Here is a 100,799-nt window from a genome sequence, read left to right on the forward strand (position 1 = left end):
AGGACGTTCTCACCCGATTGCCGACTCAAAAGGCCAGCGACATCGCAGCATTGCTGCCTCATCGCTGGCAACCGGCGGATCCCATCCGCTAGTTCAGTTCGCCAAGACGGGTTTGCTGGCCGCTTACGGAGATTGTTGAAAACGTATCAAACATCGGCTTGCAACACAAAGCCGAGCGACATCTGTGCCGAAGAATGCCAATCTGAAGGCCGAACCGCTTACACCTGGTTTGTGACTGGCCGGCGTGGAATTCGGTAAACGCAGGATGTGTACTTTGGCGTCACGCGGCTTTCCACGATGACGCCGCCTAACGATTCGGCAATGTGCCGGCTCGAGCGGTTCTCTTCTGCGACCGGATAGGTGAAGCTTGCACAGCCAATGGTTCGCGTTGCCCATTGGGCAACAGCGGTTACGGCCTCGCGGCCGAAGCCATTTCGATGACGATCTTCACGAATCCAGATGCCGAGTTCCGGGCTCTCCATGCGTACGCGGTGGAGTCCGGCCAACCCAAGAAAACTCCCGTCTGCACGGTGCCGTATCGCGAATACATAGTCTGACCCGTCGTCTATCGACGGTATCCACGACTGCCAGACCTCGTCGAAGCCTTGCCGGGATGCCGGCGTCTCCCAGGCCATGTGACGGGTGAGCGAAGGGGTGATGCATGCGAACGTGGCATCGGCGTCGCTGGCCGTGAACGGTTTAATCAGGAGCCGGGTTGATTCAATCTGGATTTCTGTCGGCCGCTGCAGCATCTCAGGTTCCCGTCGAGGTTTGTTCATATGTCGACGAATTAGAAACATGCATCGACCGGTTGAATCCGCCGCCGACTATTGGCCCATGCGGGCAACAGTCGTCGGCCAAGAGCGGCACCTTAGCCACCCACGATGACAAGCTTCGTCATTGGCACGCAAGCCAATTCCAGTCCGCGCGCGGTACGGTACGTTGAAACCGAATCGCCCGACCAGCCACAATTACGATAGAACGGTACCGCGTTCAGCGTCGCATCGAGCCGCATTGCGTCAAGGCCGTGCCCGGCGGCCAACGCCTGAAGAAAATCCAGCATCTTACGTCCAGTGCCGCGACCCATATGAGACGGCCGGACGAAGATCGCGTCGACTTGCCCGCTTGCGAGCGTAAGCATCCCTGTTCCGACAACCGATCCCCGATCGACGGCGACATAGAAGTCACGTTCGACAACGCTAACCCATTTGTCGCCTGGCGAGCCATCGACCCAGGCCGACAGGGCCGCTCTGGGATAGTGCTCAGCGCACGCAGCATGCACCGATGTTTTACGGATATCCCACGCGTCGAACGCGTCATCGCGATTCGCTTTTCGTATCGTCAGCACGCAACGCTCCTTGATTCGAGCGGCCAAAACGGCACGTCGGCAACGTCACCGAGAACGGAAACACGTACTCTGTCATGCATGCAATCATTCCTATTTGCGCCAACGCAATTCGGAGCGGCGTAAAAGACGCGACCCCGTCATGATTCGCGGGGCCGTTGGAAAAGGCTGTGTACAACGGTGCACGTGATGACATTGAGCGCGTCGGAGTTCATTGAAGCATGTTGCCTTTCGAAGAAAATGCCGTCAATGTCGATTTGCGGATTATCAACAATCCGCGGGGCGTCGTGAATCTCTGAAAGTAGCCGGTCAGCGTCCCCTCGCTGACGGGCCATCATCCTACTGCGCAGTCTGTTCTGCCATTTCAGGTGCGTCGTCTACCTCGATGCCGAGGTAGCGCACCGTACTTGCCAGTTTGTGTGGCCACGCAGTAACTGCACAGCCAGGAGGTTCTTGCTGCGACGATCAATAGCGATGCCGTTGCATAGCTCGTTCGTTCATCTTGTGAAGGGCTTTTACGCTGGCCCACTTCAGTTCCTCAACGACAAGCCATGCACGATTCCGCTCCTATTTTTTTGGGTGAAGCTCGATTCCACTAAACTTGTCCACGCCGGCGGTGTTCGCACCATGATTCTACGCCGCCGTTCGGCTCGAACCGGGGGTGCTAGCTATCTAATTACCAAAACCAGCAAGAAGGGTCGACTAGAGGAAGTAATCTAAAGCGACGTTCTGTGCATAGAGAACGCCATGACTTTTTTGGTGCGAAATCCCCAATGCGATGCATTTAGGGGAATTGTGTATAAGGTCGTTGCGCCAAGGCGGCGAATTTCCGAAAGCTGGAGCTTCAGGTTTTCTCAACCAACGTTTTTATTTCGGCTGCCGCCCGGCGACGCTACTCATTTGATAAACAAAGCAATCTTGATCAGCCGGGGGCGCAATGCCGCTTTTACCTTCAAAGCTCGAGCGACGCGCTGAAGTGAAATGAGTGCAAGCACCAATGCGGCGCATTGGCGTAGCGTGGCCTAAAAGAAAAAATATTTTGCTGTCATCAAACAAATTTTGACGCTGTTTTTTTACTGATATCTTTGGTTACATACATGAAACGTGATGACAGAAAAAGCAACGCCCCTCTTGTGATGGGCAGCAAGATAAGAGCGCTGCGCAAGCGACTCGAGCGTACCTTGGACGAAACTGCAACGGCGGCCGGAATCTCGAAGCCGTTCCTTTCCCAGGTCGAGCGAGGGCAGGCGACACCGTCCATTTCGTCATTGGCCGGTATTGCGCAAGCGCTTGGAGTAACAATGCAGTACTTCGTCGAAACGCCGACCGAAGCGAAGTCCGTGCGCCGCGCAGACGAAGGGCAGTACTTCAGCTTTGCCGACTCGGCGAATCAGTTTGCTCGCCTCACCAATGCAGCGGTCGGCAGGCAGCTTGACGCGATTCTCGTCCGAATGCCTGCTGGTCAGCCGCCGTCGGAAGTGACGACACATGCCGGAGAGGAGTTTCTCTATGTACTCAGCGGTCGGGTTTCGCTGAGCCTGGAGGGTCGTACGTTTATGCTTGGTCCGGGTGACAGCGCGCACTTCGAGTCGACGGTCCCACACGGCTGGGCCAATGCGGCTACCGAAGAAACCGTGATTGTCTGGGTAGGTTCGCCGAGATTGTTTTAACCATTGTTAGTTTTGCCGCATTCGCGGCGCATCTTCGTTTCATACATTCGATTCTCCTAAGTGTATGAATATGTGTGAATACAAAAGGATCCATCGTATCCCTGCGAACGATGGCTGGGGATTCGCTTTGCCTGAAACTTCTTGTGACAAGAATCAGGACATTTTGTCATCCTCGTTGATCACCGAATTGGATATGGGATGACTTTGGCGTTCGCATAGTCGGTGGTATGCGGGGGTCATGAAGTAACGGGGCGGTCTCGGACGGGTGCCGCACGGGGGAAAGTGCCAAAGGTGTTCTCTGGCATGTCGACTTGGGTCAATGACACACGAAGGGAAAAAATGAAACTCACGGTTTTGGGATCTGCCATACGGAAAATAGTGTGGGCAGAGATTGCGCTGACAGCTGCGCTTGGTACCACGGCGTTTGCACAGGTTCAGCCGGCAGCAACCGCGGCGGCGACGAAAACTGACACGGTCTCCGCTCAGAAGGATGGGCAAGACGCGAATGCGGCGGCCGCCGCACCGACCGCAGCATCGGGCGCCGCGGCGGGAACGACCTCGGTGAAGCAGTTGCAGAAGTTCGAGGTGACAGGTTCTCTGATCCGCAGCGCAGACAAACAAGGCCGCACTGAGGTTCAAGTCATCACCGCGAAAGAAATTCAGCAAAGCGGCTACACAACCGTGGCCGACTTCCTGCGCGGCACAGCGGTCAACTCCGCAAGCAGCTGGTCGCAATCGACGGCTCAGAGCTCGGCCCCCGGTGGCGCGGGCCTTGCGCTGCGCGGCCTCAGCGAAAAGTACACGCTCGTGCTCATCGACGGGCAGCGTGTGGCCAACTACGCACAGCCCGTCAACTTCACCGACACGTTCTTCGACATCAACACGATCCCGATGAACATCGTGGAGCGCATCGAAATCGTGAAGACGGGCGCAGTGTCCGTGTACGGTTCCGACGCGATCGCGGGTGTCGTGAACATCATCACGAAGAAGAACTTCGAGGGCTTGCAGATCGACGGCCAGCTTGGCAAGGCCCAGCATCCGGGTAACGCTCAAGGTACCTTCAGCGTCCTGGGCGGTCTCGGCAACCTGACGTCCGACCGCTGGAACATCACGGCGGCCGCGAGCTACTACCGCGACAGCGGCTCGACGCTCGCCGACCGCGACATGACCAAAAACCAGGACTTCACGCAGTTCCCGGGCGGTAACGCGGCACCGTTAGGTCCGAACCAGCAGTCGTACTGGCAGCTCGCGGACGGCACCCATCAGGCGTTCAATCCGTGTCCGCCGGGCAGCAACGCGACGGCGACGGGCGGCCAGTCGTGTACGTACAACGTGGCGAACAGCACGTCGCTGATCCCGTCAACGACACGCCTGAACGCAAAGGTGCGAGGCACGTTCAAGATTGACGACACCACCGAAGCCTATGCGGGTTTCTGGGCGAGCCGCAATGAAACCGTGCAGTTGAACGGTCCGGCGTCGCTCAGCAGCCAGACCAACGTGTTCGACCCGTCGACGGGCACGGTCTCGCCGGTCGGGCGCACCGTCTCGGCTTCGAACCCGTTCAACCCCTTCGGCGTTCCTACGCGGATCAACCTGACGTTCCCGGACAACAAACGAGTCACCGATACAACCTCGACGTTCCTGATGGCCAACACGGGCGTCAAGGGTTCGTTCGACACCGCGAAGTTCGGCAACTGGGATTGGTCGGCAGAGTACGCCCATTCGCAAAGCACCGTCGCAAGCACCTTCAGCAACCAGCTAAATGTGGCTGGCCTTGAGAACATGCTCGCGAACGGCACCTACAACTTCTCGAACCCGGGTTCCACGCCAAATGGCCTGAACGGCGTGTTCCAGGATGACAACCAGCTGTCGATCACGAAGCTTGACCAGGTGCTCGCGAAGGCCTCGACGACCAGTCTGTTCACGCTGCCGGCCGGCGGCGTCGGCCTCGGTGTCGGCACTGAGTTCCGTCACGAGTCGACGGTCATCAACTCGCAGACCTATGCGACGCAAGGCATCACGGCACCTGCGAACGTGCAGTCCGTGGACGGCGAGCGTAACGTCGCGGCCGCCTTCTATCAGGTCGACATTCCGATCATCCGCAATCTGACGTTCACGCAATCGGGGCGTTACGACCACTACAGCGATTTCGGCGGCGCCTTCTCGCCGAGCTTCGCGCTGCGCTTCCAGCCGATTCGCATGCTGACGGCGTACGCGTCGTACAGCCGCGGATTCCGCGCGCCGACGGCGGTCGAGAACGCGCAATCGGTCTATCTGGCCCACCAGAACCTGGTGGACCCGAACGATCCGAGCGGCGTGCCCACCAAACACTTCACGACGGAGCAGACGACCGGCAACCCGAACCTGCAGCCTGAGCACACCAAGAACTACAACATCGGCTTTACGCTGTCGCCGGACGCGACGACGGACTTTGGTGCGGCCTTCTACAAGGTGCACATCGACAGCGTCATCGGCACGCCCGATCCGAATGCGATTCTGCAGGCGAACGATCCGAATTTCGTCGTGCGTAACCCGGACGGCACCATTCGCTACATCAAAATGCCGTTCCAGAACCTGGGCTCGCTCGATACGGACGGCTTCGACCTCGATTTCCGCAAGAGCGTGGGCACGAAGTACGGCACGTTCACGCTGTCGGGAGACTGGGCCTACGTCTGGCACTTCAAGCTGAAGAGCGGTGGCGAGACTCAAGACTTCGCGGGCAACAACCTGGCGCTGCTGCAGCCGTTCGGCGCGAGCAACCCGCGCTGGAAGGGCAATACGAGCCTGAGCTGGGATTACCGCCAACTGACCACCACGCTCACGTGGCAGTACACGGGCCCCTACACGAACGCGGTTGCGGCCGAGTTCGGCGATGGCGGCACGCTGTCGGTTGCCTCGTACAGCCAGTTCAACCTGGTGGCCACCTATCGCGGCTTCAAGCACTGGACCATTTATGGCGGTATCCAGAACCTGTTCGACAGGAAGCCGCCGTTCGACGTCGAGTGGCAGTCGACTCCTGACATCACGGGTTATGACCAATCGCTGTACACGGACCTGGGCCGCTTCTTCCAGGTGGGCGCGACTTATCGCTTCTGATCGTGGCAGGCCGGCGCCCGACCGTGCGACGCACGGTCATGCGCCGGCCCGCGAGTAATGGCAGTGGCAAGAAATCCCTTGTGAACAGCCTCATCCGCGGTTCGAGTCGCGACAGCGCCTCGAACACGGAACAGGTGAATCACGCTGCGAGGATCGAAGGTATGAAAGTAGAAGCAAGCATGACTGCGACATCAGCCGTGAACGCGAGCGGGGTCGCGAGGCCCGGCCGCCCGCGCGAATTCGGGCGCAAGCAACAAAATCCGGTTCGCCGCTTCGGCGGCATCGCAGTCGTCATCGTCCTGCACATCGTGCTGGTCTATGCGCTGCTCAACGGCCTCGCGACCAAGGTCGTGCAAGTCATTCAGCATCCCATCGAAACGAAGATCATCGAGCCGGTCAAGCCGCCGCCTCCGCCACCCCTGCCAGAGGTGAAGCTTCCGCCGCCCAAATTTGCGCCGCCACCGCCGCCCTTCGTGCCGCCGCCCGAAGTGCCGGTGCAAGCGCCGCCTCAGCCGACGATTGCGCACACGGCCACGCCGGTGCAGTCCGCGCCCGTGACGGCACCACCCGCACCGCCTGCGCCGCCCGTCAAGGCTGCTGCGCCCGTGCGCACGGAAGTCGGCGTCGTCTGCCCGAACTCCGATCAGATCCGCAGCTCGATCGCCTATCCGAAGGAAGCGCAGGAGAACGGCGATACCGGCGATGTGTTGATCGAATTTACCGTCGATCCGGAAGGACACCTCGGCAACGTTCGCGTAGCCAAGTCGTCGGACCACGACAGCCTGGACGAAGCGGCATACAAGGCCGTCAAGCGGTTCAACTGCATCGCGCAAGGCCAGGCCGTGCGCGTGCAGGTGCCTTTCTCGTTCAACCTCAATTGACCCGACATATAGCAAACCGCGCCCGCTGCGCCCGCGGTGCAGGCAACGAAAGCCTGCACCGGCGGTTTAACCCGATTTCTAAAGTTCAACGATTGAACTGGAGCTCAACATGAATAAGCGTTCCGTCGCCGCCGTGGCAACCAGCCTCCTGCTCGCCGCCACCGCGGTGAATACCCTCGTGGCACCGCAACTCGCGCATGCTCAGGCAAGCGTAGCCGCCTCCGCCGCGCCCGCCGTAGCAGCACCGCAGATGAACGCGTCCGCTACCGCAGCCGACGAGCCGGCACCGCCGCCCGCGCCGGCGGCGACGCAATCCGTCGAGAACCCCTACGGTCTCGGCGCACTGTGGAAGAACGGCGACTTCGTCGCGCGCTTCGTGCTGCTTCTGCTCGTCATCATGTCGATGGGCAGCTGGTACATCATGGTCACGAAGTTCTTCGAGCAGTTTCGTGCCAACCGCCGCGCGAAGCATGCCGACGAGCAATTGTGGAGCGCGCCGTCGCTCGCCGAAGGCGCCCAGCAGCTCGATGAGTCATCGCCGTTCCGCTTCATCGCAGAGACGGCGATCGAGGCAGGCCAGCATCACGATGAGGCACTGCTCGAAGCCGTCGACCGCAACACATGGATCGACGTCTCGGTGGAGCGTGCGATCACGAACGTGTCGAACCGTATGCAAGACGGTCTCGCGTTCCTCGCGACAGTCGGCTCGACGGCCCCTTTCATCGGTCTGTTCGGCACCGTCTGGGGTATCTATCACGCGCTGACCGCAATCGGCATCGCGGGCCAGGCCTCGATCGACAAGGTGGCGGGCCCCGTCGGCGAAGCGCTGATCATGACCGCCATCGGTCTTGGCGTCGCGGTGCCGGCCGTGCTCGGCTACAACTTCCTCGTTCGCCGCAACAAGTCGGTGATGGAGCGCGTCCGTGCGTTCGGCGCCCAACTCCATGCCGTGCTGCTGGCCGGCAGCAAGCGTTCCGCCCGTCCTGTCGCGGTGCGTTCCGCCGCGACCGCCCCGTAACCGGCAGTCTGAAGCCTGAGCGAGGTCCATCATGGCCATGAGCGTGGGGCAAAACGAAGATAGCGACGACGTCATCGCCGCTATCAATACGACGCCGCTCGTCGACGTGATGCTGGTGTTGCTGATCATCTTCCTGATCACGATCCCGGTCGTTACGCATACGGTGCCGGTGCAGTTGCCGAAAGAGACGATCCAGCCGCTACAGACGACACCGACGAGCATCGAGATCGCGGTCAATCGCGACGGCGACTTCTTCTGGAACGAGAAGCACGTTGATAGTGCGACGTTGCTGTCGCGGCTGAAAGACGTCTCGATGATGCAGCCGCAGCCCGAGGTCCACGTGCGCGGCGATCAGAACACGCGCTACGAGTTCATCGGCCGCGTGATCACGAGCTGTGAACGTGCCGGCATCGCGAAAGTGTCGTTTATAACTGAGCCGCCCGCGCGCGGCGGCTAGGAGGCGAATATGGGAATGAACGTTCCTTCGGGCGGCGCTGGCGGTGACCCGGAAGTGATGGTGGACATCAACACCACGCCGCTCATCGACGTGATGCTGGTGTTGTTGATCATGCTGATCATCACGATTCCGATTCAGATGCATGCGGTGAAGATGAATCTGCCGGTCGGCAATCCGCCGCCGCCGCTCACGCAGCCTGAAATCGTGCAGATCGACATCGATTTCGACGGCACGACGACCTGGAACGGCACGCTGGTGCCGGACCAGGCGGCGCTCGAGGCAAAGCTTGCGCACGTCGCGGCCGAGCCCGTGCAGGCCGAGATTCATTTGCGTCCGAACAGGCTCGCACCTTACAAGGATGTGGCGGCCGTCATGGCGTCGGCACAGCGCGTTGGCGCCACAAAGATCGGGCTCGTCGGTAACGAGCAGTACATGCAATGAGGACGGTGTGATGAGGATAGTCAATCGACGGCTCAACCAGGCGTTGTCGGCGGCCGTCGTCGGCGTGGTCTTCGCCGCGGCAGCGCTGCCGGCCGCGGCCGACACCCTGCGTCCCGACGTCGGCAAGCCGCTCAGCGCGGCCCAGGATCTCTATCGGGCGCATAAGTACAAGGACGCGCTTGCCAGGATCGCGCAAGCCGCGGCGGTGCCGAACAAAACGCCGTACGAGATCTACATGGTCGAGGAAATGCGCGGCGCGACGTTGATGGCGGACGGCGACGAGGCGTTGGCTGCCCAGGCGTATCAGACGCTGTTCGGCACCGGGCAGTTGAAGGGCGACGACGAGCAGCGTGTGAGTGCGACACTGGCAGGCATCTACTTCCGGCAGCACGACTATGCGCGAGCGATCGCGACCGCGCAGCGTTACGAGAAAGCGGGAGGCCGGGATCCGCAGATGAAGGAGCTGCTCGTGCAGTCGTACTACCTGTCGAACGACTGCACGAGCGTGATCGGTGCACTGAAGCCGGCGATCGACGCGCAAGTGCGCGCCGACCACGCACCCGATGAGTCGCAATTGCAGCTATTGAGTACATGCGCGCAACGCAGCAAGGACGACGCGACCTATCGCACCGCACTTGAGGCGCTGGTCGCTTACCACCCGAGGCAGGCGTACTGGGACAACCTGTTCTCGGCGATCCGCGCGAAGCCGGGCTTCTCGCCGAAGCTCGACGTCGACGTGTACCGCTTGCGGCGCGCCAACGGTGCGTTCGGCTCGGTGGATGACTACATGGAGATGACGCAGCTTTCGCTCGTGGCGGGTACGCCGGCTGAAGCGAAACAGGTCATCGATCAAGGCTTCGCCTCGGGCGTGCTCGGCAAAGATGCGCAGGCGGAGCGCGAAAAGCGCCTGCAGGCGCTCGCGGCGAAGCGCGCGCAGGCGGGCAGCGATGCCGAGAATCCCGTCGCGCCCGTCGACGAGGGGTTCAACCTCGTGTTCGCTGGTCACGCCAAAGACGGACTGGCGATGATGGAGTCGGCGATCGCGAAGGGCGGCCTCGACCATCCCGATCAGGCGCAGCTGCATCTGGGCATCGCCTACTACGTGGCGGGACAGAAGCCGCGCTCGATTCAGGCTTTCAGGGCGGTCAAGGGGGCCGACGGCTCCGCCGACCTTGGCCGGCTGTGGATGCTCATGGCGTCGAAGTAGGCCAACCGGGCGGGCTCGCGCCCGGCCTTGTGCCCCGATCCGATCAATGGCACGCCGGCTTCGGTCCGGCGTGCGCACACGCACACGCACAGTCACAATGAAATTTCTGACGTTTCGCTCGTTGCGCCGGCTTGCGCCGCTTGCGCCGCTTGCGCCGATAGTCACGCCCCTGATCGCCGCGATGCTCGCGACGACCGGCGCGACCATCGCGTTGCCGGCCGCCGCCGCGCCGGCGATTGCGCAATTCGGCGAACTGAAATACCCGGCGGATTTCACGCATTTCGATTACGCGAATCCCGACGCGCCGACAACCGGCGAATTGACTTTTCAGAACTACAACGACAACCAGAGCTACGATTCGACGAATCCGTTCATCGTTCGAGGAATGCCCGCGCCGGATATCCGTAACCTGATGTTCGATACGCTGATGCAACGCAGCTGGGACGAACCGGCTGCCGAATATCCGCTGATCGCGGACGATGTACTGATCGCGCCCGACCGACGCGCGGCGACGTTCCACATCAATCCGGCGGCGCGTTTCTCGAACGGCGATCCGATCACTGCACAGGACGTCAAATACTCGTTCGATACGCTCAAGAGCGCGCAGGCGTCCCCGTTGATTTCGTCGCAGTTCGTGCAGATCAAGCGTGCGACGGTGGTCGACCGTCTGACCGTGCGCTTCGACTTCGCCGACAACTCGAGAGCCAATCCGTTGATCGCCGGTGATCTGCCGGTGTTTTCGCCGAAGTGGGGCATGCAACAGGATGGCAAGCGCCTGCCGTTCGATCAACTGTCCGTCGATCCGCCTATTGCGAGCGGCGCTTATCTGATCGAGTCGCGTAAGAACGACAAGCAGATCACCTATCGCCGCAACTCGAACTATTGGGCCGCAAACCTGCCGTCGCGGCGTGGGATGTTCCGCTTCGAGCGCGTGACGTTCAAGCTCTATGTCGACCAGTACACGATGCTCGAATCGTTCAAGGCTGGCAACGAGGATGTGCGCGTCGAATACAGTGCGACCCAGTGGGCGCGCAAATATGTCGGCAAGAACTTCAAGTCGGGGTTCCTTCACAAGGGTGAATTCGAAGAGGGCCCCGCGCAAATGCAGGGCTTCATCATCAACACACGCAAGCCCCAATTCCAGGACCGGCGGGTTCGCCATGCGCTTGCGCTTGCATTCGACTACGAGTGGATGAACCGGATGATGTTCTACGGGCAGTATCGCAGGCTGAACAGCTTCTGGGAGGACAGCCCGTTCGGTGCGACCGGCATGCCCAGCGAGAAAGAGGTGAAGCTGCTCGAGCCGTTCCGCGCATCGTTGCCTCCTGAGGTGTTCGGCCCGATGGTCAAGCTGCCGAACACGCTGCCGCCCGGCTCGCTACGGCAGAACCTGCGGCAGGCGCGCGACCTGCTCGCCGACGCGGGCTGGCACTACCGCGACGGCGCATTGCGCGATCCGAGCGGCAAGCCGATGACGATCGAGATCATCGATAACCAGCCGGGCATGGACCGCCTCATCATCCCCTACACGCAGGCGCTGCAGACGTTGGGCATTCACGCTTACTTCCGCGAACTCGACAGTGCGCTTTATCAGAAGCGACTCGACAACTTCGAGTACGACATGACGACGTACGTTTATCCGCCCGTCACGATCCCGGGGCCGGAGCTAATACGCCGTTTCACGAGCCCTGCTGCATCACAGGTCGGTTCGGAAAACTACATGGGCATTCGCTCGAAGGCCGTGGATACACTCGTGCACGTAGCCATCTCTGCCGACACGCTCGATGACCTCGAGACGGCCACGCGCGCGCTCGATCGCGTACTGATCAACGAGTACTACCTCGTGCCGCACTACTACCCGCCGAACGCGCGGATCGGCTACAAGTCGACCATCGGGTTCCCGAAGGTGACACCGATCACGTATCAATACGAGGACTGGGTCATCAATTACTGGTATCGCAAACCGCAGGCGCAGACAACCGCCGCAGTGCATTGAGGAGCGTCATGTTCGCCTACATTCTCAGACGTCTGCTGTTGATGGTGCCGACGATCATCGGTGTCGTCACGCTGACTTTCGTCGTGACCCAGTTCGTGCCGGGCGGGCCGGTGGAGCAGATGGTGACCCAGCTTCGTCACGGCCAGTCGCGCCAGGGTGCGGACGGCGGTGGCGGCGGCAGCGGCTATCACGGCAACCAGGGCCTCGACCCGCAGCAGATCGAGCAGATCAAGAAGCAATTCGGCTTCGACAAGCCGACGCACACGCGTTACCTGCTGATGTTGAAGAGTTACGCGACGTTCGATCTCGGCCAGTCGTACTTCCAGCACAAGAGCGTGTGGGAGGTCATCCGCAGCAAGTTGCCGGTCTCCATTTCGCTCGGGCTCTGGACCGTGATGCTGACTTACGCGGTGTCCGTGCCGCTCGGGATCGCCAAAGCCGTGCGCAACGGCTCGCGCTTCGATGCGGTGACGAGCGTACTCGTCCTCGTCGGCTACGCGATTCCCGGATTCGTGCTCGGCGTGCTGTTGCTGATGCTCTTCGGCGGCGGCACGTTCTGGCAGCTCTTTCCGATGCGCGGACTCACATCCGACGACTTCGCCGATCTGTCTGCCGTGGGCAAGGTGCTCGATTACGTCTGGCACATGGTGCTGCCCGTGACGGCGTCCGTGGTCGGCAACTTCGCGATCGTGACGATACTGACGAAGAACACGTTCCTCGAAGAGATCGGCCGGCAATACGTGCTGACGGCGCGCGCCAAAGGCGCGCCCGAGCGCGACGTGTTGTGGAAGCACGTGCTGCGCAACGCCGCCATTCCGTTGTTGACAGGGCTGCCCGCTGCCTTCGTCGGCGCGTTCCTGAACGGCAACCTGCTGATCGAGACGCTGTTCTCGCTCGACGGCATGGGCCAGCTGTCTTATGACTCGGTGATTCGCCGTGACTACCCGGTGGTGCTCGGCTCGCTGTTTCTCTTCACCCTGATCGGCCTTCTAACCAAACTCATTGCTGATGTCTGCTATGTCATCGTCGACCCCCGCATCCAATTCGACAGCGTGGACCGCTGAGGCGCCCGTGGCGCCGGCCGCGCCGGTCTCGCCGTGGCGACGCACGTGGCTGCGCTTCAAGAGCCAGAAGCTCGGCTACTGGAGCCTGATCATATTCGTCGCGCTGTTTGTCGTCAGCCTTGCCGGCGAACTGCTCGCCAACGACAAGCCGCTGATCGTGCGCTACGACGGGCACTACTACTTCCCGATCCTGAAGGAGTATCCGGAGACGCAGTTCGGCGGTGATTTCCCCGCGAAGACGAACTATCTCGATCCGTATATCCGCTCCCGCCTGGAGGCAAAGGGGAATTTCGCGCTCTATGCGCCGAACCACAACTACTACGACACGATCGACTATTTCGCCGAGCGGCCGTTTCCGGCCCCGCCGAGCGCGGCGAACTGGCTGGGCACCGATCAGTTCGGGCGCGACGTGCTCGCGCGGTTGCTCTACGGCTTTCGGGTGTCGGTGCTGATGGCGATCGCGCTGACCTTGTCAGGCGTGTTCTTCGGCGTGTTGACGGGCGCGTTGCAGGGCTTCTACGGTGGACGGACCGACCTCATCGGCCAGCGCCTGATCGAAATCTGGTCGTCGATGCCGGACCTCTATCTGCTCATCATCTTCGCCTCGATCTTCGAGCCGACGCTTTGGCTGCTGTTCATCCTGCTGTCGATGTTCGGCTGGCTGCTGTTGTCCGACTACGTGCGCGCGGAATTTCTGCGCAACCGCGCGCTCGACTATGTGAAGGCCGCGCGCACGATGGGACTCTCGAACTGGCAGATCATCTGGCGTCACATATTGCCGAACAGCCTGACACCGGTCATCACGTTCCTGCCGTTTCGCATGAGCGCGGCGATCCTTTCATTGACGAGCCTGGACTTTCTCGGGCTCGGCGTTCCGCCGCCCACGCCGAGCCTCGGCGAGCTGTTGCAGGAGGGCAAGAACAATCTGGACGCCTGGTGGATCTCGGTATCGGTGTTCTCCGCGCTCGTCGCCACGCTGCTGCTCCTGACGTTCATGGGCGACGCGCTACGCAACGCGCTCGATACGCGCAACCGCGGCTCGGCGTTCGGAGGTGGCCAATGAGCGAAAACTGCAAACCGCTGCTCAGCATCGAAGATTTCTGCGTCTCGTTCGGCGACAGGCAATGCGTGTTCGACGTCAACCTCGCGATCGGCCGTGGCGAGCGTGTCGCGCTCGTCGGCGAATCGGGCTCGGGCAAGAGCGTGACGGCGCTGTCGGTGCTGCGCCTCGTGCGCGATGCGACGCACACGGGCCGCATCGTCTTCGATGGAGAGGACCTGCTGACGAAGAGCGAACAGCAGATGCGCGGTGTACGCGGCGCCGATATCGCGATGGTGTTTCAGGAGCCGATGACGGCGCTCAATCCGCTCTATACGGTGGGCCAGCAGATCGCGGAGAGCCTGCGGCTGCACGAGGGGCTGCGCCCGAACGCGGCGCGCGAGCGCGGCATCGAACTGTTGCGCCGTACGGGTATTCCTGAGCCCGAACGCCGCATCGACAGCTACCCGCATCAGCTCTCGGGCGGCCAGCGCCAGCGCGCGATGATCGCAATGGCGCTCGCGTGCCGCCCGCGGCTGCTGCTGGCCGACGAGCCGACCACGGCGCTCGACGTGACAGTGCGCCAGCAGATCGTCGACCTGCTGATCGGCTTGCAGGAGCAGGAGGCGCGGGAGCGCGGCATGGCCGTGCTGTTGATCACGCATGACCTGAATCTCGTGCGGCGGTTCGCGCAGCGCGTCGCCGTCATGGAGAAGGGCGTGCTCGTCGAAACGAATACGACGGAGGCGCTGTTCGCGAATCCGCAGCATCCCTACACGAAGCGATTGCTCGACAGTGAGCCGCGTCGCGCAATCGAGAGCGTGCCTGACGATGCGCAGAACGTGCTGTCGATCGAGGGGCTCGCGGTCGACTATCGAACGAGCGCCAAAGGCTGGCGTTCGTTGTTCGGCAGGACGGCGTTCCGCGCGCTGCACGAAGTCGATCTCACGCTGCGCCGCGGCGAGACGCTCGGCATCGTCGGGGAATCCGGCTCCGGCAAGTCGACGCTCGCCTCGACGGTGCTCGGCTTGCAGCGGGCCACGGTCGGCGACATCCAGGTGGCCGGCAAGCCGCTGCGCGAATATCGATCGTCCAGCAAGGCCTGGCGTGCGCTGTGTGCGCGCATGCAGATCGTGTTCCAGGATCCGTTTGGCTCGCTTTCGCCGCGCATGACGATCGAGCAGATCGTCGGCGAGGGGTTGCGGATTCATCGTCCCCAGCTCGATGCGCCTGAACGCAGGGCGCGTATCGTCGAGCTGCTCCAGGAGGTCGGTTTGTCCGCCGACGTGCTGCTGCGTTATCCGCACGAATTCTCGGGCGGTCAGAGACAGCGGATCGCGATCGCCCGCGCGCTTGCCGTAGAGCCCGAACTGATCGTGCTGGACGAGCCGACGAGTGCGCTCGACGTATCGGTGCAGCAGCAAGTGCTCGGCCTGTTGACGCGTTTGCAGAAAAGGTATGGGCTCAGCTACCTTTTCATCACGCATGATCTGGCCGTGATCCGCGCAATGGCGCACCGCGTGGTCGTCATGAAATCGGGGCGGATCGTGGAGACCGGCGACACGCTCGACGTGTTCGACGCACCTTCGCATCCCTATACCCAGTCGTTGCTCGCGGCGTCGATTCTGCAGAACGCCGCAGCGCTCAAGGAGAACATTGCATGATCGAAGAATTCTGGACATCGGCCGCGCGCGCATTGCGCAGCGATGCCGATTTCTGGTCGGTGCGTTTCGTGGACGAACGCAAGGACGAGCACGTCGTGCGCAACGACGTGGCCTTGCCGCTTTCCACCGCACGCGAGCGCGGCGCGATGGTGACGGCGTGGGCCGGTGCGGGCGCGGGCTATGCGGCGACCGCGGATCTTTCGGCAAGCGGCCTGCAACGCGCGCTCGACATCGCCACCGCACGTGCGCAGGCGAGCGCGGCACACACGCTCATCGACCATCGCGAGATTGCGCGGCCGACGCAAAGCGGCAGCTATGTGTCACCGAATGCACAGGGCGCTCTGCCGTCGCGGCGCGAATGGCTTGAACGGCTCGCGCACGAATGCGCGGCTGCAAACCTGGGCGAGCGCATCGTCCAGCGCGTGGCCGGCATGCAGGTGACGCACTGCGATCAGCTTTACGTGACGAGCGATGGCGTGCGCATCGATCAACAGTTGCGCTTTCTCATGCCGAGCCTTTCGGCAGTCGCGCACGGCGATGGCGACACCCAGGAGCGAACGCTCGCGGGCCACTATGGGACGCTCGCGCAGGGCGGCATGGAAATCCTCGCGCGCTACGGCTTTGACGGCGCGGGTGCGCGCGTGGCCGACGAGGCGCTGCAACTGCTGGCCGCGCCGAACTGTCCCAGCGGTCGCCGCGACCTGCTGCTGATGCCCGACCAGATGATGCTGCAAATTCACGAATCGATTGGCCATCCACTCGAACTCGACCGCATTCTCGGCGACGAGCGCAATTTCGCGGGCTGGAGCTTCGTGAAGCCGGAGATGTTCGGTCACTACCAGTACGGGTCGGAATTGCTGAACGTGACCTTCGACCCGGATGTGCGCGAAGAGGCTGCCGCCTACGCGTTCGACGACGACGGCAGCGCAGCCAGCCGCCAATATCTGATTCGTGCTGGCGTGCTGGAACGGCCGCTCGGCGGCGCGCTGTCACAGCAGCGGGCGGGACTGCCTGGCGTGGCGAACTCGCGCGCATCCAACTGGAACCGGCCGCCCATCGACCGCATGGCGAACCTCAACATTGAACCCGGTGAATCGTCGCTCGACGTGCTGATCGCGGGCATCGAGCATGGCATCCTTATGAAAACCAACACGTCCTGGTCCATCGACGATCATCGCAACAAGTTCCAGTTCGGCTGCGAATTCGGCCAGTTGATCGAGAACGGAAACCTCACGCAGGTCGTCAAGCGTCCGAACTATCGTGGCGTTTCCGCGAGCTTCTGGCGCAGCCTCGCCGCGGTTGGCAATGCATCCACGCGCGAAATCTACGGCACACCAATGTGCGGCAAGGGTGAACCCGCGCAGGTGATCCGTGTGGGTCATGCGTCGCCCGCTTGCGTGTTTTCGAACGTCGAAGTATTCGGAGGCGCGTGATGACTGAGATGCTTTTCCCGCGCGGCGTCGAGGCGATCGACTGGCACGCGCGCTTCATGACGCTCGCCGGCGCGATTGAGCGCCTGCGCCGACCCGGCGAGACCGTGCTTAGTTCGTTTGCGGGCGAGCAGTCGGATTTCATCCGCTTCAACGCGGGCAAGGTGCGGCAAAGCGGTCAGGTGGAGCAGGGGCGATTGACACTGCGGCTCGTGAACGGTGCGCGTCAGGCGTATTTCACGCTCGACCTGAGCGGCGACACCCACGCCGACGTGCGTGATGTGGACAAAGCGCTCGCGGCGCTGCGCGAAAGCCTGCTGGACGCGCCCGACGATCCCCATGTGCTGTTCGATCGCACGGCGTGGTCGCGCAGCACGCACCGCAGCGGCAGGCTGCCGGAGCCGCAAGCGCTCGTCGAACTCGTCGCGCAGTGTGCGCAGGGTCTCGATTTCGTGGGCTTCTACGCGGGCGGCACGGTCTTGCGCGGCTTCGCCTCGACCTCGGGTAGCCGCGGCTGGTACGAAGTGGAGAATTTCAATTTCAGCTGGTCCCTCTATCAGCCCAACGGGCGCGCGATCAAGACGACCTACGCGGGCGACGCGTGGGACGACGTCGTGTTTGCGGGCAAGGTGAGCGAGGCGGCTGCGCGCTTGCCCGTGTTGCTGCGTACGCCGCGCGTGCTCACGCCGGGCGGCTATCGCGCCTGGCTCGCACCGGCGGCGCTTTCGGAGCTGGTCGAATCGATGGCCTCGAATGGCTTTTCGGCGCGTGCCCAGGCGAACTCGATGAGTCCACTCTACAAGCTCCACACCGGCGCGTCCGCGTTCGACACGCGCGTGGCGTTGGCGGAATCGCTTGAACTTGGCATCGCACCCGGTTTCAACGACGACGGCTATCTACGCGAGAGCGTGCCACTGATAGACGCGGGTCGCAGCGTTGGCCAGCTAACGAGCGCGCGTTCTGCGCGCGAGTGCGGGCTCGAACCGAACGGCGCACTGCCGGAGGAACTGCCCACCTCGCTTGCGATGGCCGGCGGCGACCTCGTCGAGGACGACGTGCTCGCACGCCTCGGTACCGGACTTTATGTCGGCAACCTGTGGTACGTGAACTTCTCGGACCGCATGAATTGTCGACTGACCGGCATGACGCGCTTCGCGACCTTCTGGGTGGAGGACGGCGAGATCGTTGCGCCCGTCGACGCGATGCGCTTCGACGACAGCCTCTATGGCCTCTTTGGCGAACGTCTCGAAGCGCTGGGCGCACGTACGGAACTGTTGCTCTCGGACTCTACGTGGGGACAACGCGCGGCCGGCGGCATGCAACTGCCAGGCGCGCTGGTGAAGTCGTTCGAGCTTGTGTTGTAGCGCGGCGCGCAGGCCAGGTGGTCACGCATTGCGGAAGTGCAGCACGACATAAAACAACAAGGAGGCACAGATGTCGACCGACTCAACTTCGGACCAGGGCGAGCCGCTCACGCTGCGCGCGATTGGCGTGCGCGACGCCAAACAGTTGCACGCGTTGATCTACGCGCCGTCGATGTCGCACGGCGATCCACAAACACCCTTTCACTCGGTGGAATCCACGCGCGAGTGGATCGAGAAGCGTCCGCCGCAGCACATCGAAATCGGCGCCTGGGTGGGCGAGCAGTTGATCGGCCACGCCCAGATCGAGGTCGGCAGGACTCGTCGGGCTCACGTCGGCGCGATCGGCGTCGGCGTACACGGCGACCGGCGGCGTCGCGGCGTGGCCACACGCCTCGTGGGCGAAGTGATCGATCTGGCCGACAACTGGCTCGGCCTACGTCGGCTCGAACTCAAGGTGTTCGTCGACAACGATGCCGCCATCGCGCTGTATCGCAAGTCCGGCTTCGAGATCGAAGGGCGGCTGCGTGGCTATATGCTGCGCCAGGGCGTCCTTGTCGATGCGTATCTGATGGGGCGCCTGAGCGCGCCACTGCCTCACACTACGGAGTGACGCTCGATGAATCACCATGGTGAAGCCGTGGCGGCCCACGTCGCGTTCGCGAAGACGGTGCGTCTACGCGCTGCCGAACTCGATGATTGCGAGGCGATCGCCGCGCTCATGAACCTGCCTGGTGTGCGGCCCGGCATTCTTTCGCACGGTTATCGCACCGCCGCATCGCTGCACGGCTGGCTCGAGAATCTCGCAGCGAATTCGATGTTAGTCCTCGCCGAATGTGAAGGACGTTTGATCGGACAGGCTGGACTCATTGTGCACACGGGGCGGCGCGCGCACAGCGCTTCGCTTGGCATCGCGGTGCACGACGCGTATCACGGCTGCGGCGTGGGCTCGCTGCTACTCGGTGCGCTACTCGAAGCCGCCGACAATGCGCTCGGCCTGCGCCGCATCGAGCTCAGCGTATTCGCGGACAATGCCCCGGCGATCGCGCTGTACCAGAAGTTCGGCTTCGTGATGGAAGCGCGCGCACGGGCCGATGCTGTACGCGACGGTGCGCTGCACGACGTCTTCCATATGGCGCGCCTCGCCAGCGCGCCCGAATTCGGTCCGGCGCAAGTGCCCACGGATTCCCCGGCAGCGCTCTGACCCAGGACCCCACACGTGCCCTTCTTCTTCATCGACAGACCGGTTTTCGCGTGGGTGATCGCGTTCGCCGTGATGGTGGCCGGTGCGCTTGCCATCACGCAGTTGCCAGTCTCGCAGTATCCGCGCCTTGCGCCGCCGCGCGTCGTCATCTCCGCGACTTACCCCGGCGCGACAGCCGAGCAGATCGACAGCGACGTCGCGAGCCTGATCGAGCAGAGCCTCGACGGCGCAGACGGGCTTTCGCACTACGAGACGACGAGCGACGCGCTCGGCGAGCTCGAGATCGATGTCATGTTCACGCCCGGCACGAATCCCGACCTGGCCATGGTCGACGTGCAGAACCGCCTGAAGCAAGTCGAACCGCGTTTGCCGCAGCAGGTCGTGCAGCAGGGCATCAGTGTCTTCAACGCGGCGAACACGTTCCTCATGCTCGTCACGCTGGTGTCGACCGACGGCACACGCGATTCCACGACATTGAGCGACTATCTGAACCGTTATCTGCTGCGCGAACTGAAACGCACGCCAGGCGTCGGCTCGGCTGAACTGTGGGACGCTGACGAGGCGATGCGTATCTGGCTCGATCCGGTAAAGCTGCGCGAATACAGCCTGTCGCCCGCCGACGTCAGCGCCGCGATCCGTGCGCAGAGTTCGAGCGTCACGGCGGGCGCGATCGGCAATGCGCCAGCCACGGCCGGGCAGGCGCTGACCGCGTCCGTCAACGTGCATGGGCAGTTGCGCACACCGTCCGAGTTTGCCGCGGTCGTGCTGAAGGCGCAGCCGGGCGGGGGCGTGGTGCGGCTCGGCGACGTGGCCCGCGTCGAGGTTGGGCGCGACAGCTATACCTTCTGGTCACGATTGAATGGCCACTCGGCCGCGACCGTCGGCATCCAGCTCGGGCCGCTCGGCAACGCGCTCGCCACATCCAACGCGATCCGCGCGCGCATCGACGCATTGTCGAAGACCTTGCCTGCGGGCATCGAGGTGCGGATTCCCTACGACGGCGCGCACTTCGTCAAGATTGCCATCAAGGAGGTCGTCCTGACGCTCTGCGAGGCGATCGTCCTCGTCTTCTGCGTGATGTGGCTGTTCCTGCGCGAACTGCGCTACGCGCTCGTGCCGACCGTCGTGATTCCCGTCACGCTGTTGGGCTCGTTCCTCGCCATGCCCGCGTTCGGCCTCTCGATCAACGTCTTCACGTTATTCGGGCTCGTGCTTGCGATCGGCATTCTCGTCGATGACGCGATCGTCGTCGTGGAAAACGTCGAACGGATCATGCACGAGGAGGGACTGGCGCCGCGCGAAGCGACGCGCAAGGCGATGCGGCAGATCGGCGGCGCAATTGGCGGCGTGACGGCCGTGCTCATTGCCGTCTTCCTGCCGATGGCGTTTTTCAGCGGCGGTGTGGGCGGAATCTACCGGCAGTTCTCGATCGCGATGATCTCGGCGATTCTGGTCTCGGCGTTCATGGCGCTTTCGCTCGCACCTGCACTCTGCGCGAATCTCCTCAAGCCGCCGCGGGACCATAACGCTTTGCGCGGCGGTGTCGCCGCGCGCTGGCTTGCGAAGTTCTCCTCGGGCTTCGATGGGGCGACGCGTCGTTACGGCGTCTGGGTGGCGCGATGGCTCGGGCGCTCGAAGCTGGCCTTCGCCGTGCATCTCGCGCTGATCAGTGCGGCGGCGGTGCTCTACGCGACGATGCCTGGGAGCTTCTTGCCGACGGAAGACCAGGGGCAGCTTCAGGTGATGGTGCAGCTGCCGTCCGGTGCTTCGCAGGAGCGGACCTTCGCGGTGCTGCGCCAGGTTGAATCGATCCTGCACAAGGAGCCCGCCGTCGAAAACGTGACCTCGGTGATCGGGTGGAGTTTCGCGGGCAGCGGGCAGAACGTCGGCATGGCCTTCGTGTCGCTGAAAGACTGGGAGCGACGCGATGTCGATGCAGTGTCCTTGCGCGAAAGACTGAACCGCGAATTCGCCAGAATCCTCGACGGCGAAGTGTTTGCGCAGTTGCCGCCATCGGTGCCCGGGCTCGGCCACGCCGACGGTTTTACGTTCCACCTCGAAGATCGCGGCGGCGTGGGCAAGGAGGTGCTCGACGCGGCGCGCGAGCGCCTGATCGAACTCGCGAAGCAAAGCCGCATGCTGGCCGACGTGCACTCGGAGACGCTGCCTGACGCGCCGCGCGTAACCGTCGAGGTCGACCGCATGAAGGCCTATGCGATGGACGTGTCGTTCGATGCCATCGCCGACGTACTCGGCGCGACGTTTGGCACGTCGTACATCGCCGATTACCCAGCGGGGGGACGCATGCTGCGCGTGCTCGTCGGCGGCGATGCTGCGACCCGGATGACGGACACCGATCTGCTCGCGCTCACGGTGCGCAACCAGGCGGGCAAGATGGTGCCGTTCTCGGCTTTCGCGTCGCTGCGCTGGGCGCGCGGGCCGAGCGTCCTGACGCGTTATAACGGCTACCCGGCGCTCGACGTGACGGGCCGCGCCGCGAACGGTTACAGCTCCGGTGCCGCGATGGCCGAGATGGAGCGGCTCGCGGCCCAGTTGCCCGAAGGTATCGGGTTCGAGTGGGCCGACGTGTCACTCGCCGAGACGCAGGCGGCGCAACAAACGCCGCAGTTGCTGGCGTTGTCGCTGCTCGCCGTGTTCATGGCGCTCGCGGCGCTTTACGAAAGCTGGACGATTCCGTTGTCGGTGCTGGTTGTCGTGCCGCTCGGCATCATCGGCGCCGTTGCGGCGATGTTCTTGCGCGGTTTGCCGAACGATATTTACTTCAAGATCGGCGTGGTGACCGTCATCGGCCTCGCGGGCAAGAATGCGATTCTGATTGTGCAGTTCGCGCGCGATCTGCATGCGCGCGGAGCGGGTCTCGCCGATGCGATCGTCGAGGCTTGCACGATGCGCTTTCGACCGATCGTCATGACGTCGGCGGCATTTCTAGTCGGTGTCGTGCCGCTTGTGTTTTCGACGGGCGGTGGCGCTGAAAGCCGCCACTCGATTGGCACGGGTGTGTTCGGTGGCATGATCGTCGCAACAATACTTGGGTTGATTTTTACGCCGGTGTCGTTTTATGTCTGCACGCGGGGCATGCGCAGGCGGCGTCGTGCAGAGGGCACGTCGGCGTGGAAGCGGCGCACGCTGGAGGCCGCGCTCGATCGCGCCGTCACGGCGGAGGTGAAGCAGGGCGATTAGGGCAGTTATGCGAAATCGAGTGCAGTGGGCGACCAGACCCTTGTGCCTTTCACCGAGTGACACAGGGTGGCATTCGTTCCGAATACCGCCGTCGGCTGAAGATCGCGTTGGGATTCCCTGGCACGTCGCACACGAGCTTGCCGCCACGGAACAGGTCGCGACGGATTCGCGCGTCGCTTGCGTTAAAGGAATTCATACCCGGACAACGCAAAGGACCGACATGCTCACCACTCTCTCACACGCGTGCTGACTTCCGTCGCCGTCGGGCTGTTGTTGCAGGTAGCGGCGGGATGCGCGGAGCAGGCGGCGTCGACCGAAGCCGCCGCCTCGGCTTCCGCGCCGCCGAAGATCGGATGCGGCTTTGGCGGCAAAGGGGCGGTGATTGGTGTTTGGGGTGCCAGGCGGGTTTTGCGACCGAACGCATGACCAAAGACCTGGGCGCTCCCCGCGTGGACTGAGGATTATCGTCACTGGTTTGCCGAGCTCAAGCAGTCCGTCGAGCGCGCGCAGCAGCGCGCCCTGGCCAGCGCAAATCGCGAGTTGGTCACCTATATTGGCAGACCGGCCGCGACATTCTCGAGCGGCTGGAGCAGCAAGGCTCGGGGTCGGGTTGTAGACCGGCTCGCGCGGGACTTTAAAGAAGCCTTTCCCGACATGCGCGGATTCTCCTCGCGCAACCTGAAATACATGACATCGCTGTGCTCACCGGCGCGACTGTGATCTCCGAAGAGACGGGCAAGCAACTTCAGAACGCAACACTCGAGGACCTGGGGCGCGCCAAGCGCGTGGAAGTTCGCAAGGGCGACACGATCATCATCGACGGCGCAGGCGACGAAAAGCGCATCGAGGCACGCGTGAAGTCGATACGTGCGCAGATCGAGGAAGCGACTAGTGACCACGATCGGGAGAAACTGCAGGAGCGCGTTGCAAAGCTCGCAGGCGCTTCGGCTACAACGCGGCCACTGGCGAGTTCGGCGATCTCGTCGAGGCGGGCGTGGTCGACCCCCACGAAGGTTGCGCGCACGGCGCTGCAGAACGCCGCGTCGATTGCCGGACTGATCCTGACGACGGATGCAACGGTGGCTGAAGCGCCGAAGGACGAAAAGCCGGTGCAGGCTAGCGCGCCGGAACTGGAGTATTAACCTCCTTCGGCTCCGCTCCGCACCGGTCAGCGAGGCTGCCCGGTGCATTTTCTTCATGGCATGTGGGTCGTACTGGATTCGAACCAGTGACCAACGGATTAAAAGTCCGCTGCTCTACCAGCTGAGCTAACGACCCAATCCTCTCATTTTCGCCGTTATAGCGCTTCGGACGCTCGCCCTAACCGATATCGATCGTGCGACTCGTGGACGGTGCCGGCTCCGTTTTCGGCACGGTCAACGTGAGCACGCCATTGTCGAATTTCGCAAGCGCGCGACCGGGATCGGCGTATTCCGGCATCGGGATCGTGCGTACGAAGCGTCCATGAGCACGCTCCAGACGATAGCAGCCGTTTTCCTCACTGTGCACGTCCTGCTTTTTCTCACCGCGCAGCACGATCGCGCCGTCCTCGACGCTTGCCCTCACGTCTTCGCGCTCCATCCCGGGCAGTTCTGCGGTGACGCGCAGCACCGGTCCCTCGTCGACAACGTCGATGTGCGGCTGGAAGCGCGATGAACTGAAGTCGCCGAACCATCGTTCGAGCGCGCCGCGGCCAGCAAACGGGTCGTGAAAGAACTCTTCCACTGCGCGCCACGGCTCGCGGGAGAACAGTCGCGGAATGTCGGGCCATGCGCTACGCCACTGTTCGCCGGCGGGCGTGCTCTCCGGGTTGTCCGCATCGGTTTTTCGCACAGTCCCGCGAAGGAACTTGAAGGGGTTCCACTTCTTCGGATCGCTGTTCATCGTTTCCTCCTCTGTGATCTGTCAGAACGAACAGGATTGCGTTCTTGCGTCACGGCGCGATCAGGACCCGGGCCTGCGCTGTCGGAGGGTGGCAGCCAGGCCGCCGCCACCTCGCGTGCTTCCTGGCGTTGCCGCCGACGCGCCGACTTCAGCCCGTACGCACTTCGATCCGCCGCGGACGCGCTTCGTCGCGGCGCGGGATCGTGAGCTTCAGTACGCCGTCCTTCAGGCTCGCCTCGATCTTGGACGTATCGAAGTCCGGGGAGAGCGTGAAGGTTCGCGCAAAGCGTGGCTCACGGATCTCGGCATGCTGCAGCCGCAGATTTGCCGGTGTCGGCACGACCGCCTCGGCCTCGATGGCGAGATTGCCGTCATGAACCCGCACATCGAGCTTCTCTTTGGTGACTCCCGGCAGGTCCGCCCACAACGTGACGCCCTGGGTGTCCTCGTAGATATCGACAGCGGGAGTGATCGTCATCCGCCGCGCGGACGAACCGCTTTCGCTGCGCGTCACCGCGGACGGTTCGCGCTTGCTCAGTTCAGTGGTATCGCTCATTTTCGCCTCCTGGAATTACTGGACGGTGATCGCGCGAGGCTTCGACGATTCGCGCTTGCCGATAGCGATCGACAGGCAGCCATTCTCGTAGCGCGCCTCAACCTTGTCGGGGTCTGCGTTCTCCGGCAGCTCGATGACCCGCCGGAACGGGCCAGTGAAGCGTTCCTGCGCATAGACCCGGCCATCCTCGCCGGTATCCGGTCGCGCTGGCTTGCGCTCACCGCTGATGGTCAGCAGCCCTTTATCGATCGATACGTCGAGTTCGGCCGCATTGACGCCGGGTGCAAACGCGACGATGTGAATCGAGTCGTCGGTGGCGCCAATGTTGACGGGCGGGAGCGAGCCGAGGCGGCTTGCTCGAAGACTGGAGGGGAAAGTGCCGAAGAAGTTTGCCATCTGCCGCTGCAGCCGGTCGAACTCGCTGAAGAGGTCAGTGCCAGAGTAAAGATCGCTCATGATGTAGTTCTCCTCAAGTGACGCATGGAGGTGAACCAGCCTACGCGCTCCGGTTCGCCTGCCAGCGTCTGGCAAATAATTCGAAACACGCAGCGTGCGATCCAGTGAGCACCGCACGTCTGCCTGAGCGAAACTTAAGATAGGCTCTGCGGCAGATTTTTCAAGGGAAGAGTGCAGGGGCAAGCTTGAAATTTTTGAGGCCGGTCCTATTATCGCGGACGAGGCCGTTTGACCACAGGAGGAGGTCATGGAATTCGATACAGACTGGTTGACGCTGGGCCCGCACCGCGTGCGGCTGCGCTCGACGAAGGGCTTCCCGACGGAAGCCATGCGCAAGGCGGTGGATGTCGTACGCATTGCGGTCGACAGCAACATGAGCGCCCGCGCGCGCCTCGTAGAAGTTGTCTGCCGCCAGGAGAAGATTTACGAAGTCACGATTGGCACAACAGTGGCAAAGGACAAGGCATGTGCGCCACAACTCGAAACTTTTATCGCTGGCGTGCTTGGGCTCCCATCGGACCACATCAACCTGATCGTCACGACGGTGGAACAGTCCGAAGTGGATTTGCACTTTGGCGTGTATGAGAGGATGCTCGCCGAAAAGCTCGGTACGGCGCCGCCAATCCAGTGACACGGCAGGCTCGCAAGCGGAACAACGGTCTGCTGGCACAGCCCCGATAGGCTCCCCCTAACTACGGGGTGTGCCAGTGTCTGGTCACGCGGATTCAGACGCCTAAAAGTCTGACGATTTCCCGTGTGGCGCGCGTTGCGATCTGTCTTTACGCGTCTGTGCGGCTGACGCCTTACCTCGGTAGTACCAAGGCATCGGCAGCATTGAAGAACTTGAATTTTTTAGTGAGTTAAACTAATTTATATCCAGCTCAGGCAGTGTGCTGAATCATCCACTAATTGCACACTGCGTGTTTCGATTTGTTTGCCCCGCAGCATGGCAGGCGAACTGGAGCGCGCAAGCCCGTTCTCTTCCTTGCTGCCTATAAGGAGAAGACAATGAGCGACCTTCACCCACGCCCGTACTCCAATCTGTTCGAGCATCTGAACCGCACGACTGCCTCCGTTCTCGACGTTCTGCGATCGCTTCGGGAACGCGCTGGTCGCTTGCTCGATGCACAGGTCACCGCGATGCGAACCACGATCCGACGGTGGATCTCGCACATACGCAGGCGCTAGCGCAAAGTGATTGACAAAGCATCCGGCGCCGATGCCTTTCACCACAGCGGCGAATGGGACAGGGGCGCCACGCTCGCTTAGCCGTTGGCGCCGCCGGCGTGCGAGACACTTTGCCAGGCGATGACACAGTGATCCGATGAAGACGATAAAAATCGAGCAGTGCGCCTCCGGATTTCCCGCAGGCCGCCGCATCAGGGAAGTGGAAGAGGAGCAGTGACGTGCAGGCGAGCGTCACTGGACGTCAAGAGGTTTGCGCCATGAAAAGACGATTGTGTGTCCTTGTCCCCGCAGCCATGATCTCTGGTTTATGGTCAGGGAACGTCGTGTCGGCCAGCCCTCCGCTGCCGACCTTGCCTGTGCAGCATGACATCTGGATCACCGGGACAGTGCAGGGCGGGGGCGGGAAATACGATCTCGGGGACTATCCGACGATAGTGCTGGATCGACCTTCCACTTCGCCCTGCAACAACAAGGTGCTGTCCGATATCCGTGTTGGCGAGGAAAGCGAGACAGCCCCCTCACTGCTGCTGCCGTACCTGAACCAGCGGGTTGCCGTCAGGGGGCGCGTAAGCTGCCCTGACTCCGGCATTCAATTTACGCCACAGCCGGATGTCGTGTTTCCCGTCTGGTAGGGCAAGGGGAAGCACACGACCATCACCTTTCGGCAGTGCCTGACGAGAGTTACACATCCGTGATCGGCGTCCCGACCATCGCGCGCGAGGGCAGGCAAGCCGGCCGTGCGGCTGCCGTTGCCACGCTACGCGCTGGGCCGCAGTGCATCGCGACCAGCGCTAACGGCTTGCCGTGCCGGGCCACGCCGCGCCGCTGGTGTGGAGTTGCACATTGTCGGGGCACGCCGACCGCCGCCGCTACCGTATCAGCGTGAAGCGGCACGGCGTGGCATCTCGTTATGCGTGATCTCTACCAGCGGCTGCGCGCACTGAACGTCGCCGATGAGCGTATCCGCCTTCGAAGCATTCGGATCGCAACCGTCACTCGAACACGCATCAATGGCGTCGCGCGCCCCTTAGCTCACCAGCGGTGGCCGGGAGCGCCACGGTGACGTTCCGCCGGTCGGCCCGCATGATCGACTGGTCGGAGGAACAGGGCAGCGTTCTGGAACTGGCCGAGGCGAATGGAATAGCTGCACCTTCGTCGTGCCGCGCGGGTACCTGCGTCAGAAGGGTATTGCGGGCTGGCATCTTGCGCATCGCTGCTTAAGGCCTGGCCGTATCTGCCGGGCGGCGTGAAAACTCTTCTGCTCTCACCAATTCCTGCTTTTCTTTGTTCTCAGCACCGGTATCGGGAGGCGCGCAGCGGGCAGGCAATCAGCCGCTTCCTTCGACGCGTTGCGAGTGAACACCCGCCATGACGATGGTGAAGACGTCGCGTTGAAGCGGCGTTCCTGGAGACTGTTGAGCGTGCTCAGTTCGCGGATACGCACGGCGACGAAACCTCGCCGCGACTGACATTTACGACAGCGCGTCCGCTCCGTCTACCGCGACCGATTTGCGCCGGTAGCCCGTGGTCGCGAGCAACAGGCTGCGCGTGTATTCGTGCTCGACCTGCTGCGCGCGAATGGATGCGATATCGCGTTGCTCGACAATCTCACCATGGCGCATGATCGCTACGCACGAGCAGAGAAAGCCCACCACCGCCAGATTGTGGCTCACCAGCATCATCGTCAAATTGCGTTCGCGATGAAGCCGTCTCAGCAGGTTGAGGATTTCGGCCTGCACGGATACATCGAGTGCGGACGTCGGCTCATCGAGCAGCAGCACGCGCGGTTCGACGATCAGCGCCCGAGCAATTGCAACGCGCTGCCGCTGCCCTCCGGACAGCTGATGCGGATAGCGGAAACGATAAGACGGACCCAGGCCGACTTCGCGCAGCGCATCGACAATGCGTTCTTCCTGCCCGCCGATGCCGTTGATGGTCAGCGGCTCGCGCAAGCTCTGATCGATTGTGAAGCGCGGATGCAGCGAGCCGTACGGGTCCTGAAACACCATCTGCACGTCGCGTCGGAAGGAGCGGTCGAGTTTTTCTCCGAGCACGTGCGAACCGATTTTCATACGGCCGCCGGCGACGGGCGCGAGACCGGTCAACGCGCGCAGGATCGTCGACTTGCCGGAACCCGATTCGCCGACCAGTCCGAACACCTCACCTTCTCCGACATGAAAGCTCGCCGCGCGCACCGCGTCGAAGTGACCGGTCCTGGTTTTGAAGCGCACCGTCAAAGCGTCGACATCGATCATGCTGATTCTCCGGCCGGTTGCGTAAGCCATGCCGCGTCCCGCTTCAGCACGGGCAGTTGCTCGGGCGGATCGATAAGCGGTGGATTCGCCGCGAGCAGGGCGCGCGTATAGGGATGCTCGGCGTGGACGAGATCGCGTGCCGCGCACGTTTCCACGACGCGTCCCGCGAACATCACGACGACGCGGTCGCAGAACGACATGACGAGGGGCAGGTCGTGGCTGATAAAAATGAGGCCGGTGTCATGCTTTGCGATCATCTCGTCGAGAATCCCGAGCACCTGCATCGAGACGAGCACGTCGAGCGCGCTGGTGGGTTCATCGGCGATCAGCAGACGCGGCCCGGACGACACCATCATGGCGATCATCACGCGCTGCCCCATGCCACCCGACAACTCGTGCGGGTAGGAGTCGGCGACACGCTCCGGATTGCGGATATGCACCGCTGCCAGCGCCTCGATGATTTTCTCGCGTATCTCGCGGCGGCCGAACTTCGGTCCGTGCAGTTCGAACGCTTCGCGCATTTGCTGCGCGACGGTCATCACCGGGTTCAGCGAGTATTTCGGATCTTGCAGGATCATGCCCATCTGCTGGCCGCACAGTTGCCGGCGCTTGCGCACCGGCATGGCAAGCAGATCCTGACCGTCGAACTTCATCGCCTTCGCACGACATTGCGCCTCAGGCGGCAGCAGGCCGAGCAGCGCACGCCCGGTCAGCGACTTGCCGGAACCGGATTCGCCGACGATGCCAAGCCGCTCGCCGCGCCGCAGCGTCAGCGAAAGGCCACGCACCGCTTCAGTCAATTCGCCGCCATGACCGCGAAAGCCGATTTGCAGGTCGTCGATTTCACACAAAGGATGGGTCATATCGACTGGCATGTCAGCCTCCCTGGCGTGGATCGAAGACGTCCCGCAGACCGTCGCCGAGCAGGTTGAAGGCGAGACTCACCAGCAGAATGGCGAAGCCGGGAATAGTGGCCACCCACCATGAATCGAGCAGCACATTGCGGCCGGATGCGACCATGAATCCCCACTCCGGGCTCGGCGGTTGCGCGCCGAGGCCGAGGAACCCGAGGCCCGCGACAGTGAGAATGATGCCTGCCATATCGAGGGTCGCACGCACGATCACCGACGACGAGCAGAGCGGGACGATATAAATCAGGAGGATGCGCTTGCGCGAGGCGCCCTGCAAGCGCGCGACGTGAATGAAATCGGCTTGCACGAGCCGCAGCGTTTCCGCCCGCGCGAGGCGGGCATAGGCCGGCCACGCGGTAATCGAAATGGCGATCACCGCGTTGATCACACCGGGCCCCAGTGCTGCCGCGAAAGCGAGCGCGAGCACGATCTTCGGAAAGGCGAGCGCTACGTCGGTGATCCGCATCAGCACGTTGTCCACCCAGCCGCCGAAGAAGCCGGCAGTGGTGCCGATCAAAAGCCCCACCGGAACCACGATCACCACGACGAGGATCGCAATCGAGAGCGTAAGGCGTGAGCCGTAGATCAGGCGCGAGAGGATGTCCCGGCCAAGCTGATCGGTGCCGAACCAGTGCGATGGCGAACCCGGCGGCAGCAGGCGGTCGGAGAGGACTTGCTGCAACGGATCGTGCGGTGCGATCAGCGGCCCAATCGCCGCGATGATGATCAGCAAGGCCAGAATCAAGAGGCCGAAGACCGACAGCGGATTACCCGCGAAGCGTCGCCAGCGCCGGTAAGCGAGGCCAAGCGCGGCCTGCTTGCGTGACGCGGGCGTCTCGCTCAGCAGCCAGTCTTTCCATCTTCGGGACGCGGCATTCATCGGCCAGTCCTGCGTTTGCATGGATTCATCGGTAGGGGGACGCACTAAAGAGACCTCCGCAATGTCAGCGGGCGCGTGGATCGAACACGCGATAGAGCGCGTCGGTCAACAGGTTGAGCGCGATAAACGTGACGCCGATCACTAGCGTGCTGCCGAGCACGGCGTTCATATCGGCGTTCAGGAGGGCGCCCGTCAGATACGAACCGATACCGGGCCACGCGAAGACGATTTCGGTCAGCACTGAGCCTTCGAGCAGATAGCTGTACGTGAGCGCGATCACGGTCAGAAGCGGCACGGCGATATTGCCGAACGCGTGGCGCCAGATCACCAGGCGCTCGGGCAAGCCTTTCGCGCGCGCCGTGGTGATGTACTCCTGGCTGAGTTGATCGAGCATGAACGAACGCGTCATGCGGCTCAGATAGGCGACCGAGTAGTAGCCGAGAATGGCCGCGGGCAGAGCGATATGCGAGAACGCATTGAAGAACACATCCCATTCGCCGGCGATGAGCGAGTCGATCAGCAGGCTGCCTGTGCGCGTATCGACCATGCCGTCGAATACCGGATCGACGCGTCCCGGCCCCGCCACCCAATGCAGCTTCGCGTAGAACAGCAGCAGGCCCATCAGCCCGAGCCAGAACACCGGGACCGAACTGCCGACGAGGCCGACGAAGCGCGCGACGTGATCGATCCAGCGGTTGTGGCGCACGGCGGCGATCACGCCCAGCGGCACGCCGATCAGCACGCCGATGACGGTCGACAGGGTCGCGAGTTCGAGCGTTGCGGGAAACACCCGCTGGATGTCCTCGATCACGGGATGCGCGGTCAGCAGCGACATACCGAAATTGCCATGCAGCACATCGCGCACGTAGATCAGGAACTGCACTGCGAGCGGCGCGTCGAGCCCGAGTTGAAGACGCGCCGCCGCGTAGGATGCGGCTGACGCGCGATCGCCGAGAATCGCCAGCACCGGATCGATCGGTATTTTGCGGCCGATCACGAACGTGACCGCCAGCAACCCGGCGAAGGTGATGACGAGCGTGACGATCCAGCGCACGAGGCGCAAGGTCCAGCGCACGCTGGCGCTTTCAACCGAAAGCGCGCGCATGCGCTCGAAAGTCGAGAGGCGAGTGGACATGGCAAGTTCCTCGGTCGAAGGCGAAACCCGGACAGTCTCGCCTCAACCGCAAACGTTACTGCTTCTTCAGATCACGATACGACACGAGGTCGTTGATCGGACCCACCTCGAGACCCGTCACGCCCGGTCTCGCGGCCACCTGCGAGACCTGCTGGAACATGATCACGAAGGGGGAGTTCGCGAGCACCTGCTTCTGCATGGTCTGGTACAGCTCGGCGCGCTTCGCTGACGACGATTCGGCGAGCGCCGCGTTGGTTTCCTTCGTCAGGCCGGGGATGTCCCATGAATTGCGCCACGCGAGCATCTTATAGGCCGCCTTGTCGGAATTGTCGGGATTCCAGGTGAATCCCTGGGCGTTGCTGTGCGGGTCGATGTAATCGGCGGACCATTCGCCGATATAAATGTCATGCGAGCGCGAGCGGTACTTGGCGAGCGTCTGCTTGTTGTCGCCGGGGATGATCTGTACCTTGATGCCGCCTTGGGCAAGGTTGGACTGCACTGCCTCGGCGATTTCGCTGTAGGGGTAGCCGTTACGCACGTCCATCGTCACGGAAAAGCCGTTTGGAAGCCCGGCCTTTGCCAGCAGTTCCTTGGCCTTGGCGACGTTCTGCTGGTAGGGGTCGGTATTCAGCGCGCCGAGGAAACCTTCAGGGAGGAAGGTTTCGTGCACCTTGTAGGTGGTTTTGGCGACGTTGCTCTGAATCCCGTTGTAGTCGATCAGCCACTTCATCGCTTGCTGGACTTCCGGTTTGGCCAGATTCGGATTCTTGACGTTCAGGCCGAGGTACAGAAGCGTCGCTTGCGGCACCGCGCTCACATGCGCGTTGCCGGACTTCGTCAGCGCGACGAGATCATCAGGACTCAGGTTGCGCGCCACATCGACGTCACCGTTCTCGAGCAGCAGGCGCTGGCTCGATGCTTCCGGCACGTGACGCAACACGATCCGCTTCATCGCGAGCGGTACGCGATAACCGTCGAAGCGCTGCAGGACGATGCTGTCGTTGGCAGTCCATTTGACGAGCTTGTAGGCGCCGGAGCCGGCCTCGTTCGTGCGCAGCCATTCGTTGCCGAAGTCATTGCCTTTCTGGTGCGTGAGCAGCAACTGCTTGTCCACCACCGAGGCAGGCCACGAACCGAGTACGTTCAGCACAAACGTCGGCGCGTACTTCTGGTCGGTCGTCACACTGACGGTTGTGTCGTCGACCTTCTTCACGTTGGCCAGCACGTTGTCTTTGGTCAAACCGATGCCTTGCAGCACGGCCGCCGCGCCTTTATCGAGGAGGACGGTGCGCTGGATCGACCACGCGACGTCGTCGGCGCTCAACGCGTTGCCCGAGTGGAACTTGAGACCTGGACGGATCTTGAACGTGAAGGTCAGGCCGTCGGGGCTCACGGTCCAGGATTGTGCGACATCGCCGTTGAATTTCGACGGGTCTTTCAGGTCGACCCTCACCAGCCGGTCATACGTATTCGCTACATATTCTTCCGGCACCAGTTCGTAGATTTCGCCCGGATCGAGCGTGGTGAATTCGTCGAGGAGCGTGGCCATGACGAACATGTCTTTCGGCGTCGCCGCCGCAGCGGGAACGGCGGCTGTGAACGACAAGGTCATGGCGGAGGAGATCACCGCCGCCGTCAGTGCATTGCGCAATACCAGTTTCATTGCCGCTCCATAAGGAATGGGTAGAGTCTGTCAGGGAACAACGGATGGAGAAATCGAACGCCATTACATAAGACGCAACGGACCGCTTTCGCTGTTATCGATCAACGGCAGCGCGCGGGAGCCAGGCAACTCGTAATGCCACCATTCGCTCTTGATGTGGATGAAGCCGGCGGCGTGCATGATGCCGAGCAGTAACAGGCGGTTACGCTGCACATGCGCGGGCAGGCCAGTATGGAAGTGTTCGGACTCGATCGTCATGGCGTCGAAGCCCGTGCCCATGTCGAGTTCGTTGCCGTCGGCGTCGAGCAGCGTCAGATCGATCGCCGTGCCGCGGCTATGGTTCGAACCACGGCCAAGCTCAGCGATGTAGGTCGGGTCGGGCAGAAAATCCCACAGCACCTGTTGCGCCTGGGGCGGACGGTACGCATCGAAGATCCGCACGGTCAAGCCGGCGTTGCGGGCAATCTCCACTGCCTCGCGCAAAGCGGCTTCTGCGGGTTCGAGCAGCAGGCAGTGAGCTTCCTTGTAGATGGGCTTGCCTGTCAAATTGCGCTCGGTGGCATAGACGAGGTCGATGTCCACGCCATGCGTGGCGGCGGTGATTTCGATGAGTCGCGGTTCTGTCATAGCGGGCGCGTTCAGATTCCGGATGTGAGAGGTTTAGAGATCGAACTGGTTGAATTCGCCTTGCAGTTCGCTGCGACGCGTTCGTCGATCGCGGCCCCCAGTTGAGCACCGATCGCGGTAATCATCAGCAGGTTGAACAGACAGCTGAGCGGCGCCAGCGAGTCCCAGAACTGGCCGACATCGGTTTTGATCTGCAACAAATCGCAATCGAATTCACGAGCCCACGGGCAATAGATGTCGGTGGGCAGTGAAACTGCCCGCCACGATGCGCCGCGGCTTCACAGTAGCGGCGCGCGATCACCGGGGAGGCGCGCGTGTCGGTAATGACGAGGTACGGTGCGGCGAATTCCGAGTTCAGCGAATCGACGGATGAGCCGGACATGCCGTCGGAGTACAAGACGCGCGGACGGATGTATTCGAGGTAGCCGTAGAACGCGTTGCCGGTGCCGCGGGTCGACTGGATGCCGAGGATATATACGGCGTCCGCTTGGGAGATGCGCTCCGCGATGCGGGCGAACATGGGCGATTGCGCCAACTGGTACACATGCTGGATCGTGTCGACGAGTTGCAGCGAGTGGGTCAGGGCGCTAGTTTGGAGGTTTTCCCCGTTTTTGCCGTGGCGCGGGGCGTTGGCCAACTGTTCGCGCATACACCGGTATTCGTCGAGCCGGTCGCTAATCATCCACTGGCGCCGCTGCGCGCCGCGCAGTTCGCGCTTGAGGTCGTCGAGGTTGCGATAGCCGGCGCTGCACAGGAAACACCCCACGGAGATTCCGCCGGTGGCCGTTTGCTGCGCGATCTGATCAGCCGTTGCCAGGCCTAGTCGCTCGAGATGCGCCAGTATGCAACTGGCAATGCGCTGGGACGTTGGAGTGAGGTCGGCAAAGTGGGCCTCGACGGTCTGTGCGAAAGCGGTCGGCATGTCAGCGCGGATGGATTATGGTTAACTACCTGTCATATATTTCGTCAATGACATGCATCTAACAAAGCCAATAAAGTCAGCGCCAGCTTAAAAAATCAATTGGATGCGCTGTTCAATAGCTTCTGGCCGAGACTTCCGCTCACGGTTCCTCCGCGTGCCTGGGTGGATGCCGCTATTCGATGCCCTCATTCCGTGGCTCCAAAGTTTTGTCCCCTAATGATGACCTGGCGGGGTTTGGATGTCGATCAGCGAAGCCATCCCTACTCCGGACATGGATAACCATCGACGCGCAGGCCGCAATTAACGCGGGAAGGGCGCCTAGCAAATCCGGTTGTGCACGTGGACCTTTGTCTTCTCTCGCGCAGAGGCAATCGCCTCGAGCCCGCGGCGGTGGAATTCGCCTCGCGACTAAAGCTGGCAGCAGCGAATCTGGCTAGATAGTTCGGAGCGCCTCAACGCTGCAGGTCATCAAGTGGCTGACAAAGCGAGGAACTTCCTGGCCGAGAATACAGGTCGAATGGCCACTCCATTCCAGTAACGGAGCCGGGCCGGCACCGGCCGTGCTCATGCTCACGACGATGCACAGTTCGAAGGGGCTTGAGTGGGACCAAGTCTGGATCACACACTCCGAAGAGACCATCGTTCCGGTAGCTGAGGCACAGGTCGAGCAGCCGGCGCGAGCTGCCTGAAGGTGGAAATGCCCATCTGCTCGGCGATCGCGACGATTAGCGATCGCAGTCCTGCCCGCCCCGCGAAAGTGACGATGCGACAAGATCGTGGCGCGTCTGCGTCCGCCGGGTGGAGTTTCTTTGTTCCAGCCGCCATGCGACACATACCGCGCCGATCGTCAACGGCGCGCCAATGAGCATCCCCATGCTCGGCTGCTCGTCCAGAAAAAGCCACCCTAGCACGACCGCCACCACAGGATTGACAAACGTGTACGTTGCGACCAACGTCGGTTGAACACGGTCGAGCAGCCACACGTACACCGAAAATGCAACGACAGTACCCGCTATCGTCAAGTAAGCCAACGCGACGAGCGAGGATCCTGAGATTCGATCCGGTCGGAAAAGCTGCGCTTCGCCGGCTCCTGCGCTCAGCGCTGCAAGCACGATGCCGCCTGAGAGCAGTTCAATCCCCGAAAGTCTCAGGCCTTGTTTCGTGCCGCCGAAGTTTTGCACGGCGACGGTTGCGAGCGCCCACGAAAAACTCGAGCCTAACAGCGCGGCGAGCCAAACCGCGTCGATAGCCCCCGACGAAGAGGGAGCCCAGGCAATGACGCCTACCCCGGCAAAGCCCGCGCCGAGCGCGAGCCATACTGACCGCGAAGGCGCGCGTTGACCCGGTAGCAGGAAGCGCAGCAGGGCGATCCAGAACGGGATCGTGGCGAGCATGACCGCGGCAAGTCCGGACGGCACATGCCGCTGCGCGAGCGCCAATACCCCATGGCAACCTACGAAAAACAGGAGTCCGCAAACAATTGCCAGCAGCAGCGTTCGCGGCGTCAGTGGGTCGCGTTCGCGCAAGGCACCCCAAAGAAGCAGTATGGTCCCGCCGGCCAGACAGCGGATGCACATCAGCATCAGTGGCGGGAACGAGCGCAACGCGATGGCGACGCAAAGATACGTCGACCCCCAGACGACATAGATGATTGAAAACGCGATGAGCAAGCGTACACGCATTGGCGCTTTCCACTAATACATAACCGGTTAACAGGTTAGACTACGGTCGGTATTTTGCAAGGAGTCGGCTATGAGCATGGTCAACACCGCGTCACAGGCGAGCAGCGCATTCGTCGTCACCGAGGACCCTTGCATACCGTTCGTGAATACGGTCGCATGGAGACTAACCGGGGAGCCTCAGGAGCGGCTCGAGTCCGCCCGCTCATTGCTGGTTGTGCTGAGGGAGCAGCGGCTGGTCGACGATGGCCTGCTACGTGCGTACGGCGCCCAATGGAAGAGCGATCCCAGGGCGGCTGACAACGCATACCGGCTTGCGATCGAAGCGCGCGAGGCGATCTATGCCGCCCTCTACGGAGCCGCGAGGGAAAAGAAGACACCGGCGGACCTGTCGTTGCTGTTTCGATTGCTCAGCGTCGACACGCCGGGCGCAACGCTGCTGCACAGAAACGGTAGGTACGTCTGGTCATGGGACGCGAACGCGTTGCGCGCCGCGGCGTTGATAAGGCCATTCGTCGTCTCGGCGTTGGGGCTCCTGACGGGGCCACGCGCGAAACGGATCAAGCAGTGCGAAGACGCGCGCGGCTGCGGATGGCTTTTCGTCGATGAGAGCCGTGCGCAAAACAGGCGCTGGTGTTCGATGGGGGATTGCGGCAATTGCGCGAAAGCAAGGCGTAACTACGCGCGGGGGCGTGATTCCTCCTGAGCGTCTAAAACGATGGCATGCGTCGCAGGTATCTGTGAAGAAATGTGTTGCTCAAAACAATCGGCGGCTAGGGCGAAGCGATTCCGGTGTGACGTGTCGTCTGGCATCGTCTGCCGGTTGATGAAGCGGCCGTCGCTGAGCATGCAGAAGCAGAGTCCGTTGAAGGCGGCTTGGCGAAGGTGACAAGAACGCGGTGAACTGCTCCTTCGAAAAGCAGAGTGGCCGTTGGCTTCCGCGAGAAGAAGGAGGGTGAGCTTCGCGAGGCCGGCGAGTTCGAATTCCGCCTTCGATCCTGTTGCCGGCGCTGGATATCAACGTCGAAGTCTATACACGTTTTTCCATGCGTGTCGTGTCGGCGATCATCAAGTTCGACAAGCGGGTGGAGCGCCGTTCAAGCAGCTTGAGGTTCGATCGATTGGCCGGTCTTAGACAGCAATAGACGCTGCGAGCTGTGCTGCGAAGTGCGCCGAAAGTAACTGCTATCGGCCGGCCGGATTATGGCTTCTGCATCAACCGCGCCCAAGACGCCGTTCACGCTCGGTCGTGGGACACAGTGCGGCCACAAACTGCCGGTCACATGCGCGGCCGGCAGGCCGCTCAGGAGTCGGCTCTGCTTCACAACCGGCCATCTGATTGTCACAAGGCGAGCGCTCGTTCATCGGCCAAAAGGGACATCAATCTGCGCGGCCAACGACGCCCAGCTCCGCCGAGCGGGGGCGACTCCCCTGTTAATCCCTGTCAGCTTGCCGGATTGTGTGCCAGGACGATCCACGCCGCGCCGTCGATCATCACCGACCGCTCGCCGGGGAGGCCCGCGAAGGCGGCGCGAACCGCGGCCGACGCGCGGGCGCGGATGTCGTCGGGCTGATCAGCGAGCGCGCGCGACAGTGGGCCGACCTCGAGCGTCATCTTCACCGCGTCGTCGATCGCAGCGTCCCGCGTCCCGCCCTCGCCGAACGGGACGGAAGCATCGAAGGGTGCGATAGCGATATCGGCGAAACCGGCTGCGGTCAGGATGCGCGACACCCGCCCCCGGTCGCCGAACGAAAATGGGCCGGGCGCTTCGGGATCGGGCGGCGCGCTCGGCGGGAGGATGCCCTTGATCGCGCCCATCGGCAGGCGCACCCAATCGTTCTCGGCCGCGCCGCGCCAGCAGACGAAAGCGACCCGCCCGCCCGGCCGCAGCGCGCGTCGCATATGGGTGAACGCCGCTGTCGGATCGTCGAAGAACATCACGCCGAAACGCGAGAACAGGATGTCGAACGCGCCCTCGGGCAGCTCGGCGCTGCTGGCGTCGGCCACCTGGTAAAGGACCGGCGTATCCTGTGGCGCAAGCGCGCGCGCCCGGCTGATCAGCGGTGCGGATATGTCCACGCCCAGCACTTGCCCTCCCGCGCCGACGCGGGCGGCCAGAGCCAGACTCGACGCGCCCGCGCCGCAGCCGACGTCCAGCACGCGCTCGCCCGCCGCGGGAGCTGCGGCTTCTATCGCGGCCTGGCCGAACACCGCCACCATAGCGTCGAGCCGGGCCTGGTTGGCGACCCAGCGCTCCCCGCTTTGACCATTCCAGTCGGCAACCTGATAGGCATTTTGCTCTGCCATGTCATCTCCTTGTTCCGATTCGCTCTTAACTGAGCTGTCCGATGCCAAAGCGCGCATCGCAGTCAGAGCTCCCGCTTGTTCGAGGAGCCCCACACGCCAGCGCTCCAGGAGTTAAGCGTCCACTATTCTTTTCAACGTGGCCCTTTGCATTGATCGCGGCGTCAGACGATTTGAAAAGGCTGCCATCTTGTTCGACAGGCCCGCGACCACCACAGCCTTTCCTTGCAACAACGCCCGAATACCGCTCGCGGCGACCGGACGAGGCTTCATCGTGAGGAGGCGCAGCATGGCCGAGGTGGATGCGCCGGCTGCCTCATCGAAGCCCGTCGCGGTGTGCCCCGGGCAGAGAGTGGTAACAACCACACCATGCGGGCGGAGTTCGTCGTGCAGTGCCTCGCCAAGGGCGAGTACATCTGACTTGGTCGCCGCATAGGCAGCGTAGCTGGGAACGGCCTGGAAGGCCATGAGGCTAGCGACGAGAAGCATATGTCCAGATCGCCGCTTGGCCATATCGCGGCCGAAGAGATAGGTCAGCTCTGTGAGCGTCGTGATGTTGAGCTGGATCATGTTCGCGGTGCGCTCGATCGGCGTTTCCAATAAGTCGCCGTGCAGGCCGTATCCGGGCGTTGTTCAACAAGATGTCGACGGTCACCGACCTCGCGTCGAGACTGCATTTCAAGCGGCTCGCCGCGCCCGGCGAGGTAAGATCGGTCGCCTCGACCAGCACATCCACCGCGTATTTGCGGCGGAGATCGGAGGCAAGCTTTTCCATCGACTCCTGCCGTCGGGCAGCCAATACGAGATTGACTTTCTGCGCAGCCAGTAGATCTGCGAATTCAAGGCCGAGGCCACTCGATGCCCCGGTGATCAGAGCCCATTTTCCGGCGAAGCTGTTCATTGGTTGTTTCGACATCGTTCTCTTCCTCAACTCTTTGATGAGCGAATGGGGCTCAGCCACATTCTCAATTGGAACACCCGCCTATCCTTTGGGGAGTCTGTGCTCTCACACCAGCATCGACTGCCGGGCGAAGATACCCGCCGTCGCGCCCTGCGATGATGCCTGGGTGACCGAGGGCAAGAAGGCCGTGGCGAGGTCGCCGGCGGCGTAAATGCCGGGCATGCTGGTTTGGCGGCGCTCGTCGACCTTGAGGGCGATGCCGACAGGCGTATCGACCGTGGCGAGGCCCAGTGATTCATGCAGGCTTGCGGACGGCTTATTGCGCGGATGGGCGAACAGGACGTCGACCGCGATATTGCGGCGGGTATCGAGATTAACGGTGGCGATATGGCCCTTGTCATGGGCGATCTCGACGGTCCTGCCATCGACGACAGGTATGTTGCGGCGCGCGAGGTCGGCCTGGATATCGGACGGAATGTCATGACCATCGGCGAAGACAGTCAACTTGTCGGTCCAATCCCGGAACAGCCTGGCAGACTGGTGCGACTGCGGGCCGGCCCAGACCAGGCCCCAATGCTGGCCGGCGACTTCAAAGCCGTCGCAATAGGGGCAGGGCACGATGGACGTGCCCCAGCTTTCGGCAAAGCCCGGAACATCAGGCATCTGGTCGGCGACGCCATAGCTCAGGATCAGGCGGCGCGCCCCAAGGCTTTCGCCATCGCCAATGACGACGGAGAAATCGTCGATGGCGCCGGAGACGCTGTCGGCCCGGCTACTGACGAGCCTGATCGTGGGATAACGCGCCAGTTGCTGCCGCGCCTCGGCCAGGATGTCCAGCGGTGGCTTGTGATCGTGGCCGAGCAGGCCATGCGAGTGGCCGGCGAAGCGATTGCGCGGCAGGCCGGTATCGAGAACGGTGACCTTGCGGCGGGCACGGCCGAGCTGCAGGGCGGCAGCGAGGCCGGCAAAGCTGCCGCCGATGATGATGACGTCGTTCATGGTGATGGGCTCCGTGTTGTGGATGGAGGGGGCTGGCCGTGGTGTGCAATATCGTCCGGCGATACTCGCTCGAGACGGGCAGCGAGCAGGGCTGCGGCATCGGCGCGAAAGTCGCCCATCACTGTGTTGACCGGCCGGACAATGCCGCATTCGATATCGCCGGGCGGCCTAGGGAAACCTGATTTGCACAACCGGTTGAAACCTACCCTTGGCTTGCACATTTAAGATACTGCGTGGTATCGTAGTGCAAGAATTTGAATACTGTCAAGTACTGGAATTGTCGTGACCAAAAACAACCGGGGCCGGCGCGGCCGGCCCACCAACGAGGCGCTTCGCCAAACGATAGTCGACGCCGCCTGCGAACTGTTTGTGGAATTGGGGTTTCAAGCGACGACCATGGACAAAGTCGCCCAGCGGGCGAAGATATCCAAGCTCAGCATCTATCGGCACTTCGAGAACAAGGAGGCGCTGTTCAGCGCGGCAATGGCGGCCCACTGCCATCAGTTTGCACCACAGGCCCTTTTCGAAGGCGTCGACGGTTCGGCCGAAGATCAGCTCATGGCGGTGGGATCATCCCTGCTTCGCACGCTGTTGAGCCCGGACGTCCGCAGTGTCGAAGCCATGGTCTTGGCCGACAAGACGAATCAAAAGTCGTTAAGTAAGCTCCATTACGAAGCCGGGCCCGCCTATGTCATCGCCCAAGTCGAGGCCCTGTTGCGTCAGTTGCACGCGAAGGCGGTTCTGAACGTGCCCGATCCTCTCCGGTCCGCCCGCTTGTTTGCTGCGCTTTTCAAAGGATCCGATCTCCTGCTTATCGCACGCTTCGATGAGGCGAAAGCAGCGGACGACAACGAAATCGAATCCTATTGCCGGTCGGCCGTCGCCATGTTCATCGCCGCGCACAGTGGCAAATGAAGAACCCGCAGCAGTTGCACACGCTGTTCGCTCCGAGCAAGCTGTGGACGACGCGCGAACGACTGATGCGCGAGGGTACTGTATGAACGCAAAAGCCGCACGAGCCGGCAGGCAATCGGCGCCTTCCTTATGCCGAACGTCGCGCTGCATTCGAGCCAGGTGCCGCACCGCTTGCACCGAACCGGCCCCATGTTGATGGCTCAGTGCGGCAAAACGAGTTCTGAACACCATCCCTAACCTCGCGGGCGCTTTCTTTCGATCTGGTGAACGACAAGCTGATTGGATACAGAGAAATCAAACTTACGCTCGGGAGCAATTCGTGGGTAGAGGCCATCTACGGACGTTGGACGGTCCTAGCCAGATCGTCGACAATGCCAGGAACCGCGGAAGACAGCTTACGCAAAGTTCATCGGTATGCGCGCTCCTGAAGCCATGCATCGAGTCTCCCGCAGATGACGGCTTCGCAACCGGCGCTGCGGAACTCGCCCCCATTGACCAACGAATTGCGAGGCTTGCATGTCCCGTATTGCCGTTATCGTTACCGACGTACAGCAGATGTTCTTTAGCGGCCCTGCGGCCGCATATCGCGCCGGCGATGTGATCGATGGCATCAATCGAGTCACTCAGGCAGCGCGCCACGAGAATGCACCTGTTTTTTCGTGCAGCACGAGAATGATGCGAACGGGTCACTGGCGCACGGCAGCGACGCATGGCAATTACCTGCCGGGCTGGTTCGCGGGCAGAATGACGGCTACGGTGCTGCTCGGGCGCCTACCGAGTAGTTGAGGGAATCTCGACAGGAAGGTCAGACTCACGGATGAAAAAACCCGAAAGTTGACGACCAACTTTCGGGTTACGGCAGCAACCAAATCGCCTATGCTCTCCCCCTTGCGATTGCAAGCCGCAACCGGACGGAGATAGGTCGATCAACCTCAGTTGCTAAAGATCAGACCGCGAGCGACACCATTGACGTAAATGCGGCCATAAGTGTTCCAGTCGCCCACCACTACGGCGTTGCCGCCGAACTGGTGCGCGTCGTCGTTGAAGCGCGACCACGTTGCGCCGCCATCGTCGGAGCGGAAGATGCCCCACTGGCCGTTGATCGTGCCTTCCACATAGACCGCGGCCGAGTATGGCGAGCCGGTTTGCGCCTTGCCCAGCGTGATATTGGTGGCACCGAGCGTGCCGTTGGCGGTTGCAAAGGCGGTGAGCTTGGTCCAGGTCGCGCCTGAGTCCAGCGAGTGGTACACGGCATTGCCGTCGGCCACCCAGATGTCGCCCTCGGCGTTCGGGTTCACCGCCATCGACGTATCGCCCCAGGCATTCCAGGCCATGTTCGCGTTCACCGAGCCCTGGCTCAGCGTGAACGTATGGCCGGCGTCGGTCGAGACGTAGACCTTGCCAGGCTGCCAGCTCCAGTTTGCGCCGCCCGAATCGAAGGCATAGACCTTGTTCGGGTTGTTGCGGTCCACGGCCAGGCGATAAGCGCGGAAGAAGCCATTCCAGGTGGCGGTAAACGCCGGCAGGTTGGTTTGCGTCCAGCTCGCGCCATTGTTCGTGGTGTACGACGGCACCGAGTCTTGCGGCGCCCAGACCAGGTTGTTGCGGGACGTGACTGCCAGGCTTTGCACCAGGCTTGAGCTGACCGAGCCGCCGGTAGGCATCGACGGGAACTGCGACCAGCTATTGCCGGAGTCGCCGGACCAGAAGCCCTTGACGGCGGAACTGTTGGCATTGTCGACGCCGGTGACGGCAATGTAGGACGGATCGGCCCACGCCATGTCGGCCGCATTGCCGCTGCTCCATCCGGGCATCGGAGCCCGCGTCGGCCGCGTCGCGAGGTCCGTGATCACCCACGCGCCGATGTCGCCCGCGGCGTTAATTAGCTTGTACTGCGCGCCGGCCGGAGGCGCGACGGCGAACAGCGTGGCGGTCTCTTCCAGGTTGTTGACCTTGGGGCTCCAGCCCGGCGTGCTCGAGGAGGCGTTCGTGGTTTCGCAGATGCCGCCGCCGTGGACGTGCATGATGTGGTCGCGGTTGGCCGGGTCGATCGTGACGTTCTCGATCCAGCCGCGGCAGGTGTCGGACGTATGCGGCATGTTGGCCTCGACTTCGCGCCAGCTGGTGCCGCCATCATCGGACATTTGAATTTGCATGCTGGTGTCGCTCCAGCCTGTCATGCCCACCGCAATGCGGGCGATCGAGCCGGCGCCGTAGACGGACAGGCCGGCCATCCCCATGCTGGTGGAGCTCAAGAGCTGGGTCCAGGTGCTGTTGTTGCTGGCACCGAACTTGTAGAGATAACTGGGGCCACTGCCGCCCTGAACCTGAGGAGCTGTCGGGCGGAACGTCATGTAGAAGGTGCCGTCAGTCGTCTTCACGACGTGCGGGATGTCGTAACTGGTCACGTTGGACGGGACCGCGACCGGCGCCCACGTGGCACCGCCATTGGTGGACCGGTACAGTGTCGACGTCAAGCCTGCCGCCTGGGCATAGTCGGAGGCGACGGTGGCCCAGATGATCCACGTCGGCTGCCCAGTCCCCTTGAATGGGGTATCGAAGATGATTTGTTCGACGCCGATCGGGGTCCCCCCGCCGGTCACCGTGGTGCTCGAGAAGCCCGTAACCTGGTTCCACGTATGGCCCGAGTCCGTGCTCTTCCAGATACCGGCCTTGCGCGAGCCGAACATCAACGTCGACGGATTCTGTGGGTCGACCGCCAGACGTTCGCCGTAGCCCCGGGCGTTATCGTTGCCACCCACCGCGAACGGCAGGTCGTAGTGCGTCCAGGTGTTGCCGCGGTCGCTGGAAATGTAAATGCGGCCGTGGGCATCCTGACCCACGGTATCGCCGGTCATCATGTAGACCAGTTGGTCGTTGTTCGGGTCGAGGGCGATGCTCTCCACGCCGTGGTACCGGCCTTCGCCGGCGCCGAAACCCAGGCCGTCGGTGAGCGGGATCCACGACGAGGTCGTCGTGTCCCAGCGGTAGGCGCCGCCGACGTCGGTGCGTACGTACAGCAGGCTTGCGTTGGTCGGATGGTAGATCAGGCCGGTGACATAGCCGCCGCCACCCCACTTGACACTGGTCCAGCTCGTGGCCGGAACCGCCGCGGCAGCAACGGTCTGCGCGGACGCATGCGGCGCGCTGCCAGCCGTGCCGGACGATCCTCCGCCGCTGCACGAAACCAGGGGCAACACCGCAACGGTGGCCCAGAACACTCGGTGAATTCTTCCTTTCATCTTCATTTTGTTTTCCGTTCGGTCATACTGCCTTCGGCAGCCTCTTTCGACGTAATGCATCCCTTCTTGCGTCGTTAGCGATCTTAATTGCCGTATCGCCAAAAAACACCGAGCGCGGCGTGGAAAAAGCGTAAGGGAATCCTTATTTTTTGTTGGCTATTTCCTGTTTTCTTCGTAAGCGGGTAAGCAACCATCACTCCACGCTTACGGATTGCCGGTCACATAGGCGATTTCTCGCGCCAAGGCCATTGCCATATTCGGAATCGCGTCGAGTCCCGGTGCGAGGACGGCCCCATCGGTTGAATAACCGGCTGCAGCTACACATATCGCTTCGAACTTTCCGCTGCCCGGCCACGTCTCCTGCAATAACAGCCGATACACTGCGCCGTCCATGACGACCCCGTACAAAGGGGACTCATTGCCGAGCCAAATGGAAGTACTACCGGGCTTGGGCCGTTCCGGCTGATAGAGCCGCAATGCTTTCGCAAGGGAAACCAGGCCGGTCCTGCGATCCGTTACCGACCGGAATCGCTCATCGAACACCGGGATATGCAGGGTGTAATAGGAAGACATCGGTCGGGAATTGAGACCTTACACGGCCATGAACTGACGTTTGGCCGGCGGTTCGCTCGGACAGTCAAACGGCCGCTACGCATCGACAACCGGGCATTAGTTGAAGCCTTTTTTACTGCTAGATTTCTTCGCTCTGTTGGCGCCGGTGGAGTTGAGCGACTTGGCGGGCGCTTATCGGGCCGGTATCGACGGGTCCTCTTGCGCGAGCTGAGTCAAGACGTCAGCGAGTGTGCGAATCTTGATTTGTCCGGCTCGTTGCGAGGGAAAGACGAGGAAGTAGCCCAGACCGTTTTGCGCAACCTCACTGAACGGCATGACGAGTGCGCCCGCCTCGAGGCGTTCCTTCGCCATCCGAGGGTCGCCAATAGCAACGCCATGTCCCTGTGCGGCGGCGGTGAGTGCTAATTCGAGGGTATCAAAGACGAGCCCGCCTTCAGTGTCGACGTGGGTCGCACCAACACGATCGAGCCAGCATCGCCACTCGCCGCGGTCCTGTCCCGGATGCAGCAATTTGATGCGAACAAGGTCAGCTACGGATTTCAGCGTCGCGGCCAGTTCGCTCGTACACATCGGCGTCAGGTGCTCTTGAAATAACGGTATCGCGTTCATACCCGTCCAATGTCCGGCTCCACGCACAACGATGGCGTCGACGTCGGGCGCAGTGAAATTGGGCGCATCGTCTGCCGATGTATAGATGCGCAATTCTGTCCCTGGCAGCGCGAGATTGATCACTGACACCCGCGGTAGCAACCAGCGAATCGCAAATGTGGACGGAAGCCGCAGGGTGAGAACAGACGCGGACTGTGTGAGAAAGTCTGCGTGTCGAACCAGTTGTGTGAGCAGGTTCACGGCCACCGTCAACAGAGCATTTCCTTCTGCTGTCAGCGTCAGCCCTGACACGTGGCGCACGAACAGCGCACATCGATAGTGGGCTTCCAGCTGCTGGACTTGGCGGCTCACCGCACCCTGCGTTCGACACATATGGTCAGCGGCCTTGCTGATACTGCCAAGTTCTGCCGCAGCGACGAACGCCTGGTACGCAGACAGTGGAGGCAAAGCACGCGTGAGGTCTGCCAGAGGATATGCACGATTCGCATACCGGGGTTGCGAATTTTTCGATTGTTCGGTCATCGCTGCGTCGCTATCGTGGCTGCGTCAGATCCGCTGTCCTTCGTGCGGGCAGACCTGTCAACAAACCTTCGGAGAATGATTGTGGATTCATCATCGGGAGCACTATACACGCGGCAGATTCGCACCTACCTGAGCGAACTGGAGCGCGGCGATGTCGCCGCAATCTGCGCCTTGTTCGCAGCGGACGCACAGATATTCTCGCCTTTTCTCGGCTGGATGCACCCCGCGCCCTTCTTTGCAAAGGTTGATGCAGCATCGGGAGACAGCCGGATCACACTCATCGATATCTGCGTCAGCACGACGGGTGCCCGACGCGCGACCGGTTATTTCGCCTACGACTGGGGGCTGAAAGACGGCTCTACGGTGAAATTTGAGTGTGTTGACGTATTCGAGTTCGACGAAAGCGGCCGCATCAAGCAGATGATCATCGTTTACGACACGCATCCTGTTCGCAACACAGTGGGCGACAAATACGCGTAACGGCGGCGGGACCTTTGCCGCGCATGGAGTCATTGAATGACGCGCCGTCGTCACCTTCGCTAGCAAAGCCAGCGTCGTCGCCGGAGCCGCCGGGATGCGTCCATGACGGTGCGTGTGTCATAAGGTGACGACTACGTTGTCCCACAGCACGCGACTTCACGATGCTAAAAGCCCGTAACCGATATTGCGGCAAGCTGATCAAACGGTTGGTATGCAGAGGCGCGACCATTTCGCCTGTGGCTACAGCTCGTCCGAGTTCTGTTGTCGCATTCGCGATGGAGTTCTGTTATGGGCATCGGTATGCAGATATCCTATGTCGGGTTTTCGGGTACGGCCGGCTCCGAACTTACCCTGCGGCTAACGCGCAACTGCTTATTGCAATGATGCTCTCAGCCTTTCAGCCGCGACGGCGCGGAGCAGCTTGAAGAGGCGCAACACTACCTCGTCGAATTTCGCTCTCAGCGTCGCGCATAATGCTGTTCGATGCCTTGCGCGAGCTGTGTGACGAGCCGCTGCATCGCCACCTGAGTCCGCCATGCGACATGTGGAGTCACGATCAGATCCGTGCGCGCGCTGGTCAACAGCGGATGATCGATCGCTGGCGGCTCCTGCTCGAGGACGTCGAGCGCGGCATTCGCGATCAGCTTGCGGTCGAGCGCCTCGATCAGCGCCCTCTCGTCGACAATGCCGCCGCGCGCGGCGTTCACGAGCGACGCGCTGCGCTTCATTCGCTCGAATTCGGCGAGACCGAACAGATGCCGCGTTTCGTCGGTAAGCGGGCAGTGCAGGCTGATCACATCCGCCTCACGCAGCACGTCGCCGAATGCAGCGTAGCCTTCGCGCACCGCCCTGGCGTGCCTGCGCTCGGCGAAGAGCACACGCATGCCGAACGCGCCGGCGAGTTCGGCGAGTCGCTTTCCACCGTGACCGGCACCGACGATGCCGAGCGTCGAACCGTGCAGATCCTCGATCGGATGCAATTCAGCATAAAAAGTGGGTGACCCGCTCCAGCCTCCAGCATAAACGTCCTTCCAGTAAGGAACCAGGTTGCGGCGCAGCGCGAGCATCAGTGCGAACGCGTGCTCCGGCACCGAGATCGTCGAATAGCCCGGACATGCGACTACTTCGATGCTCCGTTGGCGGCATGTTTTCATATCCAGATGATTGACGCCTGCGGCCGGCACGCCGATCACTTCCAGTTGCGGCAACTGCGCGAGCATCTCCCCCATCAGCGGAACCTTGTTGGTCACGACGATCTGCGCGTCACGGCAGCGCTGTACCACCTGTTCTTGCGTAGTGGACGAATATTCGACCCAGCGATGTGGGAACGGAAACTCGGGTAGATCGGCCGACAGCGTCGCGCGGTCCAGAAAGACTATGGTTTTCAACAAGCTACTCCCGGCTCATTAACGTTCGGACGCGCTCGTGGACACGGTGTCGAGCATGCGCTTCTTGCCCGTCTGCACGTGATTCTCGAAAGCCTGTGCAGCGGCGTCGGCCTGACCCGCACGCAGCGCCTCGAAAAGCTCGCGGTGTTCTTTCGCGGAACGCTGCATCTGCGCGAACGAATACACGCCTTTGTGAATGTAAAGCGTCAGTTCATCTGCGACAGCCTGGTTGATCGTGATCAGCCGCGGATTCTTGGTCGCTGCCATTAGTTGACGGTGGAACTCGGTATTCAGACTCTGATACAGAGGGGTGTTGCGCTCGGCCACGGCGGAGTCCATCTTGTCAACGAGAAGGCTCAGCGACTGCTCCTCGTCGGTGGTGAGACGCAGCGCGGCGAGACGTCCCGCGGTGCGTGCGAGCCCTGCTCGAATCTCGTAGAGATCCATCGCCTCTTCGAGCGACAGCCGCCGTACTTCGGCGCCACGGTTCGGGACGATTCGCACGAGCCCCGCCTGCTCGAGCGAGCGCAGGGCCTCCCGCGCTGAATTGCGGCCGACGCCGATCTGGTTTGCGAGCGCCTGCTCATTCACGCGTTCACCGGGGCGCAAGTCCCCCCGCTGAATCATGGCGCGCACCTGTTCGCGAATGTCTTCGAGCTTCGACGCAATTACCTCGGGCGCGCGCGCGTTCGCCTTGCCGTTCAGTTCACTGTCAAACGCGTTTTTCATGTCCATTGCCCTTTCTGTGCCATTCGATACATTTATTTTGCCTGCAGAAAACCCGTCGATACCCACGGAACCAGCACTATCACGATGAGGGCCACCGCCAAAGCCCCCAGATACGGCCAAACGCGGCGCATTGCGATTGACGGATCGACCTTGCTGACTGCGCATGCCGCGTAAAAGCCGAGGCCAAGCGGCGGCGCGAACAGGCCCAGTCCCATCGCGAATACCACGACCATTGCATAGTGCACGTCGGAGATGCCCATCGCACGCGCAATCGGGAACAGGAGCGGCCCGAACAGTACGATTGCCGGAATTCCTTCCAGAAAGCTGCCGAGCATCACGAACGTAATCGCGGAGATCGCCAGGAAGCCCAGTTTGCCCCCGGGCGCAGCCATCATCAACGTGGCGAGTTGCGCGGAGAAGCCTGACTGCGTGAGCGCCCATCCCATCGCCGTGGCACACCCAATGATGATCAGTATTGCGCCAGACAGCGACGCCGTTTCCACCAGAATAGGATAGAGCCGGCTCCAGTCGAAGCGGCGATACAGTAGCAAACCCACCGCACAGGTGTAAGCCACGCCGATTGTCGCCACTTCCGTCGCCGTCGCAATGCCTTCCACCACGGCCGCGCGGATCACGAAGGGCAGCGCGAGCGCAGGCAGCGAGATCAGGAATGCGCGGCCGATCTGGGCCCGCGAGGCCCGTTGCACGCCTTGGAGGATTTCCCCGCGGCTTCTGAACCAGACGACTGCCGCGAGTGCTACCGCGCCGACCACGGCCGGCATGAAGCCGCCTGTGAACAGCGCGGCAATCGAAACGCCGGTTACCGATCCAATCGTGATCAGCACGAGGCTGGGCGGAATGGTTTCCGACATGGCCGCCGCCGAACTGAGCATTGCGACGAGGTCGCCTTCATTCGCACCGCGCTTTTTCATTTCCGGGAACAGGCCCGGCGCGAGCGCAGCCATATCGGCCACCTTCGAGCCGGAGATGCCGGAGACGAGGTACATGGCGCCGATCAGCACGTAGGCGAGGCCGCCACGCTTGTGCCCGATCAGCGAAGCGAGGAAACGGATCATCGCTTCTGCAAGCCCCATCGCTTCCATGAGCGCGCCTAGCAGGATGAACAGCGGGACGGCGAGCAGGATCAGGCCCGACATCCCCTGATTCATGGTACTCACGACGATCGTCAACGGTGCGCCGGTGACGGTTGCGAGATAAGCAAACGTGCACACCCCGAAGGCGACCATGATCGGCACACCGAGACAGATGATCGTGATTACGCCGACAGCGAAAAAAAGGACCAGGCTGACCGCGGTCAGTGGCGCGAGCGCTTGCCGTGCGAAATAGAGCGCAATTGCGACCCCGGCCACCAGCGCGAACGCCTTCACGCAATCGCGCAGTGACGAGCGCTCGAGCAACCGCGTAACGGCTAGCACGAGCATCAGCACGGCCGCCACGGGAATCGCGGCCGCGGGGATGGCATTCGGCAGATCGAGCGCCGGCGTGCTGATGATCCATTCGTTCATCGCCCAGTCGGTTGCCGGCCGTACCAGCAGCAGCACGAAAGTCATCACGATGAAGTTTCCAAGCGTTTCCGCGAACGCGCGGTTTTGCGGGGACATTCTGGCGACGAACATCGTCAGCCGCAGATGTTCGCCGCGCCGCAACGCCACCACTGCGCCGAGCATCGACAGCCAGATGAACAGGATCGACGCGAGTTCGTCACCCCAGATCAATGGATCCTGCAGCACGTAGCGGCAGAAAACGTTGGTGAGCAGCAGCACCACTTCGGCCACTAGCAGCAGCGCAGCGGGCACTTCGGTGATCCACTTGATGGCCAGTTCCAGTGCGCTGCCGACGCGCACGACCTTCGATGCCGCATGTCGTTCCTTCGGCGCGCCCATGTCGTGGGCGAACACCTGCTCGGGATGAACTCGGGAAGTCATGACTCGTTCTCCAGAAACTCTTCGGTGGTCCGCGCTCATGCGAGCTTCTGCGTGTACTTCTCGAGCAACGCCCACGCTTCATCGCCGTATTTCTTGCGCCACTGGTCGTAGAAGCCGGCCTTTTGCAGCGAGGCGCGGAACGGCTGGATATCGGGCTTGTTGAACGCCATTCCGTGTGACTGCAACTTCCCGATCAGCGATGTGCTCAGCGCGGCGACGTCCGCGCGTTCAGCCACTGCGGCCGCATTCAGGTGTTTCGCCACGATCGTCTGCAAGTCCGGCGGCAGCTTGCCCCAGGACCGCGCGTTGCCGAGAAACCAGAAGCCGTCCCAGATATGGCCGGTCAACGAGCAGAACTTCTGGACTTCATAGAAGCGTCCGGTTTCGATCAGCGCGAGGGGGTTTTCTTCTGCATCAACGACCTTGGTTTGCAGCGCCGAATACGCCTCGCTGAAGTTGATGCTGGTGGGCGAGGCGTCGAGCGCCTTGAACATCGAGGTCCAAAGGGGGCTGACCGGCACGCGAATCTTTAGGCCTTTCAGGTCGGCCGGGCTTTGCACCGGCTTGACCGAGCTCGTGAGATGCCGAAAGCCGTTGTCCCACGGTTTCTCCATCGCGACGAGCCCGACCTTCGAGATCGCCGTGCGGATGTGGCTCCCGAGCTCGCCGTCCATTGCTGCCCACACCTGGTTGTAGTCCTTGAACGCGAAGCCGATGCCGTTGATCGCCGAGACCGGCACGAGCGTCGACAGCACCACGCCACCCTGGGTCAGGAAGTCGATGGCGCCCGATCGAACCTGCGACAGCATGTCGGTATCCGTGCCCATCTGACCGTTCGGGAAAATCTGCAACTCGACGCGGCCGCCGGATTCCTTGTTGATGGCGTCCGCGGCTTCTTTCGCGCGAACGTTGAGCGGATGGGACAACGCGAGGTTGTTCGCGTACTTCAGCTTGAACTGCGCGGTCTGCGCCCGAGCGAGCGACGGCAAGGCGCCGGTCCCCATCGCCGCTACCGTGGCGGCCCCGAGCGTTTGAAGAAAGGTACGACGGGAATACAAACTCATTTTCGTCTCGCTCCATGGAAAGAAAGTGCTGATGACGCATTCGGCGGCGCCGGTGGCGTTCTTTTTGTGAACCTCGTCTACTGAAAGTGCATGCGGCGAATGATATTTCGCTGACACACACTCTAAAAGTGTTGACACTTCGCTGTCAAGGTGTTGATATAAGAAAAAGAGTGCATACAAAGTGAACCCCCGGGAAAGCACCTACAAAGCCGGGAACATCCGGGACACCTGTCAGGAGGAAGCAAATGGAACTAGAGGCGCACTACCGCGAGCACGGCTTGCTGCTCGGGGGCCGCTGGCGAGCCGCGACGGCTGACAACGGCCAGCTTTCGATCAATCCGGCGACGCAACAGCGGCTAGGCTATCTGCCGCTGGCTACGCAGGCACAGGTCACCGAGGCCATCGGCGCCGCGACCGACGCCTCAGCCGCAATGCGCAAGCTCACGCCGTGGGAGCGCTCAGCACTGCTGCGCCGGGCTGCGGCACTCATCCGCGAACGCACGCCGCAACTCGCGCGAATCGTCGCGCTGGAAACAGGCAAGCCGATCGCACAGGCCAGCGGGGAAGCGAATGCGTCCGCAGAGTCGATCGACTGGTTCGCCGATGAAGCGCGCCGTGTGTTTGGTATGTCTTACGAAAGTCGCGTCAAGGGCGGACGGTATCTGGTGCACTACGAGCCGCTCGGGGTGGTCGCCGCTTTTACGCCGTGGAATTTCCCGCTGCTACTGCTGGCCCGCAAGATGGGTCCGGCGCTGGCTGCCGGCAACACGATCGTGATCCGGCCGTCGAACGAAGCGGCCGGGGCGACGATGGCACTCGTGCGCTGTTTCGTCGATGCCGGGTTTGCCGAGGGCGCGGTCAATCTGGTGATCGGCAAAGCCGACTCAATTACGCCGACGATCATGGCCGACCCGCGCGTGGCGAAGATCAGCTTCACCGGCTCGGTGCCTGTCGGCCGTCAGATCGTCGAAATGTCCGCGAAGACCCTCAAAAAGGTCACGATGGAACTTGGCGGCCATGCGCCCGTGATCGTGCATCGCGACGCCGACATCGGCGCATTTGCGCACCTCGCGTCACTCGGCAAGTTCCGCAATGCGGGCCAGGTCTGTGCGTCGCCGACACGTTTTTACATCCACGAATCGATCTTCGACAAGACCGTGAAGGCGCTGGTCGAGCGCTCCAAAGCGCTTCGCGTCGGCGATCCGTTGCAGCAGGATACCGATCTCGGTCCGCTGACCACGTCGAAGCGTCGCGACGCGATCGAACGTCTGGTCGATGAAGCCGTGAGTGAAGGCGCCAGCGTGCTATGCGGTGGCCGGCGCCCCGCCCAATTCGGTCGCGGCTGGTTCTACGAGCCGACGCTCGTCGCCAATCCCGCTCCGCACATCGGCCTGATGAACGACGAGCCGTTCGGCCCGGTCGGAACGCTCACCCCGTTCGCGACGATGGACGAAGTCATCACCGAGGCGAACCGGCTGCCGTTCGCGCTCGCGGCGTACGTCTTCACGCGCTCGATGCGCAACACGCTGGAAACCACGGAGCGCTTGCAGGCCGGCGTGGTCGGCGTGAACACGTTCGTGGCATCGACGGCGGAGACGCCATTCGGCGGCAGCAAGGACAGCGGGTTCGGACGCGAAGGCGGACCGAACGCGATCCGCGACTACATGGACACCAAATTCATCAACCTCGAACTGGCGAACGACGAGCCTCTCGACGGCACCGCCTGAATGGAATCCCTCATGAGAACCATCAAGAATCACGCGAAAGCGCAACTCGCCGCGGGTGAACTGGCACTCGGCATGGGGCTGCGCCAGGCCCGCACCGTCGACATCGCGCAGATCGCGCAGACGGCGGGCTTCGACTGGCTGTTCATCGATATGGAACACAATTCGATGGACGTCGACACGGCCGCGCAGATTTGCGCCGCCGCTCTGATGGGCGGTGTGACGCCGATCATCCGCGTGCCGGGGCACGAGCCGTTCCACGCCACTCGACTGCTCGATACCGGCGCAATGGGCATCGTGGTGCCGCACGTGAGTACGCCCGAACAGGCCGCGCGGATCGCCGACATGTGCCGCTTCCCGCCTGCCGGCGGGCGGTCGATCCCCGGCATGTTGCCGCAGGTCGGCTTTCAGGCTCTGCCGATCGCCGATGTGGTTCGCGCGATCAACGAAGAGGTGCTGGTCGTGGCGATGATCGAAACCCGCGAAGGGCTCGAGAACGTCGACGCGATCGCGGCGGTGCCCGGCATCGACGTGCTGCTGGTCGGCGCGACCGATCTCGCGGCGGATCTCGGTATCACCGGACAACTCGGCCATGTGCGCGTAGCGGCCGCCGTCGACGCGGTGTGCGCCGCATGCCACCGGCACGGCAAGGTGCCGGGCGTCGGCGGGGTGTACGACGAGGCACTGATGACCGCCTACGTGCAAAAAGGCGCGCGTTTCATTCTCAGCGGCTCGGATCTTGCGTTCCTGATGACGGGGGCGAAGTCGCGTTCGGAGATGTTGCGTGCAATCCCGCTCGGCCACGCCGAACAAGACATGGCTCAACGCAAGGCGTCCTGATCGGACGAGGAGGAGACAGAGTGAATCCCGAATACGCAAGCAATCTGGTCAACCGGCGTGACCTGAAACCGTATCTGAATGCCGATCAATTCGAATTTCGAGATTCGGTGAATCGGGTGCTGACGCGCCATGCATCGCCGGAATACGTTCGCCAGTGCGACGAAGAGAAGCGCTTCCCACAGGAACTCGTGAAGGTGGCCGCCGAACAGGGCTGGTTCGGCATCACGCTGCCCGAAGCGTACGGCGGCGTCGGCGGCTATCTCGACATGGCCGCTTATCTGGAGGTCGTCGCGTATCACACCATCGCGCTCGCGCGCTTCTGGAATGCCAACGTGAACATGGTGGGCGGCGCGCTGGCGCGCTTCGCTCCCGACGATATCAAGGCCATGGTGTTGCCGAAGCTAGCCGAAGGGCGTGCCTTTCTTGCCTTCGCACTGAGCGAAAACGGCTCCGGCTCGGATGCCGCCTCGCTGACGACGCGCGGCGTGGCCGACGGAAACGACTTCGTTCTCGACGGCACCAAGATGTGGATTTCCGGCGCGCTGCAGGCCGACTACATTCTTACCGCGGTGCGCACCAATCCGGAAGCGAAGAAGCACGACGGGATCAGCCTCTTCCTCGTACCGAAGGAATCCAGGGGACTGACCATCAATCCGATCGATTTGCTCGGCGGCCACGCTATCCGGACCTGCGAAGTGGTGTACGACGGAGTGCGTGTCCCGAAAGAAATGATCGTTGGCGGCCTGCACGTGGGTTGGAAGAAGCTCACCGCGGTGCTGTCGAAGGAGCGCATCGCGTTGTCGGCGATGTGCGTGGGCGGCGCGCAGGCGGCAATCGATCTTGCGCGTTGGTATGCGAACGACCGCAAACAGTTCGGGCAGTCGATCATCGATTTCCAGGCCGTGTCGCATCTGCTCGCCGATATGCAGACGCGCGTGGATGCCGCTCGCCTGATGGCGTTTCGGGCGGCGAAGCTGCTCGACGAAGGCGAAAGCTGCGACGTGGAGTCGTCGCAGGCGAAGTACTTCGCGTCGGACACCTACGTGCAGGTCGCGACCGACGGCATCCAGATCATGGGTGCCAATGGCTACTCCGCCGAATACGCGATGCAGCGTCATTACCGCGAAGCGAAGATGTTCCAGATCTTCGGTGGCACCAATCAAATTCAGCGCAACATCGTGGCGCGCGCGCTCAAATCGTAAGCGGAGACAGACGTGACGGCAGTTCGGACATTGGAGAAATTCGGCTTTGGCGTCGACTACGCGCAAGCCGACGTAGTGGTGGTCGGCGGTGGCGGCGCGGCGTCGCGTGCTGCCGTGTCGGCGGCACAGGCGGGTGCGAAGGTCCTCATGCTGGCCAAGGCGCCGGTCGGACAGGGTGGCAGCACGGTGCACGGCGCCAGCGAAATCATGAGCATGGGGGCATCCGGCTACGGCAGTCCCGACGACAGCGCAACCGTGCACTACGAAGACACCATGCGTCCGGCAGCCGGCTTCATCGATCCCGACCTGGTGCGCGTTCTGGCGGAGGACGCACCGAAGCGCATAGCAGACCTGATCGAACTCGGCGTGCCGTTCGACCGCGTCGCCGATGGCTATAAGCTCATCCGCAGCGACTTCGGCAGCTATGCGCGCGCGCTGGGCGTGAAGGGCAAAACCGGCAAGGCCTTCGTGAGCGCGCTCGCCGAGCAGGGCAGAAAGCTCGGTGTCGAGACCCGTCAGCCGGCGGCGTTGATCGACCTTCTGCGCGATTCGACCGGGCGCGTGAGCGGCGTGGTTGCGATGGACCTCGATTCGCGGCGGCTGCTGGTGGTCGCGGCGGGGGCCGTCGTGCTTGGCACGGGCGGCGCGCACGGTCTGTTCTCGCAGCAGGTGTCGACAGCGGAGATGACCGGTGACGGCCAGGCGATCTGCTTCCGCCACGGCGCAGAACTCGTGAACATGGAGTTCCACCAGTTCGGGCCGGCGATGGTGCACCCATACGTGCAACTCTTCAGCAAGTCGTGCTTCATCCTGCATCCGAAGATGCTCAATCGCGACGGTCACGAATTCCTCCCGGACTATCTGCCGACGGGCGTGACGCCCGAGGCTGCGATGGACGAGAAAGTGTTCCCGTTCACGATCTCGAACGAGTCGCGCTATATCGATATCGCGATCGCAACGGAAATCGCGCAGGGCAGGGGCACGGAACGCGGCGCGGTGCATTTCTCTTTCGCCGACATCGCCGAGGAACGGTTGGCGGCCACCATTCCGAACACCCTGCGCTGGATGCGCGCCAAGGGACTCGATCCGAAGCGTGATCTGCTCGATGTCGGGATTGCTTTTCAATGCCTGAATGGCGGTGTCCGGATGACCAACACCGACGCGATGTCGACCATCGAGGGGCTCTTCGTGATCGGCGAACTCGCGGGCGGCGTGCGCGGTCCGGATCGTCCGGGCGGCAACTCGCTTGCCGAAGGTCAGGTTTTCGGTCATCGCGCAGGCGTGGGTGCGGCCGCATTCGCACGCGGCAGCGCGGCGCCCGGCACGTCCGATGTGGCGCCGCTTGCACGGCGTCTTGAAACGGCGCTGAAACCGAATGCGTCGTTCGACGCTCGACGTATCGCCTCCGATCTGCGTGCAGCGATGCAGGCGCATTGTCTCGTCGAGAAGACCGAGAGCGGTCTGAATATCGCGTTAGCCGCCGCTCGCGAGGCGCGCGCGGCGTTTGCCGCAGGGGGCGGGGCCACGCCGCCGCAGGTGATCGATGCGTTGACGATCGACAACATGGCGACGACTGCCGACGTCATCGTGCAGGCGTGCATCGAGCGGCGCGAATCGCGCAGCAGCCACTCTCGCACCGACTATCCCGAGCGCGACGATGCCCGTTTCAGTCACGCATTGACCATCACGCGCGGTGAGGCCGACCCGTTCCGCCTCGGCTTCGACGTGCTCGATTACCCCCGTGCCGAACTCACGGACGCATCGCATTCCCAGGTGGCAAATCATGGATAAGAAGCAAGTCGGCCCGCTGTCGGGCTACCGCATTCTCGATCTCACCGTCATGACCGCGGGTCCGGTCGGTACAGTGCTGCTTGCCGACCTTGGCGCGGACGTGATCAAGGTTGAGGAACCGAACGCCGGTGACCTCTCGCGCAATCTCGGCAATCAATTCGTCGAAGGCGAAAGCGTACAGTTCCTGTCGCAGAACCGTAACAAGCGCAGTATCCGCCTCGACCTGAAATCGCCGAAAGGACGCGATGCATTTTTGCGCATGGCCGAGCAGGCCGATGTCGTCGTCGAAAACTTCCGGCCAGGCACGGTGGATCGGCTCGGCATCGGCTATGAGGCTGTGAAAGCGCGCAATCCGATGATCGTCTATGCAAGCGTGTCGGCGTTCGGACAGAGTGGTCCTTACGCCGCGTGGCCCGCAAACGATCCCATCGTGCAAGCTGTCGCAGGTCTCATGGACATGACGGGCGAAGCCGGCGGCAATCCGGTTCGGCTCGGGGCGCCGTTGCCCGACTTCGGCGCGGCCGCGCTGCTCGCATTCGGCATCTCGGCGGCGTTATTGCATCGCGAACGGCACGGCGAAGGTCAGCGCATCGATACGTCGCTGCTGTCGGCTGCGCTTTTCAGCACAATCCCGCGCGACGGCGAGACGCTGAGAAGCGGTAAAGCGCCGGAGCGCCTCGGCAGCGGCCATCCGACGATGGTGCCGTATCGCAACTATCAGGGCTCCGATGGCCGCTATTTCTTTGCCGCCTGCTTCACCGAAAAATTCTGGCAGAACCTTTGCCGGGCGTTGGGCCGCGAAGACTTGCTGAGCGATGAACGCTTTGTCGGCAACACCGCGCGGACTGCGAATCGGCATGCGCTCGACGTCATCCTCGAACAACAGTTTCTGCTGCACACCGCCGAATACTGGGTGGCGCATCTGAGTGCCGCGGACGTGCCATGCGCGATCGTGCAGGACTATCACACCGCGTTGACGCAGGACCCTCAGATCGCGCATAACCACGCGGTCGTCGAGATCGAACATCCGCTTGCGGGCAGGATAACGAACATCGCGAGTCCGGTGAATTTTTACGGCAGCCCGGTAGCTTACCGCCGTGCGCCGCCCACGCTCGGACAACATACGGCTGAAGTACTCGCCGAGTTCGGTTTCGCCGAGGAGGAGATCGCAGCACTCGAAGGTCGTGAACCGGCCGCTGTCGGAGAGAAGTCATGAAATCGTACACAACGGACTACGTGATCGTCGGCGCGGGGACGGCGGGTTGCGTGCTTGCCAACCGCCTGACCGAAGACCCGAACGTCAAAGTGATTCTTGTCGAAGCCGGCGAGCGCGATCGTCACCCGTTCATCCACGTACCGGCCGGCTTCGTGCGATTGCTCGATCATCCAACCGTGACATGGCGCTATCGCACGCGGGCCGACGCCGAGACCAGCGGCCGTGCAATCCTGTTTCCGCGTGGACGCGGACTCGGCGGGTCCAGCGCGATCAACGGCCTGCTTTATGTGCGCCCGTTTGCGGAGGATATCGATAGCTGGGAGCAGTCGGGCGCCAGGGGCTGGACCTTCGGCAACTGTCTGCCGTTCTACCGCCGCTCCGAAACGTGGACCGAAGGCAACAGTCCTCAACGCGGCAAGGATGGTCCGATCCAGGTCAGCCGGGTGGAGAATCCGCCGGAGATCTGTGGTGCGGTCGTGCAAGCTGCCCAAAAAGCCGGTCTCGAGTTTGTAGATGATCCAAACAGCGACACGCGCGGTCCGTCGATCTGGTACTACCAGCAAACGCGCGACGGACGTCGCCGCTCCAGCGCAGCGCGCGGTTATCTGCGGCCCGCAATGGCGCGACCGAATCTCACGGTGGTGACCGGCGTCCAGGTGTCCGGGCTCGAAATGAACGGCAAGCACGTGAGCGGCATCAATGCGACGACGACCGCAGGCGTTTCGATGCAGTTTCGCGCGACCCGCGAGGTCATTCTTAGCGCCGGCGTGATCGGCACGCCCAGGCTGCTCGAAGTGAGCGGCATCGGCGATAAGGACGTGCTCGACAATGCGGGCATTCGAACACGCATCGCGTTACCGGGCGTCGGCAACAATTTGCAGGATCACTATGTAGTCCGGCTCGGCTATCGTGTACGGGGTGCAGGCACCGCGAACGAGCGCTCGCACGGACTCGCGCTCGCGCGCGAGATGATGCGCTACGTCGTGTCGGGGACCGGCGTACTGACCTATAGCGCGGCGATCGTCGGCGGCTTCGCACAGACGCGGCTCGCAACCCGGCCCGACGTGCAGTTCGTGATCGCGCCAGGCAGCTTCGCCGAGGGACGGATCGGAGTGCTGGAGTCGGAGCCCGGCGTCTCCTGCGGCGTCTGGCAGATGCGCCCGGAAAGCCGTGGGCACGTGCACATCACCAGCAGCGAGATCACGGCAGCGCCGACGATCGCACCGTCATACCTGAGCAGCGAACTGGACCGCAACACGATAGTGGAAGGACTCAAGATCGGCCGCCGGATCTTCGCGCAACCCGAGGTCGCCCGCTATATCGTCGACGAAACCGTACCAGGCCGTCAGGCGGACACTGATGAGGCGTTGCTGCAATACGTGCGTGACAATGGCTCGACTGTGTATCACGCGGTTGGCACGTGCCGGATGGGAGAGGACGAAATGAGCGTCGTCGATTCCGAAATGCGGGTGCGCGGAACGACCGGCCTGCGCATCGTCGACGGCTCGGTGATGCCGTCGATAACCTCGACCAACACCAATGCGACGGTGCTAATGCTAGCCGAGCGCGCAGCTGACATGATCCGTTCGCCGATGAATGCGCGCACGGCTTCGGCATATTCGAAGGAGACGGTATGAAAGTGCTGGTAGGTGTAAAGCGAGTGGTCGACTACAACGTGAAGGTCCGGATCAAGTCGGACGGCACGGGTGTCGACATTGCAAACGTGAAGATGTCGATGAATCCGTTCGACGAAATCGCGGTTGAGGAAGCGGTGCGGTTAAAGGAAGCCGGCGTGGTTAGCGAGGTGGTGGCGGTTTCTTGCGGTGTTGCTCAGGCGCAGGAGACGCTGCGTACGGCGTTGGCGATAGGCGCGGACCGTGCTGTCTTGATCGAGTCATCCGAAGACCTGCAGCCTCTGGCCGTTGCCAAGCTGCTCAAGGCGCTGGTCGACAAGGAACAGCCTTCGTTGGTATTGCTGGGCAAGCAGGCCATCGACGACGACTCGAACCAGACCGGGCAGATGCTCGCCGCTTTGGCTGACCTTCCGCAAGCGACGTTCGCTTCGAAGGTCGTTGTGGCTGACGGGAAGGCGACCGTGTCGCGCGAAGTGGACGGCGGAGCTGAAACGCTGTCGCTGACGCTTCCCGCCGTGGTCACCACTGATCTACGCCTGAACGAGCCGCGCTACGTGACCTTGCCGAACATCATGAAGGCGAAGAAAAAGCCGCTGCAAACGATCAGGCCCGAAGACCTCGGCGTCGATGTCACGCCGCGTCTTAAAACACTGAAAGTCGCCGAGCCGCCCATGCGTTCCGCCGGGGTGACAGTGCCGGACGTAAAGACGCTGGTCGAGAAGCTGAAGACCGAAGCAAAGGTGCTTTAGATAGAACGGCAACTATGTTGCATGGGACTGGAGTAAGCGCTAAAGCGCTAACTCCAGTCGACACGGAGACAAAGCAAATGACGAATGTGGTTAGCCTGGTAATAGCAGAACACGATAATGCGTCGATCAAGGCAGCGACGCTGACTACCATTGCAGCGGCGAAGAAGATCGGCGGTGAAGTTCACGTGCTGGTCGCGGGTCACAATGCGCAGCCCGTAGTCGACGCGGCAGCGAACATCGCGGGCGTTAGCAAAGTATTGCTGGCCGATGCGCCGCAACTCGAAGTGGGCCTCGCGGAAAACATCGAAGCGACGGTGCTGAATATCGCAAAGAACTATTCGCACATCCTGGCTCCGGCCACCGCCTACGGCAAGAACGTCGTGCCGCGTATCGCCGCGAAGCTCGACGTCGCTCAGATCAGCGACATCACCGCAGTCGACTCACCCGATACGTTCGAGCGTCCGATCTACGCGGGCAACGCAATTGCGACAGTGCAATCTCAAGACCCGATCAAGGTCATCACGGTACGCACGACTGGCTTCGATGCCGTCGCAGCGGAAGGCGGCAGCGCCTCGGTCGAGAAGCTCGAAGCCGCAGCCGACGCAGGCATCTCGCAGTTCGTGAGCCGCGAAGTGACGAAGCTCGATCGTCCGGAACTGACGTCGGCAAACATCATCGTGTCGGGCGGCCGGGGTCTCGGCAGCGGCGAGAACTACACGAAGGTGCTGGAGCCTTTGGCAGACAAGCTCGGTGCAGCGATGGGCGCATCGCGTGCAGCCGTCGATGCGGGCTACGTGCCGAACGACTATCAGGTTGGTCAGACGGGCAAGATCGTCGCGCCGCAACTGTATATCGCGGTCGGCATTTCGGGTGCGATCCAGCACCTTGCGGGCATGAAGGACTCGAAGGTGATCGTCGCGATCAACAAGGATAAAGAAGCGCCGATTTTCAGCGTCGCGGATTACAGCCTCGTCGGTGACCTGTTCACCGTCGTGCCCGAACTCGTCGGAAGCCTATGAGGCCCTTGATCCTTGTACCGCCGACGTTGCCGTAAGCGATCGCGCGCTTTTTCGCTTTTTCAACATCGGGATACACCGGGTGTTCATACCGGCATCATCGACGCCGTTGCCTAACTGTCGGCTTTGGCGGGTGTCCTTGAGTGACGGCACAGAATGTCCGTTCCCGCTCTGATACCTTTAATCTGCGACGGCCCCACCGGCAACAATGGGTCGATGCGGGTCCATATAATCAACCGAAGGAGATCGTCTGGTTTTCCGAAAGTTGGGCACTCGGGGCACTGGTTGTCGCCGGCTGCGCCTACCTGGCGGTCTCCGACTCCGACACCGAGCAGGTCTCAAACCCGGCGTTCGCGCGCACCGCCGCGGCCACGAGCGAAATCATTGCGACCCGCGATAGAACGCTGGAAGGTTTCGGCGCTGACGCGCTCATCAAGGTTGACGGCCGCGACGCCGCGAGGCTTCGCCGGTCTCAGCATGTCCACCTCTGCGGCGAACCGGGCGAGCACGTCGTAGCCGTGGCCCCGACATTCCGTCGCCAGAGCCACCTGCACATCAAATGGGTACCAGTGACAGTGACTAAGCCTTTACCGGCAGTGCCGGCAAGCCCATCGCCGGGCACTGCGACGGGCGGCCATCATGGTGGCATTTTCGGGAGATTGAGGCACGCCCCTTGCGGCGCTTCATTCATGTGAACGGCCGATGCTGGCTTGAGATATCCTCTTTTGAGTGAGCCATGAAACATCTAACTAAGACGTTTTTCGCTTCGGTTCTCGTGGTGGCACTGCCGGCAATAACATACGCACAAGTCGGCGGCAGCGCTGACGGGACGGCAACATCCCGTGCCGGCGCGGGGCGGATGAAAACCCCGAGTGGAAAAGGATACGATTCGCCGGATGTCAGGGGTAGTGGCGTCGGTGCGGCGGGCAGTAGCCCTTCGACGCGATCTTCCAAGCGCAAGGCCAATGGTCTGAATATGGGTACCCGTGACGGCGCGAACAGCGACGTCAACAGACCACGGAACGGCCCAAGGCAAGACGGCCAGTAGCCAGCCGGTTGCGCGCGGCGTCATTCGCCGCGGCCGTGATTGTCGTTACGCACTGCAGCATCGAGTGCGGCATCGCTCTCTGCTTCACCATCACCGGATAACTGCCGATCTCTACCTGCTAGTGCACGCCCGAAGCCTGCCGAACGCAGACAGGCGAGACCACCGTCTTACAGTCGTCGTACGAGGCTCTCAGTTCGCCGTTGACGCGCGAGCCGGTAGTCGCGATCGAGCAGCCGCGCATGATGAAGATCGGTGTTGAATGCCGAAGTGGCAGCAGCCGAGGATGGGGAGAGGCAACTTTGGCGACGCCGTTCAATGCCCTGAGCAAGAGCGGTGGGGCGCGCAGGGAAGCTGACGAAAAAGCCGGACTCCGTTCGCACTATCGTTTCCGTGGTCGGTACTCGATAGTTCAGTCTCGGCGACTGGCGGCCGTAGGGCGCAGATCACTCTGAGATTTGGAACGTCGTTTGCTCAGATGTCTTCGTCGGCGGTGGCACACTGCGCTTGCGCTTCGAAAGCCTCAAGTGCATGGATCAATTTTCTGTCGTGGACCCGATCGTTGATGAGCACCGTTGCACCGCAGACTGTTACGCGCGAAGCGCGTGATCGACGGCACCGGTAGAGCAGAGACGGTAGAAATGCAAAAGAACATGGTGTGGGCTGACAACGCGAAGTCCGTTGTCGCAGCCAAACGCCCCCGCGTAGCAGCGCTGCTCGCACTGGCGCTGGCGGTGTCGTCCGCATTGAGCGGCTGTAGCTCGTTGTACTCGGAAGGCGCGGTTGCGGGCGCCGGTATCGCGGGTGCCGCGGTCGCGGGCAAGGTCACCAGCAATGCGGCGGTCGCGACCGGTATCGGTCTCGGTGCGGTCGCCGCCGCGCGCGCCGGCGTGCAGTACTCGGAGCGCGTGGTCCACACGAATACGCAGAACAGCATCGCGCAGGCGGCCGGTCCGCTCGAGGTCGGCGCGGTCGCTCCCTGGAGCATCACCCACTCTTTCCCGATCGAAGACGACGAGCACGGCCGCGTGACCGTCAGCCGCCTGATCAGCACCGGCGCGCTCGACTGCAAGGAAATCGTCTTTTCCGTCGATCAGAACGCAACGCGCGACAAGCCCGCGAGCAGCGCGTTTTACATCGCATCGGTTTGCCGCGACGGTAAGGACTGGCGTTGGGCATCGGCCGAACCCGCCACCGAGCGCTGGGGTGCGCTGCAATGATATTGCGTTCGCCTGGCGTTCCGATGGGTGATCGGCTGCGGCTCATCGCGGCCGGCGCGCTATGCGTTGGCGCGAGCCTGCTGGCGAGCGGCTGCGCATCGATCGGCGCCGCGAGCGGCGCGGCGGCGGGTGTCGCTTCGGGCATCGTGACCAGCAATCCGGCCGTCGCGCTCGGCGTCGGCGTGGCGGTGCAGGCCGCTACCGACGAAGCGGTCGCGCGCTACATGCGCAGCATGCACAAGGATCAGCAGGATCTGATGGCGGCGCTGGTCGGGACGATGGCGGTCGGCGAAACGAAACCGTGGTCGGTCAAACACACGTTGCCGATCGAAAACGGTCACGGCCAGGTGCGCGTGACGCGCGCGGTCAACTCGGCGCTCGCGCTGTGCAAAGACTTCGTGTTCTCGGTGCAGGACGGCGACGGCCCGAACGCGCCCGAGAGGTGGTTCACGGCGAGCGCGTGCCAGCAGGACAAGGGCTGGAAGTGGGCGACGGCCGAGCCGGCGGTCGCACGCTGGGGCAACCTGCAATAAAAAAGCGGCGAGTGTTTCTCGCTGCTTCTTGCCTCCGTCATTAACGACGGCATGCCCCATCGTAAGCAGTTCCTGGAGGACGCAGTCCACCTTGCGCGCGCAGGGCAGCCCCCGATGACCAGGATGCAGTCCTGATGGGGCTGCATCGTTGAGCACAGCCTCGCGTGATAGATCGCACGCTAGCAGGAGTGATTTAACGTCGCTCTGTACATCGGAGAAGCGACGACGCCTTCCAATCAATGGTCACGCTAGAGCACACGGGTCGACAGCTCCCGCAAAGCCGAAGCGGCTGTGGATCGACGCTACCTTGCGGCGAACACCGAGACCCCGCCATTGACGAATCCATTTGCGGCGCAACTCGGGCATCCTGCTGGCGATGTCGCCGAAGAGTAGGGAACGAAAATCAGCCCTGTCGCCGGGTCGATTGCAACCGAATGCGCATTGTTACCAGTGTTCAGGCGAGTGACAACGCTGCGGGAACCGGCGTCGACAATGGTTAGTACCGGCGTACACGGTGATGCGGCCGAGCAGGCGCCATTCGTCGAGGCATTGCCGGAAGAAGTCCAACGGCTTGCCGCGTTGTAGTAGCGATTGGTGGACACATCGTATTCAAGCTGATCACCTCCACCCGCGTTGAGGGACGCCAGGAGCGCGCCGTTTGAACGATCGATAATCTGCATGAGCAACGGCGCGCCAGTCGTCCCTTCTCGGCAACCGACCGCAATATCGTTCCCAGGCCCGAGCGCCAACCCAGTAGGATCGCAGTTACCTTCCCCATACATCGCGACGCCTGCAAGGGTTGTATAGTTCTGCGTGCCGCCGTTTGGTATTGCCCGAACCGATACTCCCGGCAGTTTTACGAGTTCACCATGAGGATTCGTCGTGCTGCCGTCTACGTTCACGTAGAAGTTGTCGCTCGTGGCGTCATACCGGCAGGCTTCGAGTCCGGCAGTGGGTTTACCCGCGTTGTCAGTGAATGTGACCTTTGCCACGACGGTCTGAGTTGCCGTGTTGATGAATGTCGCGAAGGGCGGGTTCTCCTCCGGACTCGAGATCATGAACAGGCCATGCGTCGAATCCAGACAACCTTCATCTGCGCGCACGCCGGTTGTGCTGACCACTATCTTGCTTATCACTGCTCCTGCTGCAGGGTCGACGATCTTCACAGAATTCACGTCCCCCGCATAGATGAGGCTGCCGACAGGCGTCGCGCCGTCCGGGCCGGCCTGCGAATTTGGACCGGGTCCAAGTCCCGTAAACGCGAGCGGACCGCTCCCCTGGATTGCCTTGACGAACGACTTCGACGGAATGTCGATCTGATCCAGCGAAGCGTTATTTCTGTCGGTAAAAAAGTAATGGCTACCGGAAACGACGCCGATATCAAACGAAAAATTGACGCCGGTCTTGATGTTCGGCACGGCAATGTCCGATACATAATGCGGCCCGCTTGTAAGGTTGTCCCCGCCGCCACAGCCCGCAATAACGACCGCCACCGACGCAACCGCCATTGCATTTGCCCAAATGTACCTTCGCATCGCCCACCTCCTCTGATCGTTGAAATATGTCGAGCTTCGTCAATGCGTCCGCAACAGTGGAATCCGCCGCTACAGCATACGCTTTCCATTAAGTAGTCGTCCGTATCGTATTCACCAGGTATCAAACGTGATTTGCTTCAGTTTTTCATAAGGTTTCCGTCGAGCGTTGCCGCCGCCGCTGCCTGAACAAGGCGGCTTCGCAAATGCAGAGCGGAACTTTTGGCCATTCAATGTCGCGAAGTTCGCCATACCACCATGCTCCGGCTACGCGCCAAAACCAGCTGACAAAAGGGCCCGTCGCGGCGAGATGCAATCGGTTAGCACCGGTTTGCACGCCTCCATGAAAGCGCGTTCATTTGGCGTAGGCGTGTTCGCTCAAGCGCCCATCCGCCGCGTGATTAACGTTGCGGCAAGCGTAGCTGCCGATGTGATCAATGCGCTTAGTGGCTTCACCGTAGAGCGAAAGCGCTGCCGGTTGCCAGACGTGGCGCTCACTCATCGCAAGTGCCAGCGCCAACGGGCATGTCGCCAGAAACGCGTGATTCACACTCGCGTATGCGAATCTCTCAACGCGTACTGCATGCGCTACATCGCAACCCTGCGGTGTCGTCTGGTCTGCGACAGGGATGAATTGCAGCCCGGAAGTTTCCAGTGCCACCATACAGCGTGTGGATCGTGCGTCGCCCGCCAGAACTTCCACGGCGTGAGCGGGCCAGGTTCGGCACGCACATCGAGCGGCAGGAACGGATTGTCGCGCTCCGGCACGCTGATATATCCTTCGTAGACGAGCCACGTCATCACCGCGGCACTCAACGCGGCGAACAGCAAGAGGATGGCGACGACGCGGGCCATCAGAGCTCGAGCGGCCCGGCCGGTATCGCCGGGGAGAGCAATGCGTCGCGAATGTTCATCATGCGTCGAGTGTATTAAGGGCGCAGCTATGCGGCGGCTTTGCTAACCTGCTTTATTGCGTATAAGAATCGTCGATTACGTACATGACATCAACGAAGTAGTCATCCTCCTTGTGATCAAGGGGACCCGTGAGACATTGCGGCGGGCGGCCGTTGCCACGCTTACGCCTATGATGTTGCCATCATGAGGAAGCGTAAATCTTTACATAGTTATTGGGGGCGAAGTTTTGACGTTCCCGGGTCAACGTCCATGTGCAGCGGGATCTGCGAAGACACAGAGCTGATAACACCCGTTGAACCAACCCGCTGACGCGGGAGGAGGCGGTTGGCCAGCGACTTCAGCTCCGGGATCATCACTCGGGTGCATCCGTTCGAGTGGGACGATGGCAGTGCAGTTTGCTATCCTGACCGTTCAGAGCGGAGTCCCCCATGACACCGCTATGTCGACGCATGATCGAGGATATGCGCGTGCGCAACCCTTCCTTGTGGAAGACCGCTGTCGTCGTCATTCGGCCGGCGATCGCGCTCCGCTCGCTCGCAGGATCATGCTCACCACTTCTTCCGTAGTCGCCTCGAAGCGCTTCGTCGCTAGCGCGCGCTTGCCCGAGAGCGCGCATATCTGTGCCTCGAAATCGGCATAGTGCTGAGTGGTCGCCCAGATCATGAACAGTAGCGTCGGCGGATCGACGGGCGCGAGCAAGCCTTTGGCAATCCATCGCTCGATCAGCTTCACACGTGTGTCCATCCACGGCTTCACGCGTTCGAGCAGGATCTCCTGCATATGCGCCGCACCGCTGATGATTTCGTTGGCCCACACCTTCGAGCCGAGCGGGCGGCGCCGTGACAGGGCCATCTTGGCGCGTACGTAGCCGCCTATCGCCTCGACCGGATCGTCGCTTGCATCGAACAGGTTGGCGGCCGCGTTCCATTCCTCGAAAACATCGTCGAGTACGCGCCAGTAGAGCGCGAGTTTGGTCGGGAAGTAGTAGTGCAGATTGGCCTTCGGCAAGCCCGCGCGCTCGGCGATCAGCGCCGTGCTCGCGCCTTCGAAACCGCGTTCGGCGAACACGGCTTCGGCACAGGCGAGCAGGTGGGATTCATTCGACGCGCGAATCGCGGCTTTGCGCCGACCGGGCTTATGCGTTGCGTCAGCGGCTGGCTGCGCCAGCGCCGTGCCGCGCGTCCCGAAGGGCAGGGCTCGCGCGGTGGGTTCGTCGTTGCGCATAGTGTTCGGTCCATTCGAAAGAAATGAGAAGCGCGTCGGCCGCGCGCGTGCCGGCTTCATCATTGTAGCCACGATGCAAGTGCGTCGCCTATTCACCCGCATCGGCAGAAACGCGCAAGTCGGAGGTCCGCGTGCTTTGCGCGCACTGCAGCATCAATGGCACGGTTCTCGCTCGTAACTCCGCATTGAATTCGCGAAGTTTATCGTCTAAAACCTGTCCAATCGGACAGGATTCGAAGGGCGGGATTTCAGGAGCCGCATAGTGCTACCCAGGCGTGCACCGTAATGGCTCTTCGCGCCCCACACGGTGGCATGCACGCACGTTTGACGAACACGGACAGGAGGACACGTATGAACGCAGTAAGCGAAGCCGCGCTGACGACCGCGATCCACGTGAACGGCCAGCGCTTGTGGGACAGCTTGATGGAGATGGCGAAGATTGGCGCCACCCCCAAGGGCGGCGTGTGCCGTCTCGCGCTGACCGACCTCGACAAGCAGGGCCGCGATCTCATCGTGCAATGGGCGAAAGAGGCGAACTGCACGGTGAGTGTCGACCAGATGGGCAACGTGTTCATGCGCCGCGCGGGGCGTGACAACGACCTGCCGCCCGTGATGACCGGCTCGCACGCCGACTCGCAGCCGACGGGCGGCCGCTTCGACGGTATCTATGGTGTGCTCGGCGGGCTGGAGGTGATTCGCTCGCTGAACGATTACGGCATCGAAACCGAGCGGCCTGTTGAAACGGTGATCTGGACCAACGAAGAGGGCTCGCGCTTCGCGCCGGCGATGGTCGCCTCCGGCGTATTTGCCGGCGTGTTCACGCTCGAGTACGGGCTTTCGCGCAAGGACGTCGACGGCAAGACCATCGGCGAGGAATTGCAGCGGATCGGCTATGCGGGCGCAGTGCCGTGCGGCGGTCGCAAGATTCACGCTGCGTTCGAGCTGCACATCGAACAAGGGCCAATACTCGAGGCCGAAAACAAAACGATAGGCGTGGTCACCGACGCGCAAGGCCAGCGCTGGTACGAAGTCGTGCTCACGGGGCAGGAAGCGCACGCGGGGCCTACGCCGATGCCGCGCCGCCGCGACGCGCTGCTAGGCGCCTCGCGGGTCGTGCAGCTCGTCAATGAAATCGGCCTGCGTCACGCGCCGCTCGCGTGCGCGACGGTCGGCATGATGCAGGTGCATCCGAATTCGCGCAACGTGATTCCCGGCCGCGTGTTCTTCACCATCGACTTTCGCCATCCGCAGGACGAGGTGCTCGCGCAGATGGACGCAGAGCTGCGCGAAGGCATCGCGAAGATCGCGCAACTGGGCAAGCTCGAAGCCGACGTCGAGCAGATTTTCTACTACGCGCCCGTGCCGTTCGACGCGGCTTGTGTGAAGTCCGTGCGCGCGGCGGCCGAGCGCTTCGGCTATTCGAACCGCGACATCGTGTCGGGTGCAGGACACGACGCGTGCTATCTCGCGACGGTCGCGCCGACCTCGATGGTGTTCGTGCCGTGCATCGACGGAATCAGCCACAACGAAGTCGAGGACGCGACGATCGAATGGATCGAAGCCGGCGCGAACGTGTTGCTGCACGCGATGCTCGAACGCGCGAGCGAACCCGGCTGACGCCCAACGATTGAACACGAGCGGTCTCAGCGCCGCGCTGTCTTTCCAACGATTCCCCTGTACCGGCCGTGCGCATCACGCACACGGCCGGCGGACCCGTATTTTGCCTCGCAAGGAGCATCCGGATGTCCCAGACCACCTCGAATGCCGCCGACGGCATCGCCCCGGGCCGTCTCAGCGCCGAGCAGCTCGGCTGCAATTTTGCCGACGTCGCGCCGCCGCTTTCCGCGAACGCGGCCGTGATCGCGGCCGACCGCTGTCATTACTGTTACGACGCACCCTGCGTAAACGCGTGCCCCACGGGCATCGACATTCCCGGCTTCATCCGCAAGATCGGCAACGGCAATCTGAGGGGCGCGGCGCGCGACATTCTGAGCGCGAACCCGCTGGGCGGCATGTGCGCGCGAGTGTGCCCCACCGAAATTCTCTGCGAAGGCGCCTGCGTGAGAAATCATCAGGATGGCGAGCCGGTTCGGATCGGCGCGCTGCAACGTCATGCCACCGACTTCCAGATGGCGCGCGAAGCCGCCGGTGCGCCTGCGCTCTTCAAGCGCGCGAGCGACACATGCCGTCAGGTAGCGGTGGTCGGCGCGGGTCCCGCGGGTCTTGCCTGCGCGCACACGCTCGCGCTGGCCGGGCATCGCGTGAGCGTCTTCGATGCGGGCAAACATCCGGGCGGTCTGAACGAGTATGGCATCGCGGCGTACAAGACCGTCGATGATTACGCACAGCGCGAGGTGCGGTGGCTGCTTTCAATCGGCGGGATAGAACTGCGCCAGGGCCAGCGGCTGGGGCATGACATGACGCTAGAGGAACTACGCGCAGCGTACGACGCGGTGTTCATCGGCGTGGGACTCGGCGGCACGCACACGCTGTCCGTCGAAGGCGAAATGCTCGACGGCGTGCTCGATGCGGTGGATTTCATCGCAGGCGTTCGCGCGGCCGACGATCTGGCCAGCGTGCCCATCGGCCGCAAGGTGGTGGTGCTCGGAGGCGGCAACACGGCAATCGACGCCGCCGTGCAAAGCCGGAAGCTGGGCGCGGAGCAGGTGACGCTCGCCTATCGTCGCGGCGCAGCGCAGATGAGCGCCACCTGGGCCGAACTGGAGTTCGCGCGTAGCCAGGGTGTGGCCGTGGCCGAATGGATGAAGCCGCTGCGAATCGTCGGCGACACGCAGGTGCAGGCCGTGGAATTCGAGCGCACCGAGCTCGATATGGCCGGCGCGTTGCGCGGCACTGGGCAGATCGTGCGCGTGGAGGCCGACATGGTGCTGAAAGCCATTGGCCAGAAGCTCTTACCCGCAGGCCTCGATGGGCTGCAACTGACCGACGGAGCCGGGCGCATCGCAGTGGACGCGAACGGCGCCACCTCGCTCACGGGCGTTTTCGCTGGCGGCGACTGTGCCGGCCACGCCGGAACCGATCTGACCGTTCAGGCCGTGCAGGACGGCAAGCTCGCCGCGCACGCGATCGACCGCTTCCTTGCGAACCTGTCTGCGAGAGCCGCCTGAGCCGCGCGAAAGCTACCTCGAATCCAGCTAAAACGAAGGAGTCGCATCATGGCCGACTTGCGCTGCACGATTGCCGGCATTCAATCGCCGAACCCGTTCTGGCTCGCTTCCGCGCCGCCCACCGACAAGGCCTACAACGTCAACCGCGCGTTCGAGGCGGGGTGGGGCGGCGTGGTCTGGAAGACGCTCGGGCTCGACCCGCACGTGGTGAACGTGAGTTCGCGCTACGGTGCGACCACCTGGCGCGGCCAGCGGATCGCAGGCCTGAACAACATCGAGCTGATCACCGACCGGCCGCTCGACGTGAACCTCAAGGAAATCGCGCAGGTGAAGCGGGACTGGCCCGACCGCGCGCTGATCGTCTCGCTGATGGTACCTTGCAACGAGCATGACTGGAAGTGGATCCTGCCGCAGGTGGAAGCGACCGGCGCGGACGCGGTGGAACTCAACTTCGGCTGTCCGCACGGCATGAGCGAGCGCGGCATGGGCGCAGCGGTCGGACAGGTGCCCGAGTACATCGAAATGGTCACCCGCTGGGTGAAAGAAGGCACGCGCCTGCCTTGCCTCGTGAAACTCACGCCGAACGTCACCGACATTCGTCACGGCGCGCGCGCGGCGATGAAGGGCGGGGCGGACGGCGTCTCGCTGATCAACACGATCAACTCGATCGTAGGCGTCGATCTCGACGTGATGGCGCCGCTGCCCACTGTGGACGGCAAGGGCACGCATGGCGGCTATTGCGGTCCCGCCGCGAAGCCGATTGCGCTGCACATGGTCGCGGAAATTGCGCGCGACCCGCTAACGCATGGCTTGCCCATCTCCGGCATCGGGGGCATTTCCGACTGGCGCGACGCCGCGGAATTCATTGTGCTGGGAGCAGGCAGCGTGCAGGTTTGCACGGCCGCGATGCACTACGGCTTCCGCATCGTCGGCGACATGAGCGACGGCCTGTCGAACTGGATGGACGAAAAAGGCTACGCCAGCCTCGACGCGATTTGCGGCCGCGCCGTACCGAACGTCACCGACTGGCAATACCTGAACCTCAGCTACGACATCAAGGCACGCATCGATCAGGACCGCTGCATCCAGTGCGGGCTCTGCCACATCGCCTGCGAAGACACCTCGCATCAGGCGATCACCGCCACGCGCGATGGCAGGCGCCACTTCGAGGTGGTCGATGCGAACTGCGTCGGGTGCAATCTATGCATGCATGTTTGCCCGGTCGATCAATGCATCACGATGGAGCGCGTCGATTCGGGCGAGCGCTACGAGAACTGGACCGCGCACCCGAACAACCCGGCGCGTGTCGCCGACCCGAAGGCCGCCTGACACGTTGAAGCCGGACCGAGCCTAACCCACGACAAGCGACGGAGAACCCACTTTATGAGCCAACCCTTAGCCGTCGACGCCACTGCGCGCCGCGCCGAAAGCGATCTATACAACGATGACCTCGCGCCCACCGGCGTCGCGCAGCGCACATGGCGCTGGTATCACTTCGCGGCACTATGGGTGGGCATGGTGATGAACATCGCCTCCTACATGCTCGCCGCGGGCCTCACCGAGCAGGGCATGTCGCCCTGGCAGGCGGTGCTCACCGTGCTGCTCGGCAATCTGATCGTTCTCGTGCCGATGCTGCTGATCGGTCATGCGGGTACCAAGTACGGCATTCCTTATGCGGTGCTGGTGCGAGCGTCGTTCGGCACCCAGGGCGCGAAGCTGCCCGCCATGCTGCGCGCCATCGTGGCGTGCGGCTGGTACGGCATTCAATCATGGCTGGGCGGCAGCGCCATCTATACGCTCGCCAACATCCTCACGCACAACGCGCTGGTGGGCGACGCAATGCCGTTTCTCGGCATTTCGATCGGCCAGGCCAGCTGCTTTCTCATCTTCTGGGTGTTGCAGCTGTATTTCATCCTGCACGGCACCGATTCGATCCGCTGGCTCGAAAGCTGGTCCGCGCCGATCAAGGTGGTGATGTGCGCAGTGCTCGTGTGGTGGGCCTGTTCGAGGGCAGGCGGAGTGGGCTCGATGCTGTCGCAATCGTCGCAGTTCGTTGCCGGCGGCAAGAAGGCGGGCCTGTTCTGGGCGACGTTCTGGCCAAGCCTCACGGCCATGGTGGGTTTCTGGGCCACGCTCGCGCTCAACATTCCCGACTTCACGCGCTTCGCAAAAACGCAAAAGGACCAGTTCGTAGGCCAGGCGATCGGCCTGCCGATTCCGATGGCGTTGCTCTCGGTGGTGTCCGTGGTCGTGACGTCGGCAACGGTCGTGATTTACGGCAGGGCGATCTGGGACCCGATCGACCTCACGAGCCGCATGGAGGGCGTCGGCGTGGGCATCGCGCTCGTGATCCTCACGCTCGACACGATGTGCTGCAATCTTGCCGCGAACCTCGTCGGCCCAGCTTACGATTTTTCGAGCCTGTGGCCCAAGGGCATTTCGTACAAGACGGGCGGCCTTATCACCGCGGCCATCGCCATCGCGATGATGCCGTGGAAGATCCTCGCGACCACGCAAGGCTACATCTTCACGTGGCTCGTCGGCTATTCGGCGCTGCTCGGACCGGTGGCCGGCATCCTGATGGTCGATTACTTTCTGGTTCGCAGCACACGCCTCGATACGACCCAGCTCTTCGAGGAGAACGGCGAATACGCCTACTCGAACGGCTGGAATCCGGCGGCCGTGATCGCGCTGATCGCCGGCGTGCTGCCGAACCTGCCGGGCTTTCTGAATGTCGCGTTCCCGAATGTGTTTGCCTCGGTGCCCGACGCGTTCAAAAGCATTTACACCTATGCGTGGTTCGTGGGGCTCGCGATTGCGGCGCTCGTCTACGGCGTGATGATGAAAGTCGGCCGGAGCCGGCGCCCGAGCGTGGCGGGCGCGTGAGCGTTTCAAGCGTCAATGTTCAACTGAAGGAGACTTGGCATCATGGCGATCCTGATTCGAGGCGGCACCGTCGTCAATGCAGACAAGAGCTGGCGTGCGGACGTGCTCTGCGAAAGCGGCGTGATCCAGAGCGTCGGTGAAAACCTCGACGCGCCTGCGGGCGCGACCGTGGTCGACGCCGGTGGCCAATACGTGATGCCCGGCGGCATCGATCCGCACACGCATATGGAACTGCCCTTCATGGGCACGACTGCCAGCGACGACTTCTACACGGGCACGGCGGCGGGGCTGGCGGGCGGCACTACATCGATCATCGACTTCGTGATCCCCAACCCGAAGCAGGCGCTGATGGACGCCTTTCGCGAGTGGCGCGGCTGGGCCGAAAAAGCCGCTGCTGACTATGGCTTTCACGTGGCGGTGACGTGGTGGGATGAAAGCGTGCATCGCGACATGGGGCTGCTCGTGAACGAGCATGGCGTGTCGAGCTTCAAGCACTTCATGGCATACAAGAACGCGATCATGGCGGACGACGAGATCCTCGTGAACAGTTTTGCCCGCTCGCTCGAACTGGGCGCGCTGCCCACCGTGCATGCGGAAAACGGCGAGCTCGTATTTCAATTGCAACGCCAGTTGCTGGCGCGCGGCTTCACGGGTCCGGAGGCGCACCCGCTGTCGCGGCCGCCCGAAGTCGAAGGCGAGGCAGCGAATCGCGCGATCCGCATCGCCCAGGTATTGGGTGTGCCGGTGTACATCGTGCATGTGTCGGCGAAAGACGCGCTCGAGGCGATCACGCGCGCGCGCAGCGAAGGTCAGCGCGTATTCGGCGAAGTGCTCGCGGGGCATCTGGTGATCGATGAGGCCGTTTATCGCGACCCGGACTGGACGCGCGCCGCCGCCCACGTGATGAGTCCGCCGTTCCGTACGCAGGAGCATCGCGACGCGCTGTGGCGCGGACTTCAGGGCGGCCTGCTGCACACCACCGCAACCGACCACTGCGTGTTCTGCGCGTCGCAGAAAGCGATGGGCCGCCATGATTTCACGAGGATCCCGAACGGTTGCGGCGGCGTTGAGGATCGCATGGCGGTGTTGTGGGATCAAGGCGTGAACACCGGCCGGCTCACGCCGAACGAATTCGTGCGCGTTACCTCCACCAATGCCGCGCAAATCTTCAACCTCTACCCGCGCAAGGGCACGGTGGCCGTCGGTGCCGACGCCGATCTCGTCGTATGGGATCCCGAGGCCACGCGCACCATCTCGGTCAAAACGCATCATCAGAACGTGGACTTCAACGTGTTCGAGGGCATGACGGTGCGCGGCGTGCCGACCCACACCGTCTCGCAAGGCGAACTCGTTTGGGTAGACGGCGACCTGCGGGCGCGGCGAGGCGCCGGACGTTACCTGAAGCGTCCCGCGAATCCCGGCTATGTGCAGGCGTCGCGCCTTGCGAAGAGCCTGAAAGAGACGCAGCCCGTGCATCGCAAGGGTGACGCACCACAATAAGAGCGGCGACGCCTGGAGGCACAGCAGGGAAGGTCCGGCGCGCGAAGCGGCAGGATTGGCGCCATGCGCCGGTTTGTCCGGCGGATTTGCGGCGGCGGTGCCGGGGGCTGTTTGCACGGCAGTAAGCGATTGTGAAAGGATTTCTTTGGGGCCCGTTCTCTTTCACGTATCCGACAGGAGGAGCGCCATGTCGATGTCGATCACCCTGCAGGAGGCCCTGCAAAGCAAGGGCTCACGCTACGAAATCGTGCGCTACCCATGCAGTCATTCTTTCGGAAGTGTTTCGCGCGGGCATCCAGTCGATTTCGATCGGCCAGAGGCAAGCTGCCCAATCGCTCGGCATGACGTTTGGACAGATGATGCGTTACGTCGCGATCCCCCCGGGCGTTCCGGCGCATGCTGCCGCCACTCGGCAACAACGCAATTTCGCTGCTGAAGGACACGTCCTTGATCTCGGCGATTGGTCTGGGCGAGATGGCCTATGCTGCGCGCACGGTGGCTGGTACCTATGGCCGCTACTGGGAGCCATACCTGGCCATCGCCGCGGCATATTGGCTGACGACATTGGCGGTGACAATGGGCCTGCGCAAACTGAAGGATCATCTGGCGCGAACCGATCACGTTCCACGCTGACCTCGACATCCGGATCGAACGGCGCGTTTTTTCGAAGAGATAGTGTCTTCAGTCCGTGGTGCCGAACAGGTTGCCGGCCGCATCTGTACCAGACGTCCCTCCGGGTTACCGGCGACGCCATTGCCTGCGAACGGCGCTGTCACGTTGACGAAGTGGCCAGGTAAGATGTGTTGATGAAGAAGACCAAATCGCTCTATCACGGCCAGCGGTTTCCGGCGGCGGTCATCAGCCACGCGGTTCGCTGGTATTTCCGGTTCCACCTGAGCCTGCGCGACCTCGGGGAGTTGCTGTTCGAGCGCGGTGTTGTCGTGAGCTACGAGAGCGTCCGTCGCTGGTGCGACAAATTCGGCGCGAGCTTTACCCATCGTGACAAAGCGGTGCGGCGCAAGCCGGGCAGCAACTGGCATCTCGACGAGATGTTCGTGACGCTGCGCGGTGAATCCTATCTGCTGTGGCGGGCAGTCGATGAACATGGCGCCGAACTGGACATCCTGCTGCAGAAACGGCGTGACAAGGCCGCGGCCAAACGCTTCTTCCAGCGCGTGCTGCGCTCAAGCGCAGTGCCACGTAAGATCGTCACCGACCAGCTACGCAGCTACGTGGCCGCCAAAGCGGACATCCCGGAACTGGCGAACGTCAAGCACGTGTTCGTCAAAGCGAGCGCTCGCGTGAACAACCGGGCCGAGAAAAGCCACCAGCCCACACGAGAACGAGAGTGACGCATGCGCGGCTTTCGCGACCGCGATCGTACACAAGCTTTCCTCGCGAGCTTCGGCCCGATTCGACAGCACTTCGCGCTGAAGCGGCATCTGCTGCGCGCTTCGCTCTATGGCAAACATCTCGCAGCTCGATTCACGACTTGGCACGAATTCACGGAAGTCACCCAAAATCCGTTCGCGGTCTTCTGGCTGGTAGTCCCGCCTGCCGAAACTTTGTCTTTCTATCGGCAACGTGACAGCGCCATCGAAGGCACCATTTATCGGGCAATCGCCCAGTCGCCTGTGTGGCTCACTGGCCGTGCGTCGGGCAAATCGGGTCCAGCTCGCGATTTGCGCTGGCCACGGCGCGCTGCCGCGCGCTGGTTCTAAAGGCCGATAAGAATGTAGCCGCGTCCTCTTCGGATAGCGCCACCTGAAGGCAGTCGTTGAGCGACTGCGCATGCGCGGGCACAAACGCGTCCAGGTAGACCAGCGACTTGATGCGATAGCTCATGCGGTCGGCTACACCGGTGATGACCATGCCTCCATAGGAATGGCCCAGGAGGATCACGTCGGAAAGCTCCTCTGCCTCCAGGACGCCGCACACATCGCGAATGTGAGTTTCCAGCGTGATGTTCTGGTTGTTCAGATGCGCCCGCTCGCCGAGGCCCGTGAGGGTCGGGGTGTAGACCGAATGACCGGATGCGCGCAACACATGTGCGGTTTCGCGGTAGCACCAGCCGCCATGCCAGGCGCCGTGCACGAGCACGAAAGTTGCAGGTGACCTGATGCGTACTTCCTCATTCCCTGGTTCCAATTCCATGCTGCCTCCACTATGCAATCCGTCGTTGAACGCGTTCCCACATGGATTGCAGAAAGTGTAGGAATTCGACAAACGGGATGTCAACGATTTTCCTCTCACGTTCCTCTATGTGAACAAACAAAGCTTTCTCCCGAAGTGGTCAAAATTCGCTTGACTTCACTGGTTCTTAAAATCACCATGTAAACACATTCTCATATGCGAACAATTGAACGGCTATGAACACAGAGCTGCTTGACCGTCTGGTGATTCGCGAAGCAATCGAAAACTGGGTCATTTGGCGGGATGCCGGAGACTGGAAACGCTTCGCGGAACTGTGGCATCCCGAGGGGGTGATGATGGCCACTTGGTTTCAGGGCAGCGGACCTGAGTTCATTCGCGTGACGCGAGAAGGTTGGGCACGCGGCGTCAGCATCCTGCATTTCCTCGGTGGCACGTCCATCGAACTCGCGGGTCCGCGTGCGATCGCGCAGACCAAAATGACGATCTCCCAACGCGGTGACGTGGAGGGTCATATCTGCGACGTTGTGTGTACCGGGCGCTTCTACGACTTCTATGAAAAGATGGATGGCGAATGGCTGCTGCGCCTGCGTCAACCGATCTATGAGAAGGACCGTCTGGACCCCATCGAAATCGGCGTGAAGCTGGATCTCGATGCCGCGATGCTCCGCCGCTTCCCCGAGGGCTATCGTCATCTCGCCTATATTCAGACGAAGATCGGCTACGACGTCAAACGCGATATGCCCGGACTCACCGGGCCCGCCGTCGAGGCGCTCTACGCGCGCGGCCGCGCATGGCTCGATACGGGAACGCTGTCATGAGAGTCGAAGCGCGGGACATGCCGGAGGCGGGCATCGATCGTGCAGTGGACCTGATCATGCAGAACTCTTACTCGAACCCGCGTGTGCCCGACGTTCGCGCGCGTGGCCACATGCTCCAGCAGGCGTGGAAAGGTCTGCCGCACGAGCCGATGGAATGAGGATGCCTCATGCGAAACTTCGACGAAGACAACATCACGCAGGCCGTGCTCGACAGGCTGAGTGGCTGCGCGACCCCGCGCACGCGCGAGATCAGCGAGGCGCTCGTGCGTCATCTGCATGCATTCGTGAAAGAGATAGAACCCAGCGAAGCGGAATGGGCGAGTGCCATAGCATTTCTCACCAGCACCGGTCAGATGTGCTCGGATACGCGGCAGGAGTTCATCCTGCTCTCGGACACCCTGGGCGTCTCCATGCTCGTGGATGCGATCAATCATCGCTTCGATGAAGACGTCACTCAAACCACGGTGCTCGGCCCGTTCTATGTGGAGCAAGCGCGCGACTTTCCGCTCGGTGCGCAGATCTCCCGCGAGTCCGATGGGCCGGCGTTGATCGTCGAAGGTACGATTGAAGATACGCGCGGCAAGCCGATAGCAGGCGCGTTGATCGAGACCTGGCACGCCGACGATCGCGGTTTCTACGATGTTCAGCGCGACACCGGCAAGTCGGCGCTCGACATGCGCGCACGCTTTCACACGGATGAGAAGGGACGCTTCTGGTATCGATCCGTCGTGCCCGCTGCCTACCCCATCCCGAACGATGGCCCCGTGGGAAAGATGCTGGACGCTCAAGGGCGTCACCCGTTTCGTCCCGCACATGTACATTTCAAACTGGGCGCACCGGGTTTCGAGACCGTTGTCACGCATGTGTTCATAGATGGCGATCCGTATCTGGACTCGGATGTCGTCTTCGGTGTGAAGGATGCGCTGATCACGAAGCTCTTAACGATAGACGGACAGGTGAGCCCCGGCGGACACGAAGTCGCCCCAGGCACCTCGCTGCTTACGTACCGGTTTGTGCTTCCCGAGAAACCCTGAAGCTAGCGGAAGAACCCCATGCACAAGCTTTCCCTGCATCACCTGACCATGCTCGACGCACACCCGCTGCAGCTCGTCGACGCCGCGCATGCCGGCGGATTCGACTACTACGGATTGCGCGTCGTCGCGCCGACCGTGGCGGATACCATCGTCGACGTGGCACACAATGACGTTCTCATGCGGGAACTCGCAGCGCGAATGGATGCAACCGGTGTGCGACTGCTCGATATCGAGGCGATCTGGTTACAAGCCAGCACGCGTATCGAAGACTTGTTGCCGGCGCTGGAGGCTGGGCATCGCCTTGGCGCGAAGCATGTGTTGGCCGTGGGCTACGACGACGATCGAACTCGCCTCATCGACAACTTCAGCGCACTGTGCGAAGCCGCCGCATGCTTCGAGATGACCGTCGGCCTCGAACTGATCACTTATTGTCCTGTCGGCACGCTAGACGACGCGCTTTCGCTGATCAGTGCAAGCCGTCAGCCGAACGCGCGCATCCTGATAGACACGCTGCAAGTGTTTCGCTCCGGCGCCAGTGTGAAAGATATTGGTAACGTTCAAGCGCGCCTCATCGAATACATTCAGATATGCGACGGTCCGCGCGCTTCGCCTGCTTCGGTGGACGAGCGGCGAACGGAAGCGCGCACCGCGCGCCTGCTGCCGGGCGAAGGCGAGCTACCCTTGCGCGAACTATTGGCGAAACTGCCCGTGGATCTGACGCTTGCAGTCGAAGCACCGACCCGGGAATTGCGCGGCCAGCCATTCAATCAGCAGGCCCGCACGATCATGGAAAGAATGCAACGCTTTCTCGCCTGAGCGCGTCACTCCGCAAAGTACTGACGCTGGATCCGTGCCGCCGATGTCGTGAGAATTGCGATTGCCCGTTCGTCGACCTCTTTCGAATAACGCACGGCCGGAATCGCGAGATTCAACGAGCCGAGCGGAAAGCCGCTCGCCGACAAGATGGGTACACCGACACCCACGATGCCCGGCGTGTACTCTTCCATGGAACGCGCGAAGCCATTCCTGCGCACGTCTTCAAGCGTGGCGAGCAAGGCTTTCCTGGTGGAGATCGTGTTCTTCGTGAAGCGCTCGAAGGTGACCGAGCGCATGTATTCTTCGCGCATCACGTCAGGAAGATATGCAAGTATCACCTTGCCGCCGGACACGGCATAGAGCGGCGCCAGATCGCCGAGCCGCATGTGCGATTGCAAGCGCTGCTGGCTGGTGACCGTGGCGACGACTTCAACCTGATCGCCCTTCAATTGGTTGAGCGCACACGATTCCGCGGTCTGCTGCGTGATATCGCGCAAAACGGGTTCTGCGCAGGCGATCAGGCTGCGCACCTGGTTCGACTGTTGTGCGAGCTTGAGAATAGCGTCGCCGAGCCGGTAGCCTTTGGTCTCGGCCACGAAGCGCAAGTAGCCACGGTCCGTGAGATTGCGAATCAGCTTCGTCAAGCTGCTCTTTGGAATGTCGAGCGCCTCGGCTATTTCCGCGTGCGACATCTCACGGCCCCACTGGGCCAACAGTTCAAGCAGGTCGAGGGTACGGTCAGCCGACTTCACGGTACTCGCCGTCTCGACTTCGTTCGCGCGCATGGTTATCGGGTCCTTGTTCATATAGGGGAACATGGTATCTCGCGTCGGGTAAATGTCAAGAAGGCGGGCGGTGCGCGTGCCGCCTCTTTCCGGGGTGCAAACGCCAAAAAATTGTTGTTCCGTTAGGTGAACTAGTTCACAATGAGATCTATGGGTTGGGCATTCGACCGCTCGACGCATTTGAACCGTGCAGTTCGATGAGATCAGCGATGAGGTTATATGGAAACAGGTCACATCCAAGGATTCGAATCACTCCGGGTTCCCGGTCACGGTGTCACGATCGATTCACTCGTTGGAGGTTCAGGCCCGCCACTTCTCTTATTGCACGGCGCGCCACAGACACGGGTCTGCTGGAGCGCAGTTGCGCCGGTGCTGGCGGAACATTTCACGGTGGTCGTACCCGACCTTCGCGGCTACGGCCGAAGTGACAAACCCCGCGGCGGTGGCGATCACTCGGCCTACTCGAAGCGCGAGTTGGCGCTAGACCAGATAGCGACGATGGACGCTCTCGGATTCGGGCGCTTCAGCGTGGCCGGACACGATCGCGGAGGGCGTGTCGCTTATCGTCTCGCGTTGGACCATCCAGACCGTATCGACCGTCTTGCCGTGCTGGATATCGTACCGACGAGTGATGCAATGGAGGCATTCGACCGGCATTCGGCCCTGCGCTTCTGGCACTGGGCGTTCCAGGCACTCGACGAGCCGTTTCCGGAGCGCATGATCGGCAACGATCCGAGCCTCTACATCGAGACCATGTTGCGCGCACATGCATCCAAAGGCTTTCGGTTCGATCCGTCGAACGTCGCCGACTATCTGAAGACGAACGGCGACCCTGCTGCCATACACGCCATGTGCGAAGACTATCGGGCGGCATGGACCTTTGACCGCGAACTGGATGAATCGGACCTTGGCGTCCGGACCATTGAGGCGCCTGTCCTCGTTCTTTGGGGGCAAGAAACGCCGGCGGCAAATTCGCCATTGGAAAGATGGCGCCGCTGGGCGAAGGTCGTCGAGGGTTACGCCATCCGGTGTGGGCATTTTCTGCCGGAAGAAGCGCCCGTTGAAACCGCAGAGAGACTGCTGCGCTTCTTCTCGTAACGATGTGCTCAGATCCAGCAAGCCTGCGAATCGATGCTACGGAGACAACATTATGGGTACCATATTGGTAAGCAACGAAGCTCGACGATCGGGAGGCGCTCGTCAAACGAAGAAAGCAACCGCGAGCGGCTGGATCGGTTCGGCGCTGGAATACTACGACTTCTTTATTTATGCTCAGGCCGCGTCGCTTATCTTTCCGCAGCTGTTCTTTCCTGCAGGCAATCCTAAAATCGCGATTGTGGCCTCACTCGCTACCTATGGGGTGGGATACATAGCGAGGCCGATCGGCGCCTTTTTTCTGGGCCGGTGGGGCGACATCCACGGCCGCAAAAACGTACTGCTTATTTGCCTGCTTTTCACAGGCCTATCGACAATGGCCGTCGGCCTTTTGCCGACGTATCAACAGGTCGGCGTACTAGCCCCAACACTTCTGGTGGTCTTGCGTCTCGTCCAGGGCTTCGCCGTTGCGGGAGAGATATCGGGCTCCAGTTCGATGATATTGGAGCATGCGCCATTTGGCCGCCGCGGTTTCTATGCAAGTTTCGCCCTGCAGGGCGTACAGGTTGGTCAGCTTTCTGCGGCTGCCGTGTTTCTGCCGCTTGCGTATTTCATGCGCGAAAATTCTTTTATCTCGTGGGGGTGGCGGATCCCCTTTCTTCTTAGCGCGTTCGTCCTGCTGGCGGGATACCTGATTCGACGAGGGGTCGACGAGTCACCCGTTTTCGCCCGGGAAGAGGACCGCGGGGCAATCCCGATGTCGCCGATTGTGGAAGCGTTAAGGCTTGGATGGAAGGATATGATCCGTGTTGCCGGCATATCCCTCACCAATGTAATTGCAGTAGTCACGACGATTTTCGGCGCGGCATATGCGGTCCAGCCGTCCTATGGCATCGGTATGCACGAGAGCATCTTTCTTTGGATTCCGGTAATCGGCAATTGCGTGGCGGCAGTAGTCATTCCATTCGTTGGCAATCTGTCAGACAAGATCGGGCGCCGATTGCCGATCGTCTTCGGCTCGCTCAGTTCCGGCCTCTTATCGTTCGCTTATCTCTATGCCATCAGCGTCCGGAACGTACCGGTAGCCATTGCCCTCTCTATTCTTATGTGGGGGATTGTCTATCAAGGCTACAACGCTGTATTCCCCAGCTTCATGCCAGAACTCTTCCCGGTGCGTTTTCGGGTATCGGCTATGGCGATCGGTCAGAACCTCGGGGTAGCCATCACGGCTCTGCTTCCCGCGCTCTTCGCCGCCGTTGCGCCCCCGGGCGCGACGAATATCCCACTTACTATTGGGGCGCTCACGTTTGGCGTGACCATCATCGCGGCACTTGCCGCGTGGAGCGCACGAGAAACGTATCGTATTCCGATGCATGCGCTAGGCGACCCCAATGCGACACCCATCGACAGGCACGAATATTCGCAAGCGCGCCAGAAATCGATTGATGACGCGATAAATTCCACGGCAATTGAGTGAAGCGACGCCAGGTGGGCGAAGTGCTTGGTATGACGTCGCCGAGCAGGCTGTCAGCCATGAAATCCATACGGTTTTTATAGGATCAGACTCATGAACACATCAACCTCGCATCCTCGCGTGGCGCTTGTAACAGGGGGAATGGGCGGCATCGGCGGTGGCATCACGATTGCGCTCGCGAATCGCGGCTTCGACATCGTAGTTGCCGACCGCCTGATCGACGAGGCGCGTGTGAGCGCGCTGCGTTCAGAAGTACCCGCTACGGCGCGACTCGCATTCGTCAAAGGTGACCTCTCCGACCTTGCCGATCATCCTCGCTTCGTGGCAGCGGCGTTTGACGCGTTCGGTCGCATCAATGTGCTAGTCAACAACGCAGGCGTTTCGGTGCTCTCGCGTGGCGATCTGCTGGACGTCTCTCCAGAGAGTTACGACCTGAACTTTGGAGTCAATACTCGCGGCGCGTTCTTTCTCACTCAGGCGGTGTGCCGCCGCATGATTGTAGAAGAACCGAAAGGCGTAGAGAGCGCACGCTCAATCATTTTCATCTCCTCGTCGAATGCTGCGATCGCAGCACCGGAGCGCGGTGAGTACGCGATGTCCAAAGCAGCCGTTGCGATGATGGCCAAGCTCTATGCCCTCAGGCTCGCAGAACACGGAATCGCGGTGTATGAGGTGCGTCCTGGCCTCATCAAGACGCCGATGAGCGGGGTCGCGCATGAACGCTTCGAAAAGCTGCTCGCCGCGGGCTTTACCCCTTTCAACCGCTGGGGCATGCCGGACGACGTCGGTCGGGCGGTGGCAACGATGGCCTCTGGAGATTTGCCCTTCATGACTGGCGCATCAATAGAGATCGATGGCGGCATGCATATTCAATACTACTGATACCTTGCGCCAGCGCGGAGGCTACTCGACCCATGCCTGTCAATTGTTCACGTCGAAGGTTCGTCATGGTGGGCTCCGCAGCGCTCATCGCCGCAAAGTCCTCGAGTTCCTGGGCGCTTGAGCCACAGCGGGCACGGAATCCACCCGCTGCGAATGGCGCGGCGTCCGCAAGTTCGCGAAGCATCATCGGAGGTAGAAACGAAATGCAGCGATTTGAGGTAGCTATCCCTCAGCAGGAATTGGACGCACTGAGGCGCCGACTGGATGAAACACGATGGCCGTCGGCCGCTACCAGCAGCAGGTGGGAACTGGGGCCGGACGAAGCGTTTGTTCGGCGGCTCGTTGCTTATTGGGTGAGCGACTTCGACTGGCGCGCCCAGGAGCGACGGATTAACCGCTTCGAGCAATTCCACGCCAGTGTTCACGGCCATCTGCTCCATTTTCTCCATGTGAAGGCATCGGTTCCCAATGCACGGACGTTGCTTCTCATGCACGGTTGGCCATACAGCTTCGCGAGTTTCCTTGCCATCGTCGAGCAGCTTGCTCATCCGGAGCAATTCGGCGGCGATCCGGAACAAGCCTTCAACGTCGTGTGCCCGTCCTTGCCGGGATTTGGATTTTCAGCCAAGCCGCTCGCCCCGCTGCCGTGTCGAGAGATGGGATCGCTGATGGACAAGTTGATGACCGAGGTGCTCGGCTATCCGCGCTACATCGCGGCAGGTGGCGACTGGGGTGGTCATATTGCAGAATGGATGGGACTGGACTATCCCGGGCATGTCCAGGGCATACACACCAGCATCATCAGCGTGCGGCCCGAAAGTGCGTTGCGCGGCAGCGGCAACACCGGTGGCGTCGAAACGGAGGCGGTACGTCGTTTCGTCGCGGAGGAAAAGGCGACCTTCACAAAAAAATACGGGTATGCCTTCCAGCAGGGGACCCGACCGCAAGCGCTCGCCTTTGGAATGATGGACAGCCCCGTCGGAACCGCCGCGTGGATGCTCGACAAGTTCCACGGTTGGTCGGACCTTCGCGAAAGGCCTTTCGAGCAGGTCTTCACGCTTGACGAACTGCTCACCGAAATCATGATCTACCAGATGACTGGCACGTTCGATACGTCCACATGGATCTACGCCGGTACTGCGCGCTCAGACGATTTCCTGCGTCAAGACCAACGTATCGACGTACCGGTCGCCGTAGCGCGTTATCCTGACCCGATCTCTCCTATCCCACCACGTGAATTCGTCGAAAGGAGCCACAACGTAGTCCAGTGGACTGAATTTCGAACGGGAGGTCATTTCCCCTTCTATGAGGGACCGTCCGGGTATATAGCAGATATCGTGAAATTTAATCGATTGCTACGGGATAACTATAGCTAACTATTCGGGGGCGCATCGATTGCACTCGTGCGTTTTACAACTTGCGGAGTTTGTTCCACCATAAAGCTTCCAAGCGGAAGTTTTATGGTTTCTTCCAAAAACAGCTGTAGAGGAACGGTATTAGTTTCAGCACTTTCAACCTTATATCAGAGTCGGTCAATCTGTCCGTTCGACATCGACGCCAATCGAGGTGCAACCAATGACCGCTCACGAGAGAGTCGAAAGAGTCTTCTCGTTACGGGGCGTCCGGCGCATGCCCTTGTCTGCTGCGTCATGCGTGCACAAGCACGTATGTGGGCAGGCGCTGGACAACCCTTAACGAGAGTACGCAGCCGTTGACAGGGAACCCGACGTTCGCAGGCGCGACGCGTCGAACGACAGGAAAGAAGCATGAAGCTGTCTCACGAAGGCCGAAGCCCGAATGTCGGCTTCGGCCGAGATCTGCTCCTTCAGACCAGGGGTTCGATGACCGTAGTGCCCCCACAGCCGTCCTTGAATGTGAACGATACTTGTGACGATGGAGGGGAGGGCGCCTGTTGATCTGACATGCGCCAGACTATCGCACTCGGGCGCCCGGCTGTGCCGCCAGGAGGCCATCGCAGATATCGGCGCGCACGGTGTCTGTATCAGACGTCGGAGATTTCGCGCATCGGACCGTCTGCGCGAATGTACGGGAGAACGTCGTCCGGTGATGCGTCACCATTGCAGGTCTCCTTGCTTCCGGTGCGTCGGCCGCCATGTGTGAAGTGTTGGGACGCTGCGAGCATATCGCCACGATCGCTAGTTCAATGCCTTCCGTTCGAAGGCGCAACTAACGGCCCGAACCGCCCGCTATCTCCGTCGGGGAGCTTTGCCCGAAAAAAACCAGCTGACAAGAGGTGGCCGGGTGGCCGTCGCGGCGGGATGCGGTTGATTGGCACCGGCCGGTACGCTTCCATCAAGACGCCTTCGCTTGCGAGCCACGCACACGTCGCTCAACAGACTGCAGACTGGTTGCATGCGCCCTGTCGGAGTGGATTCTGGAGTGTGGCTGAAGGATGCACCACAGACAAAAACCGGTGTCTCAGCGGCGCGAGAAATCTGCCGGCGTCAGCTCTAGTCGTGCTGCGGGATGGGCGAGCAGCTTCCGTTCGGCGATCGCGCGGATGCGGCCGTAGCCATCGCGGAAGGTTTTGAGGATGCGGGCGTCGCCAGCGCGTGGCTCGAGCCAGAAATACGCTTCCAGCGCCGTGATCGTGATCACGCATTCGACCGGGCGGTTCTGGACGACGAGAGAAAATGCCACGCCGCGGCGATTGGCGAGCACCTGCGGCTCAAGTTCGACGGTTTCCATAGGTGGCAAGGACGGCGCTTCTGATCAGGTCACGATGATTTTTGCACAGGTTATGCATTTCAGGTGCGGGCGAAGTTGACGAGTAGGACGTCATAGCGCGCCGCTTCGGACTGGGTGGAAGCCATTGGTTTCCAACGCCGGTTGCGTCCTGACTACCGGCGTCTGTCACTGGCAAAAGCCTCCCCGATCTGTCGTGCCCGCTTCACCTCATCGCTATGCAGGTAGATCGACGTCGTCGACACCGAAGCGTGCCGCAGGTTGTCCCGTACGGTCGTCAGCTCTGCGCCGCGCCCTAGCGCATGCGTCGCGTGGGTGTGGCGCATCCAGTGGGGACTTGCGCGACGCAGTTTCTCTGCCAGCGGTGGATGATCGGCTTCGATAGCCTGTGCGGCGAGCCGGAAGAAGCGCCTGAGTACACCCCAGAGCCGCGAGCTGCTGATCGCTGCCTCACTGTCTGTCTCGAGGCTGCCGATGACCGGCGTTTCCGGGCGCCAGCGCACCGGCGCGATTGGCAACTCTCGTCCGGCGAGATAATGCGCGAGGGCGTCCCACGCGAGTGGCGGCAGCGCGACGCGCGCCAGCTTCTTTCCTTTACCCGTCACGCGCAGCCAGTGATCGCCGCGCGCATCGGTCTCAACGTGCCCGAGCGTGGCGCCGACCAGTTCGCTTGCACGCAGGCCCGTCGCGTACGCAAAGTCGAGCAGGAAGCGCAGCCGTTGTGCGGCCGGGGCCGACCAGCCATGCGACCACTCGAGTCCATCGGCGATCGTGCGCACGAGCGCCCATTCGCCCTCGCTGAACGCGTGCCACGTATCCAGCACGTTGCCGCTGGAGGCCTCGCGCACCTTCACGCCGGCGAACGGATTCGCGAGCGCACATAGCGCTGCTCGATCAGCCAGCGGAAGAGGGCGCCCACAATCGACAGTGCATGCGCGACCGAACGGGCCGACAGGCTGCCGTTGAATGGTCGCCAGTCGGGCGACGTGCGGGCACGCACCGGGCCCACCCAGCGGGCGCGCGGCGACGGGTGGCGCAGGAACGCGCGATACGCGATCACATCTTCGGTCGTGAGGGAGGACAGCGCACGGCCGCGCTCGACGATTGCCCACAGGATCAGGCGCTCGGCTTCCTTGCGGTAGGTGCGCTGCGTGGCAGGCGACTCGTGCAGGGCAAGCCAGGTCTGCACTGCTTCGTAGTCGTTGGTGGCGTCGAGCGCGCAGGTGGCCTTCGGCGCGCGGAATGTCCCCTGGGAGCCGTCGACTTCATGCGGGACCTGCAGCGATTCCCACGGCACGAGTTCGCCGCGGCGGCTCGCGATGATGAGCGCCCGAGCCTTTTCGGTGAGGGCCGGCCATGCCGCGAAGAACGCCTCGATGGCGCGGGCGCTGGCTGCGCCGAGGCCGGGTACCGCTTTCCACCACTGGCGGCGGCGCGGGATGCGCACGGTCAGATCGGCGAGCGTGCGGATGCCGTGGGCGTGCAGCACGCCCACGGCTCGCGGTGCGAACCACTGGGCGACGTCGTCGGTGATCTGTGGTTGTGGCGGGCGAGCTGTGCGCAGCGCGTCCGATGGCGTGCGCGACTTTTTACAGACGCGCTGCGTTGCACTTTTTCGCGAACGCTTGCGGCTGCCCGTGAATCGAACCGGCCGCCTCGTTCCATGTAGCCGCCTTTGGGCACGGCGGATGAGTGCTGGAGCAACGCGGAAGGCGGGGCCGCACACCACTGCACTGCGACGCAATGCGAGGGATACGGCAGGTCGCAGCGGGGGGAAGGGTCATTTGCGCGGTGTCCCGGGCACCAGGTTGCCGGCGTCAGCCGGCACTGGGGCACAGATTCTACGTCTGCAATGTGGCGGCTTGCCGACTGAGCTGGCATCGAGCAGCCCGACGTCAGCTTCCTGCATCAGCGAACTCAGACCGGCCAGCTTGAATTCAAATGTCAGAGGCGCTCTCGCTAAGGACGCTCGCTGGTTCTGTCGCGATAAGAATGGCATGGCGGGCACGAGCCCGCATTATCAGGATCGTTTACATGACAAGCGAATAGAACTGTGCGGCAACCGTGCGGTCGACATCGTCGTCTTTCATCTGGCCCTTCCGGATCATATGCATCACATCGATGCCCGATAGGATGATGCGTGCGCACCGGAAATTCTTGAAACCCATCATCGGCCGAATGATGCGTTTGATGACGCGGTGGTCCTGCTCGATGATGTTGTTCAGGTATTTGTTCTGCCGGACCTTGATCGGTGCCTCACAGTCGGCGTTGAGCGCTTCGAGCGCGGCCAGATTGGCGCCGCTCTTATCGACGGTAATCGTTTCGAGCTCGCCGTTCTGGTCGATCGCCTTCTCGAACTAACGGCGCGCAGCAGCCTTGTCACGATGGGCGCGCAGCAGGAAATCGACCGTGTTGCCTTTCTTGTCGACGGCGCGGTACAGGAATTTCCATTGGCCCCTGACCTTCACGTAGGTCTCGTCCATCCGCCAGCTCTTGCCCACCGGACGCTTCGACCGGCGAAACGCCTTTTCAAACAGCGGCACCAGCTTGATCATCCAGCGGTGCACGCTCGAATGATCGACCTCGATTCCGCGCTCGGCCATCATCTCTTCGAGGTTGCGTAGGCTCAGCGAGTACGCCACGTACCACCGCACGCACATCAAAATCACGTCGAGCGGGTAGTGCAGGCGCTTGAGCACCTTGGCTATGGCCGGATTCAGGTTCTGTTTCATCGATCAAAGCGTTCGCATTCACAATGTCAGCATAGCAGCTTGCCTTTGCCTTATTGCGACAAAACCGTCGTAAAGGTGGCGGTACTCAAGCCCGCGCGGGTAGTGCCGTTAAACCGGTTGGGAACGGCAATCAAGTATTTCTTGATTTCGATGCAACAACGCATACTATTTCATCGATCGGCCGATCGACCGAGGGCGCAGATGAGGCATGGTCATCACCGAAAAAAGACCCGATCGGCGGTGGCAGGAACTGACGCCTCGCCTCAACCGGCGCACAGCTCCGACACTCCCCACATCTAAACGACTCGGCATCGCTAGAGAGGACTTCCTATGCGTCAGCTGATCTTGCGCAACATGCAGTCTCCCGGCGACATCGTGATGCTAACCGCCGCCCTGCGTGACCTGCATCTTTGCTATCCTGGCCAGTTTCTGACTGACACGCGCACACCATGTCCAGCGCTGTGGGAAAACAATCCCTGGATCACGTCGCTCAACGAGGACGATCAAGATGTCGAACTGATCGATTGCGAGTATCCCCTGATCCACCGTAGCAATCAGCTTCCCTATCACTTCATCCACGGTTTCGGCCAGTTTCTCAACTCGAGGCTCGGACTCGACATCCGACCGGCTTATTTCCATGGCGATATCCACGTGTCTGACCAAGAAAAGGGGTGGTACTCGCAAGTAGAGGAGATCGTCGGCGAGGCGTTATCTTTCTGGATAGTCGTTTCAGGCGGCAAGCCGGATTACACCGCGAAGTGGTGGGACCGCGACCGCTACCAGCAGGTGGTCGATCATTTTCGCGGCCGCATCATGTTCGTGCAGGTCGGCGAGGGAGGACACCAGCATCCGTCCTTGTGCAACGTCATCGACCTGCGGGGGCGCACCGATCTTCGACAACTGGTCAGGCTCGTCTATCACGCGCAGGGCGTCTTGTGCCCGGTGACCTTGCACATGCATCTCGCCGCGGCCATTGAAACGAAGCCGGGCATGCCGCCATCGCGGCCGTGCGTGGTCGTCGCGGGCGGCAGGGAGCCCACTCATTGGGAGGCGTACCCGACGCACCAATTCATCCATCGCGCAGGCGCGTTGCAGTGCTGCGCGGACGGCGGCTGCTGGAGATCGCGCGTCACGCCGCTCGGCGACGGCGACGAGAAGGACCTGCCGCATAATCTCTGCGTCGATGTCGTCGGCCACCTGCCGCGATGTCTCGACATGGTCAAGGCATCCGATGTGATTCGCGCCATCGAGCTTTACTTCGAAGGCGGCGCGGTGTCGTATCTGTCGCATCCGGGCCAATGGCTGAATGCGCTGGCCCGCGCCCAAGCGGAGCCCGCGTACGCATCGCACGGCGGATAACTAAAGCGCAGCCGGGTTCAGGTCCCCTATCGCGAGCATTCGCATTTATGCACTTCCACAAACAGGGGCTTATCGGCCGCGTGTGATCCCAAAGATTGTCAAAGTCCGCGAATGGTGCGATGGCGGCACTTGTGGGTCGATGCGCTCCGTGTGATGACTAAAGCCCCATGCGCGGTGCCTGATGTACCAGGTGATCGCGGCGCCGGCGAGCAGTTCTGATGTGCGGGCCATATTGCCGACCGTAGCAAGGGTTCACGCTGCGCGGCAGATCGTGTGCGCTCCGCTCTCATCTGGTACACACTTGCGGGAGCGCGGGCACGAGCGGCCTCGTATGTTCATGCACGAGGACTGGCGGCTGCGGGTAGTCGCGTCGTTTGGTATACGGCGCAGACTTCTCACACAATCCCCGTATCGGATGGGCGTTGTTGCAGAAATCCGGGCGGTTCGCAGCTGGACTGACGTTTACGTGCAACGCTCGGGTTGACCAGGATGTTAACTTCGCATCGAACTGCGTAGATTCTCGATTTTCCCCCAGAAGATGCGCAAGGACGAACGCAAGGCCAGCGAACCCAAAGTGGTGTACCGCGTCAGGAACTGGCGGGAATACAACACGGGCTTGATTGCGAGAGCCGACGTGACCATGTGGATTGATCAAAGCATACTGACGCATGGATCCGAGGCTGGCCCGACCAGGCGCGGCCGGCCGCCTGTCTACAGTGATGGGGCGATCCAGATGCTCCTCAGTCTCAAGCAAGTCTTTCATCTGCCGCTGCGCGCACTGCAAGGCTTCGCCCAGAGCTTGCGCAAGCTCGCCTTTCCCAGCTTGCCCGTGCCGAACTACACGACCTTGAGCCGTCGCGCGCAGACCCTCAAGGTCGCGCTGCCGGCGCGACGTCCCCATGAATCCTTGCATCTCGTGATCGACAGCACCGGACTGAAGGTCTACGGCGAAGGCGAGTGGAAGGTGCGCAAGCATGGCTGGTCGAAACGTCGCACGTGGCGCAAGGTGCACCTGGCGATGGATGCGAACACAGGCCAGATCTGCGCCGCGCTGATGACCCATCAGGACGAAGGTGATGGCGAGGTTCTGCCCGAGTTGCTCGACCAGATTCCAGCTGACGTGATGATCGATACCATCGGTGGCGATGGCGCCTACGATACCAAGGCGTGCCATGCGCGCGGATTGCGGCGCACGGAGCTATCCCGTCGGTGCCGCCGCGAGAGGGCGCGACGCCGTGGCCAGCCGGCACGCCGGCGCCATCGATGCAATCGCGAAAAGCAGCAGGCGTGAATGGAAGCGGGCCAGTGGCTACCACCGGTGCTCCTGGCGGAGACTCTGATGTCCCGACTCAAGATCCTTACGGGCTCCTGCCTGTGGGCGCGCGAGATCGGCTCTCAGGCAACCGAAGTATCGATTCGTGCAGGTGTCTTCAACCGCCTGGTGGCCCTCGCACGCCCGCAGTCCGTCAGTATCGCCTGAGATCGAAAACACAGATGTCATGTTGTCGTTACGCCTGATTAACGCAACAACGCCTATCAAATGCATCGAGCGATGTACGAACTTTTCCGCTTTCCTGAGCGGGCTGGTTTGGGGGCACAGCGCGGTACTGAGTTCTTTCAACACACTGTACGACTGCATTCCGCTCTGCGGCGCAAGTACAGGAAAAACTGATCGACGTACGCTGTATGCTGCGACGTGCATACAAAACAGGAGGCGGCGATTGCGAGCCATGGCGTCTCCGCAGACTACAGCAATGCTTGCGCCGCCTCGAACGCGCATTCACCGCTAATGATTCGACTGCCGACCGCCATCGTTCGATAACTCAGCCTGTCTCGCGAGGCGAAACTACCAGGCCTTTTATCAAGTTGTTTGTCTTGGATGTTGCGACTGATGACATGGATCGAAATATCCTTCGGCTCATCGTACCAGCTTGGAAGATGCTCGATCCACAAACCAACGACCGGAAGGTCGGGGGTCACCATCGCGAGATGGTAGGGGCCCGCCGGCACTCCGATGAAAAGCTCTGCAAATGACAGGACCACTTTCAGGATAAGGCCGAATGGGATAGATGAAGCGCCCGATATCCCGAAGACTTCGGCATAACTTACGGCGTGAAGCTCACGCGACCTGACAGTGTCGTCCCCAGTGAAAAGTCTGTCTTCGATGACCAAGAAATTCCACCGAGGATCATTCCGAAGCATCAAACGCATGAAATCTCTGCATTCTTCACCTTCACGCGCACATTCGCGGGGAAGGTCTTCGCGCCACATATGCCCCCAATTTTTGCCAACCGCGGTGTATCCATTGCGGCCAACAATACAAAGCCTGCCACCGGTGTTACCAAAGGCGTTTTGAAGTCGCGACTCCACCCATTGGACGAGCCATGGCGATGCTCGGAAATTTATGGAACTCGGCAGCCGTTGGTCCAAGGAGGAATCTCGCAATCGGGATTCCGGGGCTAACAGACGTAACAGGTTCCTCGCTTTGGTGTGAAAGGGATAGGGCGCGTCACCCCAAACTTCCGGATACGACGACCACAGCACGGTTCGGATATCGTTCTGCTTGCAGCAATCATGCAGTGCTATCGGCAATCGGAGTTCTAGTTCCCCTCCATTGACATGCTCGTATTGAATACCGAAGTGCTTGTTTAGGAAGTCTCCGCCGTCGTCGCACTGAGTCGAATTGAACCCGAGATATACGGGAGTCACCGACTCGTGTGAATCAAAGATGGAAACATTGTCATCGCCGTATCGGGTGATCCAGTAGCGATTGGAGGTCTCGAGAAATGGCAGGACAGCAGCGAGGTGAATCCAATCTCCAAAGCCATGCGGCCAATAGATCAATACGTTGCTGTTTCGAACGTCGCGAAAGTTGCCGCCATCGTGTGAATACACTCGTGCTCGCCATGGTCGCGTGGGCATTGCCCCGGGCGAGATCGTGTCCGCTTGCGTGAACGGCTTTGCCTGAGACCGGCGGAGTAGCAATTGTGTCGGATTGCCCCCTCGAAGATCCGGATTATAACTCGGTGAGTCTCGTGGTACGACCTGCTCGGGGGCAACCGTCGGCATCGCTATATTGCGTAGATGCGCGAGGTCATTCCGTAGCCGGCGAATGTCGTTACGCACCATCTCTTCAGTCCATGTTTCTTGATCCATGTCTGCGCCTCGAAATGCTCGATCGAAGGTATCTCGGACGGCTCATAGTTTAAGCGGATGATGCTCGACGAACACGATGCGGCTCGCTTTGCGCGTCGGCACCTTGCCGTAGGGATTTTCTCCATCGACAACGTATTCCTCGTATTCTGCGACGACGAGCCTGATCTGCCCGCACGTGACCTTCGCCGGGATCGACACTTGTCCATTCCATAGAACCTGCGCGGGTGCTCCGGGGGCCGCCTCGCCTTTGCCCGGCGTGACAACGGCGTCGGTCAGCAACTGCCAACCAAAATCGTCGCCGAGACGGGGCTCCAGCCGCTCGACCCAGACCTCGATCACGCTGGTTTTTGCAGGCACGACGTCGGCTGCGGCGGACTCGCTCTTTGCCTCCTGCCATCCACTCGAACTCGCGTAACCGGTACCGGACACGGTGACCTGCCATTGGCGTGGCTCTGTCGCCGCGATGGCCACCCACCGGCCCGGCGCGAGCGCCAGAAAATCCGCCAGCACGATTCCCGACAGCCATGCCTCGTCCGCCGAGATCGGCTGGTAGCGCGCCAGCGCGAGACGGATCAACGGGAAGTAGGAGCCTGTCGCGGCAATCTCGATGTCGCAATGCCACAGTTGCCGGTCGGCATCCCAGAAGACGTCGTGTGGCGCGACCTCGAGCTTGAGCGTGCCGGCTGGCACGCCCGGGGGATTGAAGCCCGTCGCCTTGAACGTCCCCGGCCGCTGATCGGCCTCGGTGGCCGGGGCGCCGGGTGGCAGCCATTTGCCGCTTGCATCGGGCGCGAAGCGCGCGAGCGGGAAGTCGCCCCGCCGCGGGCCAATGCCCGCAACCAGCGCCGAATCCCACACCGGGTCGTTACCCCACAAGGTCGCGTAGCGCTTGAGAGGATGGCCGTTCGGCTCGCTCTCGGGGTCGCCCGTGAAGTCCGCGGGCGGCAGCACCACCGCGAGCATTTCGCCATAACCAGAAACGTTCCACGGCCGGTCCAGATACACGCGGATGCCGCCGCGTCGTTCGCTGACCGCGTGGCCGTCCGTATCCTCTCCACGGCGCCAGCCGAAGGTCGGCACTGCGTAGAGATACGAGGGAACGGGAGGCGGTGCCGAGTTTGGTATCCATCTCACGCTGCTCGATCCGCTCACCTTGATGTGCTCGTCGGTGGTCGCCGTCGCGCCGGAGTCGTCCTGGCCCGTCAGGATCGCGGCGGGCATGAATTCGCGAAACCGGGTCGTCGCGTCAAACGCGTATTCGATCCGCCGATAGCGAGTGTCGTGAAATTCGTGCGACTTGGGCAGGATGCCCTTGAGAAGCGCGTTGATGCCGACGAGGTCCGCTCCGGCAATGCTGTGCTCGGGATGTCCGCCGCCCGGGTTACCGTCCTGGACGTTCGCGTAGTCCGTACTGTCTGTAATTTTCACAGAGAATGCGACGTCGTCGCGCTGACGGTCGCCCGGCGCCGCGCCATCGTCCGAAGGTTCATGCCAGCGGGCCAGCAGGTCGAGGCGATCGGTGGTAGCGAGCGAGCAGTTCACGAGCATCATCGGTCGTACGGAAGTGCTGCCCAAATCGCGCTTCATGATCTGCAAGAGCGAAATGTCGGGCGCCACGAGGGGGCGCTGCACAGCATGCACGATCGTCAACTCTCGTGCTGGCGTGAGCATCCAGTGTTGTCCGTTAAGCGCCCGCGTGCGCTGCGCGTTCTGGTCGAATGCCTTCAGCCACCCGAAGATGCCCATATTTGCCAGTGACGCGTCATCGAGCGTCGACGACAGCCTGATGCGTGCACGCACGCCCTTGGGAAGAGGCACGCGCAGGCGCCGGCTGGCCGCATCGAACCACGGTTTCGCCGCCCCGCCGTCAAAGACCTCGATGACGAAAGGTTGTGCCTCGGGCCACGCGCCACCGGGGTAGAAGGGGACCAGGATGATCTCGTCGTCCGCGATGTTCGGATGACTGAATATGCGCACCGCGACGGTGCCCGCATATGGATCAGGCAGATAGGTCATCGCCCTCCCGTCTTCGTACACGGCGAAGGTGGTGTCGGAGGGCGATCCGCCCAACGGCCCCTGCATTGGTAGCGTAACTTCGCGCAGCACCGCATCGGGATCCTGCGCGTCTCGATCCTTGTCATGCGCGAGCATCGTGAACGTAGAGGGATCGACACGGCCTGCGTGATCGAGCATGCCGTGATGCTCGACGTCGCGCGCGCTCACGCGCGGCGGCAGCGCGGCCCGATGCGCTTGCTGTGCGGACGGCGTGTCACTATCCGCGGGTGTGTCATTGAAGCTGCGGATCGCCATGCAGTTCATCGATTCGCCCTCCGCCGGCGCTTCGACCGCGCCGCCGTCCGACAACAGTCCAACCACCGGCGCGGCCACCGGCTCGAAGCGAAGATACGTCTGCGCGTGCGCGTCAGGTTGCTCCGAGCCAAAGTCACCAGTGCGGAACGGCAATGAGTTACCGGCCAGATCAACAGCGCGCGCCCTGATCCAGTAGCGGCGGCCAAATCGTAGCCGAGGCAGTGAGGCCTTCACCGCCTTAAAGCGCGAAGTGAGCTGCACACCAGGCGGCACGTCCGCCTGGGTACCGTCCGGTGCCTGATCGACTGCGTCGTCGGGCAGGATAGCCTGCCCGGGCAGCGGCGCCGCGAGACTCCAGCCGTGCCATGTCATGAGGGCCTCGTGCAGCGAGAGCACCTTGGTGGTGCTCGCTGGGTCGGGTGGTGTCGTGGCGGCGAGCCGGATGGTGCTTTCCTCTTCGCCCGCCGCTGGCTGCACGGTCACTTTGCCATCGCCTAGCGAATAGGTCGCAGTCCGGCGGCACAGTGAGGCCCAGGCACCCGTCGTCGCATCCCAGATGTCGAAGCGATAGCCGCGCACCAGATCCTCGGCATGCAGAGGAACCCGATCGGACTTACTACCGCCTATCTGATTCTCGAGGGAAGCGTTGCGGTCCTTGTTTGCAGCGAGACGGCTCGACAACCAGTCGCCGCGCTCGCGTTCCACGAGCATCAGTCCGGCCGTCCTCAGTGCCGGCGCGCCGATCGCGTCTTCCTGCCGGGTGACGGGATCAACGCGCGCATCCAGATCCGTGCGGCGCAGCAGCGAACGGGCAAAATTCATCGCCTTCAGTCCTGCACTGTCGATGTCCGCTTGCAGTAATGTGAAGCGCTTCGCATCGAGATCGAGCAACCCGTCTTTCACCAGATATTTCGCCCCCGGATCGGACGTGGCTTCGAAGGACTTGGCGCTCAGAAGCGTGCGCGTGACGGGCGCAGCATGGCCAGCGACGTGTGTGGCAAGGGCGCCCTTCGGAAAGACGAGCTGCACCGACAGGTCGGCTTCATTCGACGCCTTGAAGTCGTTGGAGAGAAGCAGATCGACAACCAGACCAAGCTTTCGCAGCAAGGTCGGGTAAGAGCCCATGGACGCGACAATCTGATGAAACTCCAGTTGTTGCGCCAGTTCATCGGGCTTCGGCATTGGCGGACTGACATATTCGTTCCACGCCGCCTTAATGCGCGGGTCATCCGTTCGCGTCACTTGTCGGCGCGCAGCCGGGGCGAGGGGAGTATGAAAGTCACTGAATTGCTGGAGCGCGAAGTTCAATTCGCGCGAGTCGGGGCCGGGAATGTCCCCGTCGATCTCATCCAGCAAGAATACCGCCGTCATCCATTCGCCCCAGTCTCGGCTGTCGACGAAATCCGAGACGGGCGGCAAGTTGTCGCCTGCCTTCGCGGCCAGGTCGCCATAGAGCGACGCCACGCGATTTCCGAGATCGGTCGCGTCGAATGTTTTGATGGTGTGCTTCGAGTAGTCCGTGAAGCTGTAGCTCCGGACACCTAGATCGGCACGGAAGAGTGCGCGCCAGACCGCGGAATCGGGCATGCCTAGCGTCGGGTCCAGCCGGTCGGTTGAACCGCCGCCGCCCATCGCCACCGATACACTCTTGTGGTTGTACGACACCTTCAGGCTGCCCTTCGCCAGCGAATTCGGCCAGTCGAGCCAGTCGGCGAAGCTGTCGAGTCTCTTCGGGTCACTTTCGCAATCGAGCCTTGGAGAGAGAAAGACCGAAAGCCGCAGTTGCTTGCCATCGTCGCTGTAGCCATTCGGCAGCGCGGTCAAAACGAACGATTGCTGGGCCATCAGACCGCCTCCACGGCGAACGCGTCGCAATAGTCGGCCCAGACCTGTTCGTTAGGGACCTGGTCGATGAACTTCGGATCTCCGGCGCTGCCCGCAAATTCCCGCCTGCAACGCACCGAGACGGACGTGCTGAACATGAGGATGTCAATCTCGACGGTGAGCTGCGCCTCGCCGTATACAATGGATGAATTGCCGGCTTTCTGGTAGCCGAGTTGCAAATTGAAAGTCAGCGACACTGAAATGAGTGCGAGTACGCACAGCTCGCCGTGAATGCGCACATATCCGGCAAGCTCAACCGTGCCTTGGCCTGGTGTCGGTTCGAGCCAATGGAAATAGACGCCGGCCTTGATCTCGACGCTGCCGGACGCGACGCCGAGATCGAGCGCGACCATCGCGCCGAACTCGAGCGCTGCCTCAATCTCATTTACACCCGCCGACGAGATACCAATGCCGAAGAAGCCGCCGCCGCCGAGCAGCGACACCGCCAGGCTAAACGGGTGCTCGCGTTGCGAAAAATAAAAGTTAACGCGCGCCGGGGTGGCGTCGAACGGCAGGCTGAAGCTCGCGCCTAATGA

General features: G+C 62.0%; 82 protein-coding genes, 1 tRNA gene and 10 pseudogenes. 54 read left to right on the plus strand and 39 right to left on the minus strand.

The window, feature by feature from the left end; all coding sequences use genetic code 11:
- Positions 1 to 218 precede the first annotated feature (218 nt).
- From AB3X96_RS35065 to AB3X96_RS35075, 3 genes and pseudogenes are all read right to left on the minus strand, one after another.
- Positions 219 to 752, minus strand: a complete 534-nt coding sequence (locus AB3X96_RS35065) for a GNAT family N-acetyltransferase (RefSeq protein WP_368593308.1) — start codon at positions 750 to 752, stop codon at positions 219 to 221.
- Positions 753 to 871: 119 nt separating this feature from the next.
- Positions 872 to 1,348, minus strand: coding sequence for a GNAT family N-acetyltransferase (locus tag AB3X96_RS35070; protein WP_368593309.1), 477 nt, complete (start codon positions 1,346 to 1,348; stop codon positions 872 to 874).
- Between the two features lie 336 nt (positions 1,349 to 1,684).
- A pseudogene (locus tag AB3X96_RS35075) lies at positions 1,685 to 1,815 on the minus strand (integrase); the annotation flags it as partial.
- 627 nt (positions 1,816 to 2,442) lie between these two features.
- Between AB3X96_RS35075 and AB3X96_RS35080 the strand changes: the two are divergent.
- From AB3X96_RS35080 to AB3X96_RS35165, 18 genes and pseudogenes are all read left to right on the plus strand, one after another.
- Positions 2,443 to 3,015 carry a helix-turn-helix domain-containing protein gene (locus tag AB3X96_RS35080; protein WP_368593310.1) on the plus strand — a complete coding sequence of 191 codons (573 nt, stop codon included), beginning with the start codon at positions 2,443 to 2,445 and terminating at the stop codon, positions 3,013 to 3,015.
- A 339-nt stretch (positions 3,016 to 3,354) separates the two neighbouring features.
- Positions 3,355 to 6,111 carry a TonB-dependent receptor gene (locus AB3X96_RS35085; RefSeq protein ID WP_368593311.1) on the plus strand — a complete coding sequence of 919 codons (2,757 nt, stop codon included), beginning with the start codon at positions 3,355 to 3,357 and terminating at the stop codon, positions 6,109 to 6,111.
- 161 nt (positions 6,112 to 6,272) lie between these two features.
- Positions 6,273 to 6,992 (plus strand): energy transducer TonB, encoded by a 720-nt coding sequence (locus tag AB3X96_RS35090; protein WP_368593312.1) that lies wholly within the window; start codon positions 6,273 to 6,275, stop codon positions 6,990 to 6,992.
- Positions 6,993 to 7,101: 109 nt separating this feature from the next.
- Positions 7,102 to 8,010: a MotA/TolQ/ExbB proton channel family protein gene (locus tag AB3X96_RS35095; RefSeq protein ID WP_368593313.1), complete on the plus strand. Its 909-nt coding sequence runs from the start codon at positions 7,102 to 7,104 to the stop codon at positions 8,008 to 8,010.
- A gap of 31 nt (positions 8,011 to 8,041) precedes the next feature.
- Positions 8,042 to 8,467, plus strand: a complete 426-nt coding sequence (locus AB3X96_RS35100) for a biopolymer transporter ExbD (RefSeq protein ID WP_176126190.1) — start codon at positions 8,042 to 8,044, stop codon at positions 8,465 to 8,467.
- Positions 8,468 to 8,476: 9 nt separating this feature from the next.
- Positions 8,477 to 8,908: an ExbD/TolR family protein gene (locus AB3X96_RS35105; protein ID WP_368593314.1), complete on the plus strand. Its 432-nt coding sequence runs from the start codon at positions 8,477 to 8,479 to the stop codon at positions 8,906 to 8,908.
- A 10-nt stretch (positions 8,909 to 8,918) separates the two neighbouring features.
- On the plus strand, positions 8,919 to 10,115 hold the full coding sequence (locus AB3X96_RS35110; protein ID WP_368593315.1) for a tetratricopeptide repeat protein: 1,197 nt from the start codon (positions 8,919 to 8,921) through the stop codon (positions 10,113 to 10,115).
- 97 nt (positions 10,116 to 10,212) lie between these two features.
- A complete protein-coding gene (locus AB3X96_RS35115) occupies positions 10,213 to 12,111 on the plus strand; it encodes an extracellular solute-binding protein (protein ID WP_368593316.1) in 1,899 nt (632 codons plus the stop codon).
- 8 nt (positions 12,112 to 12,119) lie between these two features.
- A complete protein-coding gene (locus AB3X96_RS35120) occupies positions 12,120 to 13,175 on the plus strand; it encodes a microcin C ABC transporter permease YejB (protein ID WP_368593317.1) in 1,056 nt (351 codons plus the stop codon).
- Positions 13,129 to 14,238, plus strand: a complete 1,110-nt coding sequence (locus AB3X96_RS35125) for an ABC transporter permease (protein ID WP_368593318.1) — start codon at positions 13,129 to 13,131, stop codon at positions 14,236 to 14,238. The genes AB3X96_RS35120 and AB3X96_RS35125 overlap by 47 nt, the downstream gene beginning before the upstream one ends.
- Positions 14,235 to 15,878 carry an ABC transporter ATP-binding protein gene (locus AB3X96_RS35130; protein ID WP_368593319.1) on the plus strand — a complete coding sequence of 548 codons (1,644 nt, stop codon included), beginning with the start codon at positions 14,235 to 14,237 and terminating at the stop codon, positions 15,876 to 15,878. Before AB3X96_RS35125 ends, AB3X96_RS35130 begins: the two co-directional genes overlap by 4 nt.
- Complete coding sequence (locus tag AB3X96_RS35135) at positions 15,875 to 17,311, plus strand: TldD/PmbA family protein (protein ID WP_368593320.1); 1,437 nt, start codon at positions 15,875 to 15,877, stop codon at positions 17,309 to 17,311. The genes AB3X96_RS35130 and AB3X96_RS35135 overlap by 4 nt, the downstream gene beginning before the upstream one ends.
- The gene (locus tag AB3X96_RS35140) at positions 17,311 to 18,672 is read left to right on the plus strand and encodes a TldD/PmbA family protein (protein ID WP_368593321.1); all 1,362 of its coding nucleotides are present in this window, start codon (positions 17,311 to 17,313) and stop codon (positions 18,670 to 18,672) included. Before AB3X96_RS35135 ends, AB3X96_RS35140 begins: the two co-directional genes overlap by 1 nt.
- 70 nt (positions 18,673 to 18,742) lie before the next feature.
- The gene (locus AB3X96_RS35145; protein ID WP_368593322.1) at positions 18,743 to 19,282 is read left to right on the plus strand and encodes a GNAT family N-acetyltransferase; all 540 of its coding nucleotides are present in this window, start codon (positions 18,743 to 18,745) and stop codon (positions 19,280 to 19,282) included.
- Positions 19,283 to 19,288: 6 nt separating this feature from the next.
- The gene (locus AB3X96_RS35150) at positions 19,289 to 19,873 is read left to right on the plus strand and encodes a GNAT family N-acetyltransferase (RefSeq protein ID WP_368593323.1); all 585 of its coding nucleotides are present in this window, start codon (positions 19,289 to 19,291) and stop codon (positions 19,871 to 19,873) included.
- Between the two features lie 15 nt (positions 19,874 to 19,888).
- Positions 19,889 to 23,074, plus strand: a complete 3,186-nt coding sequence (locus tag AB3X96_RS35155; protein ID WP_368593324.1) for a multidrug efflux RND transporter permease subunit — start codon at positions 19,889 to 19,891, stop codon at positions 23,072 to 23,074.
- A gap of 540 nt (positions 23,075 to 23,614) precedes the next feature.
- On the plus strand, positions 23,615 to 23,794 hold the full coding sequence (locus AB3X96_RS35160) for a hypothetical protein (RefSeq protein WP_368593325.1): 180 nt from the start codon (positions 23,615 to 23,617) through the stop codon (positions 23,792 to 23,794).
- Positions 23,764 to 24,216: pseudogene (locus AB3X96_RS35165) on the plus strand (TCP-1/cpn60 chaperonin family protein); the annotation flags it as partial. The gene AB3X96_RS35160 and the pseudogene AB3X96_RS35165, both read left to right, overlap by 31 nt.
- 63 nt (positions 24,217 to 24,279) lie before the next feature.
- Here AB3X96_RS35165 and AB3X96_RS35170 read toward each other — a convergent pair.
- The 4 genes from AB3X96_RS35170 to AB3X96_RS35185 form a co-directional block, all read right to left on the minus strand.
- Positions 24,280 to 24,352, minus strand: a tRNA-Lys gene (locus tag AB3X96_RS35170).
- Between the two features lie 42 nt (positions 24,353 to 24,394).
- Positions 24,395 to 24,958: an Hsp20/alpha crystallin family protein gene (locus AB3X96_RS35175; RefSeq protein WP_368593326.1), complete on the minus strand. Its 564-nt coding sequence runs from the start codon at positions 24,956 to 24,958 to the stop codon at positions 24,395 to 24,397.
- A 148-nt stretch (positions 24,959 to 25,106) separates the two neighbouring features.
- Complete coding sequence (locus AB3X96_RS35180; protein ID WP_176110855.1) at positions 25,107 to 25,514, minus strand: Hsp20/alpha crystallin family protein; 408 nt, start codon at positions 25,512 to 25,514, stop codon at positions 25,107 to 25,109.
- Positions 25,515 to 25,529: 15 nt separating this feature from the next.
- The gene (locus AB3X96_RS35185; RefSeq protein ID WP_368593327.1) at positions 25,530 to 25,970 is read right to left on the minus strand and encodes an Hsp20/alpha crystallin family protein; all 441 of its coding nucleotides are present in this window, start codon (positions 25,968 to 25,970) and stop codon (positions 25,530 to 25,532) included.
- A gap of 247 nt (positions 25,971 to 26,217) precedes the next feature.
- On the opposite strand from AB3X96_RS35185, the gene AB3X96_RS35190 reads away from it, so the two are divergent.
- The 3 genes from AB3X96_RS35190 to AB3X96_RS35200 all read left to right on the plus strand — a co-directional run bounded on the left by AB3X96_RS35190 (position 26,218) and on the right by AB3X96_RS35200 (position 28,379).
- Positions 26,218 to 26,601 (plus strand): hypothetical protein, encoded by a 384-nt coding sequence (locus tag AB3X96_RS35190; protein ID WP_368593328.1) that lies wholly within the window; start codon positions 26,218 to 26,220, stop codon positions 26,599 to 26,601.
- Positions 26,602 to 27,415: 814 nt separating this feature from the next.
- Positions 27,416 to 27,790, plus strand: a complete 375-nt coding sequence (locus tag AB3X96_RS35195) for a hypothetical protein (RefSeq protein ID WP_368593329.1) — start codon at positions 27,416 to 27,418, stop codon at positions 27,788 to 27,790.
- 451 nt (positions 27,791 to 28,241) lie between these two features.
- The gene (locus tag AB3X96_RS35200; protein WP_368593330.1) at positions 28,242 to 28,379 is read left to right on the plus strand and encodes a 2Fe-2S iron-sulfur cluster-binding protein; all 138 of its coding nucleotides are present in this window, start codon (positions 28,242 to 28,244) and stop codon (positions 28,377 to 28,379) included.
- A 251-nt stretch (positions 28,380 to 28,630) separates the two neighbouring features.
- On the opposite strand, the gene AB3X96_RS35205 is transcribed toward AB3X96_RS35200, so the two are convergent.
- From AB3X96_RS35205 to AB3X96_RS35235, 7 genes and pseudogenes are all read right to left on the minus strand, one after another.
- A complete protein-coding gene (locus AB3X96_RS35205) occupies positions 28,631 to 29,413 on the minus strand; it encodes an ABC transporter ATP-binding protein (RefSeq protein WP_368593331.1) in 783 nt (260 codons plus the stop codon).
- The gene (locus AB3X96_RS35210) at positions 29,410 to 30,288 is read right to left on the minus strand and encodes an ABC transporter ATP-binding protein (protein ID WP_176110858.1); all 879 of its coding nucleotides are present in this window, start codon (positions 30,286 to 30,288) and stop codon (positions 29,410 to 29,412) included. The genes AB3X96_RS35205 and AB3X96_RS35210 overlap by 4 nt, the downstream gene beginning before the upstream one ends.
- A 1-nt stretch (position 30,289) precedes the next feature.
- Positions 30,290 to 31,204: a nickel transporter permease gene (gene nikC / locus AB3X96_RS35215; protein WP_368593380.1), complete on the minus strand. Its 915-nt coding sequence runs from the start codon at positions 31,202 to 31,204 to the stop codon at positions 30,290 to 30,292.
- 64 nt (positions 31,205 to 31,268) lie between these two features.
- A complete protein-coding gene (locus AB3X96_RS35220) occupies positions 31,269 to 32,339 on the minus strand; it encodes an ABC transporter permease (protein ID WP_368593332.1) in 1,071 nt (356 codons plus the stop codon).
- Positions 32,340 to 32,394: 55 nt separating this feature from the next.
- Positions 32,395 to 34,002, minus strand: a complete 1,608-nt coding sequence (locus tag AB3X96_RS35225) for an ABC transporter substrate-binding protein (protein ID WP_368593333.1) — start codon at positions 34,000 to 34,002, stop codon at positions 32,395 to 32,397.
- A 63-nt stretch (positions 34,003 to 34,065) separates the two neighbouring features.
- Positions 34,066 to 34,629 carry a D-alanyl-D-alanine dipeptidase gene (gene ddpX / locus AB3X96_RS35230; protein WP_368593334.1) on the minus strand — a complete coding sequence of 188 codons (564 nt, stop codon included), beginning with the start codon at positions 34,627 to 34,629 and terminating at the stop codon, positions 34,066 to 34,068.
- A gap of 33 nt (positions 34,630 to 34,662) precedes the next feature.
- A pseudogene (locus tag AB3X96_RS35235) lies at positions 34,663 to 35,551 on the minus strand (MurR/RpiR family transcriptional regulator).
- A 560-nt stretch (positions 35,552 to 36,111) separates the two neighbouring features.
- Between AB3X96_RS35235 and AB3X96_RS35240 the strand changes: the two are divergent.
- Positions 36,112 to 36,198: pseudogene (locus tag AB3X96_RS35240) on the plus strand (3'-5' exonuclease); the annotation flags it as partial.
- 78 nt (positions 36,199 to 36,276) lie between these two features.
- On the opposite strand, the gene AB3X96_RS35245 reads toward AB3X96_RS35240, so the two are convergent.
- Entirely contained in the window at positions 36,277 to 37,233 is a 957-nt protein-coding gene (locus AB3X96_RS35245; protein WP_368593335.1) for an EamA family transporter, read from the minus strand.
- A 70-nt stretch (positions 37,234 to 37,303) separates the two neighbouring features.
- Here AB3X96_RS35245 and AB3X96_RS35250 point away from each other — a divergent pair, with 70 nt between their 5' ends.
- A complete protein-coding gene (locus tag AB3X96_RS35250) occupies positions 37,304 to 37,936 on the plus strand; it encodes a CGNR zinc finger domain-containing protein (protein WP_368593336.1) in 633 nt (210 codons plus the stop codon).
- 738 nt (positions 37,937 to 38,674) lie between these two features.
- Here AB3X96_RS35250 and AB3X96_RS35255 read toward each other — a convergent pair.
- From AB3X96_RS35255 to AB3X96_RS35265, 3 genes and pseudogenes are all read right to left on the minus strand, one after another.
- Positions 38,675 to 39,538: a class I SAM-dependent methyltransferase gene (locus tag AB3X96_RS35255; protein ID WP_368593337.1), complete on the minus strand. Its 864-nt coding sequence runs from the start codon at positions 39,536 to 39,538 to the stop codon at positions 38,675 to 38,677.
- 111 nt (positions 39,539 to 39,649) lie between these two features.
- A pseudogene (locus tag AB3X96_RS35260) lies at positions 39,650 to 40,406 on the minus strand (SDR family NAD(P)-dependent oxidoreductase); the annotation flags it as partial.
- Positions 40,407 to 40,541: 135 nt separating this feature from the next.
- A complete protein-coding gene (locus AB3X96_RS35265; RefSeq protein WP_368593338.1) occupies positions 40,542 to 41,435 on the minus strand; it encodes an NAD(P)/FAD-dependent oxidoreductase in 894 nt (297 codons plus the stop codon).
- Between the two features lie 282 nt (positions 41,436 to 41,717).
- Between AB3X96_RS35265 and AB3X96_RS35270 the strand changes: the two genes are divergently transcribed.
- Positions 41,718 to 42,350, plus strand: coding sequence for a TetR/AcrR family transcriptional regulator (locus tag AB3X96_RS35270; RefSeq protein ID WP_368593339.1), 633 nt, complete (start codon positions 41,718 to 41,720; stop codon positions 42,348 to 42,350).
- Positions 42,351 to 42,866: 516 nt separating this feature from the next.
- Positions 42,867 to 43,136 carry a hypothetical protein gene (locus tag AB3X96_RS35275; protein WP_368593340.1) on the plus strand — a complete coding sequence of 90 codons (270 nt, stop codon included), beginning with the start codon at positions 42,867 to 42,869 and terminating at the stop codon, positions 43,134 to 43,136.
- A gap of 146 nt (positions 43,137 to 43,282) precedes the next feature.
- Here AB3X96_RS35275 and AB3X96_RS35280 read toward each other — a convergent pair whose 3' ends face one another.
- From AB3X96_RS35280 to AB3X96_RS35290, 3 genes are all read right to left on the minus strand, one after another.
- A complete protein-coding gene (locus AB3X96_RS35280; protein WP_368593341.1) occupies positions 43,283 to 45,598 on the minus strand; it encodes a dockerin in 2,316 nt (771 codons plus the stop codon).
- 198 nt (positions 45,599 to 45,796) lie between these two features.
- Entirely contained in the window at positions 45,797 to 46,165 is a 369-nt protein-coding gene (locus AB3X96_RS35285) for a hypothetical protein (RefSeq protein WP_368593342.1), read from the minus strand.
- Between the two features lie 171 nt (positions 46,166 to 46,336).
- The gene (locus tag AB3X96_RS35290; protein WP_368593343.1) at positions 46,337 to 47,296 is read right to left on the minus strand and encodes a LysR substrate-binding domain-containing protein; all 960 of its coding nucleotides are present in this window, start codon (positions 47,294 to 47,296) and stop codon (positions 46,337 to 46,339) included.
- An 81-nt stretch (positions 47,297 to 47,377) separates the two neighbouring features.
- On the opposite strand from AB3X96_RS35290, the gene AB3X96_RS35295 reads away from it, so the two are divergent.
- Positions 47,378 to 47,776: a nuclear transport factor 2 family protein gene (locus tag AB3X96_RS35295; RefSeq protein WP_368593344.1), complete on the plus strand. Its 399-nt coding sequence runs from the start codon at positions 47,378 to 47,380 to the stop codon at positions 47,774 to 47,776.
- A 458-nt stretch (positions 47,777 to 48,234) separates the two neighbouring features.
- Here AB3X96_RS35295 and AB3X96_RS35300 read toward each other — a convergent pair whose 3' ends face one another.
- Genes AB3X96_RS35300 through AB3X96_RS35315 form a run of 4 tightly spaced genes read right to left on the minus strand, consistent with a single transcriptional unit; the run spans position 48,235 to position 52,903 of the window.
- Positions 48,235 to 49,164, minus strand: coding sequence for a D-2-hydroxyacid dehydrogenase (locus AB3X96_RS35300; protein ID WP_368593345.1), 930 nt, complete (start codon positions 49,162 to 49,164; stop codon positions 48,235 to 48,237).
- Positions 49,165 to 49,182: 18 nt separating this feature from the next.
- Complete coding sequence (locus tag AB3X96_RS35305) at positions 49,183 to 49,893, minus strand: GntR family transcriptional regulator (protein ID WP_246392229.1); 711 nt, start codon at positions 49,891 to 49,893, stop codon at positions 49,183 to 49,185.
- 32 nt (positions 49,894 to 49,925) lie between these two features.
- Positions 49,926 to 51,839: a TRAP transporter large permease subunit gene (locus tag AB3X96_RS35310; RefSeq protein ID WP_368593346.1), complete on the minus strand. Its 1,914-nt coding sequence runs from the start codon at positions 51,837 to 51,839 to the stop codon at positions 49,926 to 49,928.
- 35 nt (positions 51,840 to 51,874) lie between these two features.
- Positions 51,875 to 52,903 (minus strand): TRAP transporter substrate-binding protein, encoded by a 1,029-nt coding sequence (locus tag AB3X96_RS35315; RefSeq protein ID WP_026229041.1) that lies wholly within the window; start codon positions 52,901 to 52,903, stop codon positions 51,875 to 51,877.
- A gap of 245 nt (positions 52,904 to 53,148) precedes the next feature.
- Between AB3X96_RS35315 and AB3X96_RS35320 the strand changes: the two genes are divergently transcribed.
- From AB3X96_RS35320 to AB3X96_RS35355, 8 genes are all read left to right on the plus strand, one after another.
- Entirely contained in the window at positions 53,149 to 54,630 is a 1,482-nt protein-coding gene (locus AB3X96_RS35320) for an NAD-dependent succinate-semialdehyde dehydrogenase (protein ID WP_368593347.1), read from the plus strand.
- A 12-nt stretch (positions 54,631 to 54,642) separates the two neighbouring features.
- Positions 54,643 to 55,467, plus strand: coding sequence for an HpcH/HpaI aldolase/citrate lyase family protein (locus AB3X96_RS35325; RefSeq protein WP_368593348.1), 825 nt, complete (start codon positions 54,643 to 54,645; stop codon positions 55,465 to 55,467).
- Between the two features lie 20 nt (positions 55,468 to 55,487).
- Positions 55,488 to 56,669, plus strand: coding sequence for an acyl-CoA dehydrogenase family protein (locus AB3X96_RS35330; RefSeq protein WP_368593349.1), 1,182 nt, complete (start codon positions 55,488 to 55,490; stop codon positions 56,667 to 56,669).
- A 12-nt stretch (positions 56,670 to 56,681) separates the two neighbouring features.
- Positions 56,682 to 58,460 (plus strand): FAD-binding protein, encoded by a 1,779-nt coding sequence (locus AB3X96_RS35335; RefSeq protein WP_368593350.1) that lies wholly within the window; start codon positions 56,682 to 56,684, stop codon positions 58,458 to 58,460.
- The gene (locus AB3X96_RS35340) at positions 58,453 to 59,676 is read left to right on the plus strand and encodes a CaiB/BaiF CoA transferase family protein (protein WP_368593351.1); all 1,224 of its coding nucleotides are present in this window, start codon (positions 58,453 to 58,455) and stop codon (positions 59,674 to 59,676) included. The genes AB3X96_RS35335 and AB3X96_RS35340 overlap by 8 nt, the downstream gene beginning before the upstream one ends.
- Positions 59,673 to 61,313: a GMC family oxidoreductase gene (locus tag AB3X96_RS35345; protein ID WP_368593352.1), complete on the plus strand. Its 1,641-nt coding sequence runs from the start codon at positions 59,673 to 59,675 to the stop codon at positions 61,311 to 61,313. The genes AB3X96_RS35340 and AB3X96_RS35345 overlap by 4 nt, the downstream gene beginning before the upstream one ends.
- Complete coding sequence (locus AB3X96_RS35350; RefSeq protein ID WP_368593353.1) at positions 61,310 to 62,059, plus strand: electron transfer flavoprotein subunit beta/FixA family protein; 750 nt, start codon at positions 61,310 to 61,312, stop codon at positions 62,057 to 62,059. The genes AB3X96_RS35345 and AB3X96_RS35350 overlap by 4 nt, the downstream gene beginning before the upstream one ends.
- A gap of 86 nt (positions 62,060 to 62,145) precedes the next feature.
- Entirely contained in the window at positions 62,146 to 63,078 is a 933-nt protein-coding gene (locus AB3X96_RS35355; RefSeq protein WP_176368574.1) for an electron transfer flavoprotein subunit alpha/FixB family protein, read from the plus strand.
- A gap of 335 nt (positions 63,079 to 63,413) precedes the next feature.
- Here AB3X96_RS35355 and AB3X96_RS35360 read toward each other — a convergent pair whose 3' ends face one another.
- A complete protein-coding gene (locus tag AB3X96_RS35360) occupies positions 63,414 to 63,623 on the minus strand; it encodes a hypothetical protein (protein WP_368593354.1) in 210 nt (69 codons plus the stop codon).
- A 1,138-nt stretch (positions 63,624 to 64,761) separates the two neighbouring features.
- Between AB3X96_RS35360 and AB3X96_RS35365 the strand changes: the two genes are divergently transcribed.
- Both AB3X96_RS35365 and AB3X96_RS35370 read left to right on the plus strand, forming a co-directional pair.
- Positions 64,762 to 65,340: a hypothetical protein gene (locus AB3X96_RS35365; protein ID WP_368593355.1), complete on the plus strand. Its 579-nt coding sequence runs from the start codon at positions 64,762 to 64,764 to the stop codon at positions 65,338 to 65,340.
- Between the two features lie 23 nt (positions 65,341 to 65,363).
- The gene (locus AB3X96_RS35370; RefSeq protein WP_255209158.1) at positions 65,364 to 65,873 is read left to right on the plus strand and encodes a hypothetical protein; all 510 of its coding nucleotides are present in this window, start codon (positions 65,364 to 65,366) and stop codon (positions 65,871 to 65,873) included.
- Positions 65,874 to 66,175: 302 nt separating this feature from the next.
- Here AB3X96_RS35370 and AB3X96_RS35375 read toward each other — a convergent pair whose 3' ends face one another.
- The 5 genes from AB3X96_RS35375 to AB3X96_RS35395 all read right to left on the minus strand — a co-directional run bounded on the left by AB3X96_RS35375 (position 66,176) and on the right by AB3X96_RS35395 (position 69,544).
- Entirely contained in the window at positions 66,176 to 67,408 is a 1,233-nt protein-coding gene (locus AB3X96_RS35375) for a hypothetical protein (protein ID WP_368593356.1), read from the minus strand.
- A gap of 111 nt (positions 67,409 to 67,519) precedes the next feature.
- Positions 67,520 to 67,657, minus strand: coding sequence for a hypothetical protein (locus AB3X96_RS35380; protein ID WP_368593357.1), 138 nt, complete (start codon positions 67,655 to 67,657; stop codon positions 67,520 to 67,522).
- A 103-nt stretch (positions 67,658 to 67,760) separates the two neighbouring features.
- Complete coding sequence (locus tag AB3X96_RS35385) at positions 67,761 to 68,069, minus strand: extensin family protein (protein WP_368593358.1); 309 nt, start codon at positions 68,067 to 68,069, stop codon at positions 67,761 to 67,763.
- A complete protein-coding gene (locus AB3X96_RS35390) occupies positions 67,994 to 68,260 on the minus strand; it encodes a hypothetical protein (protein WP_368593359.1) in 267 nt (88 codons plus the stop codon). Before AB3X96_RS35390 ends, AB3X96_RS35385 begins: the two co-directional genes overlap by 76 nt.
- Positions 68,261 to 68,824: 564 nt before the next feature.
- Complete coding sequence (locus AB3X96_RS35395; RefSeq protein WP_368593360.1) at positions 68,825 to 69,544, minus strand: TetR/AcrR family transcriptional regulator; 720 nt, start codon at positions 69,542 to 69,544, stop codon at positions 68,825 to 68,827.
- 351 nt (positions 69,545 to 69,895) lie between these two features.
- Between AB3X96_RS35395 and AB3X96_RS35400 the strand changes: the two genes are divergently transcribed.
- The 7 genes and pseudogenes from AB3X96_RS35400 to AB3X96_RS35430 form a co-directional block, all read left to right on the plus strand.
- On the plus strand, positions 69,896 to 71,161 hold the full coding sequence (locus AB3X96_RS35400) for a Zn-dependent hydrolase (RefSeq protein WP_176110882.1): 1,266 nt from the start codon (positions 69,896 to 69,898) through the stop codon (positions 71,159 to 71,161).
- Between the two features lie 125 nt (positions 71,162 to 71,286).
- Positions 71,287 to 72,672 carry an NAD(P)-dependent oxidoreductase gene (locus AB3X96_RS35405; protein WP_368593361.1) on the plus strand — a complete coding sequence of 462 codons (1,386 nt, stop codon included), beginning with the start codon at positions 71,287 to 71,289 and terminating at the stop codon, positions 72,670 to 72,672.
- A 48-nt stretch (positions 72,673 to 72,720) separates the two neighbouring features.
- Complete coding sequence (gene preA / locus AB3X96_RS35410; RefSeq protein ID WP_368593362.1) at positions 72,721 to 74,001, plus strand: NAD-dependent dihydropyrimidine dehydrogenase subunit PreA; 1,281 nt, start codon at positions 72,721 to 72,723, stop codon at positions 73,999 to 74,001.
- Positions 74,002 to 74,055: 54 nt separating this feature from the next.
- Positions 74,056 to 75,558, plus strand: a complete 1,503-nt coding sequence (locus tag AB3X96_RS35415; RefSeq protein WP_368593363.1) for an NCS1 family nucleobase:cation symporter-1 — start codon at positions 74,056 to 74,058, stop codon at positions 75,556 to 75,558.
- A gap of 42 nt (positions 75,559 to 75,600) precedes the next feature.
- Positions 75,601 to 77,058: a dihydropyrimidinase gene (gene hydA / locus AB3X96_RS35420; protein ID WP_368593364.1), complete on the plus strand. Its 1,458-nt coding sequence runs from the start codon at positions 75,601 to 75,603 to the stop codon at positions 77,056 to 77,058.
- A 269-nt stretch (positions 77,059 to 77,327) separates the two neighbouring features.
- Positions 77,328 to 77,691: pseudogene (locus AB3X96_RS35425) on the plus strand (amino acid ABC transporter permease); the annotation flags it as partial.
- Between the two features lie 173 nt (positions 77,692 to 77,864).
- Positions 77,865 to 78,584, plus strand: a pseudogene (locus AB3X96_RS35430) (IS6 family transposase); the annotation flags it as partial.
- A 115-nt stretch (positions 78,585 to 78,699) separates the two neighbouring features.
- Here AB3X96_RS35430 and AB3X96_RS35435 read toward each other — a convergent pair.
- Positions 78,700 to 79,212, minus strand: a complete 513-nt coding sequence (locus AB3X96_RS35435) for an alpha/beta fold hydrolase (RefSeq protein WP_368593365.1) — start codon at positions 79,210 to 79,212, stop codon at positions 78,700 to 78,702.
- A gap of 215 nt (positions 79,213 to 79,427) precedes the next feature.
- Here AB3X96_RS35435 and AB3X96_RS35440 point away from each other — a divergent pair, with 215 nt between their 5' ends.
- From AB3X96_RS35440 to AB3X96_RS35455, 4 genes are read left to right on the plus strand one after another with little or no spacing between them, the layout of a single operon-like run.
- Complete coding sequence (locus AB3X96_RS35440; RefSeq protein WP_368593366.1) at positions 79,428 to 80,030, plus strand: nuclear transport factor 2 family protein; 603 nt, start codon at positions 79,428 to 79,430, stop codon at positions 80,028 to 80,030.
- The gene (locus AB3X96_RS35445) at positions 80,027 to 80,188 is read left to right on the plus strand and encodes a hypothetical protein (protein ID WP_368593367.1); all 162 of its coding nucleotides are present in this window, start codon (positions 80,027 to 80,029) and stop codon (positions 80,186 to 80,188) included. Before AB3X96_RS35440 ends, AB3X96_RS35445 begins: the two co-directional genes overlap by 4 nt.
- Before the next feature lie 9 nt (positions 80,189 to 80,197).
- Positions 80,198 to 81,064, plus strand: coding sequence for a dioxygenase (locus AB3X96_RS35450; protein WP_368593368.1), 867 nt, complete (start codon positions 80,198 to 80,200; stop codon positions 81,062 to 81,064).
- A gap of 48 nt (positions 81,065 to 81,112) precedes the next feature.
- Complete coding sequence (locus AB3X96_RS35455) at positions 81,113 to 81,880, plus strand: sugar phosphate isomerase/epimerase family protein (RefSeq protein WP_368593381.1); 768 nt, start codon at positions 81,113 to 81,115, stop codon at positions 81,878 to 81,880.
- A 5-nt stretch (positions 81,881 to 81,885) separates the two neighbouring features.
- On the opposite strand, the gene AB3X96_RS35460 is transcribed toward AB3X96_RS35455, so the two are convergent.
- Positions 81,886 to 82,845 carry an IclR family transcriptional regulator gene (locus AB3X96_RS35460; protein ID WP_368593369.1) on the minus strand — a complete coding sequence of 320 codons (960 nt, stop codon included), beginning with the start codon at positions 82,843 to 82,845 and terminating at the stop codon, positions 81,886 to 81,888.
- Positions 82,846 to 82,884: 39 nt separating this feature from the next.
- Here AB3X96_RS35460 and AB3X96_RS35465 point away from each other — a divergent pair, with 39 nt between their 5' ends.
- The 4 genes from AB3X96_RS35465 (at position 82,885) to AB3X96_RS35480 (ending at position 87,492) form a co-directional block, all read left to right on the plus strand.
- Positions 82,885 to 83,763 (plus strand): alpha/beta fold hydrolase, encoded by an 879-nt coding sequence (locus tag AB3X96_RS35465; protein WP_368593370.1) that lies wholly within the window; start codon positions 82,885 to 82,887, stop codon positions 83,761 to 83,763.
- Positions 83,764 to 83,815: 52 nt separating this feature from the next.
- Complete coding sequence (locus tag AB3X96_RS35470; RefSeq protein ID WP_368593371.1) at positions 83,816 to 85,237, plus strand: MFS transporter; 1,422 nt, start codon at positions 83,816 to 83,818, stop codon at positions 85,235 to 85,237.
- Between the two features lie 90 nt (positions 85,238 to 85,327).
- Complete coding sequence (locus AB3X96_RS35475) at positions 85,328 to 86,116, plus strand: 3-ketoacyl-ACP reductase (RefSeq protein WP_368593372.1); 789 nt, start codon at positions 85,328 to 85,330, stop codon at positions 86,114 to 86,116.
- 203 nt (positions 86,117 to 86,319) lie between these two features.
- Positions 86,320 to 87,492, plus strand: a complete 1,173-nt coding sequence (locus tag AB3X96_RS35480; protein ID WP_368593373.1) for an epoxide hydrolase family protein — start codon at positions 86,320 to 86,322, stop codon at positions 87,490 to 87,492.
- A gap of 1,063 nt (positions 87,493 to 88,555) precedes the next feature.
- On the opposite strand, the gene AB3X96_RS35485 is transcribed toward AB3X96_RS35480, so the two are convergent.
- The 3 genes and pseudogenes from AB3X96_RS35485 to AB3X96_RS35495 form a co-directional block, all read right to left on the minus strand.
- The gene (locus AB3X96_RS35485) at positions 88,556 to 88,825 is read right to left on the minus strand and encodes a DUF1488 family protein (protein WP_368593374.1); all 270 of its coding nucleotides are present in this window, start codon (positions 88,823 to 88,825) and stop codon (positions 88,556 to 88,558) included.
- A 152-nt stretch (positions 88,826 to 88,977) separates the two neighbouring features.
- Positions 88,978 to 90,368: pseudogene (locus AB3X96_RS35490) on the minus strand (phage integrase family protein); the annotation flags it as partial.
- Positions 90,369 to 90,852: 484 nt separating this feature from the next.
- Positions 90,853 to 91,554: pseudogene (locus tag AB3X96_RS35495) on the minus strand (IS6 family transposase).
- A gap of 330 nt (positions 91,555 to 91,884) precedes the next feature.
- Here AB3X96_RS35495 and AB3X96_RS35500 point away from each other — a divergent pair.
- From AB3X96_RS35500 to AB3X96_RS35510, 3 genes are all read left to right on the plus strand, one after another.
- Entirely contained in the window at positions 91,885 to 92,913 is a 1,029-nt protein-coding gene (locus AB3X96_RS35500) for a glycosyltransferase family 9 protein (RefSeq protein WP_368593375.1), read from the plus strand.
- Positions 92,914 to 93,451: 538 nt separating this feature from the next.
- Positions 93,452 to 94,204, plus strand: a complete 753-nt coding sequence (locus AB3X96_RS35505) for an IS5 family transposase (RefSeq protein WP_368593376.1) — start codon at positions 93,452 to 93,454, stop codon at positions 94,202 to 94,204.
- Positions 94,205 to 94,252: 48 nt separating this feature from the next.
- On the plus strand, positions 94,253 to 94,393 hold the full coding sequence (locus tag AB3X96_RS35510; RefSeq protein ID WP_368593377.1) for a hypothetical protein: 141 nt from the start codon (positions 94,253 to 94,255) through the stop codon (positions 94,391 to 94,393).
- 266 nt (positions 94,394 to 94,659) lie between these two features.
- Here the strand turns inward: AB3X96_RS35510 and AB3X96_RS35515 are convergent, their stop codons facing one another.
- The 3 genes and pseudogenes from AB3X96_RS35515 to AB3X96_RS35525 all read right to left on the minus strand — a co-directional run.
- Positions 94,660 to 95,808, minus strand: coding sequence for a hypothetical protein (locus AB3X96_RS35515; RefSeq protein ID WP_368593378.1), 1,149 nt, complete (start codon positions 95,806 to 95,808; stop codon positions 94,660 to 94,662).
- A 303-nt stretch (positions 95,809 to 96,111) separates the two neighbouring features.
- Positions 96,112 to 100,203, minus strand: a complete 4,092-nt coding sequence (locus tag AB3X96_RS35520; RefSeq protein ID WP_368593379.1) for a hypothetical protein — start codon at positions 100,201 to 100,203, stop codon at positions 96,112 to 96,114.
- Positions 100,204 to 100,223: 20 nt separating this feature from the next.
- A pseudogene (locus AB3X96_RS35525) lies at positions 100,224 to 100,799 on the minus strand (hypothetical protein); the annotation flags it as partial.

This window comes from Paraburkholderia sp. BR13439 (genome assembly GCF_040948805.1).
Taxonomy (GTDB): domain Bacteria; phylum Pseudomonadota; class Gammaproteobacteria; order Burkholderiales; family Burkholderiaceae; genus Paraburkholderia; species Paraburkholderia youngii.

What these genes read in the sequence shown, in the direction of transcription:
- hydA (WP_368593364.1), top strand. Translation starts at nt 75,601, where the DNA reads ATGGCGATCCTGATTCGAGGCGGCACCGTCGTCAATGCAGACAAGAGC.
- AB3X96_RS35370 (WP_255209158.1), top strand. Translation starts at nt 65,364, where the DNA reads ATGGGTGATCGGCTGCGGCTCATCGCGGCCGGCGCGCTATGCGTTGGC.
- AB3X96_RS35210 (WP_176110858.1), bottom strand. Translation starts at nt 30,288, where the DNA reads ATGCCAGTCGATATGACCCATCCTTTGTGTGAAATCGACGACCTGCAA.
- AB3X96_RS35220 (WP_368593332.1), bottom strand. Translation starts at nt 32,339, where the DNA reads ATGTCCACTCGCCTCTCGACTTTCGAGCGCATGCGCGCGCTTTCGGTT.
- AB3X96_RS35305 (WP_246392229.1), bottom strand. Translation starts at nt 49,893, where the DNA reads ATGAAAAACGCGTTTGACAGTGAACTGAACGGCAAGGCGAACGCGCGC.
- AB3X96_RS35445 (WP_368593367.1), top strand. Translation starts at nt 80,027, where the DNA reads ATGAGAGTCGAAGCGCGGGACATGCCGGAGGCGGGCATCGATCGTGCA.
- AB3X96_RS35365 (WP_368593355.1), top strand. Translation starts at nt 64,762, where the DNA reads ATGCAAAAGAACATGGTGTGGGCTGACAACGCGAAGTCCGTTGTCGCA.
- AB3X96_RS35460 (WP_368593369.1), bottom strand. Translation starts at nt 82,845, where the DNA reads ATGCGTCGAGCGGTCGAATGCCCAACCCATAGATCTCATTGTGAACTA.
- AB3X96_RS35145 (WP_368593322.1), top strand. Translation starts at nt 18,743, where the DNA reads ATGTCGACCGACTCAACTTCGGACCAGGGCGAGCCGCTCACGCTGCGC.
- AB3X96_RS35205 (WP_368593331.1), bottom strand. Translation starts at nt 29,413, where the DNA reads ATGATCGATGTCGACGCTTTGACGGTGCGCTTCAAAACCAGGACCGGT.
- AB3X96_RS35125 (WP_368593318.1), top strand. Translation starts at nt 13,129, where the DNA reads ATGTCATCGTCGACCCCCGCATCCAATTCGACAGCGTGGACCGCTGAG.
- AB3X96_RS35225 (WP_368593333.1), bottom strand. Translation starts at nt 34,002, where the DNA reads ATGAAACTGGTATTGCGCAATGCACTGACGGCGGCGGTGATCTCCTCC.
- AB3X96_RS35200 (WP_368593330.1), top strand. Translation starts at nt 28,242, where the DNA reads ATGATCGACTGGTCGGAGGAACAGGGCAGCGTTCTGGAACTGGCCGAG.
- AB3X96_RS35390 (WP_368593359.1), bottom strand. Translation starts at nt 68,260, where the DNA reads ATGGCCCGCGTCGTCGCCATCCTCTTGCTGTTCGCCGCGTTGAGTGCC.
- AB3X96_RS35120 (WP_368593317.1), top strand. Translation starts at nt 12,120, where the DNA reads ATGTTCGCCTACATTCTCAGACGTCTGCTGTTGATGGTGCCGACGATC.
- AB3X96_RS35100 (WP_176126190.1), top strand. Translation starts at nt 8,042, where the DNA reads ATGGCCATGAGCGTGGGGCAAAACGAAGATAGCGACGACGTCATCGCC.
- AB3X96_RS35320 (WP_368593347.1), top strand. Translation starts at nt 53,149, where the DNA reads ATGGAACTAGAGGCGCACTACCGCGAGCACGGCTTGCTGCTCGGGGGC.
- AB3X96_RS35275 (WP_368593340.1), top strand. Translation starts at nt 42,867, where the DNA reads ATGTCCCGTATTGCCGTTATCGTTACCGACGTACAGCAGATGTTCTTT.
- ddpX (WP_368593334.1), bottom strand. Translation starts at nt 34,629, where the DNA reads ATGACAGAACCGCGACTCATCGAAATCACCGCCGCCACGCATGGCGTG.
- AB3X96_RS35175 (WP_368593326.1), bottom strand. Translation starts at nt 24,958, where the DNA reads ATGAACAGCGATCCGAAGAAGTGGAACCCCTTCAAGTTCCTTCGCGGG.
- AB3X96_RS35195 (WP_368593329.1), top strand. Translation starts at nt 27,416, where the DNA reads ATGAAAAGACGATTGTGTGTCCTTGTCCCCGCAGCCATGATCTCTGGT.
- AB3X96_RS35095 (WP_368593313.1), top strand. Translation starts at nt 7,102, where the DNA reads ATGAATAAGCGTTCCGTCGCCGCCGTGGCAACCAGCCTCCTGCTCGCC.
- AB3X96_RS35470 (WP_368593371.1), top strand. Translation starts at nt 83,816, where the DNA reads ATGGGTACCATATTGGTAAGCAACGAAGCTCGACGATCGGGAGGCGCT.
- AB3X96_RS35135 (WP_368593320.1), top strand. Translation starts at nt 15,875, where the DNA reads ATGATCGAAGAATTCTGGACATCGGCCGCGCGCGCATTGCGCAGCGAT.
- AB3X96_RS35400 (WP_176110882.1), top strand. Translation starts at nt 69,896, where the DNA reads ATGAACGCAGTAAGCGAAGCCGCGCTGACGACCGCGATCCACGTGAAC.
- AB3X96_RS35375 (WP_368593356.1), bottom strand. Translation starts at nt 67,408, where the DNA reads ATGCGAAGGTACATTTGGGCAAATGCAATGGCGGTTGCGTCGGTGGCG.
- AB3X96_RS35500 (WP_368593375.1), top strand. Translation starts at nt 91,885, where the DNA reads ATGCGTCAGCTGATCTTGCGCAACATGCAGTCTCCCGGCGACATCGTG.
- AB3X96_RS35480 (WP_368593373.1), top strand. Translation starts at nt 86,320, where the DNA reads ATGCAGCGATTTGAGGTAGCTATCCCTCAGCAGGAATTGGACGCACTG.
- AB3X96_RS35080 (WP_368593310.1), top strand. Translation starts at nt 2,443, where the DNA reads ATGAAACGTGATGACAGAAAAAGCAACGCCCCTCTTGTGATGGGCAGC.
- AB3X96_RS35110 (WP_368593315.1), top strand. Translation starts at nt 8,919, where the DNA reads ATGAGGATAGTCAATCGACGGCTCAACCAGGCGTTGTCGGCGGCCGTC.
- AB3X96_RS35130 (WP_368593319.1), top strand. Translation starts at nt 14,235, where the DNA reads ATGAGCGAAAACTGCAAACCGCTGCTCAGCATCGAAGATTTCTGCGTC.
- AB3X96_RS35290 (WP_368593343.1), bottom strand. Translation starts at nt 47,296, where the DNA reads ATGACCGAACAATCGAAAAATTCGCAACCCCGGTATGCGAATCGTGCA.
- AB3X96_RS35090 (WP_368593312.1), top strand. Translation starts at nt 6,273, where the DNA reads ATGAAAGTAGAAGCAAGCATGACTGCGACATCAGCCGTGAACGCGAGC.
- AB3X96_RS35455 (WP_368593381.1), top strand. Translation starts at nt 81,113, where the DNA reads ATGCTCGACGCACACCCGCTGCAGCTCGTCGACGCCGCGCATGCCGGC.
- AB3X96_RS35395 (WP_368593360.1), bottom strand. Translation starts at nt 69,544, where the DNA reads ATGCGCAACGACGAACCCACCGCGCGAGCCCTGCCCTTCGGGACGCGC.
- AB3X96_RS35255 (WP_368593337.1), bottom strand. Translation starts at nt 39,538, where the DNA reads ATGGCAGAGCAAAATGCCTATCAGGTTGCCGACTGGAATGGTCAAAGC.
- AB3X96_RS35250 (WP_368593336.1), top strand. Translation starts at nt 37,304, where the DNA reads ATGAGCATGGTCAACACCGCGTCACAGGCGAGCAGCGCATTCGTCGTC.
- AB3X96_RS35190 (WP_368593328.1), top strand. Translation starts at nt 26,218, where the DNA reads ATGGAATTCGATACAGACTGGTTGACGCTGGGCCCGCACCGCGTGCGG.
- AB3X96_RS35510 (WP_368593377.1), top strand. Translation starts at nt 94,253, where the DNA reads ATGTCCCGACTCAAGATCCTTACGGGCTCCTGCCTGTGGGCGCGCGAG.
- AB3X96_RS35325 (WP_368593348.1), top strand. Translation starts at nt 54,643, where the DNA reads ATGAGAACCATCAAGAATCACGCGAAAGCGCAACTCGCCGCGGGTGAA.
- AB3X96_RS35340 (WP_368593351.1), top strand. Translation starts at nt 58,453, where the DNA reads ATGGATAAGAAGCAAGTCGGCCCGCTGTCGGGCTACCGCATTCTCGAT.
- AB3X96_RS35245 (WP_368593335.1), bottom strand. Translation starts at nt 37,233, where the DNA reads ATGCGTGTACGCTTGCTCATCGCGTTTTCAATCATCTATGTCGTCTGG.
- AB3X96_RS35280 (WP_368593341.1), bottom strand. Translation starts at nt 45,598, where the DNA reads ATGAAGATGAAAGGAAGAATTCACCGAGTGTTCTGGGCCACCGTTGCG.
- AB3X96_RS35315 (WP_026229041.1), bottom strand. Translation starts at nt 52,903, where the DNA reads ATGAGTTTGTATTCCCGTCGTACCTTTCTTCAAACGCTCGGGGCCGCC.
- AB3X96_RS35350 (WP_368593353.1), top strand. Translation starts at nt 61,310, where the DNA reads ATGAAAGTGCTGGTAGGTGTAAAGCGAGTGGTCGACTACAACGTGAAG.
- AB3X96_RS35085 (WP_368593311.1), top strand. Translation starts at nt 3,355, where the DNA reads ATGAAACTCACGGTTTTGGGATCTGCCATACGGAAAATAGTGTGGGCA.
- AB3X96_RS35380 (WP_368593357.1), bottom strand. Translation starts at nt 67,657, where the DNA reads ATGGCGAACTTCGCGACATTGAATGGCCAAAAGTTCCGCTCTGCATTT.
- AB3X96_RS35285 (WP_368593342.1), bottom strand. Translation starts at nt 46,165, where the DNA reads ATGTCTTCCTATTACACCCTGCATATCCCGGTGTTCGATGAGCGATTC.
- AB3X96_RS35505 (WP_368593376.1), top strand. Translation starts at nt 93,452, where the DNA reads ATGCGCAAGGACGAACGCAAGGCCAGCGAACCCAAAGTGGTGTACCGC.
- AB3X96_RS35450 (WP_368593368.1), top strand. Translation starts at nt 80,198, where the DNA reads ATGCGAAACTTCGACGAAGACAACATCACGCAGGCCGTGCTCGACAGG.
- AB3X96_RS35065 (WP_368593308.1), bottom strand. Translation starts at nt 752, where the DNA reads ATGCTGCAGCGGCCGACAGAAATCCAGATTGAATCAACCCGGCTCCTG.
- AB3X96_RS35475 (WP_368593372.1), top strand. Translation starts at nt 85,328, where the DNA reads ATGAACACATCAACCTCGCATCCTCGCGTGGCGCTTGTAACAGGGGGA.
- AB3X96_RS35180 (WP_176110855.1), bottom strand. Translation starts at nt 25,514, where the DNA reads ATGAGCGATACCACTGAACTGAGCAAGCGCGAACCGTCCGCGGTGACG.
- AB3X96_RS35485 (WP_368593374.1), bottom strand. Translation starts at nt 88,825, where the DNA reads ATGGAAACCGTCGAACTTGAGCCGCAGGTGCTCGCCAATCGCCGCGGC.
- AB3X96_RS35405 (WP_368593361.1), top strand. Translation starts at nt 71,287, where the DNA reads ATGTCCCAGACCACCTCGAATGCCGCCGACGGCATCGCCCCGGGCCGT.
- AB3X96_RS35385 (WP_368593358.1), bottom strand. Translation starts at nt 68,069, where the DNA reads ATGGTGGCACTGGAAACTTCCGGGCTGCAATTCATCCCTGTCGCAGAC.
- AB3X96_RS35265 (WP_368593338.1), bottom strand. Translation starts at nt 41,435, where the DNA reads ATGAACGACGTCATCATCATCGGCGGCAGCTTTGCCGGCCTCGCTGCC.
- nikC (WP_368593380.1), bottom strand. Translation starts at nt 31,204, where the DNA reads ATGAATGCCGCGTCCCGAAGATGGAAAGACTGGCTGCTGAGCGAGACG.
- AB3X96_RS35345 (WP_368593352.1), top strand. Translation starts at nt 59,673, where the DNA reads ATGAAATCGTACACAACGGACTACGTGATCGTCGGCGCGGGGACGGCG.
- AB3X96_RS35115 (WP_368593316.1), top strand. Translation starts at nt 10,213, where the DNA reads ATGAAATTTCTGACGTTTCGCTCGTTGCGCCGGCTTGCGCCGCTTGCG.
- AB3X96_RS35310 (WP_368593346.1), bottom strand. Translation starts at nt 51,839, where the DNA reads ATGACTTCCCGAGTTCATCCCGAGCAGGTGTTCGCCCACGACATGGGC.
- AB3X96_RS35415 (WP_368593363.1), top strand. Translation starts at nt 74,056, where the DNA reads ATGAGCCAACCCTTAGCCGTCGACGCCACTGCGCGCCGCGCCGAAAGC.
- AB3X96_RS35150 (WP_368593323.1), top strand. Translation starts at nt 19,289, where the DNA reads ATGAATCACCATGGTGAAGCCGTGGCGGCCCACGTCGCGTTCGCGAAG.
- AB3X96_RS35185 (WP_368593327.1), bottom strand. Translation starts at nt 25,970, where the DNA reads ATGAGCGATCTTTACTCTGGCACTGACCTCTTCAGCGAGTTCGACCGG.
- AB3X96_RS35105 (WP_368593314.1), top strand. Translation starts at nt 8,477, where the DNA reads ATGGGAATGAACGTTCCTTCGGGCGGCGCTGGCGGTGACCCGGAAGTG.
- AB3X96_RS35440 (WP_368593366.1), top strand. Translation starts at nt 79,428, where the DNA reads ATGAACACAGAGCTGCTTGACCGTCTGGTGATTCGCGAAGCAATCGAA.
- AB3X96_RS35465 (WP_368593370.1), top strand. Translation starts at nt 82,885, where the DNA reads ATGGAAACAGGTCACATCCAAGGATTCGAATCACTCCGGGTTCCCGGT.
- preA (WP_368593362.1), top strand. Translation starts at nt 72,721, where the DNA reads ATGGCCGACTTGCGCTGCACGATTGCCGGCATTCAATCGCCGAACCCG.
- AB3X96_RS35435 (WP_368593365.1), bottom strand. Translation starts at nt 79,212, where the DNA reads ATGGAATTGGAACCAGGGAATGAGGAAGTACGCATCAGGTCACCTGCA.
- AB3X96_RS35140 (WP_368593321.1), top strand. Translation starts at nt 17,311, where the DNA reads ATGACTGAGATGCTTTTCCCGCGCGGCGTCGAGGCGATCGACTGGCAC.